The organism is Rhodococcus sp. LB1, from assembly GCF_001583455.1.
Lineage (GTDB): Bacteria > Actinomycetota > Actinomycetes > Mycobacteriales > Mycobacteriaceae > Rhodococcus_F > Rhodococcus_F opacus.
Window position 1 is genome coordinate 1 of record NZ_LTCZ01000052.1, and the last position, 81,035, is coordinate 81,035.

Sequence of the window (81,035 nt, forward strand, 5' to 3'; positions counted from 1 at the left end):
CCCCCACGACGACATCGCCGTTCGCACTGGTGGACCCGTGCCACAGACCCATGCCGGGCACGTGGCTGTACCGCTCGCCGTCCACGCCCTCACTGGCGTCCTCGGTGACCTCGAACCGCAGCATCGGCCAGGCGCGAAGCGCGTTGACCAGCCGCGAGGCGGTGCCGACAGGCCCCACCCAGCTGGTGGTCGCGCGCAGAACGCCGTTGGAGGCCGGCTGCGAGGTCCATTTCAGGTTGGCTCGGCAGTCGAGGGTCGCGGTCAACGCCCACTCGATATGGGGGCACAACGCGGCGGGCGACGAGTGGATGTAGACAACACCAGCCGTCGCGTCCGCGAACTGATTCAATGCGCGCACTCGAGCCTCCTGCTTCGACGAGGGACGTCTTCCCCAACGGCCTCAGTCGGTGTGTGCAGCACGCTCGGTTGACCAGTGTGCCTTGTGATGCCTGTGTTGCGCCAGTGATTCGAGCAATCGGTGTGTCATCATCTTCTGCGTTCCGAGAGGATACCGTCGCTCAGCTCGGTCCACAGGGGCTTGGCCCAGTCGCCGAAATCCCGGTCCGTCAACGCGACGCACGCCAGTCCGGCGGCCGGATCGACCCACAGGAATGTGCCGGACTGACCGAAGTGGCCGAACGTCCGCGGCGAGTTCCCGGTGCCCGTCCAGTGCGGGCTCTTGTCCGAACGGATCTCGAATCCCAGACCCCAGTCGTTGGGCCGCTGTGAGCCGTATCCGGGCAGGATTCCGTCCAGTCCGGGAAACTGCACGGATGTGGCGTCCGTGAACGTCTGAGGCGAAATGAGGGCCGGGCGGAACAGTTCTGCTGCGAACAGGCCGAGATCGCCCGCCGACGCCTGCGCTCCGTGGCCGGCGGGCCCGACGAGCGCGGACGCGCCCATCGACAGTGGCGCGAAGACGGATTCCGCGACGTAGGAGGCGAAATCGATCGACGTCTCGGCGGTGAGGAAGTCGGCGAGCAACTCGTAGCCGGCGCTCGAGTAGATCCGCTTGCGCTCCGGTGCCGTCTGCACACGGTTCGCGTCGAACGCCAGACCCGACGCGTGCGCCAGCAGGTGACGCACCGTCGAGCCCTCCGGGCCTGCGGGCTGGTCGAGTTCGACGGCCCCCTCCTCGGTGGCCACCAGGACTGCGTACGCGCAGAGCAGTTTGGTCACCGAGGCCAGGGGGAAGACTCGCTGCTGGTCGCCGTACTCGCCGATCACCCCTTCGTCGCGCGACAGGACCACCGCCGCAGCGTTGTCCACGGGCCATCGGGCAATCTGATCGAGACTCTGCACCCGGTCAGCCTACGAGAGCGGCCCGCGGTCAGCTGCGGCGAGCCGTCACCAGTCGGCTTCGGTGTACCGGATGACGCCGCGAATGTTCTTGCCGTCGAGCATGTCCTGATACCCGTCGTTGACACCTTCGAGGGTGTAGGTGCGGGTGATCATGTCGTCGAGGTTCAGCTGCCCCGACTTGTACATGGCCAGCAGGTTCGGGATCTCGACCCGGGCGTTTCCGCCGCCGAAGATGGTGCCCTTCAGGTCCTTCTGCAGCATCGAGAAGAGGAACAGGTTCAGCTTGACGTCCATGTCGGTCATCGCGCCCATGGCCGTGACGACACACGTGCCGAACTTGCTGGTGAGCAACAGGGCTTCCTCGACGTATTCGCCGTGCATCTCCCCGACCGTGATGATCGTCTTCTGCGCCATCAACCCGTTGGTGAGCGCGATGATCGGCTCGATTGCGGCCGCGGCACTCTCGAACGCGTGGGTGGCCCCGAACTTCAGCGCCTGTTCCCGCTTCCACGGCACCGGGTCGATGGCGAAGATCTGGCGCGCCCCGGACGCCACCGCGCCCTGCAGTGCGCTCATGCCCACGCCGCCGACACCCATGATGACGACGGATTCGCCCGGCTTCACCTCCGCCATCCGCGTGGCCGAACCCCACCCGGTGGGTACGCCGCAGCCGACCAGCGCGGCGACGTCGAACGGAATGTCCTTGTCGATCTTCACGACCGACGTCTCGTGCACGACCATGTACGGCGAGAACGTCCCGAGGAGACACATGGGGATGACGTTCTCGCCGCGCGCGTGGATGCGGAAGGTGCCGTCGCTGATCGCCAGCCCGCTCAGGAGTCCCATCCCGAGGTCACAGAGATTCTGGTGTCCCGCCGAGCACGCCGGACAGCGTCCGCAGGCGGGCACGAACGAGAGCACGACGTGGTCGCCCACTTCGAGGTCCTTCACCTCCGGCCCCAGTTTGGTGATGACGCCGGACCCTTCGTGCCCGCCCATCACCGGGAAGGACGCCATCGGCATCGAACCGGTGACGATGTGGTGGTCGGAGTGGCACATTCCGGCGGCTTCCATGCGAATCTGCACCTCGCCCGCAACCGGATCGCCGATCTCGATCTCCTCGACCGACCACGGCTCGTTCAGGCCCCACAGGATCGCACCCTTGGTCTTCATGTGACTCCCAACCCTTCATTCATGTCTGCGCATCTGCTGATGTGACGATAGACACAAACGGTCCGAATTGGAACACGTTCTACCGAATCGGGTCCGGGAATCCGAAACTGTTACCCCGACACGTCGTGGAGATGGTGGATCGGATCGTGGACGAAGTACTTGGCCAGCGACTCCACCGAGAAGGATGCGCCGTCGCTCCGCCGTCCGGTCCGCACCCGGAATTCCGGCGCGACGGCCTCGAAGTCGTCCGCCACCGCCGCGCCGGCCGCACGCAGCTCGGCGTCCACGACGGCCGGATCCTGCTCGTTGTAGCGCTCGGCGACCGCGGTCTCGTCCTGATCCCAGTTCGGGAACAGTGGGTCCGTCTCATCGAGCATGAGCCGGAGCCGGACGTCGAAGATCCGGAACACGTCGCGAACGTGTGCGGCGTACTCGAGCGCCGACCACGTCTGCTCGTCCGGCCGGACCGTCACATCGGGGCGGGTGAGGACCGGCGACCATGCCTCCGCGTTCGCCCGGACCAGCGCCGGAATGTCCTCGTACCGGGTTGCCGCCGAGTCGAACCCGCAGTCGGGGCACGCCCGGTCGAGGACCCACGTCCAGTTCTTCGTGTCGGGAGTGATCGCCATGGCCGTCATCGTAGAGCGACCACAGATCCCGACCCGCGAGTGCCGCGGTGCGGAATTCGGCGGTTCGCCGTCGACGCGTCACATCGCCGAGGGTTACGGGTTCGCGATGGACCGATTCCGCCGAGCAACTCCCGATTGCCTGGGAACGCGTCGATCCGCCGGCCTAGTCCGGGCCGATAACCAGTGCAGGATCATCGGCGTTCCGAAGCAGCGGTCCTGCCGGATTCTCCCGCACAACACTGAACGCTCGACTGCTCGAGTCGATGTTTCCTGACAACAGTCTGTCCATCTACCGTGAAAAGCGGTCAGAGCGTAGGTAGTCCCCCGAAACATGGTTATCATCGGGCTATCAGAAGGGCCGCCGAGTCGCGCCTCTATGACGGAGAGGGCACACTTCCCATGGATGCACATCAACTGTTCGCGGCAGTCTCGAGGCTGACGGAGAAGCTGTTCCCCCGCGAACGTCGTTCGCATACCACCCGTGCCCGCACTCAGGTGAACGTATCCCCGGATGCGACGCCCGCTGCCGCGACGCCGGACACCACCGAGCACCCGATCGTTCAGAGCTTGTAACCGATCGTCCGGAGCAACGCCTTGCGGTCGGCGACGTCGGCATCGGTCTCGACACCGGCGGGTGGGCGACCGTCGATCACGCCGGCAATCCCCCGGCCGAGTTCCGTCTCCGCCACGATGATTTCGACGGGGTTGGCGGTGGCACAGAAGATGCCGCACACCTCCGGCACCTGCTTCAGTGTGTTCAGGACGTTCACCGGGTAGCCGTCCTCCAGGAACACGAAGAACGAGTGTCCTGCGCCGACAGCAACAGCGTTGCGGGTGGCCAACTCGACGAGACGGTCGTCGTTGCCGGAACAGCGCACGAGGCGAGGCCCCGAGGCTTCGCAGAACGCGATACCGAACCGGATGTGGGGGCTCACTCCCACCAGCGCCTCGTGCACGTCCTCGACGGTCTTGATGAAGTGGGACTGTCCGACGATCACGTTCATGTCGTCGGGCTTGTCGATCGCCACAACCTGAAGCTCCACGATGGCCTCCTCGAATGCCTTTCAGTCTGCCCCGCTCCGGCACGGAGAACAACGACGTAGCGGGCGTTCGACATCGGGGGTCCGCGGAAAACGGTGACTGAGCTACCGCCCCATCGCCGCACTACGCGTGATCGCGGCGTGCCGATGTTACCGTGCGCCCGCCGCGGGCGCGTAGCCGGGACGAACCCGCCCTGACAGGACTTTTCGTGGTCGGCGGACCACATCGGTGTCCCGACGTGGACGCTGCCTCGTCACCGTGTGTGCGAACGCGCCTCCCGGGGTACGCGGATGTGATCCGCACTGCGGAGGACTATGAGACGGGAGCACAGGATGAGCGTCGAACGACCAGGACCGGAACCGGAAGATGCGCCGGCGCTCGACGACGGAGGGGGCGTTCAGCCGGGTGACACGCCACCGGATGCCGGCCAGACCTCGGGGTTGTCGCATCCGCAGCCGATGCCGGGCCGGACGGTGCCGATCCTCGCGTTCATCGTGGTCGGGCTACTCGTCCTCGCGGTCGCGGCCTTCTTCGTCGCCCGCGTGTTCGCGTTGTTCGACTGAGGTGACCGGCGCCGGTGCGTCGGCGACGAGTTCGTACCGTCGCCCGTACGTTTCGACGAGGGCCTCGATCGCGGCGACCACCGGCACCGACACCAGGGCGCCGACCGGGCCGAACAGCGAGGCGCCCACGATCACCGATCCGAACGCGACCGCGGGGTGGATCGAGACTGTCGCGGACGTGATGCGCGGGTGCAGCACGTAGTTCTCGATCTGCTGGTAGACGGTCCCGAACACGATCACCCACACACCGTCCATCGGCTGGGACGCCGCCGCGATGATCGCGGGGAGCGCGATCGCGAGGTAGGTGCCCAGGGTGGGGACGAACTGCGAGACGATGCCGGTCCACAACGCCAGCGGCAGCCAGTAGGGCACGCCGATCGCCACGAGGAAGATGCCCGTGGCGACCGAACTCACCGCAGCGAGGATCAGCCGCGACACCACGTATCCGCCGGCCTTCTCGACCGAGATCTCCCAGACCACCGAGATGACTCGCTGTTGCCGCGCCGGAAACCAACTCGAGATCGTGCGGCGAAGCGCAGGCCCCTGCGCGGACATGTAGAACACGAACAGCAGCAGCGTCAGCATCTGGAATACGACGCCGAGCAGCGAGGACAACACGCCCAGCACTCCCGGCGTGAATCGTTCGGCGAGGTCTCGGATGGTTTCGGGCGTGAGGCGGATGAGGTCCTCACCGGTCGCGAAGTCGGTGTCGAACACACGATTGGACCAGTCGGTCACCGAGGACAGCGCGTCCGGCAGCGCCTTGAGGAGCTGGGCGAGTTGCTGCGCGAGCAGGGTCCCGAACAGGGCCAGGAAGCCGATCGCGAAGACGAACAGTGCGAACAGCACCAGCCCGGTGGCGGCTCCGCGCCGCAACCCCCGGCGCTCGAGCCAGTCGACGACTGGTTCGAGGGTGATACTGAACAACCACGCGAGGAACAGCAATTCCAGGAATCCGCGCAGGTTGACGAACAGCCATCCCGACAATTGGTAGGCGGCGACGGCCAGCAGAACGTAGAGAATCGAGGGCAGCAGCCACCGCGGGGCATCGCGGGTGCCGAAGCGCCCGATCGACCCTGTCCGCTCGGTTTCGCCGCCGTCCTCGCTCATCGCACACCCCGCGGTCGATTGCTGCCGATACAGCGGGAATGTACTCGTCCGGGAGGGCGCACCGATCCGAATTGGCCGGGCGCAGCAGAAAACCCCGCCCGGATGAACCGGGCGGGGTTTCGATGCTCCCCCGGCTGGACTCGAACCAGCAACCGTCCGATTAACAGTCGGAAGCTCTGCCAATTGAGCTACAGGGGATTATTCTGCTGTGCTTCGCCGTTCCCGGCGATGCGAGAGAAACTGTAGCGCATAGCCCCACCCCAGTACCAAATCGCCTGCCTGTCGACGCATCAGGCAGGATGGGTGCAGGTCGTTGTGCGTCGGGAGGAAGCGGGAATGATGCGGTTGTTGATCGGTATCGCTGCGGGGTACGTGCTGGGTACGCGAGCAGGACGTGCGCGCTACGAACAGATCAGCCGGGCCACCAAGGCCGTGGCCACCAGCCCGGCCACGAGGAAGGTGCTGCAGATGTCGCGTCAGAAGCTGTCCGACTCCCTGAACACTCAGCCGAAGCTCGAGCCCATGAAACCGCTCGACGAGGAAACGACCATCCTGGTTCCCCAGGATCAGCTCAAGAAGAAGTAGCCGGGCAGCGGCCGGTTCAGCCGGCCATCCCGTCCCGGTTGGTGTCGCCGATCGCCTGATCGAGCAGGCTGCGGCGGTACTGCTCCAGGGCAACGAGGTCGCCGAGCAGCGAATGGAACTCGTCCGACGCCGTCGCCGGTGAGATGCGCTGCAGCTTGGACTTCAGTTCCGCCACCTGCTCTCCCACCCACACCTCCTGCAGGCGTGCGATCACGCCGGAGATGTATCGCGGCACGGTGTCCTCTTCGGCGGGCAACGGCTCGACGGCGAGTTCCGACACGAGGGACGCCGCGGTGACGTCGTCGACTCCGCGGCTGACCGCGTCGACCCACTCGCCGCCACCGAGTCCTGCGCTGGTGCCGCCGGACGCGATCATCGACTCACGGATCACGACGTACGTCGGATGGGTGAACGTCTCCACCGGCAGCGAGTCGAACACGGTGCCCGCGATCGCCGGGTACTGCAACGCGCCCTTCAGTGCCTCGCGCTGCGCCCACAGCGTCGGATCGTTCGGCCGGGGCCGCGAGAGGCCGACCGGCAACTGCGGTGTGTCCTGGTCCTCGTCCCGGGAGGCCTTCTTCTTCAGCGGCGCAGGCAGCGACCCGCGGGTGGACGCCCGCTTGCGCGCCTCGTCCCGCACCCGCTGCCGGACGGCGGCGATGTCGTCCCAGCCCACCCAGCCGGACAACTGGACGGCGTAGCTGTCACGCAGCGTCGCTTCCTTGATCTGGGCGACCACCGGCACGGTGCGCCGCAGCGCCTCGACCCGGCCCTCGGCGGTCTCGAGGTCGTGCTCGGTGAGGATCGACTTGACCACGAACTCGAACATCGGTGTGCGACGCGCCACCAGGTCGCGGACCGCGGCGTCACCGGACTTCTGCCGCAACTCGCACGGGTCCATGCCCTCGGGTGCCACGGCGACGAAGGTCTGCCCGGCCATCTTCTGGTCACCCTCGAACGCCTTCATCGCCGCGGCCTGGCCGGCGGCGTCGCCGTCGAACGTGTAGATGATCTCGCCGCGAAAGTAGCTGTCGTCCATCAGCAGTCGCCGCAGCATCGCGAGGTGGTCCTCACCGAACGCGGTGCCGCAGGCGGCGACGGCGGTCTTGACCCCGGCCAGGTGCATCGCCATGACATCGGTGTATCCCTCGACCACCACGGCCTGATGCCCCTTGGCGATGTCGCGCTTGGCGAGGTCGAGCCCGAACAGCACCTGAGACTTCTTGTACAGCATGGTTTCCGGCGTGTTGACGTACTTGCCGGGCATGGTGTCGTCGTCGAACAACTTGCGGGCACCGAACCCGATGACGTCGCCGGACAGGTTGCGGATCGGCCAGAGCAGGCGCCGGTGGAAGCGGTCGATGTGACCACGGCGCCCGGCCTTCGACAGGCCCGCGGCCTCGAGCTCCTTGACGTCGAAACCCTTGCCCAGCAGGTGCTTGGTGAGGATGTCCCAGCCGTCGGGTGCATACCCGCACCCGAACTGCTGCGCGGCCTGCGCGTCGAAGTTCCGTTCCGTCAGGTAGTCGCGGGCCGCCTGCGCGTCGGGCTCCTGCAGGCGCGCCGAGTAGAACTCCTGTGCGGCCGCGTTGGCCGCGACCAGACGGGAGCGGGTGCCGCGGTCGCGTTGCACCGAGGTGCCGCCGCCCTCGTACGAGATGGAGTAGTTCAACCGGTCGGCGAGCTGCTCGACGGCCTCGACGAAACTGATGTGGTCGATCTTCTGGAGAAACGAGTAGACGTCGCCGCCCTCGCCGCACCCGAAGCAGTGGTAGTGCCCGTGGTTGGGCCGCACGTGGAACGACGGCGACTTCTCGTCGTGGAACGGGCACAGCCCCTTCATGGAGTCGCCGCCCGCGCGCTTGAGGGAGACGTACTCCCCCACGATGTCCTCGATCCGTGTGCGCTCGCGAATGGCCGCAACGTCACGATCAGGGATTCTGCCAGCCACGGAGGACAGTCTAGGCGCTCTTCCGCAGTCCGAACTTCCGCCTCGGTGTCAGCAGTTCGACGGGGCGGGAATCCCGGCGAATCGGTCGCCGAGATAGCCGAATGCGGGGCCGGCACCGAGCATGGTGGCGGTGCCGTGGTCGGCGCCCGGGATCACGTCGAACTGCACGCGCGCACCCTGTGAGCAGTACCGGGCGACGGTGTTCTGCACCGGCCCGATGGCGACGAGGGGGTCCGCACTGCCGTGCCAGACGAACATCGGCGTCCTCGGGACTCCCGGATACAGTTCGACGCTGTTCTCGTCCATCACCGAGCGGCCGGACGGATCGGCGAGGATCCCGGGACCGTTGGTCAGGTCGGGCAGCGACCTCCCCGCACCGGCGCCGAGGATCGAGTCGGTGCACATGTTGCTCATCTGCGTGCGGAGGTCGAGTCCCTCACCGTTGAGGCCGTCCCCCAGCGGTGAACGCGTCGGGTATTCACGCTCGAGCCCGATGGCGGCCGCGAAACCCAGGCCGAACGCCTGCGAGCGGGTGCCGCCCAGACGGTCGGCCAGTTCACCGATGTTGACCGGTGTGCCGCCCTGGGCGGCGCCGACGATGTTCAGTTCCGGGGCGTAGGTGGGTGCGAGCGCCGCGGCCCAGTTGGTCGCCATGGCGCCGCCCGAGTAGCCGGCCAGCCCGACCGGACTGCCTCCGAGTCCGGCCTCCGGGAGCCGCTGCGCGGCGCGGACGCCGTCGAGGACGAGGCGGCCGCCGAGTTTCGCGGCCCCGTACGCGCTGGTCGGTCCGAGGTGGTCGGGCACGGCGACGGCCCAGCCCCGCGCGAGCAGGGCGTTGAGGGCGGGCCCCTCCTGGATTCCGCCGTTGAACAGCTGATGCGACGGCGCGCACTCGAGCCCGAGCGCGTTGACGAACGGCTGATAGGACACCAGCGGCCGGTTCGCGGGAGTGCCGCGAGGTACCAGCACCGTGGTGATCGCGGCGATGGGCGCTCCGGCGGAGTTGGTCGACTTGTACTTCACCTGCCAGGCGTCGGCGGTGGGGAAACCGGTGGCGGCGACCGGTCGGCTCGCCAGCACGTCACCGTCGGCGCGGGCCCTGACGTCGGCGGGCGCACCGTAGAACGGATCTGGGTCCGCGAACGGGTACACGGGCGCGGCCTGTGCCGCGGGTGGGGCCGGCAGGGCGGCGCCGACCGCCACCGCCAGCGCTGCGGACGTCGAACCGATGATCTTGCGCACTGCAGACTTCATCCGGTCTCCCTGACCATTGGGTGCAAGCTGTCTGTAGACCTATTCGTAGCACCGCGGTGGCCGGACGGGTCCGACTTCCGGCTTTGTCAGCCCCAGCTCGCCTGGGCTCCGAGACTGGACTTGTCGACGCGTTCGAGCCGGCTCTCGGTGTAGGAGGCGATCTGGTCGACGACGACCCGGACGCGTGCGGGATCGTCGGCCGCCGCGTTCCAGGCGGGAATCAGGATCGGGTCGAGACCGGCGGGTGCGGTCGCGAGCAGCCATTCGGCGACGCGGTGCACGCGGTCACGCTGGCGTGCCTGGCGTGCCCGGTGGCCGGCATCCGACATCACGTAGTTCAGCGCGAACGTCTTGAGCAGCGCCACCTCCGCCGCGACGACCGGCGGGACCACCAGGTCGGCGTCGTACCGGGCGACCGGCTTGTCGCCGTGGACGTCGCGGGTCCCGATGATCGCGGCGGTCGCGAACCGGCCAACCAGTTCGCTGGTGAGGTTCTTCAGGGCGACCGAACTGGTGAGCGTGCCGTCGTAGCTGCCCACCTCGACGACGACGGGCAGAAGACTCAACCGCGTCGCGGCCTCGACCAGGTCCTCGACGTCGAGTCCCGGGAACTCCGACGCACCGAACTCGGCGAGGGCCCGCTGGTCCACCGGATCGGCCAGTGAACGCAGATCGATGCGGCCGTCGATCACGCCGTCCTCGACGTCGTGCACGGAGTAGGCGACGTCGTCGGCCCAATCCATGACCTGCGCCTCGAGGCATTGGTGGCCGTCGGGGGCGCCCTCGCGGATCCACGCGAGCACGTCGGCGTCGTCGTCGTAGGCCCCGAACTTCGCGCCGGGGCGCGGCCGGGTCCACGGGTACTTGATCGCCGCGTCCAGCGACGCGCGGGTCAGGTTGAGCCCGGCACTGCTCCCGTCGGGGTACAGCACCTTCGGTTCGAGGCTCGTGAGGATGCGCAGATTCTGGGCGTTGCCCTCGAACCCGCCGCAGCTTTCTGCGACCTCGTCGAGGGCCTTCTCCCCGTTGTGACCGTACGGCGGGTGACCGATGTCGTGCGCGAGGCCGGCGAGGTCCACCAGATCGGGATCGCAGCCGAGACCGTCGGCGATCCCGCGGCCGATCTGCGCCACCTCGATCGAGTGCGTCAACCGCGTCCGCGGAGTGTCACCGTCCCGGGGGCCCACCACCTGGGTCTTGTCCGCGAGTCTGCGGAGCGCGGCCGAGTGCTGGACGCGGGCGCGGTCGCGGGAGAAGACGGATCGGTGTTGCGCGGCCGCGATCTGGCTGCCCGGGATTCCCGCCCGTTTCGGTGCCTCGCGGACCCGGCGGGCGACGTCGTGCGCGGAGTACACGTCGCCGAGGGGTGTCGTGTGTGCTGTCATCGAATGTCTACTGTCCCGCCGTGTAGGGGAAGTCGGCCGAGAAGTGGGTGAGCTGGTACCAAATCAACGCCCCTGTCTCCCGGGCGATTCCGTGCAACTGAGATTCGCGGGTGAACACGGCGGGCCCCTGGCGGGTGGGCGCCGTCCAGGCGTCGAGTCCGGCGTCGCGTGCCATCGTCCGCGTTCGCAGCGAATGCCAGGGGTCGCTGACCAGGACCGCCGAATCGATGCCCTGCTCCCCCATCGCCTCACTCACCGCCTCGATGCTGAGCAGGGTGTCGGACCCCTCCTCGACCGCGGTGATGCTGTCGGCGGGGACGCCGCGCGAGATCAGATAGTTCTTGCCGGACGCCGCCTCGGTGTACTCGTCGCCCTCCTGCTTGCCGCCGACCGTGATGACCTCGGGGGCCACCCCACGCTCGTACAGCTTGTACGCCTGCTCGAGCCGGGCTTCGAACACCGACGACGGTGTTCCCGAGTACTGGGCGGCGCCGAGCACGACGATCGCGTCGGCGGCCGACGTGTCGTCGATCCGCGCGACCTGCCACACCCGGACCGCGGTGCCCAGCACCAGCGCGGCGGCGAGGAGGACCACGCCGGCGATGATCCGGCGGGTCCACCGGGCCAGCGTGCCGGCGAACCCCAGGCGCGCAGGACGGCGCGGGAGGTCGTGGCGTTCACGGCTCGGTGCAGAATTCACTCCCTGATTCTGCCAGCTGTCGCCGAACTGTCCCGATGACGACTCGCCACACCCGATAGATTTGCTGCCATGCCACTCGCACCGCGCCTCGAGCAGACGCCGTCGTCCCGCCCCCGACTTCCCCGCGCTCGGCGGTTCGCCGCCCTCGGCGCCGTCTCCGCACTCGTGACTCTCGTGGCGATCCTCTTCTCTCCCGCGATTGCCTCGGCGGACGCACCGTTCCGTCTTCCCGGCCAGATCACGGACACCGTCGGCGTGCTCGACGCCGACCAGCAGAGCGACGTCCAGGCCGCGATCGACCAGCTGTACGACGAGCACAAGGTGCGGTTGTGGGTGGTGTACGTTCCCGACTTCAACGGTCTCGGCGCCGGCCCGTGGGCGGATCAGACTGCGCAGGCCTCCTCGCTCGGCGACCGCGACGCTCTGCTCGCGGTCGCGACGGTCGACCGCGAGTATGCCCTCATCGCGCCGGACGGACTGTCGGAGATCACCAGCGACGAGGCCGAGTCGATCCGGGTGGACGCGGTGGAACCCGCCCTGCGCGAGGAGGATTGGGCCGGAGGCGCCATCGCCGCGGCGGGCGGCCTGGGCGACGCGATGTCTCCGGGCCAAGGAATGTCGGTGCGCACACTGCTGATCGGCGGCGGTGTGGTCGTCGTGGGTGCGGGTGGCGTCGTGCTCTATTCGCGGAAGAAGAAGCACGACCGCACCCGGGCCGGTATCGAGGCGGCGCGCAGCATCAGCCCCGAGGACACGGCCGCGTTGACGGCGCTCCCGCTGCCGACCCTGGACGAGCGCGCCAAGGAGGTACTCGTCGAGACCGACGACGCGCTGCGCACGAGCCAGGAGGAACTCGACCTGGCCCGCGGCGAATTCGGCGAGCAGGCCACGGCGTCGTTCACGGCGGCGTTCGACACGGCGAGGGCGACACTCGCGGCCGCGTTCACCGTCCGTCAGCGACTCGACGACGCGATCCCCGAGACCCCGCAGCAGCAGCGGGAAATGCTCATCGACATCATCACCTCGTGCGGGCGCGCCGACCGCGAACTCAACGAGCGGGTCCAGGAGTTCGACGGGCTCCGGGACCTGCTGATCAACGCCCCCGACCGGCTCGACGCGCTCACCCGGGACATGGTCGCGCTGACCGTGCGCATCCCCGACTCCACACAGACCCTCGCCACCTTGCAGACCGAATTCCCGGCCGCCGCACTCGCTTCCGTCGCCCACAACGTGACGATGGCGGAGGAGCGGCTCGCGTTCGCGGAACGGGCCGTGGCCGACGGCAGGGACGCGATCGCCCTGCCGCCCGGAAAACAGGGACCTGCGGTGTCGGCGATCCGCGGAGCCGAGGGCGCCCTCGAACAGGCCCGGACGCTACTCGACGCCGTCGACCACGCCGCGGAGGACATCCGGCACGCCATCGCCACGCTGCCGGCCGCGATCACCGACGTGGAGGCCGGGATTGCGGCCGCGGCCCAGTTCACCGAGCAGGGTGGGGACCGGCTCGCGTCGGCCCGCGCCGCGGCCGAGGCAGCACTGGCGGCGGCCCGCACCGCCGCCGACACCGACCCGCTCGGCAGCTTCACCCAGATCGTCAAGGCAGACGCGGAACTCGACGCCGTCCTCGCCGAGGCGCAGGAATCCCGGCAGCAAGCCGAGCGTGCGCAGCAGCGTCTCGAGCAGGACATCGTGGCCGCGCAGTCGCAGGTCACGGCGGCGTCGGATTTCATCGGCACCCGACGTGGCGCGGTGGGAGCGGACGCCCGGACCCGCCTGACCGAGGCGCAGCGGCACCTGGCGGGCGCGCAGCAACTCCGCGCCACCGACGCCTCCCGCGCGCTTCAGCACGCTCAGGCCGCGGCCGGCCTGGCGGCCGACGCACTGCGCCTGGCGCAGAACGACGTGAGCCGTTGGGAGTCCCGCCAGCGCCCCGGACCCGGAAGCGGTGGCGGGAATGCCACCGGAGCGATCCTCGGCGGCATCCTGATCGACAGCATCCTGCGCGGCGGATTCAGCGGCGGCGGTAATTGGGGAAGCCGGGGCTCCGGCGGCGGGCGCAGCAGCGGCCCGCGGTCCTTCGGCGGGCCGAGCAGCTCCGGCCGGATAAGTGGGGGCGGCCGATTCTGACGTCCTCCCGAGTCTTCGTCGCACTCGCCTGCGTCGCGGCCACCGCCTGCGGCGTCCTGTCGGGCTGCGCGGGCGGGGACCCGACCGAGGGCGACGTGATCCCGCTGTCGGCCGAGGCCTATCGCAGCCGGGAGGACGACGCGGCGGGTGGGCGGATTCACGTGCGGATAGCGAACACCGGCGATGCGCCCGTCGCCGTGACATCCGTGGCGTTGGACAGTCCCGGCTTCGAGGCGGCGCCCGCGACCCGGCGCGAGGTCGAACTCGGCCCCGGCAACCGGATCGATGTCGAGGCCGAGTACGGCCCGGTTCGCTGCGACACGTCCCCGGAGCCGGCGTACGCCCTGATCGGTGTCGCCGATCGGGACGGCTCGCCCGTGCGGGTGCCGCTCGCCGCCCCCTACGACGTCCTCGCCCGTGTTCACGACGACGACTGCGCCGCACAGGATCTGGCGCGCGCCGTACCGGTGACACTGATCCCGGCGGCGGCTCCGCCCGAGCCGACCGCGCCTCTCCCCGCCCAACTGGTCGTGAGCCGGGGAACGGCGTCGGGTGACGTCCGGGTGGACGAGATCGGCGGCAGCGTCCTGTATGCGCTGCACGGTGCGCTGCCCGCCACCATGCGGGCGGACGAGGACCGGCTGAGCGTCGACATCACGATCGATGCGGCGCGCTGCGATCCCCATGCGCTCGCGGAAGCGAAGAAGCCCTTCGTCTTTCCGCTGTGGATCGCCGTCGGCTCCTCGGAACCGGAATACTCGCGCATCCCGGTGTCCGAGGAGAACCGGCGAATCCTGACGAACTATCTGACCGTCACCTGCGGCGCGCGCAGGTGACGGCGGATCAGGAACCGATGAGGCGCTGCGCCAGGTAGCCCTCGACCTGGTCGAGCGCGACCCGCTCCTGAGCCATGGAGTCACGCTCACGCACGGTCACGGCGTGGTCCTCGAGCGTGTCGAAGTCCACGGTGATGCAGAACGGTGTGCCGATCTCGTCCTGACGGCGGTAGCGGCGGCCGATCGCGCCGGCGTCGTCGAACTCGACGTTCCAGTGCTGGCGGAGCGTCGCGGCGAGATCCTTGGCCTTGGGCGTCAGGTCCGCGTTACGCGACAGCGGCAGCACCGCGGCCTTCACCGGGGCGAGACGACGGTCCAGACGCAGCACGGTGCGCTTGTCGACGCCGCCCTTCGCGTTCGGCGCCTCGTCCTCGGTGTACGCGTCGACGAGGAACGCCATCAGCGAACGCGTGAGACCGGCTGCCGGCTCGATGACGTACGGCGTGTAGCGCTCACCGGTGGCCTGGTCGTAGTAGTTGAGGTCGGTGCCGGAGTGCTTCGAGTGGGTCGACAGGTCGAAGTCGGTGCGGTTGGCCACACCTTCGAGCTCGCCCCACTCGCTGCCCTGGAAGTGGAAGCGGTACTCGATGTCGACGGTGCGCTTGGAGTAGTGCGACAGCTTGTCCTGGGCGTGCTCGTACAGGCGCAGGTTGTCCTTGTTGATACCGAGCCCGGTGTACCAGTCCATGCGGTAGTCGATCCAGTACTGGTGCCACTCTTCGTCCTCGCCGGGCTTGACGAAGAATTCCATCTCCATCTGCTCGAACTCGCGGGTGCGGAAGATGAAGTTTCCGGGCGTGATCTCGTTGCGGAAGCTCTTGCCGATCTGGCCGATGCCGAACGGCGGCTTCTTGCGCGACGTGGTGAGCACGTTCGCGAAGTTCACGAAGATGCCCTGCGCGGTCTCCGGGCGGAGGTAGTGCATGCCCTCTTCGCTCTCGACCGGGCCGAGGTACGTCTTGAGCATCATGTTGAAGTCGCGGGGCTCGGTCCACTGACCGACGGTGCCGCAGTCGGGGCAGCCCACGACGTCCATCGGGACGTCGTCCGGGTTGTCGAGCCCCTTCTTCTCCGCGTACGCCTCCTGCAGGTGGTCCTGGCGGTGACGCTTGTGACAGTTGAGGCACTCGACCAGCGGGTCGTTGAACACGCCGACGTGACCGGACGCCACCCACACCTCGCGCGGCAGGATGACCGAGGAGTCGAGGCCGACGACGTCCTCGCGGCTGGTGACCATGTTGCGCCACCACTGCTTCTTGATGTTCTCCTTGAGCTCGACGCCCAAGGGGCCGTAGTCCCAGGCCGACTTCGTGCCTCCGTAGATCTCACCGCACGGGTAGACCAGGCCACGACGCTTGGCGAGATTGACGACGGTTTCGACTTTGGACTTCGGTGCCACTCGGGTGCTCTCCATCTGGGTAATAGATGCATGGTTCACGTGCGCTTTTCGGAGCCCAGCCTATCTGCCCGACCGCAGTCGGTTCACCCACCCGGTTGACATGCGTATTCGTGCATATCAAAATGGAATCGATTTGCAATAAGGTGAGGGTGTCCTCCCGGGCCGACGGCCTCGCGGCCACGGTCCCGTCCATTGTCCGGCACACCGAAGGAGATCACTGGTGAGCGTCGTCGATCCCGGGGATCTGCATCCGTTCGAGGCGGCGGCGCCCGCCCCCGTGCCGTCGAAGGAGACCCTCGCGGCGGCCGGCGACATCCTGCGCGCCCTCGCGGCCCCCGTCCGGATCGCGATCGTCCTCCAGCTCCGCGAATCGGAACGGTGCGTGCACGAACTCGTCGGGGCACTCGGAGTCACCCAGCCACTGATCAGCCAGCATCTTCGCGTGCTCAAGGCCGCGGGAGTCGTGCGCGGCGAACGCACCGGACGTGAGGTCCTCTACCGCCTGGTGGACGACCACCTCGCCCACATCGTCGTGGACGCCGTCGCGCACGCCGAGGAAGGATAGAAGCCTTGACCCAGAACACCGGTCAGCGCAAGCCCGTCGTCGTGGGAGTACGCGCGACCAAGCAGCGCAGCGCCATCTCCGCGCTCCTCGACGACATCGAGGAGTTCCGGTCGGCGCAGGAACTGCACGACGAACTCCGCAAGCGCGGTGAGGGCATCGGGCTGACCACCGTCTACCGCACCCTGCAGACGCTCGCCGACGCCGGAACGGTCGACGTCCTGCGCACCGACACCGGCGAATCCGTGTACCGGCGCTGCTCGTCCGGACATCACCATCACCTGGTCTGCCGTGCCTGCGGCTACACCGTCGAGGTCGAGGGACCGACCGTCGAGCAGTGGTCGCAGTCGATCGCCGACGCCCACGGCTTCTCCGACGTCAGCCACACCATCGAGATCTTCGGCCTCTGCAAGGACTGCACCGCGACGCAGTGAGCGTCAGGGGATCAGCCCCTGCCGGGCGGTGTCCGCGCCGCTGAGCACGAGAAGCAGCATCGTGGTCAGTGCCTCGTCCTCGAGCCCGGCGGCGGGGAACGTGTAGCGCAGGATGACGTCCGCGAGCCGGCCGTGACCGAACACCGCGATCGAACCGAACTGCAGTGCGCTGTTCCGTTCCGCGACCTTCTTGTGCAGCGACGCGCTGACCGGCCGATCCCAGGCCAGCACGCACGTCATCGACAGCACGTCGAGGCCCTCGGTGAGGGTCATCGCACTGATCGAGCACAGCGCCCCGGCGTACTCGAAACTCAGCGAACCGTCCTCCGCCCGGGTGACGGTGGCGAAGTGCTCGAGCGCGTCCGCCGCCCGCGCCAGCAGCGCGGGCGCCCCGTCGACGGTCATTTCACCCCACCGAACCGACGGTCACGCGACGCGTACTCGACACACGCCGCCCACAGGTCCCGGCGGTCGAAATCGGGAAACAGCTTCTCCTGGTACACCATCTCGGCGTAGGCCGACTGCCAGATCAGGAAGTTGGACGTGCGCTGCTCGCCGGACGGCCGGAGGAACAGGTCGACGTCCGGCATGTCCGGCTCGTCGAGGTACCGGGCCACGGTCGCCTCGGTGATCTTCTCCGGGTCGAGTTGCCCCGCCGCGACCCGCCTGCCGATCTCCTTCGCCGCGTCCGCGATCTCCGCGCGCCCGCCGTAGTTGACGCACATGGTCAGGTTCATGACCGTGTTGTGCTTCGTGAGCTCCTCGGCGATCTCGAGTTCCTTGATGACGCTGCGCCACAGCTTGGGCCGGCGGCCCGCCCACCGCACGCGCACTCCCATCTCGTGCATCTCGTCGCGGCGACGGCGGATCACGTCGCGGTTGAAGCCCATCAGGAAGCGGACCTCCTCGGGGCTGCGCTTCCAGTTCTCGGTGGAGAACGCGTAGGCCGACAACCATTCGACGCCCATCTCGATGCACCCGCAGACAGCGTCCATCAACACGGCCTCGCCGCGTTCGTGGCCCGCGGTCCGGGGCAGTCCCCGCTCCTGCGCCCAGCGGCCGTTGCCGTCCATCACCAGCGCGATGTGCCGGGGCACGAGTTCGGGTTGCAGGCCCGGCGGGCGGGCGCCCGAGGGGTGCGGGTCCGGCGGCCGGATCTGGCGCTCGGCCCCGGAACTATGCGGGGCTCGAGGTTCGCGTCGTCGAATCACGGTCCCCATCCTGCCTGACCGAATCCTCCACCCCTACCGCCGCATGCGGTCGTGCGCGTTCGATCAGCGGGAGAGTGCGGAGTTGCCGTTCGAGGTGCCACTGCAGATGCGCCGCGACCAGACCGCTGGCCTGCCCCCGCAACGACTCGGGAACGTCCTCCGTGCTCGCCCAGTCGCCGCGGATCAGCGCATCCATCAAGTCGAGGACACCCGGTGACGGCGTGGCGGCGCCCGGCGGCCGGCAATGGACGCACACCGCTCCCCCGGCGGCCACGTGGAATGCCCGGTGCGGTCCGGGGGCGCTGCACCGCGCGCAGTCGTCGAGGGCGGGAGCCCACCCCGCAAAACCCATGGCCCGCAACAGGAAGGCGTCGAGGATCAGCTCGCACGAGCGGTTGTGCTCGGCGACGGCCCGCAGCGCCCCGACCGTCAGTCGATGCAGTTGCGGCGCCGGGGCCCGCTCCTCACCGGCGAGCCGCTCGGCGGTCTCGAGGATCGCGCACGCCGTGGTGTACCGGGAATAGTCGTCGACGATGTCGGTCGCGAATGCGTCGACCGTCTGGACCTGGGTGACGATGTCGAGGTTGCGGCCGGGGTAGAGCTGCACGTCGATGTGCGCGAACGGCTCGAGCCGGGCGCCGAACTTGGACTTCGTGCGGCGCACCCCCTTGGCGACCGCGCGCACCAGACCGTGCTGCCGGGTGAGGAGTGTGACGATACGGTCGGCCTCGCCCAGCTTGTGCTGGCGCAGCACCACCGCAGTGTCTCGATACAACCTCACCGGTCCAGTCTCCCACGTCGAGGCGACCGCATTCCGCAGGCCGAGCCGGGTGCGACGGTCAGGGCTCGGTGCGCCCGTCGCGCACGGCGTCGACGACGTCGCGGACCCCGTCGATGACGAGTTGCGGCTGCTCGATGTTGATGTTGTGGCCGCTGTTCGTGTTCGTGACATGCGTGGCACCCGGGACAAGTTGCGCCAGATCCGCCTGCGCCTTCGGCTGCACGGCGTCGAGGGCCGGGCCGTAGCCGGGATCGATGTCGGCGGGGAGGCTTCCGTTCGCAATGCCCTCCGCGATCTGCGGCGCCACCGACCGGTCGGCGGAGAGGACGACGAGCGGCTGGGGCCGGATCGGTGCGGCGGCGCGGATCTCGTCGAAGCTGCGCACGAAGTCGACACGCTCGAGGTCCGGGTACTCGTCGAGACTGTCCTGCTGCGGGGTGTTGAGCCGCAGGAACTCCTCGAACTGCTCCGGGGGCAGGAGTGTCTGCAACTCCTCCGACTGTGCGTCGATCAGCACCATGCCCGCCACCTCGTCGGGATGGGTGCCGGCGAAGAGTCTCGCGATCTGACCGCCGTAGGAGTGGGCGGCCAGCACGTAGGGGCCGGGGCCGGCCTCGCCGGTGGCGCCCAGCAGCGACTGGAGGTCGGCGACCGCGTCCGTGGTGGTGATCGGCTGCGGAACCGGGTCGCTGCGGCTCAATGCGTCGTCGCCCAGCACGACTCCCGGCCGGTCGTACGAGCAGACTCGGGTGAACTCGGCGACCCCGTCGAACGCCGAGGTGGCGGCCGGATCGGCCGTGGTGGTCCACTGATCGGCGCCGAACCGCAGACCCGATTCGAAGACCACCGTCGGTGATCCCGTGCCCGCGCACTCCAGATAGATGTGGCGGTCCCCGCCGATGTCGACGGTGCCCGCGAAATCCTTGCTCGCGCCGTCGCCGTCATCGGTTCCGCACGCGGCGACGAGCAACACGACACCCACTGCCGGGAGCCACCTCGACAACCGTTGCCTGTTCGGCACGACACACCTCGGAACCGGTCCGGAAACGCACCGCGCTCCCGGGGGTTCCATACCCCGGTCAGCTGCGTTCAAACGGCGGCGCCCCCCGGTCAGCTCAGCCGCTGGTCGAGATGCACCGACACCTCGACGCCGGCCGCGTCCTTGCCGATGAGCTTGCACAGCGCGATCTTCAGGGGCAGCCAGTGCGGACCCTCGCCTGAGGGCATCAGGGTCGCATTGAACGGGTGGCCGTCGATCGTCCCGCCGACCTTCACCGGCCGCCGCGTTCCGAGAAGTTCGGCGGAGTCCGGCACGGTCACGTACGTCGCGAACGCCCCGTCCTTCTGGATCGGCGCCGTGAAGATGTGCGCGAGTGGTTGCGGGGTCTTCGGTGCGGGCATTCGTGGCTCCTCCGGTCGAGTGTGATGCTGCGGTCGAAGGTAGGACTCCCGGAGCCGGCCGGAATCATCGCATCGTGTGAGCCCGCAGGCCACACGACGCCCGAAGTTGTCGAAGGGTACCCTAACTCGAACGACCCTCGACGAACGGAACACCCCAGTGGCAGCGCACGCCCCCTCGCCGGAGCACACGATCACCTCCCTCGACGAACTCGAGCAGGTACTGGGCGTTCCCCATCCCTCCATCGTCACCAAGCACACCGATCACACGATGCCCCTGATCCGCCGCTTCATCTCCGAGGCGCGGTTCTTCGTCCTCGCCACCGCCGACGCGAACGGTCACTGCGACTGCTCGCCGCGCGGAGACATCACGCCGAAGACGATGTTCCTCGACGACCGGACCCTGGTGATCCCGGACCGACCGGGCAATCGGCGCGCAGATTCGTACCGCAACATCCTCGACAATCCGCACGTGGGCATCCTGTTCGTCGTACCCGGGATCGACGAGGTGGTCCGGGTCAACGGAACCGCCACCCTGACCGTCGATCCCGAACTGCTGCAGTCGATGTCGATCAAGGGCAAACCCGCTAACCTCGGTGTCGTGGTCCGGATCGACGAGGTCTACACCCACTGCGCCCGGGCGATCCTCCGGTCGCGCATGTGGGACCCGGAATCGTGGCCGGACCCCGACGAGATCCCGTCGCTGCGGGAAATGCACGCGGAACAGCACGAGCTGGACCACAGCCCGGATACGCCTCGCCGACAGGAGTACTACCGCACGCTGCTCTACTGAGGGGCGTGCCGGGTCACGTCACCGCAGCCGCTCGGACAGCAGCGGCACGACGGTGTCGAGTGCGTACCGCAACGACAGCACGGAGTTCGTGGAGTACGCCTTGGCGACATCCGGATCGTCGAACACGAGGGACCGTCCGTCGCGCACAGCCGGGATCGCTTGGAACAGCGGCCGGTTCGTGACGTCGGCGGCCGGCCTGCCGATCGGGAAGACGACCACCATGTCGGCGTCCATCACGCCGAGATTCTCCTCCGACACCGGGACGGAGAACTTCACCGCCGGCTGCGCGTCCACCGCCGGATTGCTGACGAATCCGAGTTTCTTCATGAACTGGAGGCGCTCGGTGTCGGCCGTGTAGGCGCCCCATCCCGCCCCCGAGAACGCGCCGACGGTGATCGTCTTCCCTGCGAACTCGGGATGGGCCGCGGCCGCTTCCGCGAACCGCCGGTCGATGTCGGCGAGCAGCGCATCGCCCCGCTCCGGCGCGCCGAGAGCGGTCGCGACCATCGAAACCTGACTCTCGATCGGAGTCGTGTAGTTGTCGGCACCCTCCGGCAGCGCGATCGTCGGCGCTATCTGCGACAGGTGGTCGTAGCGTTCCTTGTCGCCGGCACTCTTCGTGTCGAGGATGACGTCCGGTTCGAGCGCCGCGATCTGCTCGTACGACGGTTCGAGGGTTCCGATGACGGCCGGCGCAGTGGTGTACATCTCGTCCGCCCACGGTCCGACACCGTCGCCGCCGAAGGCGACCCAGTCGCTGGCCCCGATGGGTTCGACACCGAGCGCCAGCGCGGTTTCGGCGTCACCCCACCCGAGGGCGACCACGCGCTCCGGCTTCGACTCGACCGTCACATCGCCGAATTTCGTGGCGACGATTGCCGGGAACGCGGCATCGCCGGCGCCTGCCGTCGCCTCGCGTTCACCCTCGCTGTCGCTCCCGCAGCCGGCCAACGCCAGGGCCAGCAGTGACACCGAGACGAGACTCCTCATTCGCATAAGGCAAGGCTAACCAATACCCGGTACGGCGCGGCTTCCGGCCCCACTACTCGCCGACTCACACCTGGAACCGGTACCCCATCCCGGCCTCGGTGATGAGGTGACGCGGATGGGACGGGTCGTCCTCGAGTTTGCGCCTCAGCTGCGCCAGATACACCCGCAGGTAGTGGGTCTCGGTGGCGTACGCCGGGCCCCACACCTCCCGCAGCAGTTCCTTCTGCCCCACCAGCTTGCCCTTGTTGCGCACGAGCATCTCGAGCATTCCCCACTCGGTCGGTGTCAGGTGCACCTCGGCCCCCGCCCGCCGCACCGTCTTCGCCGCCAGATCGACCGTGAACGAATCCGTCTCCACCACAGGTTCACTCGTGTCGACGGCCGTCGTCGCCCGGCGGGCGGCCGCACGCACCCGGGCCAGGAACTCGTCCATCCCGAACGGCTTGGTGACGTAGTCGTCGGCGCCGGCGTCGAGAGCTTCGACCTTGTCCGCGGAATCCGTCCGGGCCGACAGCACGATGACCGGTGCGGGGCACCACCCGCGGAGGCCGGCCAGCACCTCGGTCCCGTCCATGTCGGGTAGCCCGAGGTCGAGCACGATCACGTCCGGCGGTCGCTCGGCCGCGGCGCGCAGGGCGGCCGCCCCGGAGGCGGCCGTCACCACGTCGTACCCGCGCACGCTCAGATTGATCCGCAGGGCGCGGAGAATCTGCGGTTCGTCGTCGACGACGAGAACTCTCGTCATGAATGCTCCCCTCCCGCCCCGGCCAGCTCCACCACCATCGTCAGACCACCGCCGGGGGTGTCGGTGGCGCTGATGGTCCCGCCCATCGCGTCGACGAATCCGCGGACGACGGAGAGCCCGAGCCCGACTCCCGTGGTCGTGTCGCGGTCCCCCAGCCGCTGGAACGGGGCGAACATCTCGTCTGCCCGCCCACGCGGAATTCCCGGCCCCGTGTCGGCGACGGTGATGACGGCGCGGTCGCCCACCGCCGCGGCACCGACCCGGATCACGGAGTCCTCACCGTAGCGGAGTGCGTTGTCGATCAGATTGGCGAGCACCCGCTCGAGCAGGCCCGAATCCGCCATCGCCGTGACCGTTCCGACGTCGACTTCCACCCTTTCCCTGGCCCGGGTCCCGGTCCGGCCGCCGATTCCCAGACCCACCAGCGCCCGGTGCACCACCTCGTCGAGGTACACCGGCCGCAGCGTCGGGGTCACCACTCCCGCCGCGAGACGGGAAGAGTCGAGCAGGTTCCCGACGAGAGAGGTCAGCACGTCGGCCGATTCCTCGATGGTCGCGAGCAGTTCGGCGGTGTCCTCCGGGGAGAAGTCGACGTCGTCGCTGCGCAGGCTGGACGCGGCGGCCTTGACCGCGGCCAGCGGGGTCCGGAGGTCGTGGCTGACGGCGGACAGCAGCGACCGCCGCAACCGGTCGGCCTCGGCCAGGGCCTGCGCCCGCCCCGCCTCCTGCGCGAGCTCGGTCTGGCGGATCATGCCCACCGCCTGGTTGGCGACGGCGAGCAGCACCCGACGATCCCGGGCGTGCAGTTCGCTGCCGTGCAGGGCGAGCGCGTATTCCCCTTCCCCCACCTCGCAGACGGTGTCGGCGTCGGCGATGCTCACCGGTGGGTGCGGCCCGACGGACCCCACCGGACCGCGGTCGCGGTGCAGCACGCTGACCGAATCCTGGCCGTAGGTCTCGCGCACCTTCTCGAGCAGCGTGTCGAGGTCGGCGCCGCGCAGCACCGATCCGGCGAACAGTGCCAGCAACTCGGCTTCCTGCGACGCCCGGCGGGCTTCCCGTGACCGTTTGGCGGCCGCGTCGACCAGGACCGCGACGGCGACGGCCACCACGAGCAGCACGACCGTGGTGATGAAGTTGTCCGGTTCGGCAATGGTGAAGCTCCGCACCGGCGGCGTGAAGAAGTAATTGAGGAACAGACCCGAAATCAGCGCGGAGAAGGCCGCGGGGGCGACACCGCCGAGCAGCGAGACGAGCAGCACCACGATGAAGAACAGGGCTCCCTCGCCGACCAATCCGAGCCAACGGTCGACGGCACTCATCACCAGCGTGGCCACCGTCGGTACGAGGACCGCGGCGATCCAGGCGATCGCCCTGCGCGAACGGGATCCCACCGGCGACAACCGCCTCGGGCGGTGGGATTCGCCGTGCGTCACCATGTGCACGTCGATCGACCCGGACTGTTGCACCACGCTTGCGCCGATGCCCTCGTCGAAGATCCGCGCCCACCGTGAACGTCTCGACGTGCCCAGCACCAGTTGTGTGGCGTTCGCGGTCCGGGCGAAGTCGAGCAACGTGGCCGGGACGTCGTCGCCGACGACGCTGTGCAGACTCGCGCCGATATTCGCGGCGAGGGCCCGCACCTTGCCCATCTCCGGAGCCGAGACACCCGCGAGGCCGTCGCCGCGCACCACGTGCACGACGATCAGTTCGGCGCTGGATCTCGACGCGATCCGGCCGGCGCGCCGAACCAGCGTCTCCGATTCCGGTCCGCCCGTCACCGCGACCACCACCCGTTCCCGGGCCTCCCACGTGTCGGTGATCTTGTTCTCCGCACGATATTTCGCGAGTGCGGCATCCACCTGGTCGGCCACCCACAGCAGGGCGAGTTCGCGGAGTGCGGTGAGATTCCCTTTCCGGAAGTAGTTGCTCAGCGCCGCGTCGACTTTGTCCGCGGCGTAGATGTTGCCGTGGGACAGCCTGCGGCGCAATGCTTCCGGCGTGATGTCGACCAATTCGACCTGGGTGGCGGCGCGCACCACCTCGTCGGGAACCGTTTCCTGCTGCACCACGCCGGTGATCCGCTGGACCACGTCGTTGAGGCTTTCGAGGTGCTGGACGTTGAGCGTCGAGAGGACGTCGATCCCCGCGGCGAGGAGTATCTCCACGTCCTCCCAGCGTTTCTCGTGGACGCTGCCCGGCGTGTTCGTGTGCGCGAGCTCGTCGACGAGGACCAGCGCCGGTCTGCGGGCCAGTACCGCCTCGACGTCGAGTTCCCGGCCGAGCGTGCCCCGGTAGGCGATCAGCTTGGGCGGAATCAGTTCGAGGTCACCGAGCTGCGCCGCCGTGCGGTCGCGGCCGTGGGTCTCCACCACGGCCGCGACCACGTCGCACCCCCGCTCCCGGCGGCGGTGCGCCTCACCGAGCATCGCGAACGTCTTGCCGACGCCCGGCGCGGCACCGAGATAGATGCGCAGTTCACCGCGGCGGCGTTCGACGTCCCGGCGCTCGCCGTCAGTTCCGGTACCACTCACCTCGCCATCATCCACCAGCGGTCGGGGCCGTGCACTCAGGAGCGGTCCGGCCGAGGGCCAGGTTCAATTCGAGGACGTTCACCCGATCCTCACCGAGGAAGCCGAGTTGCCTTCCCTCGGTGTTCTCGTCGACGAGTTGCCGAACCCGGGTCTCGCTGAGGCCGTTCTCCGCCGCCACCCTCGGCACCTGCAACGCCGCATATGCGGGGCTGATGTGCGGGTCGATGCCCGAGCCGGAACCGGTGACCGCGTCCGCCGGTACCTCGGCGGGGTCCACCCCTTCCCGGGTGGCGATCGCCGCCCGCCGGTCGGCGATGAACGTCGCCAGGATCTCGCTGCTCGGTCCCTGATTGGTGGGCAGCGCGACAGCGGGGTCGCCGGGTGCGAACGGATCCTGATCGGCCACCGACCCGGTGACCCGGTTGTGGAAGAACGGATCCGGCTCCCCCGCCGGCACCTGCGGCTCGACACCGACCCACCGGCTCCCGACGACGCAGCCGGTGCTGTCGCGCACCGGAGACCCCTCGGCCGCTCCGGCGCCGATCCTGCTCACCCCCCACACTGCGGCCGGATAGAGCACACCGAGGACTGCTGTGAGTGCGAGCAGGACGAGTAGTCCGGCCCAGGTCTGCCGGAGCAGGCCGATGAGAAATCGCATGCGGGATCACCCAATTCCGGGAATGAGACGAACGACGAGGTCGATGAGCCAGATACCGGCGAAGGGTGTGATCACACCGCCGAGGCCGTAGATCAGCAGGTTGCGGCCCAGCAGCGTCGACGCGGACGCCGGACGGTAGCGAACGCCTTTCAGCGACAACGGGATCAGCGCGACGATCACCACGGCGTTGAAGATCACCGCCGACAGGATGGCCGACTCCGGGGTGGCCAGCCGCATGATGTTCAGCGTGTCCAGCTGCGGATAGATGCCGCTGAACAGGGCGGGGAGAATCGCGAAGTACTTGGCCAGGTCGTTGGCGAGCGAGAACGTGGTGAGCGCACCGCGCGTGATGAGCAGTTGCTTGCCGATCTCCACCACCTCGATGAGCTTGGTGGGATCCGAATCGAGATCCACCATGTTCCCGGCTTCCTTCGCCGCCGACGTGCCGGTGTTCATCGCCACCCCGACATCCGCCTGGGCCAGCGCCGGAGCGTCGTTGGTGCCGTCCCCGGTCATCGCGACGAGCCGGCCGCCCTCCTGTTCTTTGCGGATCAGCGCGAGCTTGTCCTCGGGTGTCGCCTCGGCCATGAAGTCGTCGACTCCGGCCTCGGCCGCGATGGCCTTCGCCGTCAACGGGTTGTCGCCGGTGACCATCACCGTGCGAATCCCCATGGCCCGCAGTTCCGCGAACCTCTCGGCGATGCCCGGTTTCACCACGTCCGACAGCGCGACCACGCCGAGGACGGTCGCCGCGTCTCCGCGGACGGCGGCGACCACCAACGGCGTCCCCCCGGACTGCGCGATCTGGTTCACGCTGTCGGCGACCGCGGGCGCCGCGCGCCCGCCCAGCGCCTGCACCCAGGTCAGCACGGCGTCGCTCGCGCCCTTGCGGATCCGGGCGCCGTCGATGTCGAGTCCGCTCATCCGGGTCTGCGCCGTGAACGGCACGAACTCCGCTGCTCTCTCCACCTCGGACGGTGCGGGGTCCAACCCGAAGTCGCGGGCGCACAGGTCCACGATGCTGCGACCCTCGGGGGTGCCGTCCGCGAGGCTGGACAACCGTGCGGCCGTGGCCAACTCGATCGCGGAAACCCCCGGCGCGGGGTGCAATGCCGTGGCCTGCCGGTTGCCGAACGTGATGGTGCCGGTCTTGTCCATCAGCAGTGTGTCGATGTCGCCGGCGGCCTCCACCGCCCGCCCCGACATCGCCAGGACGTTCCGCTGGACCAGTCGGTCCATCCCGGCGATACCGATGGACGACAGCAGGGCCCCGATCGTGGTGGGGATCAGGCACACCAGCAGCGCGATCAGCTTGATCGGATCCTGCTCCTGGCCCGCGTACAGGCCCATCGGACCGATCGCGACGACGGCCAGCAGGAAGATGATCGTCAGCGACGCCAGCAGGATGTTCAGCGCGATCTCGTTCGGCGTCTTCTGCCGCGCCGCCCCCTCCACGAGGGCGATCATCCGGTCCACGAACGACTGTCCGGGGGCCGCGGTGATGCGGACGACGATCCGGTCGGAGAGCACGGTCGTGCCACCGGTGACGGCACACCGGTCGCCGCCGGATTCGCGGACGACGGGCGCCGATTCGCCGGTGATGGCCGACTCGTCCACGGTCGCGATGCCGTCGACGACGTCGCCGTCGCCGGGTATCACCTCCCCCGCCTCGACGACGACCCGGTCGCCGACGGTGAGTTCGGTACCCGCCACCGACTCCACCCGGCCGCTCACCGTGATCCGGTGGGCGACCGTGTCCTGCTTCACCTTCCGCAGGCTCGCCGCCTGCGCCTTGCCCCGCCCCTCCGCGACCGACTCGGCCAGATTCGCGAACAACACGGTGAACCACAACCAGGCGACGACGGCCCAGGAGAACACCGACGGGTCGGCGACGGCCATGACGGTGGTGACGACGGAACCGACGAACACCACGAACATCACCGGGTTGCGGGCGAGGTGCCGGGGGTCGAGTTTGCGCAGGGCGCCCGGTAGCGCCGTCACCAGCTGAGCGGGGCTGAAGATTCCCGCCTTCACGGACGCCGGGTCGTGGCCGGCCTCGGGCGTCATGGTCGCCGCCCCGGTTTCCGGACGACTGGTCACGTTCACACTCATTGCAGGGCCTCCGCGATCGGTCCCAGCGCGAGGGCCGGGAAGAATGTCAACGCCGCGACGAGCACGACGGTGCCGGTGAGGAGCCCGGTGAACATCGGGCCCGCCGTCGGCAGGGTTCCGGCGCCCGCGGCGGTCTTCTTCTGCGACGCCAGGGATCCGGCGAGCGCGAGGACGAAGATGATCGGCAGGAACCGGCCGAACAGCATGCACAGGCCGAGAGCGGTCTGGAACCAGTCGCTCGTCACCGTCAGCCCGCCGAACGCACTGCCGTTGTTGTTCGAGGCCGACGCGAACGCGTACAGCACTTCCGAGAACCCGTGGATGGATCCGGGACTTCCGGGGTCGCCGCTGTTGCCCTGGTAGCCGGTGGTCGAGGACAGGATCACGGTGATCCCGGTGCCGATCAGGACCAGCGCCGGCATCGCCAGTACGGACAGGGCGGCGAGCGTGATCTCCCGCTGCCGCAGCTTCTTGCCCAGGTATTCGGGTGTGCGGCCGACGAGGAGTCCGCCGACGAAGACGGCGATCAGGGCGAGGACGAGGATTCCGTAGAGCCCGGTGCCGACACCGCCGGGCGCGATCTCACCGAGCAGCATGTTGAGCAGAACGGCTCCGCCCCCGAGTGGCGACAGGCTGTCGTGCGCCGAATTCACCGCGCCCGTGGATGTTCCGGTGGTGCTCACGGCGAACAGTGCCGTACCGGGAATTCCGAAACGAACCTCCTTGCCCTCCATCATCGCGCCCGCGGCGGTGGCGGCGACGCCGCGCCGACCCGACTCCGCCGCGAGCGTGACCGCGAGGAGCGAACCCCACAGGATGCCCATCACGGCGAGCAGGGTCAGCCCCTGCTTGCGATCGCCGACCATGGTGCCGAACGTGCGGGTGAGGGAGACCGGGATCAGCAGGATCGCGAGGATCTCGACGATGTTGCTGACCGGCGTCGGGTTCTCGAACGGATGCGCCGAGTTGGCGGCGAGGATCCCGCCGCCGTTGGTGCCGAGTTCCTTGATCGCTTCCTGTGAGGCGACGGGTGCGAGCGCGTTGGTGACGGAGTTGCCGTCCAGACCGGTGGACGCGAAGCCCGGGTGGAAGGACTGGATCACGCCCTGGCTCAGCAGGATCAGTGCGATCACGAAGGAGAGCGGCAGCAGAATGCGCAGGCTGCCGCGGGTGAGGTCCACCCAGAAGTTGCCGATCTCACCGCCGCGCGACACCCGGACGAACCCGCGGATCAGCGCCACTGCGACGGCCATGCCCACCGCTGCGGACACGAAGTTCTGCACGGCGAGCCCGACCGGCTGGGTCAGGTTGCTCATCGTGGTTTCGGGCGCATACGACTGCCAGTTGGTGTTCGTCACGAACGACACGGCCGTGTTGAACGCCACTGCGGGACTGACCCCGGAGAGGTCCCCGGACAGCAGCAGCACTCCCTGGATGCGCTGCAGGGCGTAGAGGAACAGCACACTCGCCGCCGAGAATCCCAGCACGCTGCCCGTGTAGCCGTACCAGGTCTGCTCGGTGTGGGGGTTGATGCGGCACAGGCGGTACAGCACGGATTCGACGCGAAGGTGACGGCGTGATTCGTACACGCGCGCCATGTAGTCGCCCACCGGCACGTATGCGACCGCGAGTACCGCGAGGACGAAGGCGACCTGCAGTCCGGCCGCCAGGGCAGGCGTCATCAGAACCGCTCCGGGTCGATGAGCGCGATCAGGAGGTACACGACGAGCGCGGCGGCGATCGCGACGAGCGCGACCGTGAGTATTCCGGCGCCCGTCATTTCACGCGTCCGGTCTGCAGGGCACGGAGAACGAGCGCGCAACAGGCGAATCCGCCGAGGACGAGCGCGACGTAGGCCACATCGGCCATGTGAGGATCCCTCTTCGTACTGATCCTGCGGTTCAGCGCAGGCATGACACCCCCACGGTTGTGGGGTGTCATGCCAGCATCACGCGCGATCTCGGCGACAGAGGCGGCGCTGACGAAGCGCTTACGGGACTCCTACGGCTCTTGACGCTTTCCTTACGCGGTCCGGGTCAGCCGCGACACGGACGCGGGCACGGGTGTGCCGCTCGCCACCCACGGTGCCGGGACGGGCGCACCGGTGACCGACCGCACGGGGACCACGCCGGCCCAGGCGCTGCTGGTTTCGGTGGGTTCACCCGGTGGCGCGTCCCGCACCTTGACGGTCCACTGGCCCGGCGTGATCGGGAGGACGAGGGCCAGTGTCGCGGCGAGTTCCTTGCGCCGGTGCCCCCGAACCTCCGTGCTGCGGCCGGGGATCAGCACGTCCGACAGCGCGTTCAGTGCGTCGGCGGATTCGTCTTCGCCGAGGGTGACGAGGTTGCCCCGCACCACCGCCGAACGGTAGTTGGCGGACGAGTCGAACAGGGTGTCCGCGACGACGATTCCGTCGAGCATCGCGACGCACAGCGCCGCCGGTGCGCCCGCCGCCACCTGCCGCAGCGCGCCGGCCCCGGTGGAGCCGTGCAGCAGGATCCTGTCGCCGTCGCGGGCGTAGAGCATCGGCACGGCCCACGGCAGCCCGTCGACGACGGTGGCGAGGGTGCCCATCGGCGCGGCGTCGAGGACGGCGTCGAGTTGCGCTCGTTCGGTGCGGGCACGGTCCGGGTATCTCATGATCTTGTCCACGAGACCATCCTCACCCCCATGTGGATCACCCCTCCAGATCCACAATCACCATTATTGGCAGACCAGTATTGTCAGGACCATGCCCCGGATCAGCCCCGAACTGCACCTGACGTTGCGGCTCCCCGACACCGACGCGCCGCTTCGGCACCGCATCGCGGAGTCGATCCTCGACGAGATCCGCGTGGGTCGCCTGCGGCCCGGCGACCCACTGCCCTCCACGCGGGCGCTGGCCGAACACCTGACGGTCGCGCGGGCGTCGGTGGTCGACGCCTACGACGAACTCTGCGCGTCCGGGTACGCGAACGCCCGCGCCGGTTCCGGCACGCGGATCGCACCGGGCGCCGACGTGGCGGCCCGCGCGCACGTCGCCTCGCACACGATCACCCGATCCTCGGAGCGGGCCTCCTCCGCTGCCCCCGAGAAGCCGGCGGCGCTGTGGGATCTCACTCCGGGGCACCCCGATCCCGCCCTGATCTCCACCGTCGACTGGCGCCGGGCGTGGCGGTCGGCCGCCGCCGCGGCCGTGACGTCGGACGCCCCGGGCCCCGGCGCGCACGCGGAGTTGCGACGGTCTCTCGCGGCGCATCTACGCCGCACCCGGGGGATCGCCGCGCGCCCCGACGAACTGGTGATCGTCCCCGGAGTGGGCGCTGCGCTCCGCACCCTCGTTGCCGCAGCAGGACTCGGCGGCCGGGACGTGGTGTTCGAGGAGCCCGGCTACAGCCGGGCCCGCACCGTCCTCGACGGTTCGGGGGTGCGGACGCGCTGCGTGTCCGTGGACGGCGACGGCCTCGACCCCGCGCTGCTGCGTGCGTCCGACGCCGCGGCCTACTGCACGCCTGCCCATCAGTATCCGATGGGTGCCCGGATGCCGGTGGGCCGCAGGGCCCGGCTCGTGGCCGACGCCGCGGCGTCCGGAACGGTGATCATCGAGGACGACTACGACGGCGAGTTCCGCTACGACGTGTCGGCGCTGCCCGCCCTGCGCAGCATCGACCGCGGGTCCGAATGCGTGGCGTACGTGGGCACGGCGTCGAAGATCCTCACGCCCTCGATCCGGGTGGCGTGGGTGATCGCGCCTCCGGCGCTGCGGCCGGGACTCGTCCGGGCCCTCGACGCGAGCGGTGAGGCGTGCTGCTCGATCACCGCCCTCGCGCTGGCGCATTTCATCGACTCGGGTGCGCTGTCACGGCACCTGGCCCGCGCCTCCCGCACCTACTCGGCCCGCCGGGCCACCTTCGTCACGGCACTGCAGCGGCAACTGTCCGCGGTCCACACGGGCGGTGCCGGGCTCGCCGGCATCGAGGCCGGTCTCCACGTCGTCCTGACGCTGCCCGGTTCCGTCGACGACGTCGCCCTGTCGGCTGAGCTGCGGGAACACGGTGTGACGGTTCCGAGCCTCGCCGACTACCGCACCATCCCGGACGGACCGCGGGGACTGGTGTGCGGGTACGCCCGGCTTCCCGAATCGCAGGCCCGCGGGGCAGCCGAGGCGATCGGCGGGGTAGTCCGGCGACATCTCGGCTGATACTGTTCGTTCGAACGAACAGTTACGGGGAGGGGCGACATGAGCGCGGAACAATTGGACGATCGACGGCAGCGCGACGACGACGGGGATCGGGCCCCGGGACTCGTCGAGCAGGTGACGGCGCTGACCTCCGGCGCCACGACCTCGGTCGCTGCCACCCGCGCCGCCCTCGACCGCATCGACGCGAGCCAGCGGACGCTCAACGCGTTCAAGGTGATCCGCCGGAACAAGGCACTGGCCGAAGCCGCCGAGGCCGACCGCCGGATCGCCGCCGGTGAGCGCCTGCCGCTGCTCGGGGTCCCGATCGCCGTGAAAGACGACGTCGACGTGGCCGGCGAGCCGACCGCGTTCGGGTGCCCGGGCGACTTCCCGCCCGCGGCGCGCGACTCCGAGCTGGTGCGACGACTGCGCGCCGTCGGCGCCGTCGTCGTGGGCAAGACCAACAGTCCCGAGCTGGGACAGTGGCCGCTCACCGGCGGACCCGCCTTCGGGTACACCCGCAATCCCTGGAACGGTGACCACACCCCCGGAGGGTCGTCCGGCGGCGCCGCGGCGGCCGTGTCCGCCGGTGTGGTGTCCGCGGCGATCGGTTCGGACGGCGCCGGATCCATCCGCATCCCCGCCGCCTGGACCAACCTCGTCGGGATCAAGCCGCAACGCGGCCGTATCTCCACCTGGCCTGCTGCCGAGGCGTTCTACGGCCTCACCGTCAACGGCCCGCTGGCCCGCACGGTCGCCGACGCGGCCCTGCTTCTCGACGTCGCATCGGGACCGCACGAGGGCGACCTGCACACCCCCGCACCGGTCACCGTCAGCGACGCGGTCGGCCGCGACCCCGGACCGCTGCGCATCGCGCTGTCGCTGCGGATCCCGTTCACCGCGACCCCCACGTCGCTGCATCCCGAGGTCCGCCAGGGCGTCGCACGGATCGCCGAGGCGCTGCGCAGGCTCGGGCATCGCGTCGTGGTGGACGACCCCGACTACGGGATCATGTTCGGGCTCGGCTTCCTCCCGCGGTCGATGGTCGGCATCGACGACTGGGTGCGGAAGGTCCCGGACCCGTCACTCGTCGACCCCCGCACGAAGGGCAACGCCCGGACCGGACGACTGTTGCGCGGGGCACCGCTACGCGCCGCCCGTGCCGCCGAGCCGAGGATGCAGCGACGAGTCGGCGCGATCTTCGACGAGTACGACCTCGTCCTCGCCCCGACCACCGCGACTCCCCCACCGAGGGTCGAGGGGATCGACGGCATCAGCTCCTGGGCCACGGACAAGGTGATCACCGCGGTCTGCCCGTACGCGTGGCCGTGGAACGTGCTGGGCTGGCCCAGCGTGAACGTCCCGGCCGGGTTCACGTCCGGCAACCTGCCGACCGGAGCCCAGCTGATGGGACACGAGGGTGCCGAGCCACTGCTGGTGTCGGTTGCGGCCCAGCTCGAGTCGGTGCTGCGGTGGGACCTCGAACGTCCCGAGAAGTGGTGGTGACCGATGGCTTCGACGGACGTTCGTGACCGCATCCTCGCGGCGGCGCTGCACATCGTCGGCACGGAAGGCATTCCCGGCGTGACCAATCGGCGGATCGCCGCGCAGGCCGGCGTGTCGCTCGGCTCCATCACGTACCACTTCCCCACGCAGACGGACCTGTTGCGCGCCGCGTTGTCCGGGTTCGTGACGGAGGAGACGCAGCGGCTGTCGGAGCTGGCGGAGGGATACCGGGACAAGGGGCTGAGTCTCGAGGACGCCGCGGCACTCACCGGGAAGGTCGCGAAGGATCTGGCGTTCTCCGCCGAGCGGATCGCCCCGTTCGAGCTGTACATCCAGGCGGGACGCGACCACGAGCTGCGTCAGGCCGCCGCCGAATGTTTCGCCGCGTACGACGATTTGACGGTGACGATCCTCACCGCCCTCGGCGTCCCGGACGCCGCGTCCGTCGCCCCGACCATCGTCGCCACCATCGCCGGCCTGCAGCTCAGGAGACTCGCGACCGGAAGCGACGGCGATCAGGACTTCGCGACGTCGGTACTCCTCCTTCTGAGGGCCGCCGGCCCCGTGAGTGGTTGACGAGTCTCAGGGCTCGTCAACCGCGCACGGGCGGCGCAGCCGCCTAGAACCCCAGGCGGCCCAGCTGTTTCGGGTCGCGCTGCCAGTCCTTGGCCACCTTGACGTGCAGTTCGAGGAAGATCTTGGTGCCGAGGAGCTTCTCGATCTGCAGCCGCGCCTTGGTCCCCACCTCGCGGAGGCGGGCGCCGCCCTTGCCGATCACGATGCCCTTCTGGGACGGGCGTTCGACGTAGAGCAGGGCGTGGACGTCGAGCAGTTCGCCCTGCTTCTCGGTGCGTCCCTCGCGGGGGATGATCTCCTCGATGACCACGGCCAGGGAGTGCGGCAGTTCGTCGCCGAGCCCCTCGAGCGCGGCCTCGCGGATGAGTTCCGCCATCAGCGTCTCTTCGGGTTCGTCGGTGAGCTCGCCGTCCGGGTAGAACGCCGGGCCCTCCTCCATCTTCGACGCGAGGACGTCGACCAGCACCTCCACCTGCTCACCGGAGGCGGCGGACACGGGCACGACATCCGTCTCGGGACCGAGGAGCTTGGACACGGCCAGCAACTGCTGCCCGACCATGTCCTTGCTGACCTTGTCGATCTTCGTGACGATGCCGACGAGCGTGGTCTTCGGCGCGATCTGACGGACCTGCTGCACGATCCACCGGTCGCCGGGGCCGATCTTCTCGTCCGCCGGGATGCACAGGCAGATCACGTCGACCTCGGAGTAGGTGTCGCGCACGAGGTCGTTGAGGCGCTGGCCGAGGAGCGTCCGGGGGCGGTGCAGACCCGGGGTGTCGACGAGGATCAGCTGCGCGTGGTCGCGGTGCACGATGCCGCGGATGGTGTGGCGGGTGGTCTGCGGACGCGACGACGTGATCGCGATCTTGCTGCCTACCAGCGCGTTGGTCAGCGTGGACTTGCCCGTGTTGGGCCGTCCGACGAAACAGACGAATCCGGAACGGAATTCGGTTTTACTCATGTTGCTCCTCGATCACGGATCCATCGGTTCGCGCGAAGACGACGGCCGCCTGCGCACTGACTTCGTGTAGGGCGGCGATGCCCGGGTCTTCCGGGCTGCCGCCGATCACGACTGCGGCCTCGAAACCCTCGGCGCCACTCGACACCGCCGCCGCGACGGCCGCCTGCAGCGCGGTCAGCGGCAGCGCCGTCAGCGCGACCGCGCCCGCCGAGTAGGTGCGGCCGTCGAGATCGCGGACGGCGGCACCCTGACCACTTCCGGTGCGGCCGAACGCTCCTCGCGCGAGCACGACCAGTTTGGCGTCTTCGTCGCCCAGTTCAGTCATCGTCGCCCTCCCGGTCGCCGTCGTTGCCGTCGTCGTCCTCGTCGATGGGGGCGCGTTGCACGAAGACCGTGCTGATGCGCACCCGTCCGCGCACGTCGGGTGAGCCCTCGCCGCGCAGGACGAGACCGTGCGACACGACCTCCGATCCCGGGAGCGGCACCCTGCCGAGTTCGTAACCGATGAGCCCACCGACTGTTTCGACCTCGTCGTTCTCCACCTCGATGCCGAACAGTTCCCCGAGATCCTCGATCGGCAGACGCGCGGAGACCCGGTACATGCCGTCGCCGAGATCCTCGACGGGCGGCGTCTCGTCCTGGTCGTATTCGTCGGCGATCTCACCGACGATCTCCTCGATGACGTCCTCGATGGTGACGAGCCCGGCGATTCCGCCGTATTCGTCCACCAGAACGGCCATATGGTTGCGGTCGCGCTGCATCTCGGCGAGCAGGCTGTCGAGGGGCTTGGAATCGGGCACGAACACGGCGGGCCGCATCACGTCGCCGACGCGGACGCTGCGTCCGCCGTCGCGCGAGTGGTACGTCTCCTGCACGAGATCCTTGAGGTACACCACCCCGAGCACGTCGTCGACGTTCTCCCCGATCACGGGGATCCGCGAATGTCCGCTGCGGACGGCCAGCGACGTCGCCTGTCCGGCGCTCTTGTCGTTCTCGATCCACACCATCTCGGTGCGCGGCACCATCACCTCGCGGGCGGACGTGTCGCCGAGTTCGAACACCGACTGGATCATCCGGCGTTCCTCGTCGGCCACCACGCCGCGTTCCTGCGCCATGTCGACGAGTTCGCGCAGTTCGATCTCGGAGGCGAAGGGCCCGTTGCGAAACCCCTTACCCGGGGTGATCGCGTTACCGATCAGGATCAGGAGGCGACTGATCGGGCCGAGCAGAGTTCCGATGACCTGCAGGGGAAACGACGTGATCAACGCTATCGAGTAGGCGTGCTGACGACCGAGCGTCCGGGGGCCGACCCCGATCACCACGTAGTCGACGAGCACCATGATGATCGCGGTGAACGTGAGCGCCCACACAGGCTCGAGGAGATCGGACAGGCCACCGACGAGCACCACCGTCGCCGTGATCTCGCACAGGATGCGCAGCAGCACCATGAGATTCACGTAGCGGGGGCGATCCGACAGGATGCGGAGCACGCGGGTGGCGCCGGGGCGATCCTCCTTCGCCATCTCCTCGATGCGCGCGGACGAGATCGTGTTGAGTGCGGAATCGACGGCGGCAAAGACACCACCGAGCGGGACGAGGACGATCGCGAGGACGATCAGCGCGATGGCGCTACTCACAGAAGACCCTTCACGTGGCGGTTACTGGTCCGGTGAGTCGAAGAAGCCGGCCTTGCCGAGCAGCTTCTGATCCCGGGCAGCGAGTGCGGCGTCGCGTTCGGCCCTGCGCAGATCCTCGTACCAGTCCTCGAGCAACTGGTTCTGCAGGCCGAACATCTCCTTCTCCTCCTCCGGTTCGGCGTGGTCGTAGCCGAGGAGGTGGAGCACACCGTGCACGGTGAGCAGAGCGAGTTCGTGTGCGAGCGGGTGATCGGCCTTCTCGGCCTGGTCCGCGGCGAAGGACGGGCACAGCACGATGTCACCGAGCATCGACGGTCCGGGCTCGGGCGAGTCCGGGCGACCGCCGGGCTCGAGCTCGTCCATCGGGAACGACATCACGTCGGTGGGACCGGGCAGGTCCATCCACCGCATGTGGAGGTCGGCCATGGTGGCCGAGTCCACGAGGACCATCGACAACTCGGCCGCGGGGTGCACGTCCATCCTCGCGATCACGAAGCGGGCAACGCTGATCAGCTCCTCTTCGGAGACGTCCATGCCCGATTCGTTCGAGACTTCGATGCTCATGTGTGTCGCTTCCTCCTGGTTCCGGCGACACTCACCCTACCGTCGTGGAGAACGCGAGTGCGCCGCTCTACGCTGTGCGCGGTTCCCGAGCTCGACCTTGCCGTCCCGGTCCGCCTCGAAACGCTCGTACGCGTCGACGATGTCGGACACCAGCCGGTGCCGGACCACGTCGCTGCTGTTGAGTTCGGCGAAGTAGATGTCGTCGATGTCACCGAGGATCTCGGTGGCCGCGCGGAGCCCGGACCGGGCACCGCCCGGCAGGTCCACCTGCGTGACGTCGCCGGTGACCACGACCTTGGAGCCGAAGCCCAGACGGGTGAGGAACATCTTCATCTGCTCGGCGGTGGTGTTCTGCGCCTCGTCGAGGATGATGAACGCGTCGTTGAGCGTGCGGCCACGCATGTACGCCAGCGGCGCCACCTCGATGACACCCGACTGCATCAGCTTCGGGATGGCTTCGGGGTCCATCATGTCGTGGAGTGCGTCGTGCAGCGGGCGCAGGTACGGATCGATCTTCTCGTGCAGCGTGCCGGGCAGGAACCCGAGCCGCTCGCCCGCCTCGACCGCGGGGCGGGTGAGGATGATCCGCGACACCTGCTTGGTCTGCAGGGCCTGCACCGCCTTCGCCATGGCGAGGTAGGTCTTGCCGGTACCGGCGGGCCCGATGCCGAACACGATGGTGTTGGCGTCGATCGCGTCGACGTAACGCTTCTGGTTCAGCGTCTTCGGCCGGATCGTCTTGCCGCGTCGCGACAGGATGTCGAGGGTCAGGACCTCGGCGGGTGATTCGCTCAGCCCCTGCGTGAGCATGCCGACCGTGCGACGCACCGCGTCGGGGGTCAGCGGTTGCCCGCGACCGACGATGGAGCCCAGTTCCGCGATGACCCGTTCGGCGAGCGCGACGTCGCCGGGCCGTCCCGTCAGCGTGACGGCGTTGCCGCGTACATGGATGTCTGCGTCCAGGACCCGTTCGAGAGCGCGCAGATTCTCGTCGGAAGAACCGAGGAGAGGCGGGACCGTTTCGGGTGGGAGATCGATACTCGAACGCACGGTGCGTTCCGCCGGACGCGTGGCGCCGAACGTCTCGCCGTTCTGGTCTTGTTCGCTCACGTGAGGAATATGGCCTTCTTCCCGGTTCCTGGTCGGTCACGACGGTCGTCGTGATGAGGGAAGTCTATCGCTCGCAGGTCACAGCGCCCACCCGATTACGCGACGCCGTCACGACTTCGGGACCTCCGGATGCTCGCGCAACCAGTGCCGCGCCTCGTCCACGACGCGTGCCTGTCGGCCGGCGTCAGCCGGAGAACTCGCCGGCACCGGACAGTAGGGCGTCCCGCGAGATCTTCCAGCAGTCGGTCTCGGGATTCAGGAACGCGTAGTGGTCTTCGCCCTCGACGACATGCAGCGCGACCGGATCCCCGGCCGCCCGCGCGACCTCGCTGTACCGCACACTCACCTTCGCCGGAACCTGCGCGTCCTCCGTGCCGTGCACGCACACCACCGGCACCCCGGTGGGGATGCGGTGCCGTGGGGACGCGGCGCGGTACCGATCGGGGTCTTCGTCGAAGGGGACGCCGAGGAGATCCTCGAGGTAGCCGATCCGCCGGCCCCGCTCCCCCGGGGACGCGAGGTCGAGGGCGCCCGCCTGGGACACGACCCGCTCCGGCCGGACCGTCGTCTGCCTCTCCCCGGCGAGCCACACGGCGAGCTGTCCACCGGCCGAGTGGCCGACGACCCGGACCTTCGACAGGTCGAACGGGACGGGCGACTGCTCGGCGACCGGCCCGGCGATCGCGTCGAGGGCGGCGAGAACGTCGGCGGACATCTCGTCCCACCGGCCGCCCGCACCGAGCCTGCGGTATTCGATGTTCCAGACGGCGACGCCGTGGCGGGCGAGGTCGACCGCGAAGCTCGTGCCCAGGTTCAGGTGGTACTTCCCGCTCCAGAAACCGCCGTGGACGACCATCACCACCGGGACCGCGGCGGCCACGGGCTCCTCGGGCGGGTAGAAGTGCCCGAACTGCTGCGGTTCGGTTCCGTAGGCGATGCGAATGCGGTCCACGGACAGTCAGGCTAGCGGGGCCGCGCCCCAACGGTCCGTGAGGACACCGATGGCGCCCAGCGCGACAGCCGCGGCGGTCGAGGTCCGCAGAACGTGCGGACCGAGCAGCACCGGGACGGCGCCGGCGTCCGTCAGCGCGGCGATCTCCTCGTCGGAGATACCGCCCTCCGGGCCGACGACGAGCACGATCTCGGCCGCCGAGCGCAGCGGAAGCTCGGCGAGGCCCTGGGTGGCCGCCTCGTGCAGCACGGCGACGACGCCGCCGCGGCCGACCACCTCACGGACGACGGCGAGCATCCCGGCGGTGCGGTGCAGTTCCGACACCTCGGGGACGATCGCCCGCCGGGACTGCTTGGCGGCGGCGAGAGCCGCGCTACGCCAGCGAGCGATACCCTTCGCGACCTTGGGGCCCTCCCACCGCGCCACGCAGCGCGACGACTGCCACGGCACGATCGCGTCGACCCCGGCCTCGGTGGCCAGCTCGACCGCCAGCTCGGACCGCTCTGCCTTCGGAAGCGCTTGCACCACAGTCACACTCGGCGACGGCGCCGACACCTGACGACGCTCGTGAACGGTGAGTTCGAGCCGGTCCTTACCGGCCCCCGTCACCTCGGTGTCGGCGAGACCACCCCGGCCGTCGGCCAGCACGATCCGCTCCCCGACACCGATCCGGCGCACCGTCGCGGCATGCCTGCCCTCCGGGCCGTCCAGGACCGCGGTGCCCCCCACCTCGGGCAGCGGGTCGAGGAAGAAGACCGTCGCCGCCACGGTCAGCGACCGCTGAACGCTTCACGCAGGCGTGAGAACAATCCGCCGCTGTGCTGCGACTGGGTGGAGACGACCTCGGCGACGTCGCGGTCGCGCAGGTCCTTGAGTTCGCGGAGAAGCTTCGTCTCCTTGTGGTCGAGGCGCGACGGAACCACGACCTCGAGGTGGGCGTGCACGTCGCCGCGGATGCCGGAACGCAGCTTCGGCATGCCGTGCCCGCGCAGGACCGTCACCGATCCCGGCTGGGTTCCCGGCTCGATGGTGATCTCCTTGGGTCCGTCGATGATCGTGTCGATCGTCACGGTCGTGCCGAGGGCGGCGTCGATCATCGGAACCCGGATCGTGCAGTGCAGGTCTTCGCCGTCGCGCACGAACACCTCGTGCGCCTGCTCGACCACCTCGACGTACAGGTCGCCTGCGGGTCCGCCACCGGGGCCGACCTCGCCCTGCGCGGCGAGCCGGATCCGCATTCCGCCTGCCACGCCTGCGGGCACCTTCACCGTGATGTCGCGGCGGGCGCGCACCCGGCCGTCGCCGCCACACTTGTGGCAGGGGTCGGGGATCGTCTCGCCGGCGCCGCGGCAGGTGGGACACGGCCGCGACGTCATGACCTGGCCGAGGAACGAACGCTGCACCGACTGGACCTCGCCCGCGCCGCCACAGGTCTCACAGCGCACCGGCTTGGAATCGCCGTTGGTGCCCGCACCGGTGCAGCTGTCGCACAGGATCGCCGTCTCGACGGTGACCTGCTTGCTCACGCCGGTCGCGCATTCCGCCAACGTCAGCCTGGTGCGCAGGAGTGAATCGGCGCCCGGCTGGACGCGGCCGCGCGGCCCGCGGCCTGCACCGCCTCCGCCGCCGAAGAACGCTTCGAACACGTCGCCGAGGCCGCCACCGAAACCGCCGCCGAAGCCGGCACCGCCTCCGCCGCCACCCGAGGAGAGGGGGTCGCCGCCGAGGTCGACGATGCGACGCTTCTCCGGATCGGACAGCACCTCGTAGGCCGTCGAGATGTCCCGGAACCGGGCCTGCGCCGCCTCGTCGGGGTTCACGTCGGGATGCAGTTCCCTCGCAAGCTTGCGGTACGCGCGCTTGAGCTCCTGATCGGTCGCCTTCTGATCGACGCCGAGCGTTGCGTAGTAATCCCGTGCCACGTTGAGTCTCTCGTCCTTCTCTACTTCGTTATCTCGCTACCGGTACCTGTGCTCGCCCCACGGCGGCGCTGTCGCCGGGGCCGGCCGTCACCGCTCGGCGAGCACCTGGCCGATGTATCTCGCAACGGCTGCCACCGACGCGATTGTTCCCGGATAGTCCATTCGGGTGGGTCCGAGCACGCCCATTCCGCCGAGCACGGTGCCTGCCGCACCGTAGCCGGTCGAGATGACGGAGGTGCCGCGCATCTGCTCCACCTGGGTTTCCTCACCGATCCGCACCGTCACGGTGCCCGCGTCCTGCGTGGCGGCCAGCAGTTTGAGCACCACCACCTGCTCCTCCAGCGCCTCGAGGACCGCGCGCAGCGAACCGGGGAACCCGCTGATTCCCGAGAAGTCGGCGGCGTTGCGGGTCAGGTTCGCGGTACCGCCGAGGACCAACCGCTCCTCGGGATGCTCGACGAGCGTTTCCACCAGCACGGTGGCCGAACGGATCACGGCGTCGCGCAGATCCTCCGGGGCCTCGTCGGCGAGTTCCGAGACTGCGATGGACGCCGCCGCCAGCCGTTTCCCGTCGAGGGCGCCCCCGAGCAGTCCGCGCAGCCGCGCCAGGTCCTGGTCGTCGAGCACGTCGCCGAGTTCGACGATGCGCTGATCCACTCGACCCGAATCGGTGATGAGCACGAGCAGCAGGCGGGCAGGCGTCAGCGCGACCACCTCGAGGTGCCGGACCGACGACGCCGAGAGTGTGGGATATTGCACAACCGCGACCTGGCGTGTGAGTTGCGCGAGGAGGCGCACACCGCGCCGGAGAACGTCGTCCAGGTCGACCCCGGACTCGAGGAAATCGAGGATCGCGCGCCGCTCCGCCGTCGACAGCGGCTTCACGTCGGCGATGCGGTCGACGAACTGCCGGTAGCCCTTGTCCGTGGGAACACGGCCGGAACTCGTGTGCGGCTGGGCGATGTAGCCCTCGCTCTCGAGGAACGCCATGTCGTTGCGGACCGTCGCACTGGATACACCCAGGTTGTGCCGCTCGACCAGCGCCTTCGATCCCACCGGCTCCTGGGTCGAGACGTAGTCGGCGACGATGGCGCGGAGAACCTCGAACCGTCTGTCGTCCGTACTCGACATCGCCGTCCACCTCCAGTTCTCGATCATCACGAGCAGCGGCGTCACCGAACCTTCGTTCGGATCGGCCGCCACATTCCCTGAGCTACGTGCAGATGCACGTGCATCTCGGCTCGGTCCAGTCTAATCGCCGCGCCGCCGATACCGGTTCAGGCCTTACTGTGGTGACCGGAGACGAGCAGAGGCAACGACCACGGGCGGATGACGAGGCGATGATTTTCAAAGGTGTCATGGACGGCAAGCCGTACCCGGACCACGGGTTGTCGCTGCGCGACTGGTCCAAGATCCCACCCCGGCAGGTGCGGCTGGACGAGATCGTCACCACGACGAAGGTTCTCGAGCTCGACCGGCTGCTGTCCGAGGACTCGACGTTCTACGGCGACCTGTTCCCGCACGCGGTCCAGTGGCACGGGGTGCTCTACCTCGAGGACGGGCTGCACCGGGCCGTGCGCTCGGCACTGCGAAACCGCGTCGTGCTCCACGCCCGCGTCTTCGACTACGACGAGATGCCCGGCATCGTCACCGCCTGAGCGGTCGAGGGCTGAGCGTCAGCGCAGCACCGTCCGGACCACGGCGTCGGCGAGGAGCCGCCCGCGGTCGGTCAGCACCAGGTGCTCGCCCTCGCGCACCAGCAGTCCGTCGGCCACCACGGTCTCGGCGGCGCGCCGCTCCGCGGCATCCAGCTCCGCCACCGGTAGTCCCGTCCGCAGCCGCGCGGTGAGCATTACCCGCTCGACGTGGACGTCCTCCGTGGTCAGCTGTTCGCTCCCACCGACGGGCAGACTTCCCGCAGCCAGCTGGTCCGCGTAGCGCGCCGGGTGCTTGACGTTCCACCAGCGCACACCGCCGACGTGGCTGTGCGCGCCCGGCCCGGCGCCCCACCAGTCCCCGCCGTCCCAGTACCCCAGGTTGTGCCGGCAGCGTGATTCCCCCGTCGCGGCGTCAGCCGATGCCCAGTTCGACACCTCGTACCAGGTCAGGCCCGCGTCGGCGAGCCGAGCGTCGATGCGCTCGTACCGCGACGCCAGGACGTCGTCGTCGGGCGCGGGCAGTTCGCCGCGGCGCACCTTCCTCGCCAGCGTGGTGCCGTCCTCGACGATCAGGGCGTAGGCGGATACGTGGTCCACCCCGGCGGACAGCACGGCGTCCAGCGAGAGGTCGAGGTCCTCGTCGCGCTCCCCCGGAGTTCCGTAGATGAGGTCGAGATTGACGTGCTCGAATCCGGCGGCCCGCGCCTCCTGCGCCGCCGCCACCGCACGTCCCGGTGTGTGGGTGCGGTCGAGCACCTTCAGGACGTGTTGCGCCGCCGACTGCATGCCCAGTGAGATCCGCGTGAATCCGCCGGCGAGCAACCGCTCGAAGAACTCCGGCGACGTGGACTCCGGGTTCGACTCGGTGGTCACTTCGGCGCCCTTCGCGAGGCCGAAGCTCGAGCGGACCGCACCGAGAACGTCCGCCAGTCCGTCGCCGCCGAGGAGTGACGGTGTGCCACCGCCGACGAACACCGTGTCGACGGCCGGGGCGCCCGTCATCTGCGCGGCGAGGTCGAGTTCGCGGCGCAACCCCTCCATCCACGACTGCGGCGACGCCGACGTCCCCAGCTCGCCTGCCGTGTATGTGTTGAAATCGCAGTATCCGCAGCGTGTGGCGCAGAAAGGCACGTGGACGTAGATCCCGAACGGGCGGCTCCCCACACCTTTCAGGGCACTCCCGGGCAGCGCGAATGCCGCCGCCTCGTCGCGACCGACCGTGGTAGTGCTCGTTCCGTTCACCCTTACAGTCTCCATGGTCGGCTCACCTCCGGTGTCCACCCGACTGTCGCGGGCCCCGCCTCGTGATATTTCCCGCAAAAATGGTGGAAATCGGTGCCCGGCTCTGCGTGAGCGATCTGACGTGGCACAATGGTCGACATGACCGGACCCGGAGTGCGACTTGTGGCGCGTCGTCACGTCGATCTCAAGCGTGTCTGCAGCTGTTGTTGTCTGCCCTGTATCGCGCAGTAATTCAGCCTGTCAGCCCGTTCATCATTCTTCTCGACTTCCGGCCGGATTCGAATGCCCCGAGCGAGGACCAGCCCTCCTCCTCGGCCTCAGCCGGTGCATCTTGAGATTCAGGAGTGCTCCATGACGTCGACCACCGACGCCTCCCCCGCTGCCGTCGACGCAGCCCCCGCGCGTACGCGCACGGCGAAGCCGGCCCGGCGACGCGCCGAAGGCCAGTGGGCCCTCGGCTACCGCGAGCCCCTCAACGCCAACGAGCAGGCGAAGAAGGACGACAACCCGCTCAACGTCCGGGCCCGCATCGAGAACATCTACTCGAAGCAGGGCTTCGACAGCATCGACAAGGGTGACCTGCGTGGCCGCATGCGCTGGTGGGGTCTCTACACCCAGCGCGAGCAGGGTTACGACGGCACCTTCACCGGTGACGAGAACATCGATCTGCTCGAGGCCAAGTACTTCATGATGCGGGTCCGCTGCGACGCCGGCGCCCTGAACGTCGAGCAGCTGCGCACCCTCGGCGGCATCTCCACCGAGTTCGGTCGCGACACCGCCGACCTCTCGGACCGCGAGAACGTCCAGTACCACTGGATCGAGATCGAGAACGTCCCGGAGATCTGGAAGCGCCTCGAGTCCGTCGGCCTGCAGACCACCGAGGCCTGCGGCGACTGCCCGCGCGTGGTGCTCGGCTCCCCGCTGGCCGGCGAGTCCCTCGACGAGGTCCTCGACCCCACGCCCGCGATCGACGAGATCGTGCGCCGCTACATCGGCAAGCCCGAGTACTCCAACCTGCCGCGCAAGTTCAAGACCGCCATCTCCGGCCAGCAGGACGTGGTGCACGAGATCAACGACGTCGCGTTCGTCGGCGTCAACCACCCCGAGCACGGCCCCGGCCTGGACCTGTGGGTCGGCGGCGGCTTGTCCACCAACCCGATGCTCGCGCAGCGGGTCGGCGCCTGGGTGCCGCTCGACGAGGTGCCGGACGTGTGGGAGGCCGTGGTCTCGATCTTCCGCGACTACGGCTACCGCCGGCTGCGGTCCAAGGCGCGGCTGAAGTTCCTGATCAAGGACTGGGGCATCGAGAAGTTCCGCGAGGTGCTCGAGACCGAGTACCTGAAGCGGAAGCTGATCGACGGCCCGGCACCGGCCAAGCCGGAGCGCCCGATCGACCACATCGGTGTGCAGAAGCTGCGTAACGGGCTCAACGCGATCGGCTTCTCCCCGATCGCGGGCCGGGTGTCAGGCACCATCCTGACGAAGGTTGCCGAGGCGGTGGCCGCCGTCGGTTCCGACCGCGTCCGCTTCACCCCGTACCAGAAGTTGATCGTGCTCGACGTGCCGGACGACAAGGTCGAATGGCTGATCGACGAGCTCGAGCCCCTTGGGCTGCACGGGCGTCCGTCGCACTGGCGTCGAAACCTGCTGGCATGCAGCGGCATCGAGTTCTGCAAGCTGTCGTTCACCGAGACCCGCAAGCGTTCGCAGGTGCTCGCGCCGGAACTCGAGGAGCGCCTGGCGGACATCAACGCCAACCTGGACGTGCCGATCACGGTCAACATCAACGGCTGCCCCAACTCCTGCGGCCGGTCCCAGATCGCCGACATCGGGTTCAAGGGCATGCTCGTCGACGACGGTGCGGGCAACCAGATCGAGGGCTTCCAGGTGCACCTGGGCGGCAGCCTCGGCCTCGACGCCGGTTTCGGCCGCAAGCTGCGCCAGCACAAGGTGACCAGCGGGGAGCTGGGCGACTACATCGAGCGCGTGGTGCGCCAGTTCGTCAAGCACCGCAACGAGGGCGAGCGATTCGCCGAGTGGACAGTCCGAGCAGAAGAGGAGGACCTGCGATGAGCGTCGACCTTTCCAGCGTCACCGAGGACGACCTGAGGGAACTCGCCGTGAAGGGGGCGTCGAGTCTCGAGGGTGCGTCCGCGCGGGAATTGCTGCAGTGGACGGAAGACACGTTCGGGGCCGGGGCGAGCGAAGCGACGGGGTATCGGAACAGCTACATCGTCGCCTCGAATATGCAGGACGGCGTTCTGGTCCACCTCGCCGCCCAGGTTCATCCCGGCGTGGACGTGCTGTTCCTCGACACCGGCTACCACTTCGCGGAGACTATCGGCACCCGCGACGCCGTCGAGCAGGTGTACGGCGTCAACGTCATCAACGCGCGCGCCGAGGCGAGCGTCGCAGAACAGGACGCGGCGGAGGGCAAGGACCTGTTCGCCCGCGAACCCAACCGGTGCTGCGCGCTCCGGAAGGTCGCCCCACTGAAGAAGACCCTCTCCGGCTACAAGGCCTGGGTCACCGGTATCCGGCGGGTCGAGGCCCCCACCCGCGCCAACGCCCCACTGATCTCGTTCGACGACGCGTTCGGTCTGGTGAAGATCAATCCGATCGCGGCGTGGTCCGACGAAGACATGCAGGCCTACATCGACGAGCACTCGATTCTGGTGAATCCGCTCGTCGACGAGGGCTATCCGTCCATCGGGTGCGCTCCGTGCACCAGCAAGCCAGCCCCCGGCAGCGATCCGCGCAGCGGACGCTGGGCCGGTCAGGCCAAGACAGAATGCGGGTTGCACGCCTCATGACCATCGACATCTCCACTTCCCTCGCCGAATCCGACGTCCGGCCGCAGTTGGACGGGTCGCAGTTCGACACGCTCGACGCGCTCGAGTCGGAAGCCATCCACATCTTCCGTGAGGTCGCGGGCGAGTTCGAACGCCCGGTGATCCTGTTCTCCGGCGGCAAGGACTCCACGGTGCTGCTGCACCTGGCGATCAAGGCGTTCTGGCCTGCACCGCTGCCGTTCGCGCTGCTGCACGTCGACACCGGACACAACCTGCAGGAGGTCCTCGACTTCCGCGATCACGTCGTGTCCAAGTACGACCTGCGCCTGCACGTGGCGAAGGTCGAGGACTACCTGGCCGACGGCCGGCTCACCGAGCGCCCCGACGGGATCCGCAACCCGCTCCAGACCGTTCCCCTGCTCGACGCCATCGCCGAGAACCGTTTCGACGCGGTCTTCGGTGGTGCTCGACGCGACGAGGAGCGCGCCCGGGCAAAGGAGCGCATCTTCTCGCTGCGCAACAGTTTCGGCCAGTGGGACCCGAAGAAGCAGCGCCCCGAACTGTGGAACCTGTACAACGGCAAGCACTCCCCCGGTGAGCAGGTCCGCGTCTTCCCGCTCAGCAACTTCACCGAACTCGACATCTGGCGGTACATCGCCCGTGACAACGTCGAACTGGCCAGCATCTACTACGCGCACCAGCGCGAGGTGTACCAGCGCGACGGCATGTGGATGACGCCCGGTGTGTGGGGCGGACCGTCCGAGGGTGAGGACCTGCAGACTCTGTCGGTGCGGTACCGCACCGTCGGCGACGGGTCCACCACGGGCGCAGTTCTTTCCGAGGCCGGCGACAACGAGGCGATCCTCGCCGAGGTCGCAGCGTCCCGGCTGACCGAGCGCGGCGCAACCCGTGGCGACGACCGAGTTTCCGAAGCGGCTATGGAAGACCGCAAGCGAGAGGGCTATTTCTGATCATGAGCGACCTTCTGAGGCTTGCCACCGCCGGCAGTGTGGACGACGGCAAGTCGACCCTCGTCGGCCGTCTGCTGTACGACACGAAATCGGTTCTCGCAGACCAGATCGACGCCGTCACCCGGGCGTCGGTCGACAAGGGGCTGTCCACCCCCGACCTGTCCCTGCTGGTCGACGGCCTGCGCGCGGAGCGTGAACAGGGCATCACGATCGACGTGGCGTACCGCTACTTCGCGACACCCAACCGCACCTTCGTGCTCGCGGACACCCCCGGCCACGTGCAGTACACCCGCAACACCGTCTCCGGCGCCTCCACCGCGCAGTTGGTGATCCTGCTGGTCGACGCGCGTAAGGGCGTCATCTCGCAGACCCGCAAGCACGCCGCCGTGCTCGCGCTGCTCGGCGTGCCGAAGCTGGTGCTCGCGGTCAACAAGATCGACCTGGTCGAGAACCCCGCCCAGGTGTTCGCGGACATCTCCGAGGAGTTCAACGCGCTGACCACCTCGCTGGGGTGGGCGTCCGAGGACGTCGTGGAGATCCCCGTCTCCGCGCTGCACGGCGACAACGTGGCCGTCCGCTCCGAGAACACCCCGTACTACAACGGCCCCACCCTGATCGAGCACCTCGAGTCGATCCCGGTGGACGCCGAACCGCACCGCGTCGGCCTCCGTTTCCCCGTGCAGTACGTGATCCGTCCCCGGACGGCGGAGTTCCCGGACTACCGCGGGTACGCGGGACAGGTCGCCGCCGGTGAGGTGACCCCGGGCGACGAGGTCGTGATCCTGCCGTCCGGTGTCCGCACCACGGTCACCCGCATCGACACCGCGGACGGCGAACTCGACAGCGCCCACGCCGGCCGCAGCGTCACTCTCGTGCTGGCCGACGACGTCGACGTCTCCCGCGGCGACGTCATCGCCTCCCCCGCCGACGCCCCGGAGCCGCTCGGCGAGTTCGACGCGACGGTCTGCTGGCTGGCCGAGAAGCCGCTGCGTCCCGGCGCGCGCCTGCTGCTCAAGCACGGCACCCGCACCACGCAAGCCATCGTCGGCACGCTCGTCGAACGTTTCAACGAGCAGGAACTCACCTCGGAGCCCAGCCCGGAGTCGTTGGAACTCAACGAGATCGGCAGAATCTCGGTGCGCGTCGCCGAGCCGATCGTGGCGGACGACTACACCGTGAACCGCCACACCGGCAGCTTCCTGCTGATCGACCCGGCCGGCGGCAACACGCTCGCGGCCGGCCTCGTCGGAGATGCCATCGCAGCGGTGGAGCTCGGCGAGCGCGTCTAGTGCGATGACCCCGCTGATCGCTGTCGCCCACGGCAGTCGCGAGCCCCGCAGTGCGCGGGTGGTGGCGGCTGCCGTGTCGGCGCTCCGGGCGCAGCGACCGGACCTCGACGTCCGGCTGTGCTTCCTCGACCTCAACGCGCCGTCCGTGGACCAGGTGCTCGACGCGGTCGCCGCCGAGGGGCATTCCACCGCCGTGGTCGTGCCGATGCTGCTGGGCAGCGCGTTCCACGCCCGCGTCGATCTTCCGGCTCTCCTGGACGCCGCCCGTCTCCGTCACCCCCACCTGCACGTCCGGCAGGCGGACGTTCTCGGGCACGATGCGCGGCTGGTCGAGGCGGTCCGTGACCGCATCGGCGAGGCCGGCGGTTCCGTCGGCGAGTCCGGTCTCGGTATCGTCCTCGCCGCGGTCGGCTCGTCCGACCCGGCCGCGAACGACCGAACCCGTGAGTTGGCCGAATCGGTCGCCGCGGGCACCCGATGGTCGGGAGCGGTGACGTGCTTCGCGACCTCGGCGGAACCGACGGTGCAGCAGGCGATCTCGACGCTGCGGCAGGCCGGTGCCGCGCGCATCGTGATCGCACCGTGGTTCCTGGCTCCGGGACTGCTCACGGACCGGTTGAGCCGTGCGGCGGAATCCTGCGGACCGGGCATCACCTACGCGGCCACCATCGGACCGCACCCCCGACTGCTCGACGTCATGCTCGACCGGTACTCACAGACACACACGGAGCTGCAGCGGTACCGGGCACTGTCGGCCTGAGCGCGTCGATCACCGCACGCCCGGCGTCCCGGCTCCCAACCGCTATCCGCGCGTCGCCATTGGGGTAGGTGCGCGCGTGGATGCCGGCACGGGCGAGAGCGTCACCGACTTCCTCTCCGGGGATGTACAGGAAGTTAGCCTGACTGCGCGGGACCGGAATTCCCATCGCCCGCACCGTGCGCCACAGTTCCTCCCGTTCGGCGACGATGGCAGCCACCCGGGTACGGAGCTCGTGCTCGGCGGCGTACGACGCCGTGACCGCGGGAACGGCGGCGCTGCCCATCCCGAACGGCAATTGCAGCGTTCGAATCGTCCGCGCCAGAGCCGCATTCGCGAAGCCGAAACCGATACGCAACCCGGCCAGACCGTACGCCTTGGAGAACGTTCGCAGGAACACGACGTTCTGATGTTCGGCGATGATGCGATGCACGTCCAGGACCAGTCGGCGGTCGACGAACTCCACGTAGGCCTCGTCGAGGACGACTATCACCCGGTCCGGCACACGACGGAGGAATTCCGCCAGCTCGGCGGTGTCGACGAGCGTCCCGGTGGGGTTGTGCGGGCGGCAGACGACGACGAGCCGGGTGCGGTCGTCGATCGCGGCCGCCATCGCGGCCAGATCCTGCCCGCCGTCCGGGAGAATCGGTACCGGCACCGCGTCGAGTGCCGCGATGCGCGCCATGATCGGGTACCCGTCGAACGTCGGGGCGGTGAACACGATCCGCTCCCCCGGCCCGGCGACCGAGCGCATGATCTGCAGTGCGACGCCGGTGGCACCGGCGCCCACGACCACCTGATCGGCGTCGAGCCCTTCGTGATCCGCGATGACCTCGATCAGCCGTTCGGGCAGGAACTCCGGATACCGATGCGCCCGGCGCATCACACCGTCGAGCGCGTCGAGCACGGAGGGCAACGGGGCGAACGGGTTCTCGCTCAGCGCGAGATCGAATCTCACACCGGGTCCCGCGATGGTCGGCGTCGTCATCTCACACCCCCGCCGGGGCGGCGCCCCATCGAATCGCCCCGGCCCCGGCGAAGTCGCCCGCGTGCGCGAACGCGGACATCATCACCAGCGAACCGTTGGGGATGCGGCCTGCCCGGTTCTCGATGTCGAGGGTGACGGGGATCGCGGCGCCGAACAGGTTCCCGCATTCGTCGAACGTGTCGGGGTGTCGTTCCGCCGGTAGCTCGAGTGCGTCCCGCCAGTTGCGGAGGAACAGCCGGTTGGGCTGGTTGGTGACCAGGGTGTCGATCGCGTCCGGGGTGATGCCGATCTGCTTGCACACCGCGAGCGCCACCTCGGGGACGAGCCGGTTCCCACGGGCGAAGACCTTCGCGATCCTCGATTCGGTGAACCCGATGTGCAGTTGGCCGGTGCCCGCCTCCCAGTACTTGCGGGGCGGATCGACGGCGGCCGTCATGTCCCCGGCGAACTCGGGGTAGGTCCGGCACTCGAGCCCGAGCACCGGCGCGGCCTCCGACTTCACCAGCAGGCATGCGCCCGCGCCGTCACCGGGCACCGCCGACTGTGCCAGCGCGCGCACGTCCGATTGCGTGAAGATCTGGCCGGCGCTGTTCTGCACCGACACGATCAGGGCGGTCGACGGGTCGCCGGTCCGCATGATCTGACGTGCCAGTTTGATCATGTACACGAACGACGCGCAGCCGCCGTTGTGCAGGTCCACCACCCAGTCCGGGGTGATTCCCATCCGGCGCGCGAGTTCTCCGCCGGTGCCCAGGATCGGGACGTCGGGCAGCTGGGTGTGGGTGATGAGAATGTCCACGTTGGCGACGAGTTCGGAACCGTTCCGCTCGACCAGCGGGGCGATCGCACGTTCCGCCATGTCGACGGCGTTCTCGTCGCTCGCGATGTGGTGGCGGAATTTCGGCGCCCGGAACATGATGTTCTCGGCGAGCCGGTCGGTGGCGGCGAACTGGGCGAAATAGTCCGCTCCCACCCGGTTCTCGGGTAGGTAGCCGGCAATGTCGATCAGGCTGACGGTGTCCATGTCTCACTCACTCATCCAGGTCGGGGTCACGGGCAGGTCGTTCGCCCACCGGTATTCGCAGATCGCCTTGAGATTGCTCATCTCCAGTTGGTGTCCGGCGGCGAACATGTCCCAGAAGTCGCCCACCCACGGAACCCGGTCCGCGGGGGCGGTCTCGGGGTAGGGATTGTCGTCGTAGAACGGATGGTGGCAGTTGGTCCACAACACGACGGATCCGTCGACGTCCAGGACCGTACGCGCGTCCACCACCCGCATCAGATACACCATCCACAGGTGTTTCCCCTGGTCCCAGGCGCAGTGATAGTCGACGGTCATCGCGGCCGGGTGTGCCACGGTGCGCGTGTAGATCTCGGTGGTGTCGCCCAGGCGGTCGTACGCGAGCCACAGCCCGGGTTCTCCGGCCGGGGTGAATCCCCGGAGGCTGTACGTCCATTCCTCGAGGCTGCGGGTGTGGGAGAGGTAGCGGAACACCTCGTCCGGCGGGCAGTTGATGTATTCGTTGACAGTGCAGTACTTTCCGAACACCTGGTCGTGCGGATACACCGACCGCAGCATGTCCATGATGATCGGTGTCGTCGCCTGACGGTCGGAGGTCTCGATGCGGACGAGGCCGGGCAGGTCGGCGGGAAGGTCGGGCAGCGGGGTGATCTCTCGAGCGGTCATCGGCGGGCTCCTTCTCGGGATTCGGATCTCTCGGTCGGCTGCCGGGCAGGCAGGAACGGCAGGAACGGCGGCAACTCGTCGGCGTCGCAGGCGACTTCGATGACAGCGGGCCCCGCCGAGTCGGCCGTGGCGCGGAGAGAGTCGGCCAGGCCGGCGGGCGTGTCGACCGTGTGGGACGGCAAGCCGGGGAACAGTGCGCCGACTCCCGCCGCAATGTGGGCGGGACGAAACCGGCTGTAGGTGTATGCGCCCTCGAAGTACACCTGCTCGCGGGTCAGGCACATCGCGTGGGCGTTGTTGTTGAACACGACGAACGTCACCGGCACGTCGTACTCGACCGCCGTGTGGATCTCGAGTCCGTGCGCATAGAACGCACCGTCGCCGGCGATCACGAACGTGCGACGGCCGCGCGAGAACGCGGAACCGATCGCGGCGCCGAACGTGTAGCCCATCCCGCCCATTCCCAGCGCAACCACGAACCGGCCTCCGGCAGTCACCGGAAGGTGATGCACGACAGCGGCACCCGTGTTTCCGGCGTCCGCGAACACGTCGGCACCCGCAGGCATCACCGCGGAGAGCGCCTTCACCGCGTCCGTATAGCGCAGGCCCGACGAGCCGGACGGCGGCACGTCGATCGGGGTCGGATCGCACTGGGCGACGGGCGCACGCGAGGCCGCCGGTCCGATTTCGGTGACGAGCCCACGCAGCGTCGCCCGCAGATCCCGCGTCGGCACGTGACGGGCCTGCAGATACGGCTTCGCCGAGCCGACGCTGTACACCAGCGTCTTCTCGAGCACGGCATCCAGACCTCCCCGTGCCATCACCGGCAGTCGTGTGCCGACGAGCAGGCAGACATCGGAATCCTGCAGTGCGTCGACCACATCCCGATTCCCCATCGCGCCGGTGACCCCGAGCCGCCCGGGCGCACCGGGATCGAGCACGTCCCTCGCGTCGGGCGTGACGGCGACCCGGGCACCGAGCACGCGCACGAGTTCCGCGAGTTCCGTTCGCGCGCCGGCTCGCGCGACCTCGTCGCCGGCGATGACGGTGATCCGGCCGTAGTCGTCGCGCAGGGCTTCGGCGAGCCGCACGACGTCCGTCGTGGTGGTGTGGGATACCGTCGAGACCGTTCGAGCCGGTTCCGGGAACTCGCCGACCTCCTGCTGAATGTCCTTCGGCAGCAGGAGAACCGCCGGTCCACCGCGACGCGCGGCGGCCAGCGCCTCGGCGAGCTGGCGTTCGAGGTCGAGCGGCGACTCGACACGCGCACAGTACACGGACACCTCGCCGAACAACCGGGTCGCATCGATCGACCCCGCCAGTCCACTCGTGTCCTGGAATGCACCCATCCCTTCGAGCGTCGTCGGCGGTTGCCCTACCAACGCCAGAAGCGGCACACGGGACGCGAATGCCTCACCGAGCCCGGCGATCACATTGAGCGCGCCCCCGCCCGACGTCGCCGCGACCACCCCGATCCGGTTCGAGGTCCGGGCATACCCGTCGGCCATCGTCGTCGCCGAGAACTCGTGTTTGGCGACGACGCCCTCGACGTCGCGGGAGCGATGCAGCGCGTCGTACAGGTCCTCGATGTTCGCGCCTCCCACACCGAAGACGTGCTCGACCCCCTCCGCGGCCAGCGCCGAGACGATGTAGTCGGCGACGCGCATGGTGCGACCGGTTTTCCGTGGCTCGTGATCCGTGAGATTCATCGGCAGACCCCCGTGTCGTGGATCGGACGGGGCGACCTGCGGTCACCCACTGGATATACACACGAACCACGGACCGGTCGGGTTCACCAGTGGCAGAACATTTTTCCGGAAACGTTCGTGACGAACGAAACACGGCGATGGAGCGAGCAGGAGGTACGAAAACCGACCCGACTCCGTGGCAGCCCGCTCACAACGCCGTGGTCAGCAATACCTGATGGTCGTCGTCGGATCGGACGTCAATGCTCGCGATCGCGTCGACGGGCAGGCTGGTGGTGGCTGTGGGCCGCACCGTCCTGCCGGCCTCACCGGTCCAGGTGGCCAGTGTGGTGACCACTCCGGAGCGGTCGGTGACGGTCAGCGCGTACCCCTCGGTGTCGGCGCCGTAGCGACCGTCGCCGGGCCACGTGTCCTCGTAGGAGCACTCGACGAAGATGACCGTGCCCCAGGACGTCGACGCGACGGATGCGCTCGCGGTGATCGTCGTCGGGACCACGGGCGTGAACACCGTCTCGGTGGTGTTCGCGCGGTCCGGGAGGGGCATGGCCGTCACCGGGGCGGCCGGTCGGTGGTCCTGCGTCACCAGCACCCCGACGGGGACGGCAACGGCGACCACGGCGGCCGCCGCTGCGAGGGCCGTCGCCGCTCGCCGGTAGTGCCTGCGCCGCTGCACCGTGCCCACCAACTGGGTCAGCACACGCGGTGCGGGCGACTCCTCGTCCTCGGGCACAGCGTTCCCGGGCAGCGTGCCGAACGCCTCTTCCGGTGTGATCAGGGCCAGCAACCCGGGCATGCCCGCCAGCTCGGACACGGCCTGCGAGCACTGTGCGCAGTGGGCGAGGTGGGCCTCGTATTCGCGCCGATCGCTCGGGGACATCGCACCGAGCACGTATGCGGCGTCCCAGCGGACGTAGGGATCCTCATGCGACTCGAAGTCGTCGAACGTCATCGGGTCACCCCCATTTCCTGCAGAGCCAATCGAAGGGCCCGCAATCCGTAATGCATGCGGGATTTCACCGTTCCCTCCGGTATTCCGAGTTCGTCGGCGATCTGGTTGGTCGACATTCCCCGGTAGTAGCCGAGCACGAGAACCGCACGATGGTCGGGACTGAGCCGGGCCAGCGCATCACCCATCATCCAGGCGTCGAGAGCGCCGTCCGAGCTGTCCGGTGCAGCGCGTTCGGGTGTGGAGCTCATCCCGATCTCACGTTGGGAGCGGGCGCTGCGGTGCTCGTCGAACACGAGGTTCCGGGCGACCGTGAACAACCACGCCCGAGCCGACGACTCCGACTGGTCGAGCACGTTCGGATGCTTCCAGGCTCGCAGCAGTACCTCCTGCACGATGTCCTCGGCGCGGGCGCGGTCGCCGGTCAGCCGCAGGGCATACCGCCACACTGCGGGGGCATGCTCCTCGTACAGGGCGTGCATCAGCTCGGTCTGGGCATCCGGCATCGGTCACCACCTCCCAGCAGTACACACGGTTCACCCGCGCCTCCGGTTCACCGCGCCACCGAAACACAGGGAAACCCCAGGTGAGCCGGGTCGCAGCGGCCGAAAACCCTTGGCCCGTACATTAGGAGGTGTTCAGTGCCACGGCGGCGTGGACGAGCGCCTGGAACGCCTTCTCGTCGATCGTGTCGCCCTCGTGGAAATCGATGGCACGCCGGGTGTTGCCTTCGAGGCTGGAGTTGAAGAGTCCTGACGGGTCGTCCAGCGAGGCGCCCTGGGCGAACGTCACCTTCACCGCCTTCTTGTACGTCTCACCGGTGCAGATCATTCCGGCGTGCGACCACACCGGCACCCCTCGCCACTTCCACTCCTCGACGACGTCGGGGTCGGCCTGCGTGACGAGGGCACGGATCCGGGCGAGCGTCTCGCCCCGCCAATCACCCAGCTCCTCGATTCGCGCATCTATCAACTGCGAGGGAGAGTCACCTCCGCCTCCCTCGTCCGAGCCGCTCGTCCGCTTCTTCATGGTGGGCTGTCGCGCTCCTTCTGGCTGTTGTTGCTCGCAGGTCACTCGAGTATCCACGCGGACCGCCTCGATCGTGCCGGGATCGGCTGCCGACCGATTTACCTCTGGCGCGTCGGCGCCGTCCTGGACCAAACTGGAATGGAGGTGAGGAGCACCCCCATGAGCACAGCACGGATTCGACGCGGCATCGTGGCAGGCATCGACGGATCGGACGGCGCGCTGGAAGCGGCGGCGTGGGCGGCATCCGCGGCGAGGCGCTTCGAGGAGCCGCTGCGCCTCGTCCACGTGCTACCCAAGCATCCGAATTCCGCGGACGGTCACCCCGAAGGGGACGAGTTCCTCGACGCCGCCGAGCGCATCGTCCTGGACGGGCAGCAGGACCTGGACGTGGAGCGCAGCACCCACCCCGGTCCGCCCGCCCACGCGTTGGTGGAACTGTCCAAGACGGCCCGGATGCTGGTTCTCGGGCCCGCGGCGACGAGTGAGATGAAATCGGTGGTTGCCGGTTCCGATGTCGTGCGGGTGTCGAATCGAGCCGAATGCCCGGTCGTCGTCTGGCGCGGCATCCAGGGCCACGAGGTCAGCGAAACCCGGCCCGTCGTGGTGGGTGTGGACGGCAGCGAACTGAGCGACATGGCGGTGGCCCACGCGTTCGAGTTCGCGGCGTTCTTCGGTGCTCCCCTCGTCGCGGTGCACACCTGGGCCGAGCACTCCACCCTCGGTGCGTGGTACTCGGAGGAAAGACGCTTCACCGACTGGTCCGACCTGGTCCAGCACGAGGAGGCGTGGCTCGCCGAGAGCCTCGCGGGGTGGCACGAGAAATATCCCGATGTCGAGGTCACGCGCTGCCTCGAGCGTGGTGGGCCGATGAAGGTGCTCCTCGAGTACTCGTTCGGTGCACAGTTGATCGCGGTCGGCAGTCACGGGCGAAATCCGTTCACCGCGTCGATCGTGGGCTCGACGAGCCAGAGCCTCATCCACCACGCTCGGTGCCCGGTGCTCATCTGCCGAAAAGGCTGAACACCGGCAGGATCCGTTTCTCCCCTTTTCGATCAGCCTGATTCATATTCACGCTTCGCGGCGCCATTCCCCCGGCGAGGCGGGATCCGAATTCCTATGCCCGAACACTGCCCTGAACTGCCGAAACGCATAACGTCACGGCGCATACATCGGACACTCACATGCAGCAGAAAATGCCAAGTGTTTCAATCACGCTAATTCGATTTCCTCCAGATTTCGGCACCGAATTTCGCGTTTATAGTTTCCGGCATGTCGGAGCCACGCTCATATCTCGTGTGCGCGTCACAGCGCAGCGGCAGCACTCTGCTCGTCGAATCCCTTCGCGCCACGACCGTGGCCGGCAACCCCGAGGAGTTCTTCCAGTACCTGCCGTCCACCAGTCGATCGCCGCAGCCGCGGCAGTGGTTCGAGGGCGTCACCGACGAGGCGGTGCTCTCACTGCTCGCCCCGCTCGAACCGGGGACCGCCGACACCCGCACCGCGGAGCAGTGGCGCGATCAACTCCTCAGCCTCGGTCGCACGCCCAACGGGGTGTGGGGCGGAAAGCTGATGTGGAACCAGGTGCCGCTCGTCCTCGACCGCGCCGCCGGACTTACGGACCGGTCCGGCGACGACCTCCGGTCCGCCCTCGACGACATCCTGGGCCGCGACCTCGCCTTCATCCATGTCTACCGGCGTGACGTCGTCGCGCAGGCGGTGTCGATGTGGCGGGCGGTGCAGACTCAGGTGTGGCGCGACGACGCCACGCCGCCCGCCCCGCACGACGGCGCCGAGTACCACGCGGACGGCATCGCGCACCTCGTCCGCATTCTGCGCGATCAAGATGAGCAGTGGCGCAACTGGTTCGAGGCCGAGGGGCTCGACCACATCGACATCGGTTTCGACGATCTCGTCGCGGCGCCGCAGGCGACGGCGGCGAAGGTGCTCGTCGAACTGGGACTCGACGCCGATCTCGCGCCCCCGCCGCCGCTGAAGCGGCAGAGCGACGGCCGCTCCACGGAGTGGGCCCTGCGGTATCGGTCCGAGGCCGCTGCGAACGGACTTCCGCTGTGACCGTCGTCGGCGCCGCGGCACCGCGGCACCGCGCCGCCGTCACCGCCGCGGCACGGGTGGACGAACTCCGCGCGCTGGAGGCGGAGGCCGTGCACATCATCCGCGAGGTGGTCGCGGAACTCGAGCGGCCGGTTCTACTGTTCTCGGCGGGCAAGGACTCGATCGTGTTGCTGCGGCTGGCGGAGAAGGCGTTCCGGCCGTCCCCGTTGCCGTTTCCCGTCCTGCACGTCGACACCGGGCACAACTTCCCCGAGGTGATCGAGTTCCGCGATCGCCGGCTCGCGGAGGACGGTCACCGGCTGATCGTCGCGTCGGTGCAGGAGTCGATCGACAGGGGCCGCGTCACCGAATCGGGCGGCCCCGGCACGTCCCGGAACCGGCTGCAGACCCGCACCCTGCTCGACGCCCTGGAGGAGCACCGCTTCGACGCCGCGTTCGGCGGCGCGCGCCGCGACGAGGAACGGGCCCGCGCGAAGGAACGGGTGCTCAGCTTCCGCGACGAGTTCGGGCAGTGGGATCCGCGTTCGCAGCGGCCCGAGCCGTGGTCGCTGTACAACGGGCGGATTCGCCGCGGTGAACAGGTCCGCGTGTTCCCGCTGAGCAATTGGACCGAACTCGACATCTGGCGCTACATCGAACTCGAGAACCTGGCGCTGCCGTCGATCTACTTCGCCCACGAGCGGCAGGTGTTCGAGCGCGACGGCATCCTGCTTGGGTTGTCCGAGTACACGCTGCCCACCGAAGACGAACTGGTGCAACGGCTCCGGGTGCGGTACCGCACGGTCGGGGACCTGACCATCACCGGTGCCGTGCGCTCCGCCGCCGGCGACGTCGCCGGCGTGATCGAGGAGATCGCCGCGGCCACGGTCTCCGAACGCGGCGAGACCCGGGCCGACGACAGAACTTCCGTTGCCGCGATGGAAGACCGCAAGCGCGAGGGGTACTTCTGATGACCACCACCAGCCGGCCCCGCCAGTTGCTGCGGCTCGCCACCGCGGGCAGCGTCGACGACGGCAAGAGCACCCTGATCGGCCGCCTCCTCCACGACACCGGCAGTCTGCCCACCGACCACCTCGAGGCCGTGACGAACGCCGACGGCGAGGCGGACCTCGCCGCCCTGTCCGACGGGCTGCGCGCCGAACGCGAACAGGGCATCACCATCGATGTGGCGTACCGGTTCTTCTCCACACCCACCCGCAGTTTCGTGCTCGCGGACACGCCGGGGCACGAACGGTACACCCGCAACATGTTCACCGGTGCGTCGAACGCCCACGTGGCCGTGCTGCTCGTGGACGCCCGCGCCGGGGTGCTCCGGCAGACCCGCCGCCACGCGCGGATCGCCGACCTTCTCGGCGTGCCGCACCTGGTCGCCGTGGTCAACAAGATCGACCTCGTCGACTTCGACGAGACCCGGTTCAAGGAAGTCGAATCCGAACTCGGTCTGCTCGCGCAGCGCCTCGGCGGCCGCGACCTCACGGTGATCCCGGTGTCCGCCACCCGCGGCGACAACGTCGTCACGCGGTCGGATTCGACACCCTGGTACGACGGGCCCACAATCCTCGAGTATCTCGAGGAGGTGGAACTCGCCGCGCCGTCCGCGGTCGCGTCCGAGCTGCGACTGCCGATTCAGTGGGTGGCGCGTCCCAAGGACGACCGGCGACGCCGCTACACCGGCCGGCTGTCCGCGGGCATCCTGTCCGTCGGGGACGAGGTGGTGGTCCTGCCTGGGGGTTCCCGCAGCACGGTCACCGCCCTCGACACCCTCGATCCGAACCGGTCCGTCGCGGTGGCCCCGCTGTCGGTGTCGTTCGAACTCGCGGACGACCTCGACGTCGCCCGCGGCGATCTCGTCGTGAGCGCCGCCGCCGACGCGACCGCCCCCGCCCCGGCCCGCGAGATCGACGCGACGGTGTGCTGGCTGAGCGAGACACCGCTGCGGGCAGGTGACCGGGTGGCGCTCAAGCACACCAGCCGCACCGTACGCGCCACGGTTCAGGAATTGCACACCCGGCTCGATCCGGAAACCCTCGAAGAACACGACTCCCCCAGCGAACTCGCCCTCAACGACATCGGCCGGATCACGCTCCGGACGAGCACGGTGGTTCTCCCCGACCCCTACGCCACCAATCGCGACGCCGGCGCGTTCATCCTCATCGACGAGCAGAGCAACGACACCGTCGGCGCCGGCACCGTCAGCGAAGCCCGGGAAGTCGTGCCCGGCGAGCAGACCCGGCACGACGTCAAGTGGCACCCGTCGTCGCTGGAGCGGGATCGGCGCTGGTCCGCGACCGGGCAGCGGGGCGCCACCATCTGGCTCACCGGGCTGCCGGCGTCCGGGAAGTCGACGGTGGCGGTCGCGCTCGAACGGACCCTCGTCGACGCCGGACGGACCGCCTACCTGCTGGACGGCGACAACGTGCGGCACGGCATCTCGGACGACCTCGGATTCTCGCCCGGTGACCGCGCCGAGAACATCCGCCGCGTCGGACACCTCACCCGGTTGTTCGCGGACGCCGGGGTGGTCGCCATCGCGTCGATGGTGTCGCCGCTGCGCTCGGACCGCGCGATCGCGCGGGCGCTCAACGAGGCCGCGGGACTGCCGTTTCTCGAGATCCACGTGAGCACGCCGGTCGACGAGTGCGAACGGCGTGACCCCAAGGGGCTCTACGCCCGGGCGCGGGCAGGCGAACTCCGCGGCCTCACCGGGATCGACGCGCCGTACGAGGCCCCCGAGGACCCGGATCTCGCGTTCGACACCACCGGCGCCGATCTCGACGACCTCGTCGCGCGGATTCTCGCCGAACTCGCCCGGCACGAGACGCTGACCGCCTAGCGTGCGGCGAGCCGGAGGAGTGCCTCGTGGAGCGCGGTCCGGTCGTCGAACACACGTCGGTGCGGTCCGTACGCCTGAACCCGATCGTGCCCGCGGCCTGCGACGACCACGACGTCGCCCGGCGAAGCGAGGGTGACGGCGGCGACGATCGCCTCCGCGCGGTCGGGAAGGACGAGCACGTCGGCGCCGCCACCCCTGCGTGCTCCCCGCGCCACGTCCTCGCGCAGGCGCTGGGCGTCGTCGGAGTACGGGCTCTCGTCGGTGACGATGACCGTGTCGGCGAAACGGGCTGCGGTCGCGCCGAGCGGGACCCGCTTGCCGGGGTCGCGCTCACCGGTCGCCCCGACGACGGCGATGACCCGGCCTCGTGTCAGCGAGCGGAGGTACGGAAACAGACGTCGCTGTCCGGCCGTGTTGTGCATGTAGTCGACGAACGCGAGGAACGGCTGGCCCGCGTCCACCGCTTCCAGGCGTCCGGGCACCGTGTCGAGGTTCTCGATCCCGGCGACCGCCGAGTCGAGGTCCACGCCGCGAGCCGCAAGGGCGGCGATCGCCGCGAGTGCGTTGTCCACCTGGTGCACTCCGAGTAGCCGGAGCCGCACCGGTTTCCGCACCCCGGCACAGTGGAGCGTGAACGACGTGCCGCGCTCGTCCGCGTGCACGGCGGACGCGTGGACGTCGGCCGCCGCCGTCCTCGACGAGAACGTCACGCGGGGCACGGTGACGGTGGCGGCGAGGCGACGTCCGAACTCGTCGTCGATGCCGATGGCGGCCGCGGCGCAGTGCCCCGGTTCGAACAATCTGGCCTTCGCCGCGAAGTACGCGTCCATGTCGGGGTGAAAGTCCAGATGGTCGCGGGCGAGGTTGGTGAACACCCCCACCCGGAACGACGTTCCGTCGATACGGTGCAAGGCGAGGCCATGGCTCGACACCTCCATCGCGACGGCGCCGATCCGGTGCTCGGCGAACGCGGCGAGGGTCTGCTGGAGTTCGCACGCCTCGGGAGTCGTCCGGGTCGCGGTGCGTGACCCGTCCGGTCCCCGGACAGTGATCCCCGTCATCATGCCGGTGGCGACACCTGCCGCACGCAGTCCCGCGTCCAGCAGGTACGCGGTGCTGGTCTTCCCGTTCGTCCCGGTCACGCCGTAGACGTCGAGTGCCTCGGACGGATTGCCGTAGACCCACGCTGCCAACGGACCGAGAACACGACGCGGATCGTCGACCACGATCGTCGGCAGGACGTCCGACCCGCGGTCGCTGAGCATCGCGACAGCACCGCGCGCTGCGGCCTCGACCGCGAACTCGATCCCGTGCCGGTGCCGCCCCGGCAGCGCCGCGTACACGTCGCCGACCCGGACGAGACGAGAGTCCTGGCTGATACCCGTCACCGCTGCCTCGCCGGACCCGCGGAGCGTCGCCGAGCGGCCGAGGCGGCGCACCATCTCGCGCAGCAACTTCGGCGGGGTGCACCGCGGGCAGTCGACGCTCACGCTTCCAGTGCACCACTGCCGTGCAGGTCGCGGCGACGAAACCGCATCATCCGCCCACTACCCGGCGGCTACGTCGCTCCGGGGCTCGTCGAGGATTCCGCGTTCCGAACTGTAGGCCGAACGCACGTCCGGCACCCGGCCGAGTGTGGCGAGATATTCCTCCATGGCCTTCCGGGCGTAGGCCGTTCCCTCCGCCTCGCTCGGGATCGAGTCGCCCGTCGCCCGCCGCCACGTCGCGAGTTCCAGCGCCAACTCGGCCTGTGTCCCGGCGAAGTCCTCGGTGTCGGCCAGGTTGTCGCGCTCGCCGGGATCGGCGACCAGGTCGTAGAGTTCCCGGCTCGGACGCGGCCGGAGATGCTCGGTGCCCAGCGCCGCACCGGACAGGCTGTTCTCGATGTCGAGGGGCAGATCGAGCTTGGGCCGGGGTGCGTAGTTCTCGATGTAGCTGAACTGCTTGGTGCGCACCGCGCGAATGGGATCGAAGCTGTCGTGGAAGGTCTTCTCCGTGAACAGGACGTCGCGCGCCGTCGACTCCGACCGGCCCAGCAACTGCCCGGCGTGGGAGACGCCCTCCACGGCCGCGGGGATCGGGACCCCCAGCAGATCGAGGAGGGTGGGAACCAGATCCACCCCGCTGAACAGGTCGTCGTAGACGCGGGGCGCCGCCCGCAACCTCCGTGGTGGCCGGATGATCGTCGCAATTCCCGTGCCCGGCGCATACAGTGTCGACTTCGCACCGGGGAACGCCTCGCCGTGGTCGGTGAGGAACACGACCCACGTGCTGTCGTCGAGCCCCTCGTCGTCCAGCGTCTGCAGCAACCTGCCGACGGCCGCATCGGCCACCTCGATCGACCCGTGGAATCCGGCCAGATCCTCGCGGACCTCCGGCCGGTCGGGCAGGTACGACGGAACGTCGAAACCCTCGGGATCGGCGGGGACATACCGGTCGAGCGGGTACGGGCGGTGCGTCTCGAAGAAACCTGCGGTCAGCAGGAACGGTTGCGGAGGGAACCGCGCCAGCCACCGCGACGCCCGATCGGTGACGTATTCGCAGTACGAGTTCGTCACGTCGTACTCGTGGAAGCCGAGCCGCTTGGGATACGCGGTCTCGTGCTGCATCCCGAAGAGTGCCGTGTACCAGCCCGCCTCCGCCAACAGGGACGGCAGCGTGCGGACGTCGTCGTGGTACTGCCAGCCGTGGTGTGCGAGGCCGATCAGCCCGTTGCTGTGCGGGTACCGGCCCGAGAACAGGGCGCCACGCGACGGCGAGCACAGCGGCGCCGCCGCATGCGCGTCCGTCAGCAGCACACCCTCCGCCGCGAGCCGGTCCAGGTTCGGACTCCGCACCCCCGACGCGCCGTAACACCCGAGATGACGGCCCAGATCGTGCCAATGCACGATCAGAACGTTGTCACGGACGGGATTCACCGGGGTCGCCACAGTCGCCTCCTACATCGGCGGGGAGTTACAGGGAGACCGGAACTTCGGCCTCCGGGAGTTCGGGTGCCCGCGTCGCGCGCGCGTACACGGTCTCGCCCTCCTGCAGGCCGAGCGCCGCGCTGTCGCCACGAGTCACCTGCGCGGAGAACGGTTCACCGGTCGCCTCGTTACGCAGATCCACCCGCACCTCGAATCCCAGGTGCACCACTCGCTCGACGGTGGCCCGCGTGACGCCGAGCGATTCGGCCGTGCCGGCCTCCTGCGCGAGGGCCAGGTCGGGATCGCGGCCGAGGCGGATGTCGTGCGGCCGGACCAGCTGACCGTTGAGCTTGGCCACCGACCCGAGGAACGACATCACGAAGTCGTTGCGCGGACGGTCGTAGAGGTCCTCCGGCTCGCCGATCTGCTCGATCCGGCCCTTGTTGAGGACCGCGATCCGGTCGGCGACGTCGAGCGCCTCCTCCTGGTCGTGGGTGACCAGCACGGTGGTCACGTGCACCTCGTCGTGCAGGCGGCGCAGCCAGGTGCGCAGATCCGTGCGGACCTTCGCATCGAGCGCGCCGAACGGCTCGTCGAGGAGAAGCACCTTCGGGTCCACGGCAAGGGCCCGTGCGAGCGCCATCCGCTGACGCTGACCGCCCGACAGCTGCGCCGGATAGCGGTGCTGGAAGCCGTCGAGGCCGACGATCTCGAGAAGCTCGTTGACCTTCCGGTCGATCTCCGGCTTGGGCCGCTTGCGGATCTTCAGACCGAACGCGACGTTGTCGCGCACCGTCATGTGCTTGAACGCCGCGTAGTGCTGGAACACGAAGCCGATGTCCCGCTTCTGCGGGGAGATGTCGGTGACGTCGTTCCCGCCGATCACGACGGTGCCGGAGTCGAGGGACTCCAGGCCGGCGATGGATCGGAGCAGCGTCGACTTGCCCGAACCACTCGGCCCGAGGAGCGCGGTCAGCGAACCCGAGGGGATGTCGATGGTGACGTCGTCGAGAGCAGCAAAGGACCCGTAGTTCTTCCGGGCGCCGGTCACGGTAATCATGTGGTGCTCCTCTTGCGGTCGAGCAGAGTCATCAGAAGCAGGGTGATCAGCGCAATGCCCATCAGCAGGGTGGCTGCGGAGTACGCACCGAACGTGTTGTGGTCGTCGATGTAGCGCGAGTGCACGAGCAGGGTCAGGGTCTGGGACACACCGGGGAAGCCCGAGGACACCATGATCACCGCACCGAACTCGCCCAGCGAGCGGGCGACGGTCAGGACCACACCGTAGGTCAGGCCCCAGCGGATGGCGGGCAGTGTGATCAGCCAGAACGTCTGCCAGCGGCTCGCGCCGAGCGTCGCGGCGGCCTGTTCCTGTTCCTCGCCGATCTCGTGCAGGACGGGTTCCACCTCCCGCACGACGAACGGCAACGTCACGAAGAGGGTGGCGATGACCATGCCGGGCAGCCCGAAGATCACCTTGAACCCCAGCGATTCGAGCCCGCCGAACCAGCCGTTGGCACCCCACAGCAGGATCAGCGACACACCGACCACGATGGGTGAGACGGCGAACGGCAGGTCGACCACCGCCTGCACCAGGCCGCGGCCGGGGAAGCGGCCCCTCACCAGCGCAAGTGCCGTCACGATCCCGAACACCACGTTGACCGGGACGACGATGGCCACGATCAGCAGGGACAGGTTGAGCGCGGAGATCGCGGCGGGGGTGCTGATCGACTGGATGAAGGCGCCGATCCCGTTCTCGAACGTACGGAACAGGATGATGACGATCGGCACCACCAGCAGGCCGAACAGGTAGAGCAGCGCGACTGCGCGCAGGGTGATCCGGGTGGACCCAGAGAGCTTCATTCCGCCTGCTCCTCACGACGCTGCCCCCGGCTGGCGAAGACCCGGAGGGCGAACAACGTCACGAACGCGATGGCCAGGAGAGCCACCGACACGGCCGCCGCGGCGGCCGGCCGATCGATTTCGATCTGCTGTTGAATGTACTGGGAAGCGACCTGGGTCTCTCGGGGAATGTTTCCGCCGATCAGGACGACGGATCCGTACTCGCCGATCGCGCGGGCGAACGCGAGCCCCGCGCCGCTGATGATCGCCGGGGTCAGGGTGGGCAGCACGACTCTCCGGAAGATCGTCACGTTGTCCGCGCCGAGTGAGGCCGCGGCCTCCTCGACTTCCCTGTCCACCTCGATCAGCACCGGCTGCACCGAGCGGACGACGAACGGCAATGTCACGAATGCCAGTGCCACGATCAGACCGGGCTGCGTCGCGTTGAGGTGGACGCCGATCGGGCTCTCCGGGCCGTACAGCGACAGCAGCACGATGCTGGCCACGATGGTCGGCAGCGCGAACGGCAGGTCGATCAGCGCGTTGACGGCCCGCTTGCCGGGAAACTCGTCGCGCACCAGAACCCACGCGATGAGCGTGCCCATGATCACGTTGATCACGGCCACCACCACCGACACCACGACGGTGACGCGCAGGGACGCCACCGCCACGGGCGAGGTGATCGCGTCCACGAAGCCGCCGATTCCGTCGCCGAACGAGGCGACGGTGAGCGCGGCGAGCGGCAGGACCACGATGATGCTCAGCCAGAGCGTCGCGATGCCGATGCCGAGCGGTCCCACCGCACCGGTGACCCGGGCGACCTTCTTGCGCGTAGGCGGAACGGGCGGAGACGGCACCGTGGTGCCGCGTCCGCCCGTCGCCGTCGTCGTGTCGCTCATGTCGGTCTTACTTGGTTGCGTTGTCGTAGATCACTGCGATGGACCCGGTGTCCTTGGCGAACACCTCGGAGTCGACCTTGGACCAGCCGCCGAGATCGGCGATGGTCCACAGCTTGGCCGGCTCCGGGAACTTGTCGGCGAACTCCGCGGCCACCGCGGGATCGACCGGGCGGAATCCGGCCTCGCCCCACAGCTTCTGGCCCTCGGTGGTGTAGAGGAAGTCCTTGAACGCGTTGGCCTTCTCCAGGTTCTTGCTGTTCGACAGCACCGCGACCGGGTTCTCGATCTTGAACGTGGTCGGCGGGGTCACGTGCTCGACGGGGTCACCGTTGCCCTCGATGAACAGCGCCTCGTTCTCGTAGCTGAGCAGCACGTCACCGGTGCCCTGCAGGAACGCCTCCGACGCCTCGCGGCCCGACTTCGGCTGAATCTTCACGTGGTCGTTCACCAGCGAGGTGATGTAGGCCAGACCGGCGTCCGGGTCCTGGCCGCCGTTGCTCTTCGCCGCGTACGGTGCGAGCAGGTTCCACTTCGCGGATCCGGAGCTGAACGGGTTGGGGGTCACGACCTCGACGTCGGGACGCAACAGGTCGTCCCAGTCGTGGATGTTCTTCGGGTTGCCCTCGCGCACGACGATGGTGACGACCGAACCGAACGGAATCCCGTTGTAGGCGTCCTGGTTCCAGCTCTTGTCCACCAGGCCGGCGTCGACGAGGCGGGTGATGTCGGGTTCGACCGAGAAGTTGACGAAGTCGGCCTCGGCGCCGTCCTTGACCTTGCGGGACTGGTCACCGGAGGCACCGTAGGACGGCTGGAAGGCCACGCCCTTGCCCTCGTCGGTGGCGTTGAACGCGGGGATCAGCTTGTCGAAGCCCGGCTTCGGAACGGCGTATGCGTACAGGTTGATGGTGCCTGCGCTGCCGTCGGCACCGGCCGAGTCGCCGCCGGCGGTGTCGCTGGCGCCGCCGCTGCACGCGGTCAGCGCCACAGCTCCGAGCGTCACGAGGGCCGTGAGAAGACTACGAGAACGGCGTTTCATGGGAGAAACCTTCCTGGGGATCTGTCACAGAGGGGTGGTGCGAAAAACGTGAGGGGTGGTGCGAGAGGAGGAGCGCACGGATCGCCCGAGCGGGAATCGGGAATGCGAACGAAAATCAGCAGCGCGAGACCGGTCGAGCGTGCACGGTGTCACCCGCGCGCAGTGCTGTGTGCGAGGAGAAATCAACAACAGTCGATGTCGGCGACTGCGAGCATGCCGACAGCGATCAACGCCAATTCATGGCGGACCTGGTGTACAGCGGCTTCAGACACGCCGTGGACTGTAGCAGAGGCTGAACCAACCGCCCACATCGAACGGGATTTACCGGGTGACCAGCCATGCGACGACGACGAGGACGAGCAGCGCGAGCAGCGCGAGTGTGACGCGTGAGCGCGGCATCAGGGTTCCTCCACCTTCGAGACGTCCCGTCTGAGCAGGACGAAGACTGCGGCCAGGCCACGATCGAGCAGCCACGCCAGTCCTCGGCACACCGGCACCATCACCAGCAGCACGAGAGCGACCTGCGGAACGAACGGGAGCCCGGCGATCCACAGCTCGAAGCCGTCCCACCAACTCGCCATCCGGTCCACCGTGCCACCCTATCGTTCGCCGGCACGTGGTCGGCGCACAGGTGGACGCCGCGACGACGACGGCCGATGATGAGCAGATGGTGTCTCTCGACGCGCACTCGGACGACCGGCCCCGCTCCGCCGCGCATCGCCACCGTCGCGCGTTTCCGCCGATCGACGATTACGCATTCCTGTCGGACTGTGAGACCACCTGCCTGATCGCCCGGAACGGGGCCGTCGAGTGGATGTGCATCCCCCGGCCCGACTCTCCCAGCATCTTCGGCGCCGTCCTCGACCGCAGCGCCGGCCACTTCCGGATCGCACCGTACGGGCAGAACGTGCCCGCCGCCCGCCGCTACCTGCCGGGCGGACTGATCGTCGAAACGACGTGGCAGACCGAGACGGGATGGCTGATCGTCCGCGACGCACTCGTGCTCGGCCCGTGGCACAACGTGGAGCAGCGGTCCCGCTCCCGCCGCCGCACCCCCACGGACTGGGATGCCGAACACGTCCTGCTGCGGACCGTCAAGTGCGTGAACGGCACCGTGGACCTCGAGATGAGCTGCGAGCCCGCGTTCGACTACCACCGCGGCGACGCGGTGTGGGAGTACACCGGCAAGGTCTACGAGGAAGCCACCGCCACCTGCAAGTCGAGCGGTCCGGGCGACCACCCGACACTCCGGCTGACCAGCAACATGAAGCTCGGGCTGGAAGGGCGCGAGGCCCGCGCCCGGACCCGGATGGTCGAGGACGACAACGTGTTCGTCGCACTGTCCTGGTCGCACCTGCCTGCGCCGCAGACGTACGACGAGGCCGCCGAGAAGATGTGGCAGACGGCGAAGTTCTGGCGGGAATGGATCACGACCGGCCGATTCCCCGACCACAAGTGGCGTGGCTACCTGCAACGCAGCGCCCTGGCCCTGAAGGGGTTGACGTACGCCCCCACCGGCGCACTGCTCGCCGCGTCGACCACGTCGCTTCCGGAAACCCCCGGGGGCGAACGGAACTGGGACTACCGCTACGCGTGGGTGCGCGATTCGACGTTCGCCCTGTGGGGTCTGTACAGCCTCGGACTCGACCGGGAGGCCGACGATTTCTTCGCGTTCCTCTACGACGTGTCCAGTGCCGACGACGGCAAGTACCGGCCGCTGCAGGTGATGTACGGCGTCGGCGGCGAGCGGACCCTCGTCGAGGAGGAGCTGCCGCACCTGTCCGGCCACGACGGCGCGCGTCCGGTCCGGATCGGAAACGGTGCGTACGACCAGGACCAGCACGACATCTGGGGAACGATCCTCGATTCCGTGTACCTGCACGTGCGATCGCGCGAGCGGGTGCCCGAGACGCTGTGGCCGATGCTCAAACGTCAGGTCGAGGAGGCGATCGAGCACTGGCAGCTCCCCGACCGCGGCATCTGGGAGGTGCGCGGCGAGCCGCAGCACTTCACATCGTCGAAGATCATGTGCTGGGTGGCGCTCGACCGGGGCGCGAAACTCGCCGAACAGCAGGGCGAGACGAGTTACGCGGACCAGTGGGCCGAACTCGCCGACGAGATCAAGGCCGACATTCTCGAGCACGGCGTCGACGCACGCGGAGTCCTCACCCAGCGGTACGGCAGCGACGAACTCGACGCCTCACTCCTCCTCGCTCCGCTCCTGCGGTTCCTGCCCGCCGACGACCCGCGCATCCGCGCCACCGTGCTCGCCATCGCGGACGAGCTGACCGAGGGCGGGCTGGTGCTGCGCTACCGGGTGGAGACCACGGACGACGGGCTGACGGGCAAGGAGGGCACGTTCACGATCTGTTCGTTCTGGCTCGTGTCGGCGCTCGTGGAGATCGGTGAGCTCGACCGCGCCAAACGCCTGTGCGAGCGGCTCCTCGGGTTCGCCAGCCCCCTCGAGTTGTACGCGGAGGAGATCGATCCCGAGTCGGGCCGGCACCTGGGCAACTTCCCGCAGGCGTTCACCCATCTGGCGTTGATCAACGCGGTCGTTCACGTCATCCGCGCCGAGGAGGCCGCGGCGAGCGGCTTCCACCCCGCCCACTACGCGGTGTGATCAGGCGCCGACCGCCTCCGGTTGAGGGGTGATCCGGCCGAGGATTCGGCGCTACGGGCTATTCCGCGAAACGGTGCAGCAACCGCTCCGCGTCAGCGGCGATCTGCCGCACCACGACACCCGCCGGCCGCTCCGATGTGACGAGACCCGCCGCCTCCCCGGCGTACACGACACCGAGGTCGGGATTCGCGGGGTCGTAGGCCGTGGCGAGTTCGGCGTCGGGGGCGTGTGCGCCGTGCCAGCGGGACGTGAACTCGTTGCTCAGGGCCCGGCCACCCCACCGGGCCGGCCACGGCTGGCTGCGCGCCTGGTCGAACACCGACGTGTACACGGTGTCGGCGCTGCCCGCCGCAATCAGCTTGTCGCGGGCGTAGTCCGGTCCGATGGTTTCGGGGCTGGCCAGCAGTGCCGTCCCGATCATCGCGCCGTCCGCCCCGGCGGCGAGAACGGCGGCGAGACCGCGGCCGGTCGCGATACCGCCCGCGGCGAGCACGGGCAGCGCGGTGGCGTCCAGGATCTCCTGTAGCAGCGGCAACGTCCCGATCCGGCCGGTGTGGCCGCCCGCCTCGCCGCCCTGGGCGACGACGAAATCGACGCCCGCCGCCTCCACGACGCGTAGATCGTCGATCGTGTTCACCTGCGACACCACGAGCGCTCCGATGGCGTGTACCCGCTCCACGTACGGGGCGGGATCACCGAACGACAGCGACACGACCCGCGGGTTCTCCGCCAGCGCGGCGTCGAGCAGAGCGTCGTCGTCGTCGAGCGCCCAGGTCATCAACCCGATCCCGAGGGCGTCGCCGCCGATGCTCCGCGCGACCGCCGTCTCCTTCGCCACCCACTCCGGGGTGGCGTAGCGCGCCGCGCCGAGCAGGCCGAGCCCACCCGCCTTCGACACCTCGCCGACGAGGGCCCCGCCGGCCCGTCCGCCCATCGGGGCTCCGAAGATCGGTACCTCGATTCCCAGTGTCCGGGTGAGCCAGGTTTCGAGGGCCACGTGCCGCACCTACTTTCGATCAGACGTCCTTTCGATCAGACGTCGACGGAGGAGAACAACCGAGCGGTCGCGTTACTTCTTCGGCTTGTCCCCGACCGATTCGGACGACAACGCCGCCACGAAGGCCTCCTGCGGAACCTCGACCCGGCCGATCGTCTTCATCCGCTTCTTGCCTTCCTTCTGCTTCTCGAGCAGCTTGCGCTTACGGCTGATGTCGCCGCCGTAGCACTTGGCGAGCACGTCCTTGCGGATCGCGCGGATGTTCTCACGCGAGATGATCTTCGACCCGATCGCCGCCTGGATCGGCACCTCGAACTGCTGCCGGGGAATCAGCTCACGCAGCTTCGACGTCATCCGTCCGCCGTACGCGCCGGCCGCGGAGCGGTGCACGATCGACGAGAACGCGTCGACCGCCTCACCCTGCAGCAGGATGTCCACCTTCACCAGGTCGGCCTGCTGCTCGCCGGCCTCCTCGTAGTCGAGGCTGGCGTACCCCTTGGTGCGCGACTTCAGGGCATCGAAGAAGTCGAACATGATCTCGCCCATGGGCATCTCGTAGCGAAGCTCGACCCGGGTCTCGGACAGGTAGTCCATGCCGCCGAGTTCGCCGCGCCGGTTCTGGCAGAGCTCCATGATCGCGCCGATGAACTCGCTCGGCGCGATGACGGTGCACTTCACCATCGGCTCGTAGACCTCGCGGATCTTGCCCTCGGGCCAGTACGACGGGTTGGTGACGACGTGCTCGGAGCCGTCCTCCATCACCACCCGATACACGACGTTCGGCGAGGTCGAGATCAGTTCGAGCCCGAATTCGCGCTCGAGGCGGTCGCGGGTGATCTCCATGTGCAGCAGTCCGAGGAATCCGCAACGGAACCCGAACCCGAGCGCCACCGACGTCTCCGGCTCGTAGGCCAGGGCGGCGTCGTTGAGCCGCAACTTGTCCAGGGCGTCGCGCAGCACCGGGTAATCCGAACCGTCGAGCGGGTAGAGGCCGGAGTAGACCATCGGCTTGGGGTCGCGGTACCCCACGAGGGGTTCGGTCGCACCGCCGCGCGCGGCGGTGACCGTGTCGCCGACCCGCGACTGCCGGACGTCCTTCACACCGGTGATGAGGTAACCCACCTCGCCGACGCCGAGGCCGATACTGGCCTTCGGTTCGGGCGAGATGATGCCGACCTCGATCAGATCGTGGGTGGTGCCCGTCGACATCATGGTGATCTTCTCGCGCGGCGAGATCCGGCCGTCGACGACGCGCACGTAGGTGACGACTCCGCGGTAGGCGTCGTACACGGAGTCGAAGATCATGGCGCGCGCCGGACCGTCGGGGTCGCCGACGGGGGCGGGAATCTGCCGCACGACCTCGTCGAGCAGTTCCTTCACGCCCACACCGGTCTTGCCGGACACGCGCAGCACGTCACCCGGCTCGCACCCGGTGATGTGCGCGATCTCCTCGGCGTACCGGTCGGGGTCGGCGGCGGGCAGGTCGATCTTGTTGAGCACCGGGATGATGGTGAGGTCCTTCTCCATCGCCAGGTACAGGTTGGCGAGAGTCTGGGCCTCGATACCCTGCGCGGCATCCACCAGCAGGACCGCACCCTCGCAGGCCTCGAGTGCGCGCGAGACCTCGTACGTGAAGTCGACGTGCCCGGGGGTGTCGATGAGGTGGATGACGAACTCCTCGTCGCCCACCTTCCACGGGAGCCGGACGTTCTGGGCCTTGATCGTGATGCCACGCTCGCGCTCGATGTCCATGCGGTCGAGGTACTGGGCACGCATCTGCCGCTCCTCGACCACACCGGTGAGCTGCAGCATGCGGTCGGCCAGCGTCGACTTGCCGTGATCGATGTGCGCGATGATGCAGAAATTCCGGATCCGGGCAGGATCCGTGAACGTCTTGTCGGCGAAGCTGCTGATGGGGGACCCCTTACCTGGACCGGCACCGGCCCGGTTCCGGACCACTGTCACCTGTCAGGATATCCAAGCCACCGCGTTGCGGCTGCCGCGGCATACACGCACTAAGCTCGGCGGCCATGGCGAGCACGTGGAGCAGCATCGGGAAGACGTTGGGCCGACTTGCACGGGACAAGGGCCCGCAGCTTCTCCAGCAGCTGCAGAAGTCCGGCGCGCTGGACCGCGCGGCCGGTGTCCTGACCGGGTCGACGGCCGCCGCGCCGAAGCCGGCCCCGAGTCGTCCGGTCACCGCGAACTCCGCCCCGACAGCCCATCGGGCGCGGAAGGTGGAGTACTCCCCCGACCTGGACGGTCGCGCGGATCCCGGCGAAATCGTCTGGACGTGGGTGGCGTACGAGGAGGATCCGAGCCAGGGCAAGGACCGCCCGGTGCTCGTCGTCGGACGCGACGGCGACACCCTGCTGGGGTTGATGCTGTCCTCGCAGAGCAAGCACGACGGCGACCGGGACTGGATCGGGGTCGGCTCGGGGGCGTGGGATGCGGAGGGCCGTCCGAGCTGGATCCGCCTGGACCGGGTGCTGGACGTGCCGGAGGCGGGGATCCGCCGCGAGGGTGCCGTGATGGCCCGGGACACTTTCGAGATCGTGGCACGCCGTCTGCGGGCGGACTTCAGCTGGCAGTGACGCGGTCACCGGCCCAGATCTTCGGCGATCATCTCGGCGATCGCGGTCATCGCGAGCGCGTTGGGATGTGCCGGTTCGGCGGGTGACTGCGGCAGGATGCCCTCGAACCATCGCTGTCCCGCCGGCGCGCAGGCGTCGTGCCCACCGTCCACGGCGGCCTTCGCGATGTCGACGTAGTGCACGCCGTACCGGGCCGCGGCATCGACGTAGATCTGGTTGAACCGTGCGAAGTATCGCTCGAGCCAGACCGCGTCGGCGTCGGACACGGGCATGTTCGGCCAGCAGCCGCGTCGTCCGACGGAACCGCCGTGCCCGATCAGGTAGACCTCGGCGTTCGGCGCCTTCGCGACGATCGCAGCCACCACGGCGTCGACCTGGGGCGCCATCTGCGCGATCCCCTCGACCGCGAGTTGCTCCGCCCGTGGGTCGTTGCGGCAACCGGCATCTGTGCCGGGAACGACGGCGCCGCAGCGCACCGACACGGGCAGGTGATTGGAACCGCCCCCGCCGATGCTGAGCGTCACGACGTCGGTGTCCGGGCGGAGCGCGCCGATCTGCGGCGGAGCGAATCCCGTCCCCACGAACTGCGGCGTGCTGATCACGTGGGCGGGTTTCGCGGCGGAACAGGTGACGTCGGTGACGGTGGCCGCGCCGATCAGCTGCGCCAGCTTCGCCGGGTAGTTCAGGTCCGGTGATCGCAGGCACAGGTCGCGGTGCGCGGAGAACTCGATGAGCGGCCCGGACGCCCGGGAGTCGCCGAGTGCCACATATGTCGGTCCCCGCCGCGGTGCGTCCTCGGCGGTCGCGGTCGCCGGGACCGCCCCGGTGAGCGCGAGAACGACGCACGTGAGAATTGCGGCCCGCAGGCCCCTGCTCGTCGGTGCTCAGCTCTGCAGTCGGTCGTACCGGCCGAACAGCGACCGGTACACCAGCGCTCCCACCGCGCCACCGATCAACGGGAACACGATGAACAGCCAGACCTGGGCGAGCGCGCCGTTCTGGTAGGGCGCGACGGCGAGACTGCGGGCGGGGTTGACGGACGTGTTGTCGATCGGGATCGACACGAGGTGGATCACGGCGAGCGTGAAACCGATGGAGACACCGGCGAGGGGGACGTCGGAGATCTGGTCGGTGGATGCGAGGACCACGAACACGAGCAGCGCGGTGAGCAGGACTTCGATGATCATCGCCGCACCGATGCCGTACCCGTTCTCGATGACCCCGCCGAGCGGTCCCTTGATGGCGGACGGGCTGTGGGCGCCCCAGCCGTTGGCGCCGAGACCGTCGGCGGCCCGGTTGTACGAGGGCAGGCTCTGGGCGATCGCGTAGACCACCACACCGGCGACGAGACCGCCGATGACCTGGGCGACGACGTACAACCCCGCCTTCACGACGGACAACCGGCCGAGAGCGAGGTGTCCGACCGTGACGGCCGGGTTGACGTGGCAGCCCGAGATGGGGCCGATGGCGTAGACGAGGAAGAGGAGCGTCAGTCCGAATGCCAGTGCCACACCGAGGTTCCCGACCTTGGCTCCGGCGAAGACCGCCGTACCCACCGCCGCGAAGACCAGTACGAACGTTCCGACCGCCTCTGCTACGTATTTCTTGAGATCCGAGATCGGTTCGACTTCTACGTATTCCTGTGCGGTTGGAGACATTGAACCCACCTTCGTCGAAATGGATCGTTAGTCCTGCTTTCCACAGATAGATCTGGCTGGCACTTTACGCCAGGCGTGTGATCTCCACGACGACTTCGAGATCTGTCGCCCGGCCACCGGAGAAGATGCCTTTGAGCGGCGGAACGTCCGCGTAGTCGCGTCCGATACCCACCGACACGTGCTGTTCGTTCACCGCGACGGCGTTGGTGGGGTCGTATCCCCACCACGCACCGGTCCACGCCTCGACCCACGCGTGACTCTCCCCGGCCACCGTGTCGTCCACCGCCGCATCGGGTTTCGGGTGCAGGTAGCCGGACACGTAGCGACTCGGAATTCCCATGCTGCGCAAAAGGACCAGCGTCAGGTGCGCGTAGTCCTGGCAGACGCCCTGCCGTTCGGCCCAGGCGTCGACCGCGGACGTGTGGACGCCGGTCGTGCCCGGAACGTAATCCATCTCCCGATGCACCCAGTCCGCCGCCGCGACAACGGCTTCGTCGGGGGTGCGGCCCTTGCGGAGGTCCCGGGCGATGGTGTCGAGCTTGCGGTTGCGCGGCACGAACGTGGTGTTGCTGAGCTGTTCGTTGAACCGGTCGGTGAGCGGGGGGCTGGCCAGCTCGTCCCAGTCCGCCTTCTCCTCCGGCTCCCAGAACGGTTCGGTCTCGACCACGGACAGACCGGTGACCTCGAGTTCCTTGTGCGGCGCATGGAGATCGAACGCGGTGACGGCGGTGCCCCAATAGTCGGTGTAGCGGTACGACCGCGTCGCCGGCGTCGTCTCGACCCGGTTCAGGATCACCGTCTGCCTACTGTCACCGCGTGGGGTGAGTCGCGCCTCGTTGTACGAGGACGTGACCGGTGCGTCGTAGGCATACCCGGTGGTGTGCACGACTCTCATACGCCAGCTCACAGCTCTCCCTCCACGACGGCTTCGCCGCCGACGGCCCGTGCATCGGTCCACGCCACCCACGGCGCGGCGTGAAAATACTGCAGCGCGATGGCTTCTCCGAGCTCGCGGCAGGTTTCCTGCAACCCCGCGAGCCGATCCTGGAGATCCTCGAGGAGAACGCCGGGCGGCAGGAACTCGAGTTCGCTCCGGGCCCTGCCGAGGAGACGCTGCGCCTCGGCCCTGGGTCCGACACGGCTGTCGGGCTGGTGGTCGAGCTCGGCGAGGCACAACTCCGCCTGCCGGATGGCGTGGAACACCGACCGCGGAAACAGCCGGTCCAGGAGGATGAATTCGACCACCCGGTTGGCGTCCAGCGCGCCGCGGTACGTGCGCAGGTAGGTGTCGTGGGCTCCCGCGGAGCGCAGCACCGTCACCCACGCCGGCGAGGACGGGCGGTCGCCTGCACGGGACAACAGCATCCGCGCGAGCATGTCGACGCGTTCGATCGAGCGGCCGAGCAGCAGGAAGCGATATCCGTCGTCGCGGCTCATCGTCGAATCGGCCAGACCCGCGAACATCGCCGCGCGCTCCTCCACGTACCGGAAGAACTCGTGCGGCCCGAGACGCTTGGACGCCCGCTCCCGTTCGGCGAGGCCGTTGTACGTGGTGTTGAGGCACTCCCACATTTCGCTGGACGTGACCTCCCTGGCACCCCGCGCGTTCTCGCGGGCACTGGCGAGGGAGTCGATGATCGAGCCCACCTGGTTGCGGCTGAACGCCACCAGTTCGGTCACCGACCGGACGTCGAGCTCGGTGTCGGGCGCTTCGATGCCGAGCACCCGCAGCAGCAACCGGGAGGTGCGGTCGGGGTCCACCGAGGCGTCGTCGAGCAGCTGGTGCACGGCGACGTCGAGAATGCGGGCCATGTCGTCGGCCCGTTCGACGTACCGGCCGATCCAGTACAGCGATTCCGCGTTCCTCGCGAGCATCAGCGATCACCTCCCTGGCCCTGTTGCTGTTGCTGTTGCTGTTGCTGTTGCTGTTGCTGCAGTTGAGTCGTGCTGAGTTCGGGTCCCTGCTCGGCCTCGGCGGACTGCGCAGGCTCGGCCACGAGCTCCTCACCCGCGAGTTCCCGCTCCTCGTCGGAGCTCCGGCTCGCGAGCACCCACGTGTCCTTGCTGCCGCCGCCCTGGCTGGAGTTCACGACGAGGGACCCTTCGGGCAGGGCCACGCGGGTGAGCCCGCCCGGCAACACCCACACGTCGTCACCGTCGTTGACCGCGAAGGGGCGCAGATCGACGTGCCGGGGAACCAGTTCGTCCCCGACCTTGGTGGGCACCGTGGACAGCTGGACGACGGGCTGCGCGATCCACCCGCGCGGGTCCGCCTTGATCTTCCGGGCGATCGTGTTCAGTTCCTTGGGCGACGCGTCGGGGCCGAAGACGATGCCGTAGCCGCCGGAACCCTCCACCGGTTTGATCACCAGTTCGTCGACCCGGTCCAGGACCTGTTCGCACTCCTCGTCGAGCCAGCACCGGAATGTGTCGACGTTCGCGAGCAACGGCTTCTCACCGAGGTAGTAGTCGATGATCTGCGGGACGTAGGTGTAGACGAGCTTGTCGTCACCGACCCCGTTCCCGACGGCACTCGAGATGACGACGTTGCCCGCCCGGGCCGCGTTCAGCACGCCGGCCACCCCGAGCACGGAATCCGGGCGGAAGTGCATGGGGTCGAGGTAGTCGTCGTCGATGCGGCGGTAGATGACGTCGACCTGGCGTTCACCCTCGGTCGTGCGCATGTAGACCATGTTGTCGCGGCAGAACAGGTCGCGGCCCTCGACCAGTTCGACACCCATCTGGCGCGCGAGCAGCGAATGCTCGAAGTACGCGGAGTTCGCGACACCGGGCGTCAGCACCACGACGGTCGGGTCGGCCTCGTTGAGGGCGGCGGAAGCGCGCAGCGCCCGCAGTAGATGGGAGGCGTAGTCGCCGACGGAGCGCACGCGGTGCGACATGAACAGGTCGGGGAACACCCGCGCCATCGTGCGGCGGTTCTCCATGACGTACGACACTCCCGACGGCGAACGCAGGTTGTCCTCCAGTACGCGGAACACCCCGTTCTCGTCGCGGACGAGGTCGATTCCGGCGACGTGGATCCGCACCCCGTTCGGCGGGACGATCCCCGAGGCCTCCCGGTGGAAGTGCTCGCACGAGGTGACCAACCGCTTCGGGAGCACGTGGTCGCGCAGGATGCGCTGTTCCCCGTAGACGTCGTCGAGGAACATCTCGAGCGCCTGCACGCGCTGCTTGATGCCCTTCTCGAGACGCGTCCACTCGGCAGCGGCGATGACCCGAGGAACCAGATCGAGCGGGAAGGGTCGTTCCTGACCGGACAGCGAGAACGTCACGCCCTGGTCGATGAACGCCCTGCCGAGGGCCTCGGATCGGGCGGCGAGGTCGGCTCGGTCCGCGGGCTCGAGCGCCTTGAATACACCCTTGTAGGGCGGGCGGACGGTGCCGTCGCGGTCGAACATCTCGTCGAACGCCAGCCCGTAGCGCCCGATGTCCGTATACCCGTCGAACACGTGGGCGGGTTCTGCGGGCTTGCGCGGCCGGGCGGTCACCCGCGTCCGCGGCTGGGTTCCCGATGCCTTCGCACCCGCCTGCGTGCTTCCCCCCGATTTTCGGACGGGGGCTTTCGAGGTTGCCGACGATTTCGTTACTGTTGACGACTTCGATGCTGGGGGCGTCATCCCAGACATGCTGCTACATGTACACCCGTTCAGCAGAACAGCCGCAGGATTTGTCGGCGCGTCCGGCGCCGGTTTGAGATCGGACACCGATCACTGGTAATCTCGCCTGTCGGTGCATATGTGTGCGCCCAGAGCTTTCTCGACCGTAACCAGCTTAAGACGACAGGATTTTACGCGTGGCCAACATCAAGTCCCAGGTGAAGCGGATCCGTACCAACGAGGCGGCCCGACTCCGTAACCAGTCGGTGAAGTCCTCGCTGCGCACGGCGATCCGCTCGTTCCGCGAGGCTGCGGCGGCCGGTGACAAGGACAAGGCCAACGAGCTCCTCGTCGCCACCAGCCGCAAGCTCGACAAGGCAGCCAGCAAGGGCGTCATTCACGCCAACCAGGCTGCCAACAAGAAGTCTGCTCTCGCGCAGGCGATCAACAAGATCTGACGGTTCTTCCGTCGTAGGCTCTCCAACAGCCGCTCGATCCTCGGACCGAGCGGCTGTTGTCGTGTCTCCGTCAGACCTGTCGTAGCCGGGAGACGCGGCCCACCGCACTCTCGACGGCGTAGTCCGCGTCGGCCGACGCGCCCTTGACGTCGGCGTTCAGGGCGGCCACGATACGCAGCGCCTCCCCCACCGATGTGGGAGTCCATCCCTTCGCGAGGGCCTGTGCCTTCTTGATCTTCCACGGCGGCATGCCGAGTTCCGACGCCATCCGGAACGGGTCTCCCCGCCCCGCCGGGGCCACCCGGGCGATCGAGTGCACCGCGTCGGCCAGCGCGTCAGCCAGCAACACGTGCGGCACGCCACGCAGCATCGCCCAGCGCAGCGCCTCGATCGCGCCCGCGGTGTCGCCGGCGACGGCCTTGTCCGCGACGTCGAATCCGCTCACCTCGGCCTTGCCCGAGTAGTACCGCTGCACGGCGGCGACGTCGATCTTTCCGCCGGTGTCGGCCGTCAGCTGCGAGCACGCGGCGGCCAGTTCGCGCAGATTCGAGCCGACTCCTTCGAACACGCTCTGCACCACTTCCGGCGACACCCGGACCCCGAGGGTGCGGAACTCGCCGCGAATGAACCCGATGAGGTCGCCCGACTTCAGTTTGGCGCAGGGGTGCACCACGGCTCCGAGTTTCTCCAGCGCCCCGGTCATTGCTTTCGCACGTCCGCCACCCGAGTGCAGGACCACCAGGACGACGCCCGGCGGCGGGTCGCCGG

The 81,035-nt window shown here is 68.7% G+C and carries 82 protein-coding genes and 1 tRNA gene; 25 read left to right on the top strand and 58 right to left on the bottom strand.

Annotation, left to right across the window (positions count from 1 at the left end):
- The 4 genes from AZG88_RS09530 to AZG88_RS09545 all read right to left on the bottom strand — a co-directional run.
- Positions 1-358: DUF3145 family protein (locus tag AZG88_RS09530; RefSeq protein WP_061697561.1), on the bottom strand; the 358-nt coding region annotated here is incomplete at its 3' end.
- A gap of 128 nt (positions 359-486) precedes the next feature.
- The gene (locus tag AZG88_RS09535; RefSeq protein ID WP_061045268.1) at positions 487-1,302 is read right to left on the bottom strand and encodes a serine hydrolase domain-containing protein; all 816 of its coding nucleotides are present in this window, start codon (positions 1,300-1,302) and stop codon (positions 487-489) included.
- Between the two features lie 45 nt (positions 1,303-1,347).
- Positions 1,348-2,475 carry an NDMA-dependent alcohol dehydrogenase gene (locus AZG88_RS09540; protein ID WP_005247847.1) on the bottom strand — a complete coding sequence of 376 codons (1,128 nt, stop codon included), beginning with the start codon at positions 2,473-2,475 and terminating at the stop codon, positions 1,348-1,350.
- 110 nt (positions 2,476-2,585) lie between these two features.
- Positions 2,586-3,104 carry a DinB family protein gene (locus AZG88_RS09545; protein WP_061045269.1) on the bottom strand — a complete coding sequence of 173 codons (519 nt, stop codon included), beginning with the start codon at positions 3,102-3,104 and terminating at the stop codon, positions 2,586-2,588.
- Positions 3,105-3,503: 399 nt separating this feature from the next.
- Here AZG88_RS09545 and AZG88_RS53480 point away from each other — a divergent pair, with 399 nt between their 5' ends.
- Positions 3,504-3,677, top strand: coding sequence for a hypothetical protein (locus AZG88_RS53480; RefSeq protein ID WP_156517459.1), 174 nt, complete (start codon positions 3,504-3,506; stop codon positions 3,675-3,677).
- Here AZG88_RS53480 and AZG88_RS09550 read toward each other — a convergent pair.
- A complete protein-coding gene (locus tag AZG88_RS09550) occupies positions 3,665-4,147 on the bottom strand; it encodes an adenosine-specific kinase (RefSeq protein WP_005247855.1) in 483 nt (160 codons plus the stop codon). The two genes, AZG88_RS53480 and AZG88_RS09550, sit on opposite strands and share 13 nt — an antisense overlap.
- 330 nt (positions 4,148-4,477) lie before the next feature.
- On the opposite strand from AZG88_RS09550, the gene AZG88_RS09555 reads away from it, so the two are divergent.
- Positions 4,478-4,708 (top strand): DUF6480 family protein, encoded by a 231-nt coding sequence (locus AZG88_RS09555; protein ID WP_005247857.1) that lies wholly within the window; start codon positions 4,478-4,480, stop codon positions 4,706-4,708.
- Here AZG88_RS09555 and AZG88_RS09560 read toward each other — a convergent pair.
- Together AZG88_RS09560 and AZG88_RS09565 are read right to left on the bottom strand one after the other, a co-directional pair.
- On the bottom strand, positions 4,649-5,818 hold the full coding sequence (locus AZG88_RS09560; RefSeq protein ID WP_061697562.1) for an AI-2E family transporter: 1,170 nt from the start codon (positions 5,816-5,818) through the stop codon (positions 4,649-4,651). The two genes, AZG88_RS09555 and AZG88_RS09560, sit on opposite strands and share 60 nt — an antisense overlap.
- 125 nt (positions 5,819-5,943) lie before the next feature.
- Positions 5,944-6,016, bottom strand: a tRNA-Asn gene (locus AZG88_RS09565).
- 138 nt (positions 6,017-6,154) lie between these two features.
- Between AZG88_RS09565 and AZG88_RS09570 the strand changes: the two genes are divergently transcribed.
- Positions 6,155-6,403, top strand: coding sequence for a hypothetical protein (locus AZG88_RS09570; RefSeq protein WP_005247861.1), 249 nt, complete (start codon positions 6,155-6,157; stop codon positions 6,401-6,403).
- Between the two features lie 16 nt (positions 6,404-6,419).
- On the opposite strand, the gene dnaG is transcribed toward AZG88_RS09570, so the two are convergent.
- From dnaG to AZG88_RS09590, 4 genes are all read right to left on the bottom strand, one after another.
- Positions 6,420-8,354 carry a DNA primase gene (gene dnaG, locus AZG88_RS09575; protein WP_005247864.1) on the bottom strand — a complete coding sequence of 645 codons (1,935 nt, stop codon included), beginning with the start codon at positions 8,352-8,354 and terminating at the stop codon, positions 6,420-6,422.
- 48 nt (positions 8,355-8,402) lie between these two features.
- Complete coding sequence (locus AZG88_RS09580) at positions 8,403-9,608, bottom strand: lipase family protein (RefSeq protein ID WP_061045271.1); 1,206 nt, start codon at positions 9,606-9,608, stop codon at positions 8,403-8,405.
- An 86-nt stretch (positions 9,609-9,694) separates the two neighbouring features.
- Positions 9,695-10,993 carry a deoxyguanosinetriphosphate triphosphohydrolase gene (locus tag AZG88_RS09585; protein WP_005247870.1) on the bottom strand — a complete coding sequence of 433 codons (1,299 nt, stop codon included), beginning with the start codon at positions 10,991-10,993 and terminating at the stop codon, positions 9,695-9,697.
- Positions 10,994-11,000: 7 nt separating this feature from the next.
- Positions 11,001-11,693, bottom strand: coding sequence for a YdcF family protein (locus tag AZG88_RS09590; protein WP_005247872.1), 693 nt, complete (start codon positions 11,691-11,693; stop codon positions 11,001-11,003).
- Between the two features lie 69 nt (positions 11,694-11,762).
- On the opposite strand from AZG88_RS09590, the gene AZG88_RS09595 reads away from it, so the two are divergent.
- Positions 11,763-13,820 carry a TPM domain-containing protein gene (locus AZG88_RS09595; RefSeq protein ID WP_061045273.1) on the top strand — a complete coding sequence of 686 codons (2,058 nt, stop codon included), beginning with the start codon at positions 11,763-11,765 and terminating at the stop codon, positions 13,818-13,820.
- 95 nt (positions 13,821-13,915) lie between these two features.
- Positions 13,916-14,656: a hypothetical protein gene (locus tag AZG88_RS09600; RefSeq protein ID WP_231913910.1), complete on the top strand. Its 741-nt coding sequence runs from the start codon at positions 13,916-13,918 to the stop codon at positions 14,654-14,656.
- Positions 14,657-14,663: 7 nt separating this feature from the next.
- On the opposite strand, the gene AZG88_RS09605 is transcribed toward AZG88_RS09600, so the two are convergent.
- Positions 14,664-16,055: a glycine--tRNA ligase gene (locus AZG88_RS09605; protein WP_005247885.1), complete on the bottom strand. Its 1,392-nt coding sequence runs from the start codon at positions 16,053-16,055 to the stop codon at positions 14,664-14,666.
- 220 nt (positions 16,056-16,275) lie between these two features.
- On the opposite strand from AZG88_RS09605, the gene AZG88_RS09610 reads away from it, so the two are divergent.
- Positions 16,276-16,620 carry an ArsR/SmtB family transcription factor gene (locus tag AZG88_RS09610; protein WP_025432915.1) on the top strand — a complete coding sequence of 115 codons (345 nt, stop codon included), beginning with the start codon at positions 16,276-16,278 and terminating at the stop codon, positions 16,618-16,620.
- A 5-nt stretch (positions 16,621-16,625) separates the two neighbouring features.
- Complete coding sequence (locus AZG88_RS09615; protein WP_005247888.1) at positions 16,626-17,051, top strand: Fur family transcriptional regulator; 426 nt, start codon at positions 16,626-16,628, stop codon at positions 17,049-17,051.
- Between the two features lie 3 nt (positions 17,052-17,054).
- Here the strand turns inward: AZG88_RS09615 and AZG88_RS09620 are convergent, their stop codons facing one another.
- The 5 genes from AZG88_RS09620 to AZG88_RS09640 form a co-directional block, all read right to left on the bottom strand.
- Positions 17,055-17,456, bottom strand: coding sequence for a hypothetical protein (locus AZG88_RS09620; RefSeq protein WP_005247889.1), 402 nt, complete (start codon positions 17,454-17,456; stop codon positions 17,055-17,057).
- Positions 17,453-18,262 carry an isoprenyl transferase gene (locus AZG88_RS09625; RefSeq protein ID WP_037226677.1) on the bottom strand — a complete coding sequence of 270 codons (810 nt, stop codon included), beginning with the start codon at positions 18,260-18,262 and terminating at the stop codon, positions 17,453-17,455. The genes AZG88_RS09620 and AZG88_RS09625 overlap by 4 nt, the downstream gene beginning before the upstream one ends.
- Positions 18,228-19,043 (bottom strand): DNA repair protein RecO, encoded by an 816-nt coding sequence (recO, locus tag AZG88_RS09630; protein ID WP_061697563.1) that lies wholly within the window; start codon positions 19,041-19,043, stop codon positions 18,228-18,230. The genes AZG88_RS09625 and recO overlap by 35 nt, the downstream gene beginning before the upstream one ends.
- Positions 19,044-19,101: 58 nt before the next feature.
- Positions 19,102-20,064, bottom strand: a complete 963-nt coding sequence (locus tag AZG88_RS09635; protein ID WP_061697564.1) for an alpha/beta fold hydrolase — start codon at positions 20,062-20,064, stop codon at positions 19,102-19,104.
- Positions 20,065-20,153: 89 nt separating this feature from the next.
- Positions 20,154-20,444: a DUF1905 domain-containing protein gene (locus tag AZG88_RS09640; RefSeq protein ID WP_061697565.1), complete on the bottom strand. Its 291-nt coding sequence runs from the start codon at positions 20,442-20,444 to the stop codon at positions 20,154-20,156.
- Positions 20,445-20,601: 157 nt separating this feature from the next.
- Here AZG88_RS09640 and AZG88_RS09645 point away from each other — a divergent pair, with 157 nt between their 5' ends.
- Positions 20,602-21,234 carry a pyridoxamine 5'-phosphate oxidase family protein gene (locus tag AZG88_RS09645; protein WP_061045278.1) on the top strand — a complete coding sequence of 211 codons (633 nt, stop codon included), beginning with the start codon at positions 20,602-20,604 and terminating at the stop codon, positions 21,232-21,234.
- 18 nt (positions 21,235-21,252) lie between these two features.
- Here AZG88_RS09645 and AZG88_RS09650 read toward each other — a convergent pair whose 3' ends face one another.
- From AZG88_RS09650 to AZG88_RS09685, 8 genes are all read right to left on the bottom strand, one after another.
- A complete protein-coding gene (locus tag AZG88_RS09650) occupies positions 21,253-22,230 on the bottom strand; it encodes an ABC transporter substrate-binding protein (protein WP_082833272.1) in 978 nt (325 codons plus the stop codon).
- Between the two features lie 58 nt (positions 22,231-22,288).
- Entirely contained in the window at positions 22,289-22,969 is a 681-nt protein-coding gene (locus AZG88_RS09655; protein ID WP_005247902.1) for a response regulator, read from the bottom strand.
- The gene (locus AZG88_RS09660; RefSeq protein ID WP_061697566.1) at positions 22,966-25,503 is read right to left on the bottom strand and encodes a sensor histidine kinase; all 2,538 of its coding nucleotides are present in this window, start codon (positions 25,501-25,503) and stop codon (positions 22,966-22,968) included. Before AZG88_RS09660 ends, AZG88_RS09655 begins: the two co-directional genes overlap by 4 nt.
- Before the next feature lie 7 nt (positions 25,504-25,510).
- A complete protein-coding gene (locus tag AZG88_RS09665; protein WP_025432918.1) occupies positions 25,511-26,161 on the bottom strand; it encodes a potassium-transporting ATPase subunit C in 651 nt (216 codons plus the stop codon).
- 6 nt (positions 26,162-26,167) lie between these two features.
- Positions 26,168-28,273: a potassium-transporting ATPase subunit KdpB gene (kdpB, locus tag AZG88_RS09670; protein WP_061697567.1), complete on the bottom strand. Its 2,106-nt coding sequence runs from the start codon at positions 28,271-28,273 to the stop codon at positions 26,168-26,170.
- Positions 28,270-29,955 carry a potassium-transporting ATPase subunit KdpA gene (gene kdpA / locus AZG88_RS09675; protein WP_061697568.1) on the bottom strand — a complete coding sequence of 562 codons (1,686 nt, stop codon included), beginning with the start codon at positions 29,953-29,955 and terminating at the stop codon, positions 28,270-28,272. The genes kdpB and kdpA overlap by 4 nt, the downstream gene beginning before the upstream one ends.
- The gene (gene kdpF, locus AZG88_RS09680) at positions 29,955-30,053 is read right to left on the bottom strand and encodes a K(+)-transporting ATPase subunit F (RefSeq protein WP_025432920.1); all 99 of its coding nucleotides are present in this window, start codon (positions 30,051-30,053) and stop codon (positions 29,955-29,957) included. Before kdpF ends, kdpA begins: the two co-directional genes overlap by 1 nt.
- Before the next feature lie 242 nt (positions 30,054-30,295).
- Positions 30,296-30,925 carry a pyridoxamine 5'-phosphate oxidase family protein gene (locus AZG88_RS09685; protein ID WP_061697569.1) on the bottom strand — a complete coding sequence of 210 codons (630 nt, stop codon included), beginning with the start codon at positions 30,923-30,925 and terminating at the stop codon, positions 30,296-30,298.
- A 79-nt stretch (positions 30,926-31,004) separates the two neighbouring features.
- Here AZG88_RS09685 and pdxR point away from each other — a divergent pair, with 79 nt between their 5' ends.
- The 3 genes from pdxR to AZG88_RS09700 are packed head-to-tail and all read left to right on the top strand — an operon-like array spanning position 31,005 to position 34,514.
- Positions 31,005-32,453, top strand: a complete 1,449-nt coding sequence (pdxR, locus tag AZG88_RS09690) for a MocR-like pyridoxine biosynthesis transcription factor PdxR (RefSeq protein ID WP_061697570.1) — start codon at positions 31,005-31,007, stop codon at positions 32,451-32,453.
- Between the two features lie 39 nt (positions 32,454-32,492).
- On the top strand, positions 32,493-33,938 hold the full coding sequence (locus tag AZG88_RS09695; RefSeq protein ID WP_005247916.1) for an amidase: 1,446 nt from the start codon (positions 32,493-32,495) through the stop codon (positions 33,936-33,938).
- Positions 33,939-33,941: 3 nt separating this feature from the next.
- On the top strand, positions 33,942-34,514 hold the full coding sequence (locus AZG88_RS09700; RefSeq protein WP_061045285.1) for a TetR/AcrR family transcriptional regulator: 573 nt from the start codon (positions 33,942-33,944) through the stop codon (positions 34,512-34,514).
- Between the two features lie 43 nt (positions 34,515-34,557).
- Here the strand turns inward: AZG88_RS09700 and era are convergent, their stop codons facing one another.
- From era to hrcA, 9 genes are all read right to left on the bottom strand, one after another.
- Positions 34,558-35,475, bottom strand: coding sequence for a GTPase Era (gene era, locus AZG88_RS09705; RefSeq protein WP_005247923.1), 918 nt, complete (start codon positions 35,473-35,475; stop codon positions 34,558-34,560).
- Complete coding sequence (locus AZG88_RS09710; RefSeq protein WP_005247925.1) at positions 35,468-35,800, bottom strand: hypothetical protein; 333 nt, start codon at positions 35,798-35,800, stop codon at positions 35,468-35,470. The genes era and AZG88_RS09710 overlap by 8 nt, the downstream gene beginning before the upstream one ends.
- Positions 35,793-37,112 carry a hemolysin family protein gene (locus AZG88_RS09715; protein ID WP_025432922.1) on the bottom strand — a complete coding sequence of 440 codons (1,320 nt, stop codon included), beginning with the start codon at positions 37,110-37,112 and terminating at the stop codon, positions 35,793-35,795. Before AZG88_RS09715 ends, AZG88_RS09710 begins: the two co-directional genes overlap by 8 nt.
- A 21-nt stretch (positions 37,113-37,133) precedes the next feature.
- A complete protein-coding gene (ybeY, locus tag AZG88_RS09720; protein ID WP_005247928.1) occupies positions 37,134-37,676 on the bottom strand; it encodes an rRNA maturation RNase YbeY in 543 nt (180 codons plus the stop codon).
- Positions 37,677-37,712: 36 nt separating this feature from the next.
- Positions 37,713-38,786: a PhoH family protein gene (locus AZG88_RS09725; protein WP_005247930.1), complete on the bottom strand. Its 1,074-nt coding sequence runs from the start codon at positions 38,784-38,786 to the stop codon at positions 37,713-37,715.
- A gap of 184 nt (positions 38,787-38,970) precedes the next feature.
- Complete coding sequence (locus tag AZG88_RS09730) at positions 38,971-39,738, bottom strand: alpha/beta hydrolase family protein (RefSeq protein ID WP_061697571.1); 768 nt, start codon at positions 39,736-39,738, stop codon at positions 38,971-38,973.
- A gap of 6 nt (positions 39,739-39,744) precedes the next feature.
- Positions 39,745-40,506 (bottom strand): 16S rRNA (uracil(1498)-N(3))-methyltransferase, encoded by a 762-nt coding sequence (locus tag AZG88_RS09735; RefSeq protein ID WP_005247935.1) that lies wholly within the window; start codon positions 40,504-40,506, stop codon positions 39,745-39,747.
- Between the two features lie 2 nt (positions 40,507-40,508).
- Positions 40,509-41,660 carry a molecular chaperone DnaJ gene (gene dnaJ / locus AZG88_RS09740; protein ID WP_005247937.1) on the bottom strand — a complete coding sequence of 384 codons (1,152 nt, stop codon included), beginning with the start codon at positions 41,658-41,660 and terminating at the stop codon, positions 40,509-40,511.
- Between the two features lie 87 nt (positions 41,661-41,747).
- A complete protein-coding gene (gene hrcA / locus AZG88_RS09745; protein WP_005247940.1) occupies positions 41,748-42,791 on the bottom strand; it encodes a heat-inducible transcriptional repressor HrcA in 1,044 nt (347 codons plus the stop codon).
- Between the two features lie 209 nt (positions 42,792-43,000).
- On the opposite strand from hrcA, the gene AZG88_RS09750 reads away from it, so the two are divergent.
- Positions 43,001-43,318 carry a type II toxin-antitoxin system VapB family antitoxin gene (locus tag AZG88_RS09750; protein ID WP_005261240.1) on the top strand — a complete coding sequence of 106 codons (318 nt, stop codon included), beginning with the start codon at positions 43,001-43,003 and terminating at the stop codon, positions 43,316-43,318.
- A gap of 18 nt (positions 43,319-43,336) precedes the next feature.
- Here AZG88_RS09750 and hemW read toward each other — a convergent pair whose 3' ends face one another.
- Positions 43,337-44,560 (bottom strand): radical SAM family heme chaperone HemW, encoded by a 1,224-nt coding sequence (gene hemW / locus AZG88_RS09755; protein ID WP_061697572.1) that lies wholly within the window; start codon positions 44,558-44,560, stop codon positions 43,337-43,339.
- Positions 44,561-44,698: 138 nt separating this feature from the next.
- On the opposite strand from hemW, the gene AZG88_RS55505 reads away from it, so the two are divergent.
- From AZG88_RS55505 to AZG88_RS09780, 6 genes are all read left to right on the top strand, one after another.
- Positions 44,699-44,791, top strand: a complete 93-nt coding sequence (locus AZG88_RS55505) for an Ms4527A family Cys-rich leader peptide (protein ID WP_368681498.1) — start codon at positions 44,699-44,701, stop codon at positions 44,789-44,791.
- 120 nt (positions 44,792-44,911) lie between these two features.
- Positions 44,912-46,633, top strand: a complete 1,722-nt coding sequence (locus AZG88_RS09760; RefSeq protein WP_005247948.1) for a nitrite/sulfite reductase — start codon at positions 44,912-44,914, stop codon at positions 46,631-46,633.
- On the top strand, positions 46,630-47,373 hold the full coding sequence (locus AZG88_RS09765; protein ID WP_025432925.1) for a phosphoadenylyl-sulfate reductase: 744 nt from the start codon (positions 46,630-46,632) through the stop codon (positions 47,371-47,373). Before AZG88_RS09760 ends, AZG88_RS09765 begins: the two co-directional genes overlap by 4 nt.
- On the top strand, positions 47,370-48,323 hold the full coding sequence (gene cysD / locus AZG88_RS09770; protein ID WP_061697583.1) for a sulfate adenylyltransferase subunit CysD: 954 nt from the start codon (positions 47,370-47,372) through the stop codon (positions 48,321-48,323). Before AZG88_RS09765 ends, cysD (AZG88_RS09770) begins: the two co-directional genes overlap by 4 nt.
- A 2-nt stretch (positions 48,324-48,325) precedes the next feature.
- Complete coding sequence (locus AZG88_RS09775) at positions 48,326-49,612, top strand: sulfate adenylyltransferase subunit 1 (protein WP_061045288.1); 1,287 nt, start codon at positions 48,326-48,328, stop codon at positions 49,610-49,612.
- A gap of 4 nt (positions 49,613-49,616) precedes the next feature.
- Complete coding sequence (locus tag AZG88_RS09780; protein ID WP_061045289.1) at positions 49,617-50,372, top strand: sirohydrochlorin chelatase; 756 nt, start codon at positions 49,617-49,619, stop codon at positions 50,370-50,372.
- Here AZG88_RS09780 and AZG88_RS09785 read toward each other — a convergent pair.
- The 7 genes from AZG88_RS09785 to AZG88_RS09815 all read right to left on the bottom strand — a co-directional run bounded on the left by AZG88_RS09785 (position 50,308) and on the right by AZG88_RS09815 (position 56,725).
- A complete protein-coding gene (locus AZG88_RS09785; RefSeq protein ID WP_061697573.1) occupies positions 50,308-51,357 on the bottom strand; it encodes an aminotransferase class I/II-fold pyridoxal phosphate-dependent enzyme in 1,050 nt (349 codons plus the stop codon). The genes AZG88_RS09780 and AZG88_RS09785 overlap by 65 nt on opposite strands.
- Position 51,358: 1 nt before the next feature.
- Positions 51,359-52,381, bottom strand: coding sequence for a 3-oxoacyl-ACP synthase III family protein (locus tag AZG88_RS09790; protein ID WP_061697574.1), 1,023 nt, complete (start codon positions 52,379-52,381; stop codon positions 51,359-51,361).
- A gap of 3 nt (positions 52,382-52,384) precedes the next feature.
- Positions 52,385-53,044, bottom strand: a complete 660-nt coding sequence (locus AZG88_RS09795; RefSeq protein ID WP_061697575.1) for a hypothetical protein — start codon at positions 53,042-53,044, stop codon at positions 52,385-52,387.
- Entirely contained in the window at positions 53,041-54,753 is a 1,713-nt protein-coding gene (locus tag AZG88_RS09800; protein ID WP_061697576.1) for a thiamine pyrophosphate-binding protein, read from the bottom strand. Before AZG88_RS09800 ends, AZG88_RS09795 begins: the two co-directional genes overlap by 4 nt.
- A 187-nt stretch (positions 54,754-54,940) precedes the next feature.
- Entirely contained in the window at positions 54,941-55,699 is a 759-nt protein-coding gene (locus tag AZG88_RS09805) for an anti-sigma factor family protein (protein ID WP_061697577.1), read from the bottom strand.
- The gene (locus tag AZG88_RS09810; protein WP_005247969.1) at positions 55,696-56,202 is read right to left on the bottom strand and encodes a sigma-70 family RNA polymerase sigma factor; all 507 of its coding nucleotides are present in this window, start codon (positions 56,200-56,202) and stop codon (positions 55,696-55,698) included. Before AZG88_RS09810 ends, AZG88_RS09805 begins: the two co-directional genes overlap by 4 nt.
- A gap of 121 nt (positions 56,203-56,323) precedes the next feature.
- Positions 56,324-56,725, bottom strand: coding sequence for a DUF1801 domain-containing protein (locus AZG88_RS09815; protein ID WP_061697578.1), 402 nt, complete (start codon positions 56,723-56,725; stop codon positions 56,324-56,326).
- 159 nt (positions 56,726-56,884) lie between these two features.
- On the opposite strand from AZG88_RS09815, the gene AZG88_RS09820 reads away from it, so the two are divergent.
- The 4 genes from AZG88_RS09820 (at position 56,885) to cysC (ending at position 61,631) form a co-directional block, all read left to right on the top strand.
- Positions 56,885-57,745: a universal stress protein gene (locus tag AZG88_RS09820; protein WP_005247973.1), complete on the top strand. Its 861-nt coding sequence runs from the start codon at positions 56,885-56,887 to the stop codon at positions 57,743-57,745.
- Positions 57,746-57,994: 249 nt separating this feature from the next.
- A complete protein-coding gene (stf0, locus tag AZG88_RS09825) occupies positions 57,995-58,798 on the top strand; it encodes a trehalose 2-sulfotransferase (RefSeq protein WP_005247975.1) in 804 nt (267 codons plus the stop codon).
- Positions 58,795-59,748, top strand: a complete 954-nt coding sequence (gene cysD, locus AZG88_RS09830; RefSeq protein ID WP_061045295.1) for a sulfate adenylyltransferase subunit CysD — start codon at positions 58,795-58,797, stop codon at positions 59,746-59,748. The genes stf0 and cysD (AZG88_RS09830) overlap by 4 nt, the downstream gene beginning before the upstream one ends.
- On the top strand, positions 59,748-61,631 hold the full coding sequence (cysC, locus tag AZG88_RS09835) for an adenylyl-sulfate kinase (protein WP_061697579.1): 1,884 nt from the start codon (positions 59,748-59,750) through the stop codon (positions 61,629-61,631). The genes cysD (AZG88_RS09830) and cysC overlap by 1 nt, the downstream gene beginning before the upstream one ends.
- Here the strand turns inward: cysC and AZG88_RS09840 are convergent.
- The 8 genes from AZG88_RS09840 to AZG88_RS09870 all read right to left on the bottom strand — a co-directional run bounded on the left by AZG88_RS09840 (position 61,628) and on the right by AZG88_RS09870 (position 68,901).
- Positions 61,628-63,121 (bottom strand): UDP-N-acetylmuramoyl-L-alanyl-D-glutamate--2,6-diaminopimelate ligase, encoded by a 1,494-nt coding sequence (locus AZG88_RS09840; protein WP_005247980.1) that lies wholly within the window; start codon positions 63,119-63,121, stop codon positions 61,628-61,630. The genes cysC and AZG88_RS09840 overlap by 4 nt on opposite strands.
- A gap of 57 nt (positions 63,122-63,178) precedes the next feature.
- Positions 63,179-64,561, bottom strand: coding sequence for a sulfatase family protein (locus AZG88_RS09845; protein WP_005247983.1), 1,383 nt, complete (start codon positions 64,559-64,561; stop codon positions 63,179-63,181).
- A 25-nt stretch (positions 64,562-64,586) separates the two neighbouring features.
- On the bottom strand, positions 64,587-65,600 hold the full coding sequence (locus AZG88_RS09850) for a sulfate/molybdate ABC transporter ATP-binding protein (protein ID WP_025432929.1): 1,014 nt from the start codon (positions 65,598-65,600) through the stop codon (positions 64,587-64,589).
- On the bottom strand, positions 65,597-66,403 hold the full coding sequence (cysW, locus tag AZG88_RS09855) for a sulfate ABC transporter permease subunit CysW (protein ID WP_005247987.1): 807 nt from the start codon (positions 66,401-66,403) through the stop codon (positions 65,597-65,599). Before cysW ends, AZG88_RS09850 begins: the two co-directional genes overlap by 4 nt.
- The gene (gene cysT, locus AZG88_RS09860; protein WP_005247989.1) at positions 66,400-67,281 is read right to left on the bottom strand and encodes a sulfate ABC transporter permease subunit CysT; all 882 of its coding nucleotides are present in this window, start codon (positions 67,279-67,281) and stop codon (positions 66,400-66,402) included. The genes cysW and cysT overlap by 4 nt, the downstream gene beginning before the upstream one ends.
- A gap of 7 nt (positions 67,282-67,288) precedes the next feature.
- Positions 67,289-68,320 (bottom strand): sulfate ABC transporter substrate-binding protein, encoded by a 1,032-nt coding sequence (locus tag AZG88_RS09865; RefSeq protein WP_005247990.1) that lies wholly within the window; start codon positions 68,318-68,320, stop codon positions 67,289-67,291.
- A gap of 182 nt (positions 68,321-68,502) precedes the next feature.
- On the bottom strand, positions 68,503-68,631 hold the full coding sequence (locus AZG88_RS55510) for an Ms4533A family Cys-rich leader peptide (protein ID WP_368681004.1): 129 nt from the start codon (positions 68,629-68,631) through the stop codon (positions 68,503-68,505).
- A gap of 87 nt (positions 68,632-68,718) precedes the next feature.
- Positions 68,719-68,901, bottom strand: a complete 183-nt coding sequence (locus AZG88_RS09870) for a hypothetical protein (protein ID WP_005247996.1) — start codon at positions 68,899-68,901, stop codon at positions 68,719-68,721.
- A gap of 86 nt (positions 68,902-68,987) precedes the next feature.
- Between AZG88_RS09870 and AZG88_RS09875 the strand changes: the two genes are divergently transcribed.
- Positions 68,988-70,943: a glycoside hydrolase family 15 protein gene (locus tag AZG88_RS09875; protein WP_025432930.1), complete on the top strand. Its 1,956-nt coding sequence runs from the start codon at positions 68,988-68,990 to the stop codon at positions 70,941-70,943.
- A gap of 58 nt (positions 70,944-71,001) precedes the next feature.
- On the opposite strand, the gene AZG88_RS09880 is transcribed toward AZG88_RS09875, so the two are convergent.
- Both AZG88_RS09880 and lepA read right to left on the bottom strand, forming a co-directional pair.
- The gene (locus AZG88_RS09880; protein ID WP_025432931.1) at positions 71,002-71,940 is read right to left on the bottom strand and encodes an NAD(P)H-dependent flavin oxidoreductase; all 939 of its coding nucleotides are present in this window, start codon (positions 71,938-71,940) and stop codon (positions 71,002-71,004) included.
- 72 nt (positions 71,941-72,012) lie between these two features.
- Positions 72,013-73,905 (bottom strand): translation elongation factor 4, encoded by a 1,893-nt coding sequence (gene lepA, locus AZG88_RS09885; RefSeq protein ID WP_005575144.1) that lies wholly within the window; start codon positions 73,903-73,905, stop codon positions 72,013-72,015.
- Positions 73,906-73,970: 65 nt separating this feature from the next.
- Here lepA and AZG88_RS09890 point away from each other — a divergent pair, with 65 nt between their 5' ends.
- Entirely contained in the window at positions 73,971-74,534 is a 564-nt protein-coding gene (locus AZG88_RS09890) for a type II toxin-antitoxin system PemK/MazF family toxin (RefSeq protein ID WP_005248003.1), read from the top strand.
- 5 nt (positions 74,535-74,539) lie between these two features.
- Here the strand turns inward: AZG88_RS09890 and AZG88_RS09895 are convergent, their stop codons facing one another.
- The 5 genes from AZG88_RS09895 to AZG88_RS09915 all read right to left on the bottom strand — a co-directional run bounded on the left by AZG88_RS09895 (position 74,540) and on the right by AZG88_RS09915 (position 79,701).
- Positions 74,540-75,301 (bottom strand): SGNH/GDSL hydrolase family protein, encoded by a 762-nt coding sequence (locus tag AZG88_RS09895; protein WP_005248005.1) that lies wholly within the window; start codon positions 75,299-75,301, stop codon positions 74,540-74,542.
- Between the two features lie 117 nt (positions 75,302-75,418).
- Positions 75,419-76,192 (bottom strand): aquaporin, encoded by a 774-nt coding sequence (locus AZG88_RS09900; protein WP_025432932.1) that lies wholly within the window; start codon positions 76,190-76,192, stop codon positions 75,419-75,421.
- A 64-nt stretch (positions 76,193-76,256) separates the two neighbouring features.
- Positions 76,257-77,087 carry a transglutaminase family protein gene (locus AZG88_RS09905; RefSeq protein ID WP_025432933.1) on the bottom strand — a complete coding sequence of 277 codons (831 nt, stop codon included), beginning with the start codon at positions 77,085-77,087 and terminating at the stop codon, positions 76,257-76,259.
- Between the two features lie 8 nt (positions 77,088-77,095).
- The gene (locus tag AZG88_RS09910) at positions 77,096-78,067 is read right to left on the bottom strand and encodes an alpha-E domain-containing protein (protein ID WP_005248011.1); all 972 of its coding nucleotides are present in this window, start codon (positions 78,065-78,067) and stop codon (positions 77,096-77,098) included.
- Positions 78,067-79,701 carry a circularly permuted type 2 ATP-grasp protein gene (locus tag AZG88_RS09915; RefSeq protein ID WP_061697580.1) on the bottom strand — a complete coding sequence of 545 codons (1,635 nt, stop codon included), beginning with the start codon at positions 79,699-79,701 and terminating at the stop codon, positions 78,067-78,069. Before AZG88_RS09915 ends, AZG88_RS09910 begins: the two co-directional genes overlap by 1 nt.
- Positions 79,702-80,006: 305 nt before the next feature.
- Here AZG88_RS09915 and rpsT point away from each other — a divergent pair, with 305 nt between their 5' ends.
- Entirely contained in the window at positions 80,007-80,267 is a 261-nt protein-coding gene (rpsT, locus tag AZG88_RS09920) for a 30S ribosomal protein S20 (RefSeq protein ID WP_005248015.1), read from the top strand.
- Between the two features lie 70 nt (positions 80,268-80,337).
- On the opposite strand, the gene holA is transcribed toward rpsT, so the two are convergent.
- Positions 80,338-81,035, bottom strand: a 698-nt coding sequence (gene holA, locus AZG88_RS09925) for a DNA polymerase III subunit delta (RefSeq protein WP_061697584.1), incomplete at its 5' end; no start/stop codon positions are given.

Excerpts from the sequence above, each read along its gene's own strand:
- AZG88_RS09765 (WP_025432925.1), top strand. The coding sequence starts at position 46,630 with ATGAGCGTCGACCTTTCCAGCGTCACCGAGGACGACCTGAGGGAACTC.
- AZG88_RS09545 (WP_061045269.1), bottom strand. The coding sequence starts at position 3,104 with ATGGCGATCACTCCCGACACGAAGAACTGGACGTGGGTCCTCGACCGG.
- ybeY (WP_005247928.1), bottom strand. The coding sequence starts at position 37,676 with ATGAGCATCGAAGTCTCGAACGAATCGGGCATGGACGTCTCCGAAGAG.
- AZG88_RS09785 (WP_061697573.1), bottom strand. The coding sequence starts at position 51,357 with ATGACGACGCCGACCATCGCGGGACCCGGTGTGAGATTCGATCTCGCG.
- AZG88_RS09850 (WP_025432929.1), bottom strand. The coding sequence starts at position 65,600 with ATGATTACCGTGACCGGCGCCCGGAAGAACTACGGGTCCTTTGCTGCT.
- AZG88_RS09650 (WP_082833272.1), bottom strand. The coding sequence starts at position 22,230 with ATGCGAATGAGGAGTCTCGTCTCGGTGTCACTGCTGGCCCTGGCGTTG.
- kdpA (WP_061697568.1), bottom strand. The coding sequence starts at position 29,955 with ATGACGCCTGCCCTGGCGGCCGGACTGCAGGTCGCCTTCGTCCTCGCG.
- AZG88_RS09555 (WP_005247857.1), top strand. The coding sequence starts at position 4,478 with ATGAGCGTCGAACGACCAGGACCGGAACCGGAAGATGCGCCGGCGCTC.
- cysT (WP_005247989.1), bottom strand. The coding sequence starts at position 67,281 with ATGAGCGACACGACGACGGCGACGGGCGGACGCGGCACCACGGTGCCG.
- AZG88_RS55510 (WP_368681004.1), bottom strand. The coding sequence starts at position 68,631 with ATGTGGGCGGTTGGTTCAGCCTCTGCTACAGTCCACGGCGTGTCTGAA.
- AZG88_RS09790 (WP_061697574.1), bottom strand. The coding sequence starts at position 52,381 with ATGGACACCGTCAGCCTGATCGACATTGCCGGCTACCTACCCGAGAAC.
- cysW (WP_005247987.1), bottom strand. The coding sequence starts at position 66,403 with ATGAAGCTCTCTGGGTCCACCCGGATCACCCTGCGCGCAGTCGCGCTG.
- kdpB (WP_061697567.1), bottom strand. The coding sequence starts at position 28,273 with ATGAGTGTGAACGTGACCAGTCGTCCGGAAACCGGGGCGGCGACCATG.
- AZG88_RS09910 (WP_005248011.1), bottom strand. The coding sequence starts at position 78,067 with ATGCTCGCGAGGAACGCGGAATCGCTGTACTGGATCGGCCGGTACGTC.
- AZG88_RS09580 (WP_061045271.1), bottom strand. The coding sequence starts at position 9,608 with ATGAAGTCTGCAGTGCGCAAGATCATCGGTTCGACGTCCGCAGCGCTG.
- AZG88_RS09595 (WP_061045273.1), top strand. The coding sequence starts at position 11,763 with ATGCCACTCGCACCGCGCCTCGAGCAGACGCCGTCGTCCCGCCCCCGA.
- hrcA (WP_005247940.1), bottom strand. The coding sequence starts at position 42,791 with ATGTCGAGTACGGACGACAGACGGTTCGAGGTTCTCCGCGCCATCGTC.
- AZG88_RS09665 (WP_025432918.1), bottom strand. The coding sequence starts at position 26,161 with ATGCGATTTCTCATCGGCCTGCTCCGGCAGACCTGGGCCGGACTACTC.
- AZG88_RS09700 (WP_061045285.1), top strand. The coding sequence starts at position 33,942 with ATGGCTTCGACGGACGTTCGTGACCGCATCCTCGCGGCGGCGCTGCAC.
- AZG88_RS09750 (WP_005261240.1), top strand. The coding sequence starts at position 43,001 with ATGATTTTCAAAGGTGTCATGGACGGCAAGCCGTACCCGGACCACGGG.
- AZG88_RS09905 (WP_025432933.1), bottom strand. The coding sequence starts at position 77,087 with ATGAGAGTCGTGCACACCACCGGGTATGCCTACGACGCACCGGTCACG.
- cysD (WP_061697583.1), top strand. The coding sequence starts at position 47,370 with ATGACCATCGACATCTCCACTTCCCTCGCCGAATCCGACGTCCGGCCG.
- AZG88_RS09560 (WP_061697562.1), bottom strand. The coding sequence starts at position 5,818 with ATGAGCGAGGACGGCGGCGAAACCGAGCGGACAGGGTCGATCGGGCGC.
- AZG88_RS09805 (WP_061697577.1), bottom strand. The coding sequence starts at position 55,699 with ATGACGTTCGACGACTTCGAGTCGCATGAGGATCCCTACGTCCGCTGG.
- AZG88_RS09890 (WP_005248003.1), top strand. The coding sequence starts at position 73,971 with ATGGCGAGCACGTGGAGCAGCATCGGGAAGACGTTGGGCCGACTTGCA.
- AZG88_RS09800 (WP_061697576.1), bottom strand. The coding sequence starts at position 54,753 with ATGAATCTCACGGATCACGAGCCACGGAAAACCGGTCGCACCATGCGC.
- stf0 (WP_005247975.1), top strand. The coding sequence starts at position 57,995 with ATGTCGGAGCCACGCTCATATCTCGTGTGCGCGTCACAGCGCAGCGGC.
- AZG88_RS09540 (WP_005247847.1), bottom strand. The coding sequence starts at position 2,475 with ATGAAGACCAAGGGTGCGATCCTGTGGGGCCTGAACGAGCCGTGGTCG.
- AZG88_RS09640 (WP_061697565.1), bottom strand. The coding sequence starts at position 20,444 with ATGCCCGCACCGAAGACCCCGCAACCACTCGCGCACATCTTCACGGCG.
- AZG88_RS09695 (WP_005247916.1), top strand. The coding sequence starts at position 32,493 with ATGAGCGCGGAACAATTGGACGATCGACGGCAGCGCGACGACGACGGG.
- AZG88_RS09820 (WP_005247973.1), top strand. The coding sequence starts at position 56,885 with ATGAGCACAGCACGGATTCGACGCGGCATCGTGGCAGGCATCGACGGA.
- AZG88_RS09760 (WP_005247948.1), top strand. The coding sequence starts at position 44,912 with ATGACGTCGACCACCGACGCCTCCCCCGCTGCCGTCGACGCAGCCCCC.
- AZG88_RS55505 (WP_368681498.1), top strand. The coding sequence starts at position 44,699 with ATGACCGGACCCGGAGTGCGACTTGTGGCGCGTCGTCACGTCGATCTC.
- pdxR (WP_061697570.1), top strand. The coding sequence starts at position 31,005 with ATGCCCCGGATCAGCCCCGAACTGCACCTGACGTTGCGGCTCCCCGAC.
- AZG88_RS09655 (WP_005247902.1), bottom strand. The coding sequence starts at position 22,969 with ATGACGAGAGTTCTCGTCGTCGACGACGAACCGCAGATTCTCCGCGCC.
- AZG88_RS09810 (WP_005247969.1), bottom strand. The coding sequence starts at position 56,202 with ATGCCGGATGCCCAGACCGAGCTGATGCACGCCCTGTACGAGGAGCAT.
- AZG88_RS09585 (WP_005247870.1), bottom strand. The coding sequence starts at position 10,993 with ATGACAGCACACACGACACCCCTCGGCGACGTGTACTCCGCGCACGAC.
- kdpF (WP_025432920.1), bottom strand. The coding sequence starts at position 30,053 with ATGACGGGCGCCGGAATACTCACGGTCGCGCTCGTCGCGATCGCCGCC.
- AZG88_RS09620 (WP_005247889.1), bottom strand. The coding sequence starts at position 17,456 with ATGACCGTCGACGGGGCGCCCGCGCTGCTGGCGCGGGCGGCGGACGCG.
- AZG88_RS09780 (WP_061045289.1), top strand. The coding sequence starts at position 49,617 with ATGACCCCGCTGATCGCTGTCGCCCACGGCAGTCGCGAGCCCCGCAGT.
- AZG88_RS09870 (WP_005247996.1), bottom strand. The coding sequence starts at position 68,901 with ATGGCGAGTTGGTGGGACGGCTTCGAGCTGTGGATCGCCGGGCTCCCG.
- AZG88_RS09775 (WP_061045288.1), top strand. The coding sequence starts at position 48,326 with ATGAGCGACCTTCTGAGGCTTGCCACCGCCGGCAGTGTGGACGACGGC.
- AZG88_RS09900 (WP_025432932.1), bottom strand. The coding sequence starts at position 76,192 with ATGTCTCCAACCGCACAGGAATACGTAGAAGTCGAACCGATCTCGGAT.
- era (WP_005247923.1), bottom strand. The coding sequence starts at position 35,475 with ATGAGTAAAACCGAATTCCGTTCCGGATTCGTCTGTTTCGTCGGACGG.
- AZG88_RS53480 (WP_156517459.1), top strand. The coding sequence starts at position 3,504 with ATGGATGCACATCAACTGTTCGCGGCAGTCTCGAGGCTGACGGAGAAG.
- AZG88_RS09875 (WP_025432930.1), top strand. The coding sequence starts at position 68,988 with ATGGTGTCTCTCGACGCGCACTCGGACGACCGGCCCCGCTCCGCCGCG.
- AZG88_RS09795 (WP_061697575.1), bottom strand. The coding sequence starts at position 53,044 with ATGACCGCTCGAGAGATCACCCCGCTGCCCGACCTTCCCGCCGACCTG.
- AZG88_RS09865 (WP_005247990.1), bottom strand. The coding sequence starts at position 68,320 with ATGAAACGCCGTTCTCGTAGTCTTCTCACGGCCCTCGTGACGCTCGGA.
- cysC (WP_061697579.1), top strand. The coding sequence starts at position 59,748 with ATGACCACCACCAGCCGGCCCCGCCAGTTGCTGCGGCTCGCCACCGCG.
- AZG88_RS09710 (WP_005247925.1), bottom strand. The coding sequence starts at position 35,800 with ATGACTGAACTGGGCGACGAAGACGCCAAACTGGTCGTGCTCGCGCGA.
- AZG88_RS09815 (WP_061697578.1), bottom strand. The coding sequence starts at position 56,725 with ATGAAGAAGCGGACGAGCGGCTCGGACGAGGGAGGCGGAGGTGACTCT.
- AZG88_RS09570 (WP_005247861.1), top strand. The coding sequence starts at position 6,155 with ATGATGCGGTTGTTGATCGGTATCGCTGCGGGGTACGTGCTGGGTACG.